This is a genomic window from Pikeienuella sp. (genome assembly GCF_046290545.1).
Taxonomy (GTDB): Bacteria; Pseudomonadota; Alphaproteobacteria; order Rhodobacterales; family Rhodobacteraceae; genus Pikeienuella.
Map to the genome: position 1 here is coordinate 215,781 of NZ_JBKAGV010000015.1, position 103,653 is coordinate 319,433.

Annotated in this window: 102 protein-coding genes, 1 tRNA gene and 2 pseudogenes (1 of these 105 cut by a window edge); 63 read left to right on the plus strand and 42 right to left on the minus strand. The window is 69.4% G+C overall.

The window, feature by feature from the left end:
- From ACE37J_RS14695 to ACE37J_RS14705, 3 genes are all read left to right on the plus strand, one after another.
- Positions 1 to 114, plus strand: the final stretch of a protein-coding gene (locus ACE37J_RS14695; protein WP_409712219.1) for a cob(I)yrinic acid a,c-diamide adenosyltransferase. The gene continues 459 nt to the left of window position 1, outside the view; the window shows 114 of its 573 coding nt (coding positions 460-573); its start codon lies beyond the left edge, outside the window; the stop codon is at positions 112 to 114.
- A gap of 89 nt (positions 115 to 203) precedes the next feature.
- Positions 204 to 1,013, plus strand: a complete 810-nt coding sequence (locus ACE37J_RS14700; RefSeq protein WP_409712221.1) for an alpha/beta fold hydrolase — start codon at positions 204 to 206, stop codon at positions 1,011 to 1,013.
- A gap of 65 nt (positions 1,014 to 1,078) precedes the next feature.
- A complete protein-coding gene (locus ACE37J_RS14705) occupies positions 1,079 to 3,295 on the plus strand; it encodes a mechanosensitive ion channel domain-containing protein (protein WP_409712223.1) in 2,217 nt (738 codons plus the stop codon).
- A 2-nt stretch (positions 3,296 to 3,297) separates the two neighbouring features.
- On the opposite strand, the gene ACE37J_RS14710 is transcribed toward ACE37J_RS14705, so the two are convergent.
- Positions 3,298 to 4,182, minus strand: a complete 885-nt coding sequence (locus ACE37J_RS14710; protein WP_409712225.1) for a dienelactone hydrolase family protein — start codon at positions 4,180 to 4,182, stop codon at positions 3,298 to 3,300.
- A gap of 223 nt (positions 4,183 to 4,405) precedes the next feature.
- On the opposite strand from ACE37J_RS14710, the gene ACE37J_RS14715 reads away from it, so the two are divergent.
- The 4 genes from ACE37J_RS14715 to ACE37J_RS14730 all read left to right on the plus strand — a co-directional run bounded on the left by ACE37J_RS14715 (position 4,406) and on the right by ACE37J_RS14730 (position 7,513).
- Positions 4,406 to 5,167 (plus strand): electron transfer flavoprotein subunit beta/FixA family protein, encoded by a 762-nt coding sequence (locus ACE37J_RS14715; protein ID WP_409712227.1) that lies wholly within the window; start codon positions 4,406 to 4,408, stop codon positions 5,165 to 5,167.
- Positions 5,167 to 6,090, plus strand: a complete 924-nt coding sequence (locus tag ACE37J_RS14720; RefSeq protein WP_409712229.1) for an electron transfer flavoprotein subunit alpha/FixB family protein — start codon at positions 5,167 to 5,169, stop codon at positions 6,088 to 6,090. Before ACE37J_RS14715 ends, ACE37J_RS14720 begins: the two co-directional genes overlap by 1 nt.
- 68 nt (positions 6,091 to 6,158) lie before the next feature.
- Positions 6,159 to 6,569 carry a DUF1330 domain-containing protein gene (locus ACE37J_RS14725; protein WP_409712231.1) on the plus strand — a complete coding sequence of 137 codons (411 nt, stop codon included), beginning with the start codon at positions 6,159 to 6,161 and terminating at the stop codon, positions 6,567 to 6,569.
- Positions 6,570 to 6,871: 302 nt separating this feature from the next.
- Entirely contained in the window at positions 6,872 to 7,513 is a 642-nt protein-coding gene (locus tag ACE37J_RS14730) for a DUF3047 domain-containing protein (protein WP_409712233.1), read from the plus strand.
- A 148-nt stretch (positions 7,514 to 7,661) separates the two neighbouring features.
- On the opposite strand, the gene ACE37J_RS14735 is transcribed toward ACE37J_RS14730, so the two are convergent.
- From ACE37J_RS14735 to ACE37J_RS14745, 3 genes are read right to left on the minus strand one after another with little or no spacing between them, the layout of a single operon-like run.
- Positions 7,662 to 8,318, minus strand: a complete 657-nt coding sequence (locus ACE37J_RS14735) for a glutathione S-transferase family protein (protein WP_409712235.1) — start codon at positions 8,316 to 8,318, stop codon at positions 7,662 to 7,664.
- A gap of 4 nt (positions 8,319 to 8,322) precedes the next feature.
- Complete coding sequence (locus tag ACE37J_RS14740) at positions 8,323 to 8,979, minus strand: DUF1326 domain-containing protein (protein WP_409712237.1); 657 nt, start codon at positions 8,977 to 8,979, stop codon at positions 8,323 to 8,325.
- A gap of 11 nt (positions 8,980 to 8,990) precedes the next feature.
- Positions 8,991 to 9,806 carry a DUF2182 domain-containing protein gene (locus tag ACE37J_RS14745; RefSeq protein WP_409712239.1) on the minus strand — a complete coding sequence of 272 codons (816 nt, stop codon included), beginning with the start codon at positions 9,804 to 9,806 and terminating at the stop codon, positions 8,991 to 8,993.
- Positions 9,807 to 9,907: 101 nt separating this feature from the next.
- Here ACE37J_RS14745 and ACE37J_RS14750 point away from each other — a divergent pair, with 101 nt between their 5' ends.
- From ACE37J_RS14750 to ACE37J_RS14760, 3 genes are read left to right on the plus strand one after another with little or no spacing between them, the layout of a single operon-like run.
- Positions 9,908 to 11,107, plus strand: a complete 1,200-nt coding sequence (locus tag ACE37J_RS14750) for a YbfB/YjiJ family MFS transporter (RefSeq protein ID WP_409712241.1) — start codon at positions 9,908 to 9,910, stop codon at positions 11,105 to 11,107.
- 33 nt (positions 11,108 to 11,140) lie between these two features.
- Positions 11,141 to 12,589, plus strand: a complete 1,449-nt coding sequence (locus ACE37J_RS14755) for a TrkH family potassium uptake protein (protein ID WP_409712243.1) — start codon at positions 11,141 to 11,143, stop codon at positions 12,587 to 12,589.
- A gap of 1 nt (position 12,590) precedes the next feature.
- Entirely contained in the window at positions 12,591 to 13,442 is an 852-nt protein-coding gene (locus ACE37J_RS14760; protein ID WP_409712244.1) for a DMT family transporter, read from the plus strand.
- On the opposite strand, the gene mtaB is transcribed toward ACE37J_RS14760, so the two are convergent.
- The gene (mtaB, locus tag ACE37J_RS14765; RefSeq protein ID WP_409712246.1) at positions 13,417 to 14,679 is read right to left on the minus strand and encodes a tRNA (N(6)-L-threonylcarbamoyladenosine(37)-C(2))-methylthiotransferase MtaB; all 1,263 of its coding nucleotides are present in this window, start codon (positions 14,677 to 14,679) and stop codon (positions 13,417 to 13,419) included. The two genes, ACE37J_RS14760 and mtaB, sit on opposite strands and share 26 nt — an antisense overlap.
- Positions 14,680 to 14,777: 98 nt before the next feature.
- Positions 14,778 to 15,617, minus strand: a complete 840-nt coding sequence (dapF, locus tag ACE37J_RS14770; RefSeq protein WP_409712249.1) for a diaminopimelate epimerase — start codon at positions 15,615 to 15,617, stop codon at positions 14,778 to 14,780.
- 91 nt (positions 15,618 to 15,708) lie between these two features.
- On the opposite strand from dapF, the gene ACE37J_RS14775 reads away from it, so the two are divergent.
- Positions 15,709 to 15,784: transfer RNA gene (locus ACE37J_RS14775), tRNA-Lys, on the plus strand.
- A 160-nt stretch (positions 15,785 to 15,944) separates the two neighbouring features.
- Positions 15,945 to 16,499 (plus strand): hypothetical protein, encoded by a 555-nt coding sequence (locus ACE37J_RS14780; protein WP_409712251.1) that lies wholly within the window; start codon positions 15,945 to 15,947, stop codon positions 16,497 to 16,499.
- Between the two features lie 298 nt (positions 16,500 to 16,797).
- Here ACE37J_RS14780 and ACE37J_RS14785 read toward each other — a convergent pair whose 3' ends face one another.
- Complete coding sequence (locus ACE37J_RS14785) at positions 16,798 to 17,142, minus strand: HNH endonuclease (RefSeq protein WP_409712253.1); 345 nt, start codon at positions 17,140 to 17,142, stop codon at positions 16,798 to 16,800.
- A gap of 574 nt (positions 17,143 to 17,716) precedes the next feature.
- Between ACE37J_RS14785 and ACE37J_RS14790 the strand changes: the two are divergent.
- The 3 genes and pseudogenes from ACE37J_RS14790 to ACE37J_RS14800 all read left to right on the plus strand — a co-directional run.
- A pseudogene (locus ACE37J_RS14790) lies at positions 17,717 to 18,112 on the plus strand (FecR domain-containing protein); the annotation flags it as partial.
- Positions 18,113 to 19,494: 1,382 nt separating this feature from the next.
- Positions 19,495 to 21,837: a CHASE2 domain-containing protein gene (locus ACE37J_RS14795; RefSeq protein WP_409712255.1), complete on the plus strand. Its 2,343-nt coding sequence runs from the start codon at positions 19,495 to 19,497 to the stop codon at positions 21,835 to 21,837.
- Positions 21,838 to 22,029: 192 nt separating this feature from the next.
- A pseudogene (locus ACE37J_RS14800) lies at positions 22,030 to 23,059 on the plus strand (IS3 family transposase).
- Between the two features lie 319 nt (positions 23,060 to 23,378).
- On the opposite strand, the gene ACE37J_RS14805 reads toward ACE37J_RS14800, so the two are convergent.
- The 7 genes from ACE37J_RS14805 to ACE37J_RS14835 form a co-directional block, all read right to left on the minus strand.
- The gene (locus ACE37J_RS14805; RefSeq protein WP_409712257.1) at positions 23,379 to 24,209 is read right to left on the minus strand and encodes a crotonase/enoyl-CoA hydratase family protein; all 831 of its coding nucleotides are present in this window, start codon (positions 24,207 to 24,209) and stop codon (positions 23,379 to 23,381) included.
- Positions 24,206 to 25,018 (minus strand): TIGR03084 family metal-binding protein, encoded by an 813-nt coding sequence (locus ACE37J_RS14810; protein ID WP_409712259.1) that lies wholly within the window; start codon positions 25,016 to 25,018, stop codon positions 24,206 to 24,208. The genes ACE37J_RS14805 and ACE37J_RS14810 overlap by 4 nt, the downstream gene beginning before the upstream one ends.
- A 1-nt stretch (position 25,019) precedes the next feature.
- Entirely contained in the window at positions 25,020 to 25,637 is a 618-nt protein-coding gene (locus ACE37J_RS14815) for a GcrA family cell cycle regulator (RefSeq protein WP_409712261.1), read from the minus strand.
- Between the two features lie 95 nt (positions 25,638 to 25,732).
- Positions 25,733 to 27,106, minus strand: coding sequence for a DUF2927 domain-containing protein (locus ACE37J_RS14820; RefSeq protein WP_409712263.1), 1,374 nt, complete (start codon positions 27,104 to 27,106; stop codon positions 25,733 to 25,735).
- On the minus strand, positions 27,103 to 27,540 hold the full coding sequence (locus tag ACE37J_RS14825; protein WP_409712265.1) for an N-acetyltransferase family protein: 438 nt from the start codon (positions 27,538 to 27,540) through the stop codon (positions 27,103 to 27,105). Before ACE37J_RS14825 ends, ACE37J_RS14820 begins: the two co-directional genes overlap by 4 nt.
- A gap of 6 nt (positions 27,541 to 27,546) precedes the next feature.
- The gene (locus ACE37J_RS14830) at positions 27,547 to 28,461 is read right to left on the minus strand and encodes an AEC family transporter (protein WP_409712267.1); all 915 of its coding nucleotides are present in this window, start codon (positions 28,459 to 28,461) and stop codon (positions 27,547 to 27,549) included.
- Entirely contained in the window at positions 28,462 to 29,307 is an 846-nt protein-coding gene (locus tag ACE37J_RS14835) for an AAA family ATPase (protein WP_409712269.1), read from the minus strand.
- A 165-nt stretch (positions 29,308 to 29,472) separates the two neighbouring features.
- Between ACE37J_RS14835 and dksA the strand changes: the two genes are divergently transcribed.
- Positions 29,473 to 29,895 (plus strand): RNA polymerase-binding protein DksA, encoded by a 423-nt coding sequence (gene dksA, locus ACE37J_RS14840; RefSeq protein ID WP_409712271.1) that lies wholly within the window; start codon positions 29,473 to 29,475, stop codon positions 29,893 to 29,895.
- A gap of 31 nt (positions 29,896 to 29,926) precedes the next feature.
- Here dksA and erpA read toward each other — a convergent pair whose 3' ends face one another.
- Positions 29,927 to 30,256, minus strand: a complete 330-nt coding sequence (erpA, locus tag ACE37J_RS14845; RefSeq protein WP_409712419.1) for an iron-sulfur cluster insertion protein ErpA — start codon at positions 30,254 to 30,256, stop codon at positions 29,927 to 29,929.
- Between the two features lie 93 nt (positions 30,257 to 30,349).
- Here erpA and ACE37J_RS14850 point away from each other — a divergent pair, with 93 nt between their 5' ends.
- The 9 genes from ACE37J_RS14850 to ACE37J_RS14890 all read left to right on the plus strand — a co-directional run bounded on the left by ACE37J_RS14850 (position 30,350) and on the right by ACE37J_RS14890 (position 38,194).
- The gene (locus ACE37J_RS14850) at positions 30,350 to 31,501 is read left to right on the plus strand and encodes a deoxyguanosinetriphosphate triphosphohydrolase (protein WP_409712273.1); all 1,152 of its coding nucleotides are present in this window, start codon (positions 30,350 to 30,352) and stop codon (positions 31,499 to 31,501) included.
- An 86-nt stretch (positions 31,502 to 31,587) separates the two neighbouring features.
- On the plus strand, positions 31,588 to 33,336 hold the full coding sequence (gene argS / locus ACE37J_RS14855; RefSeq protein ID WP_409712275.1) for an arginine--tRNA ligase: 1,749 nt from the start codon (positions 31,588 to 31,590) through the stop codon (positions 33,334 to 33,336).
- A gap of 148 nt (positions 33,337 to 33,484) precedes the next feature.
- Positions 33,485 to 34,351 (plus strand): SPOR domain-containing protein, encoded by an 867-nt coding sequence (locus ACE37J_RS14860; protein WP_409712277.1) that lies wholly within the window; start codon positions 33,485 to 33,487, stop codon positions 34,349 to 34,351.
- Positions 34,348 to 35,370, plus strand: a complete 1,023-nt coding sequence (locus tag ACE37J_RS14865; RefSeq protein ID WP_409712279.1) for a glycoside hydrolase family 3 N-terminal domain-containing protein — start codon at positions 34,348 to 34,350, stop codon at positions 35,368 to 35,370. Before ACE37J_RS14860 ends, ACE37J_RS14865 begins: the two co-directional genes overlap by 4 nt.
- Complete coding sequence (locus ACE37J_RS14870; protein WP_409712281.1) at positions 35,363 to 36,196, plus strand: segregation and condensation protein A; 834 nt, start codon at positions 35,363 to 35,365, stop codon at positions 36,194 to 36,196. Before ACE37J_RS14865 ends, ACE37J_RS14870 begins: the two co-directional genes overlap by 8 nt.
- Positions 36,180 to 36,848, plus strand: coding sequence for an SMC-Scp complex subunit ScpB (scpB, locus tag ACE37J_RS14875; protein WP_409712283.1), 669 nt, complete (start codon positions 36,180 to 36,182; stop codon positions 36,846 to 36,848). The genes ACE37J_RS14870 and scpB overlap by 17 nt, the downstream gene beginning before the upstream one ends.
- Positions 36,845 to 36,985 (plus strand): hypothetical protein, encoded by a 141-nt coding sequence (locus ACE37J_RS14880; protein WP_409712285.1) that lies wholly within the window; start codon positions 36,845 to 36,847, stop codon positions 36,983 to 36,985. Before scpB ends, ACE37J_RS14880 begins: the two co-directional genes overlap by 4 nt.
- Before the next feature lie 141 nt (positions 36,986 to 37,126).
- Positions 37,127 to 37,570, plus strand: coding sequence for an SET domain-containing protein-lysine N-methyltransferase (locus ACE37J_RS14885; RefSeq protein ID WP_409712287.1), 444 nt, complete (start codon positions 37,127 to 37,129; stop codon positions 37,568 to 37,570).
- A gap of 129 nt (positions 37,571 to 37,699) precedes the next feature.
- The gene (locus ACE37J_RS14890) at positions 37,700 to 38,194 is read left to right on the plus strand and encodes a response regulator (RefSeq protein ID WP_409712289.1); all 495 of its coding nucleotides are present in this window, start codon (positions 37,700 to 37,702) and stop codon (positions 38,192 to 38,194) included.
- Here the strand turns inward: ACE37J_RS14890 and ACE37J_RS14895 are convergent.
- Together ACE37J_RS14895 and ACE37J_RS14900 are read right to left on the minus strand one after the other, a co-directional pair.
- Positions 38,140 to 39,144, minus strand: coding sequence for a P1 family peptidase (locus tag ACE37J_RS14895; protein WP_409712291.1), 1,005 nt, complete (start codon positions 39,142 to 39,144; stop codon positions 38,140 to 38,142). The two genes, ACE37J_RS14890 and ACE37J_RS14895, sit on opposite strands and share 55 nt — an antisense overlap.
- 7 nt (positions 39,145 to 39,151) lie before the next feature.
- The gene (locus ACE37J_RS14900; protein ID WP_409712293.1) at positions 39,152 to 39,898 is read right to left on the minus strand and encodes a glucose 1-dehydrogenase; all 747 of its coding nucleotides are present in this window, start codon (positions 39,896 to 39,898) and stop codon (positions 39,152 to 39,154) included.
- Positions 39,899 to 40,045: 147 nt separating this feature from the next.
- On the opposite strand from ACE37J_RS14900, the gene ACE37J_RS14905 reads away from it, so the two are divergent.
- Entirely contained in the window at positions 40,046 to 40,804 is a 759-nt protein-coding gene (locus ACE37J_RS14905; RefSeq protein ID WP_409712295.1) for a TSUP family transporter, read from the plus strand.
- Between the two features lie 8 nt (positions 40,805 to 40,812).
- Complete coding sequence (locus ACE37J_RS14910) at positions 40,813 to 42,000, plus strand: Bcr/CflA family efflux MFS transporter (protein WP_409712297.1); 1,188 nt, start codon at positions 40,813 to 40,815, stop codon at positions 41,998 to 42,000.
- Here the strand turns inward: ACE37J_RS14910 and ACE37J_RS14915 are convergent.
- From ACE37J_RS14915 to ACE37J_RS14925, 3 genes are read right to left on the minus strand one after another with little or no spacing between them, the layout of a single operon-like run.
- Positions 41,963 to 42,904 (minus strand): nucleoside hydrolase, encoded by a 942-nt coding sequence (locus ACE37J_RS14915; RefSeq protein ID WP_409712299.1) that lies wholly within the window; start codon positions 42,902 to 42,904, stop codon positions 41,963 to 41,965. The genes ACE37J_RS14910 and ACE37J_RS14915 overlap by 38 nt on opposite strands.
- Positions 42,901 to 43,629, minus strand: a complete 729-nt coding sequence (locus tag ACE37J_RS14920; protein ID WP_409712301.1) for a CoA-transferase — start codon at positions 43,627 to 43,629, stop codon at positions 42,901 to 42,903. Before ACE37J_RS14920 ends, ACE37J_RS14915 begins: the two co-directional genes overlap by 4 nt.
- A complete protein-coding gene (locus tag ACE37J_RS14925; protein ID WP_409712303.1) occupies positions 43,626 to 44,444 on the minus strand; it encodes a CoA transferase subunit A in 819 nt (272 codons plus the stop codon). Before ACE37J_RS14925 ends, ACE37J_RS14920 begins: the two co-directional genes overlap by 4 nt.
- Before the next feature lie 94 nt (positions 44,445 to 44,538).
- Here ACE37J_RS14925 and ACE37J_RS14930 point away from each other — a divergent pair, with 94 nt between their 5' ends.
- Both ACE37J_RS14930 and ACE37J_RS14935 read left to right on the plus strand, forming a co-directional pair.
- A complete protein-coding gene (locus ACE37J_RS14930; RefSeq protein ID WP_409712305.1) occupies positions 44,539 to 46,197 on the plus strand; it encodes a WS/DGAT/MGAT family O-acyltransferase in 1,659 nt (552 codons plus the stop codon).
- Positions 46,198 to 46,297: 100 nt separating this feature from the next.
- Positions 46,298 to 47,065, plus strand: coding sequence for a hypothetical protein (locus ACE37J_RS14935; RefSeq protein WP_409712307.1), 768 nt, complete (start codon positions 46,298 to 46,300; stop codon positions 47,063 to 47,065).
- 4 nt (positions 47,066 to 47,069) lie between these two features.
- Here ACE37J_RS14935 and ACE37J_RS14940 read toward each other — a convergent pair whose 3' ends face one another.
- Together ACE37J_RS14940 and ACE37J_RS14945 are read right to left on the minus strand one after the other, a co-directional pair.
- Positions 47,070 to 47,492 carry a phasin family protein gene (locus tag ACE37J_RS14940; RefSeq protein WP_409712309.1) on the minus strand — a complete coding sequence of 141 codons (423 nt, stop codon included), beginning with the start codon at positions 47,490 to 47,492 and terminating at the stop codon, positions 47,070 to 47,072.
- Positions 47,493 to 47,555: 63 nt separating this feature from the next.
- Positions 47,556 to 48,818 carry a DUF445 domain-containing protein gene (locus ACE37J_RS14945; RefSeq protein WP_409712421.1) on the minus strand — a complete coding sequence of 421 codons (1,263 nt, stop codon included), beginning with the start codon at positions 48,816 to 48,818 and terminating at the stop codon, positions 47,556 to 47,558.
- Between the two features lie 288 nt (positions 48,819 to 49,106).
- Here ACE37J_RS14945 and ACE37J_RS14950 point away from each other — a divergent pair, with 288 nt between their 5' ends.
- Positions 49,107 to 49,559 (plus strand): phasin family protein, encoded by a 453-nt coding sequence (locus ACE37J_RS14950; protein ID WP_409712311.1) that lies wholly within the window; start codon positions 49,107 to 49,109, stop codon positions 49,557 to 49,559.
- A 63-nt stretch (positions 49,560 to 49,622) separates the two neighbouring features.
- On the opposite strand, the gene ACE37J_RS14955 is transcribed toward ACE37J_RS14950, so the two are convergent.
- Both ACE37J_RS14955 and ACE37J_RS14960 read right to left on the minus strand, forming a co-directional pair.
- The gene (locus ACE37J_RS14955; protein WP_409712313.1) at positions 49,623 to 50,864 is read right to left on the minus strand and encodes a serine hydrolase domain-containing protein; all 1,242 of its coding nucleotides are present in this window, start codon (positions 50,862 to 50,864) and stop codon (positions 49,623 to 49,625) included.
- A 225-nt stretch (positions 50,865 to 51,089) separates the two neighbouring features.
- Positions 51,090 to 54,287, minus strand: a complete 3,198-nt coding sequence (locus ACE37J_RS14960; RefSeq protein WP_409712315.1) for a bifunctional cytochrome P450/NADPH--P450 reductase — start codon at positions 54,285 to 54,287, stop codon at positions 51,090 to 51,092.
- Positions 54,288 to 54,388: 101 nt separating this feature from the next.
- Between ACE37J_RS14960 and ACE37J_RS14965 the strand changes: the two genes are divergently transcribed.
- On the plus strand, positions 54,389 to 54,637 hold the full coding sequence (locus ACE37J_RS14965; protein ID WP_409712317.1) for a ParB N-terminal domain-containing protein: 249 nt from the start codon (positions 54,389 to 54,391) through the stop codon (positions 54,635 to 54,637).
- 6 nt (positions 54,638 to 54,643) lie between these two features.
- Here the strand turns inward: ACE37J_RS14965 and ACE37J_RS14970 are convergent, their stop codons facing one another.
- Together ACE37J_RS14970 and ACE37J_RS14975 are read right to left on the minus strand one after the other, a co-directional pair.
- Positions 54,644 to 57,745 (minus strand): efflux RND transporter permease subunit, encoded by a 3,102-nt coding sequence (locus tag ACE37J_RS14970; RefSeq protein WP_409712319.1) that lies wholly within the window; start codon positions 57,743 to 57,745, stop codon positions 54,644 to 54,646.
- Complete coding sequence (locus tag ACE37J_RS14975) at positions 57,742 to 58,833, minus strand: efflux RND transporter periplasmic adaptor subunit (RefSeq protein ID WP_409712321.1); 1,092 nt, start codon at positions 58,831 to 58,833, stop codon at positions 57,742 to 57,744. The genes ACE37J_RS14970 and ACE37J_RS14975 overlap by 4 nt, the downstream gene beginning before the upstream one ends.
- Before the next feature lie 315 nt (positions 58,834 to 59,148).
- On the opposite strand from ACE37J_RS14975, the gene ACE37J_RS14980 reads away from it, so the two are divergent.
- A complete protein-coding gene (locus ACE37J_RS14980; RefSeq protein WP_409712323.1) occupies positions 59,149 to 61,116 on the plus strand; it encodes a calcium-binding protein in 1,968 nt (655 codons plus the stop codon).
- A gap of 108 nt (positions 61,117 to 61,224) precedes the next feature.
- Positions 61,225 to 63,192: a calcium-binding protein gene (locus ACE37J_RS14985; protein ID WP_409712325.1), complete on the plus strand. Its 1,968-nt coding sequence runs from the start codon at positions 61,225 to 61,227 to the stop codon at positions 63,190 to 63,192.
- A 13-nt stretch (positions 63,193 to 63,205) separates the two neighbouring features.
- Here ACE37J_RS14985 and ACE37J_RS14990 read toward each other — a convergent pair whose 3' ends face one another.
- Positions 63,206 to 63,946 (minus strand): IclR family transcriptional regulator, encoded by a 741-nt coding sequence (locus ACE37J_RS14990; RefSeq protein WP_409712327.1) that lies wholly within the window; start codon positions 63,944 to 63,946, stop codon positions 63,206 to 63,208.
- Between the two features lie 94 nt (positions 63,947 to 64,040).
- Between ACE37J_RS14990 and ACE37J_RS14995 the strand changes: the two genes are divergently transcribed.
- A complete protein-coding gene (locus tag ACE37J_RS14995) occupies positions 64,041 to 65,288 on the plus strand; it encodes a Tm-1-like ATP-binding domain-containing protein (protein WP_409712329.1) in 1,248 nt (415 codons plus the stop codon).
- Between the two features lies 1 nt (position 65,289).
- Here the strand turns inward: ACE37J_RS14995 and ACE37J_RS15000 are convergent, their stop codons facing one another.
- The 4 genes from ACE37J_RS15000 to ccmI form a co-directional block, all read right to left on the minus strand.
- Positions 65,290 to 65,976, minus strand: a complete 687-nt coding sequence (locus tag ACE37J_RS15000) for a TIGR02281 family clan AA aspartic protease (RefSeq protein ID WP_409712331.1) — start codon at positions 65,974 to 65,976, stop codon at positions 65,290 to 65,292.
- A gap of 323 nt (positions 65,977 to 66,299) precedes the next feature.
- A complete protein-coding gene (locus ACE37J_RS15005) occupies positions 66,300 to 66,545 on the minus strand; it encodes a DUF1289 domain-containing protein (protein WP_409712333.1) in 246 nt (81 codons plus the stop codon).
- Positions 66,542 to 67,018 (minus strand): Holliday junction resolvase RuvX, encoded by a 477-nt coding sequence (gene ruvX, locus ACE37J_RS15010; RefSeq protein WP_409712423.1) that lies wholly within the window; start codon positions 67,016 to 67,018, stop codon positions 66,542 to 66,544. The genes ACE37J_RS15005 and ruvX overlap by 4 nt, the downstream gene beginning before the upstream one ends.
- A gap of 14 nt (positions 67,019 to 67,032) precedes the next feature.
- Positions 67,033 to 68,865, minus strand: a complete 1,833-nt coding sequence (ccmI, locus tag ACE37J_RS15015) for a c-type cytochrome biogenesis protein CcmI (RefSeq protein ID WP_409712335.1) — start codon at positions 68,863 to 68,865, stop codon at positions 67,033 to 67,035.
- Positions 68,866 to 69,031: 166 nt separating this feature from the next.
- Here ccmI and ACE37J_RS15020 point away from each other — a divergent pair, with 166 nt between their 5' ends.
- Complete coding sequence (locus ACE37J_RS15020) at positions 69,032 to 70,276, plus strand: sarcosine oxidase subunit beta family protein (RefSeq protein ID WP_409712337.1); 1,245 nt, start codon at positions 69,032 to 69,034, stop codon at positions 70,274 to 70,276.
- 38 nt (positions 70,277 to 70,314) lie between these two features.
- On the opposite strand, the gene ACE37J_RS15025 is transcribed toward ACE37J_RS15020, so the two are convergent.
- The 7 genes from ACE37J_RS15025 to ACE37J_RS15055 form a co-directional block, all read right to left on the minus strand.
- Entirely contained in the window at positions 70,315 to 71,313 is a 999-nt protein-coding gene (locus tag ACE37J_RS15025; RefSeq protein ID WP_409712339.1) for a hypothetical protein, read from the minus strand.
- 124 nt (positions 71,314 to 71,437) lie between these two features.
- A complete protein-coding gene (locus ACE37J_RS15030) occupies positions 71,438 to 72,376 on the minus strand; it encodes an alpha/beta fold hydrolase (RefSeq protein WP_409712341.1) in 939 nt (312 codons plus the stop codon).
- A gap of 97 nt (positions 72,377 to 72,473) precedes the next feature.
- Positions 72,474 to 73,388: a homoserine O-succinyltransferase gene (gene metA / locus ACE37J_RS15035; protein WP_409712343.1), complete on the minus strand. Its 915-nt coding sequence runs from the start codon at positions 73,386 to 73,388 to the stop codon at positions 72,474 to 72,476.
- Between the two features lie 63 nt (positions 73,389 to 73,451).
- Entirely contained in the window at positions 73,452 to 74,321 is an 870-nt protein-coding gene (locus ACE37J_RS15040; protein WP_409712345.1) for an ATPase, read from the minus strand.
- A 44-nt stretch (positions 74,322 to 74,365) separates the two neighbouring features.
- The gene (locus tag ACE37J_RS15045; protein ID WP_409712347.1) at positions 74,366 to 75,556 is read right to left on the minus strand and encodes an MFS transporter; all 1,191 of its coding nucleotides are present in this window, start codon (positions 75,554 to 75,556) and stop codon (positions 74,366 to 74,368) included.
- Positions 75,557 to 75,632: 76 nt separating this feature from the next.
- Positions 75,633 to 76,169 (minus strand): inorganic diphosphatase, encoded by a 537-nt coding sequence (gene ppa, locus ACE37J_RS15050; protein ID WP_409712349.1) that lies wholly within the window; start codon positions 76,167 to 76,169, stop codon positions 75,633 to 75,635.
- 107 nt (positions 76,170 to 76,276) lie between these two features.
- Positions 76,277 to 77,101: a universal stress protein gene (locus ACE37J_RS15055; RefSeq protein WP_409712351.1), complete on the minus strand. Its 825-nt coding sequence runs from the start codon at positions 77,099 to 77,101 to the stop codon at positions 76,277 to 76,279.
- A 59-nt stretch (positions 77,102 to 77,160) separates the two neighbouring features.
- On the opposite strand from ACE37J_RS15055, the gene ACE37J_RS15060 reads away from it, so the two are divergent.
- From ACE37J_RS15060 to ACE37J_RS15085, 6 genes are all read left to right on the plus strand, one after another.
- Positions 77,161 to 78,555, plus strand: a complete 1,395-nt coding sequence (locus ACE37J_RS15060; protein ID WP_409712353.1) for an MFS transporter — start codon at positions 77,161 to 77,163, stop codon at positions 78,553 to 78,555.
- A 48-nt stretch (positions 78,556 to 78,603) separates the two neighbouring features.
- The gene (locus tag ACE37J_RS15065; RefSeq protein ID WP_409712355.1) at positions 78,604 to 79,749 is read left to right on the plus strand and encodes an ABC transporter ATP-binding protein; all 1,146 of its coding nucleotides are present in this window, start codon (positions 78,604 to 78,606) and stop codon (positions 79,747 to 79,749) included.
- Between the two features lie 63 nt (positions 79,750 to 79,812).
- Positions 79,813 to 80,067: a Sec-independent protein translocase TatA gene (locus ACE37J_RS15070; protein WP_409712357.1), complete on the plus strand. Its 255-nt coding sequence runs from the start codon at positions 79,813 to 79,815 to the stop codon at positions 80,065 to 80,067.
- A 29-nt stretch (positions 80,068 to 80,096) separates the two neighbouring features.
- On the plus strand, positions 80,097 to 80,597 hold the full coding sequence (tatB, locus tag ACE37J_RS15075; RefSeq protein WP_409712358.1) for a Sec-independent protein translocase protein TatB: 501 nt from the start codon (positions 80,097 to 80,099) through the stop codon (positions 80,595 to 80,597).
- Positions 80,598 to 80,600: 3 nt separating this feature from the next.
- The gene (tatC, locus tag ACE37J_RS15080) at positions 80,601 to 81,458 is read left to right on the plus strand and encodes a twin-arginine translocase subunit TatC (protein WP_409712359.1); all 858 of its coding nucleotides are present in this window, start codon (positions 80,601 to 80,603) and stop codon (positions 81,456 to 81,458) included.
- A complete protein-coding gene (locus tag ACE37J_RS15085) occupies positions 81,455 to 82,336 on the plus strand; it encodes an ATP-binding protein (RefSeq protein WP_409712361.1) in 882 nt (293 codons plus the stop codon). The genes tatC and ACE37J_RS15085 overlap by 4 nt, the downstream gene beginning before the upstream one ends.
- 14 nt (positions 82,337 to 82,350) lie before the next feature.
- Here the strand turns inward: ACE37J_RS15085 and ACE37J_RS15090 are convergent, their stop codons facing one another.
- The 4 genes from ACE37J_RS15090 to serS all read right to left on the minus strand — a co-directional run bounded on the left by ACE37J_RS15090 (position 82,351) and on the right by serS (position 86,246).
- A complete protein-coding gene (locus tag ACE37J_RS15090) occupies positions 82,351 to 83,433 on the minus strand; it encodes a peptidoglycan DD-metalloendopeptidase family protein (RefSeq protein ID WP_409712363.1) in 1,083 nt (360 codons plus the stop codon).
- A 3-nt stretch (positions 83,434 to 83,436) separates the two neighbouring features.
- Entirely contained in the window at positions 83,437 to 84,099 is a 663-nt protein-coding gene (locus ACE37J_RS15095) for a protein-L-isoaspartate(D-aspartate) O-methyltransferase (RefSeq protein ID WP_409712365.1), read from the minus strand.
- The gene (surE, locus tag ACE37J_RS15100; RefSeq protein WP_409712367.1) at positions 84,096 to 84,872 is read right to left on the minus strand and encodes a 5'/3'-nucleotidase SurE; all 777 of its coding nucleotides are present in this window, start codon (positions 84,870 to 84,872) and stop codon (positions 84,096 to 84,098) included. The genes ACE37J_RS15095 and surE overlap by 4 nt, the downstream gene beginning before the upstream one ends.
- A 78-nt stretch (positions 84,873 to 84,950) precedes the next feature.
- Complete coding sequence (gene serS, locus ACE37J_RS15105) at positions 84,951 to 86,246, minus strand: serine--tRNA ligase (protein ID WP_409712369.1); 1,296 nt, start codon at positions 86,244 to 86,246, stop codon at positions 84,951 to 84,953.
- 120 nt (positions 86,247 to 86,366) lie between these two features.
- Here serS and fabD point away from each other — a divergent pair, with 120 nt between their 5' ends.
- The 22 genes from fabD (at position 86,367) to ACE37J_RS15215 (ending at position 103,602) form a co-directional block, all read left to right on the plus strand.
- The gene (fabD, locus tag ACE37J_RS15110) at positions 86,367 to 87,314 is read left to right on the plus strand and encodes an ACP S-malonyltransferase (protein WP_409712371.1); all 948 of its coding nucleotides are present in this window, start codon (positions 86,367 to 86,369) and stop codon (positions 87,312 to 87,314) included.
- Positions 87,314 to 88,051: a 3-oxoacyl-[acyl-carrier-protein] reductase gene (fabG, locus tag ACE37J_RS15115; protein ID WP_409712373.1), complete on the plus strand. Its 738-nt coding sequence runs from the start codon at positions 87,314 to 87,316 to the stop codon at positions 88,049 to 88,051. The genes fabD and fabG overlap by 1 nt, the downstream gene beginning before the upstream one ends.
- Before the next feature lie 176 nt (positions 88,052 to 88,227).
- Complete coding sequence (locus ACE37J_RS15120) at positions 88,228 to 88,467, plus strand: acyl carrier protein (RefSeq protein ID WP_409712375.1); 240 nt, start codon at positions 88,228 to 88,230, stop codon at positions 88,465 to 88,467.
- Positions 88,468 to 88,578: 111 nt separating this feature from the next.
- Complete coding sequence (gene fabF, locus ACE37J_RS15125; RefSeq protein ID WP_409712377.1) at positions 88,579 to 89,835, plus strand: beta-ketoacyl-ACP synthase II; 1,257 nt, start codon at positions 88,579 to 88,581, stop codon at positions 89,833 to 89,835.
- A gap of 9 nt (positions 89,836 to 89,844) precedes the next feature.
- Positions 89,845 to 90,834: an endolytic transglycosylase MltG gene (mltG, locus tag ACE37J_RS15130; protein WP_409712379.1), complete on the plus strand. Its 990-nt coding sequence runs from the start codon at positions 89,845 to 89,847 to the stop codon at positions 90,832 to 90,834.
- A 132-nt stretch (positions 90,835 to 90,966) separates the two neighbouring features.
- Positions 90,967 to 91,293, plus strand: coding sequence for a hypothetical protein (locus ACE37J_RS15135; protein WP_409712381.1), 327 nt, complete (start codon positions 90,967 to 90,969; stop codon positions 91,291 to 91,293).
- Complete coding sequence (locus ACE37J_RS15140) at positions 91,232 to 92,545, plus strand: DNA-packaging protein (RefSeq protein ID WP_409712383.1); 1,314 nt, start codon at positions 91,232 to 91,234, stop codon at positions 92,543 to 92,545. The genes ACE37J_RS15135 and ACE37J_RS15140 overlap by 62 nt, the downstream gene beginning before the upstream one ends.
- A 22-nt stretch (positions 92,546 to 92,567) precedes the next feature.
- Positions 92,568 to 93,746, plus strand: coding sequence for a phage portal protein (locus ACE37J_RS15145; protein WP_409712385.1), 1,179 nt, complete (start codon positions 92,568 to 92,570; stop codon positions 93,744 to 93,746).
- Positions 93,743 to 93,997: a hypothetical protein gene (locus tag ACE37J_RS15150; protein ID WP_409712387.1), complete on the plus strand. Its 255-nt coding sequence runs from the start codon at positions 93,743 to 93,745 to the stop codon at positions 93,995 to 93,997. Before ACE37J_RS15145 ends, ACE37J_RS15150 begins: the two co-directional genes overlap by 4 nt.
- 12 nt (positions 93,998 to 94,009) lie before the next feature.
- Positions 94,010 to 94,555 (plus strand): HK97 family phage prohead protease, encoded by a 546-nt coding sequence (locus ACE37J_RS15155; protein ID WP_409712389.1) that lies wholly within the window; start codon positions 94,010 to 94,012, stop codon positions 94,553 to 94,555.
- Between the two features lie 40 nt (positions 94,556 to 94,595).
- Complete coding sequence (locus ACE37J_RS15160; protein ID WP_409712391.1) at positions 94,596 to 95,750, plus strand: phage major capsid protein; 1,155 nt, start codon at positions 94,596 to 94,598, stop codon at positions 95,748 to 95,750.
- A gap of 82 nt (positions 95,751 to 95,832) precedes the next feature.
- Entirely contained in the window at positions 95,833 to 96,399 is a 567-nt protein-coding gene (locus ACE37J_RS15165) for a hypothetical protein (RefSeq protein WP_409712393.1), read from the plus strand.
- Complete coding sequence (locus ACE37J_RS15170) at positions 96,399 to 96,734, plus strand: phage head closure protein (RefSeq protein ID WP_409712395.1); 336 nt, start codon at positions 96,399 to 96,401, stop codon at positions 96,732 to 96,734. The genes ACE37J_RS15165 and ACE37J_RS15170 overlap by 1 nt, the downstream gene beginning before the upstream one ends.
- Positions 96,731 to 97,150, plus strand: a complete 420-nt coding sequence (locus ACE37J_RS15175) for a DUF3168 domain-containing protein (RefSeq protein ID WP_409712397.1) — start codon at positions 96,731 to 96,733, stop codon at positions 97,148 to 97,150. Before ACE37J_RS15170 ends, ACE37J_RS15175 begins: the two co-directional genes overlap by 4 nt.
- Before the next feature lie 32 nt (positions 97,151 to 97,182).
- The gene (locus ACE37J_RS15180; RefSeq protein ID WP_409712399.1) at positions 97,183 to 97,596 is read left to right on the plus strand and encodes a phage major tail protein, TP901-1 family; all 414 of its coding nucleotides are present in this window, start codon (positions 97,183 to 97,185) and stop codon (positions 97,594 to 97,596) included.
- Entirely contained in the window at positions 97,596 to 97,910 is a 315-nt protein-coding gene (locus ACE37J_RS15185) for a gene transfer agent family protein (protein ID WP_409712401.1), read from the plus strand. The genes ACE37J_RS15180 and ACE37J_RS15185 overlap by 1 nt, the downstream gene beginning before the upstream one ends.
- Positions 97,907 to 98,122 carry a phage tail assembly chaperone gene (locus ACE37J_RS15190; RefSeq protein WP_409712403.1) on the plus strand — a complete coding sequence of 72 codons (216 nt, stop codon included), beginning with the start codon at positions 97,907 to 97,909 and terminating at the stop codon, positions 98,120 to 98,122. Before ACE37J_RS15185 ends, ACE37J_RS15190 begins: the two co-directional genes overlap by 4 nt.
- Positions 98,119 to 98,772 (plus strand): phage tail tape measure protein, encoded by a 654-nt coding sequence (locus ACE37J_RS15195; RefSeq protein ID WP_409712405.1) that lies wholly within the window; start codon positions 98,119 to 98,121, stop codon positions 98,770 to 98,772. Before ACE37J_RS15190 ends, ACE37J_RS15195 begins: the two co-directional genes overlap by 4 nt.
- 7 nt (positions 98,773 to 98,779) lie before the next feature.
- On the plus strand, positions 98,780 to 99,412 hold the full coding sequence (locus ACE37J_RS15200; protein ID WP_409712425.1) for a TIGR02217 family protein: 633 nt from the start codon (positions 98,780 to 98,782) through the stop codon (positions 99,410 to 99,412).
- Positions 99,412 to 100,302: a DUF2163 domain-containing protein gene (locus ACE37J_RS15205; RefSeq protein WP_409712407.1), complete on the plus strand. Its 891-nt coding sequence runs from the start codon at positions 99,412 to 99,414 to the stop codon at positions 100,300 to 100,302. The genes ACE37J_RS15200 and ACE37J_RS15205 overlap by 1 nt, the downstream gene beginning before the upstream one ends.
- Positions 100,280 to 100,744 carry a peptidase gene (locus ACE37J_RS15210; RefSeq protein WP_409712409.1) on the plus strand — a complete coding sequence of 155 codons (465 nt, stop codon included), beginning with the start codon at positions 100,280 to 100,282 and terminating at the stop codon, positions 100,742 to 100,744. The genes ACE37J_RS15205 and ACE37J_RS15210 overlap by 23 nt, the downstream gene beginning before the upstream one ends.
- A gap of 2 nt (positions 100,745 to 100,746) precedes the next feature.
- Positions 100,747 to 103,602, plus strand: a complete 2,856-nt coding sequence (locus ACE37J_RS15215) for a glycoside hydrolase TIM-barrel-like domain-containing protein (RefSeq protein ID WP_409712411.1) — start codon at positions 100,747 to 100,749, stop codon at positions 103,600 to 103,602.
- Positions 103,603 to 103,653 lie beyond the last annotated feature (51 nt).

Consider the following 103,653-nt stretch of genomic DNA (forward strand, 5'->3'; position numbering starts at 1 on the left):
CCTGCGGCGCTGAAATATCTGAACCGCCTGTCGGACTGGTTCTTCGTCGCCTCCCGCGCCGCCAATGACGACGGCGCGCGGGACGTGCTCTGGGTTCCCGGCGCCAACCGCTGAGCGCCCAACCGCCTAGTGCATCGTGGCGCCGAGGCGGAACGGGGTGTAGCCTTCGGCTGCGAAATCCGAAAAGCCGAGGGGAAACGCCAATGAAACTCGAGATCGGTCCTCAGGACAGTCTTTTCTATCTTCACGAGCCGCCGTCGCGCGAGGGCGCGCCGACCTTCTTCTTCGTCAATGCACTGACCGGTTCGACCGACCATTGGGAGGCGAAGATCGGCCCGGCCCTGCGCGCGGCCGGCTTCGGCACGCTCAGCTACAATTTCCGCGGACAGGCGGGGAGCGACTTCTCGCCCGGGCTCGAACTCACGAACGCCCTGATCGTGGGGGACATCCTGCGGCTGAACGAGGCGCTGCGGCCGCAGCGGCCGATCCTCGTCGGCCTTTCGATCGGCGGGCTCTTCGCGTCGCAGGCGCGGAGGGCGGGGCTGGACGCGGCCGGGCTCGTTCTTCTCAACACCTTGCGGAAGATCGGGCCGAGGATCGCCTGGATGAACGAGGCCCTGCCCATCGTCGTCGCCGAGGGCGGGGTGCGGATGTTCATGGACGCGACCTTCCCGCTGATCGTGAACCCCGAATATCTCGCGGCGGCGCGCCCCAACTTCCTGAAGGGCGGATACGAGCCGCTCGACCCGGCGCACGGCCACATGAACCTGATGCGCAATTCGCCGAACACGGACTGGAAGTTCGATTGGGCGAGCCTCGAACTGCCTGTTCTTTCAATCACCGGCTGGCATGACAGGGTCTTCCGCGACCCGGAGGTGATCGACGAGCTTTCCGCCCTCCTGCCCGACCTCCGGCGCGAGGAATGGGAGGATTGCGGCCATCTCGTGCCGCTGGAGCGGCCCGAACGCCTTGCGGAGCGGCTGATCGGTTTCGGGCGCGACATCGAGGACTGAGCGCGCGGCGCCGGCTCCCGTGACAATCGACGCGGCGGGCCGCCCGCCGCGGGAAAGGATAATGGATGTTCACCCTGCTTCGCGCGCTTGTGTTTCCCCTTCTGGTTCTCATCGCGGTCCCGGCCCTCTCGCAGACGAACGCGGACCCTTCCGCCGCCCTCGCCGAGATCCTGAAGGATGACGCCGCCCGCGCCGCGCTGATCGAGCGGCTGGAGCAGGCGGCGGCGGAAGCCGCGCCGGAGGCGGAGCCCGTTCCCATAGGGCGTCGCCTCGCGGAGCTGTCCAAGGGCGCGGTCGAGCAGGCCGCCGGTTCGGCGACCGGCCTCTGGGCCGAGATCGTCCGCATTCCCGAAGCCTTTCGCGCCCTCGGCCTCGATGAAATCGAGGAGTTGATCCAGGCGCTCACCGATCTCGCCCTCGTGATCGTCGTGACCGTGGCGATCTATTACGCGCTGCGGACGCTGGCGAAGCCGCGCTTCCGCCGGATCGGGGCGGAGGCGGCGTCAGGCGGCGTTCTGCGCCTCGTCGCGCTCGTTGTGGTCTCCGTCCTGATCGACGCGGCGATCGTCGGCATCGCCTGGGGCGCGGGCTACGCCGCGGCCTTCGGGCTGATCGGTTCGGCGGGTGAGGTCGGCGTGCGGCAGGCGCTCTATCTCAACGCCTTTCTTCTCATCGGGCTCGTCCGGGTCGGCCTCCGCGCCATTCTTTCGCCCTCCGCTCCGGAGCTGCGCCTGCTCCGCATTCCGGATTCCGGGGCCGAGATACTGGCGTGGCAACTCGGGCTCATCGCCTCGATCATCGGCTACGGCCAGCTCCTGATCGCGCCCGTCGCCGCGCGGCAGATCTCCGCCGCCGGGGGGGCGGCAGTCTCGACGCTTCTCGCGCTGGTGGCCATCCTTCTCGCTGTCCGGCTCGTGCTGAAGGGGCGGCGGCCCGTCGCCGCCTGGCTGCTGGAGCGCGAGCATGAGGGGGAGCGGGGCGGGCTCGCCCGCCTTGTCGCGGCGAACTGGCATCTTCCGGCGCTCGTTTGGCTCTTCGGGCTCTTCGTCGTGATCGCGGCGCGGCCGGACGGCGTGATCTGGCCGGTACTCGCGGCTTCCGCCGAGGTGCTGGCGGCCATCGTCGCCGGAGCTGTCGCGGCCGCGTTGCTCTCGCGCTCCATCGCTCGCGGCGTGCACCTGCCGGAGCGTATGCGCCATCGCCTGCCGCTCCTCGAGCAAAGGCTCAACCTTTTCGTCCCGAAGGCCCTGTCTCTCGCGCGGGCGTTGATCGTGATCGTCGTGGCAGGTTTTGCGCTCGATACGGCCGGGCTCTTCGATTTCGGCGGCTGGCTTTCGGGCGCGAGCGGCGCCCGGCTGACTTCGGCGCTGGTCTCGGTCGTCCTGATCCTGACCCTGACCTTCGCACTCTGGGTCGCGCTCGCCTCATGGATCGACTACCGGCTGAACCCGGAATACGGGGCCCGCCCGACCTCGCGGGAGGAGACGCTGCTCTCCCTCCTCAAGAACGCCGCGACCATCATCATCGTCGTCTTCGCGGCGATGTTCATCCTCTCCGAAATCGGGGTGAATATCGCGCCGCTGATCGCCTCCGCCGGCGTCTTCGGCCTCGCCATCGGCTTCGGCGCGCAAAAGATGGTGCAGGACATCATCACCGGCGTCTTCATCCAGTTCGAGAACGCGATGAACGTGGGCGACGTCGTCTCCCTCAACGGAACCACCGGCGTGGTGGAGAAGCTGACCATCCGCTCGGTGAGCCTGAGGGACGTGGAGGGCTGTTTCCACATCATCCCCTTCTCCTCGGTCGACATGGTCTCGAATTTCACGAAGGAGTTCGCCTTCTTCGTCGCAGACATGGGCATCGCCTATCGGGAGGACGTCTCTGAGGCGAAGCAGGCCATGCATGACGCCTTCGAAGCGCTGAAGCAGGACCCGGAGCACGCGCCGAACATCCTCGCGCCGCTCCAGTGGTTCGGCCTCCAGGCGCTGGCGGACAGCGCCGTGGTGCTCCGCGCGCGGATCAAGTGCGCGCCAGGGACGCAATGGGGGACGGGCCGCGCCTACAACGAGATCTGCAAGCGCATCTTCGACGAGCGGGGGATCGAGATCCCCTTCCCGCACCAGACGATCTATTTCGGCGTGGACAAGCGCGGGGAGGCGCCGCCGCTTCACATCGCGACCGAGCCGCCCGCGGCCGCTGCGCCGCCGGCTGCCGAACGCCCTTCGGCGCCCGTGCGCGAGCTTGACGTTCCCGACTCTCCCGAGGGCGGGGAGAGCCGATGATTTCAGGCCAGATGCGTCCGGAAGAAGGAGAGCGTCCGCTCCCATGAGAGCGCGGCGGCCTCCTCGTCATACCGGGGCGTCGTGTCGTTGTGGAAGCCGTGCTGCGTCCCCTGGTAGAGATGCGCCTCATAGGTCTTGCCGTGTTCGCGGAGCGCAAGCTCATAGGCGGGCCAACCGGCGTTGATGCGCGGGTCGTTCTCCGCATAGTGAAGGAGGAGAGGCGCGCGGATCGCCGGAACCTCCTTCGCCGCGACCTGCCGCCCGCAATAGGGAACGGAGGCGGCCATTTCGGGATAGTTCGCGGCGAGCGCGTTGCAGACCCCGCCGCCATAGCAGAAGCCGACCGCGCCGACCTTGCCCGTGCTTTCGGGATGCGTCAGCAGATGCTCGAAGCCTGCGAAGAAATCCTCCATCAGCTTCGCCGGGTCGAGGCTCGCCTGTATCGCGCGGCCCTCCTCGTCTGTTCCCGGATAGCCGCCCAACGCAGAGAGGCCGTCCGGCCCGAGGGCGAGGAAGCCGGCCTTCGCCGCGCGCCGCACCACGTCCTCGATATAGGGATTGAGGCCCCGGTTTTCGTGGACGACAAGGACGGCGGGGAGCGGGCCGGCGGCGCCCGCGGGCTTCGCCATCAGGCCGCTGATCGCGCCGTGGCCCTCGGGCGAGGGATACTCGACGCGGCTCCACTCGATTGTCGGATCGTCGGGCGGAACCTGATTCGCACGGGCGTAGTCGGGCGAGAGCGCCGCGAGCGCGGCGGCCGCCGCCGCGACGCCGACGACCGCGCCGGCACGGTCCAGAAACTCCCGGCGCGTGACGCGGCCGTGCACGTAGCCGTCGAAGAGTTCGAGAATGAATGGGTCGAAATCGGCGGCGGACTTGCGTTTCATGGCGTGGGCTCCCGTGTCTTCATCCGGAACGGTAGCCCGAAGCGGCGGAGCGGCGAAGGGTTGAATATTGACGCTTACGTTAACGTCAAGTAAGTCGGAACTCATCGAAGCGGCGATTCGGCTCCGGAAAGGCCGGATTCAGGCGATGACCCGCAGGCGGAAGCGGCGTAGAACCGCCGCAAAGTGAATCGCCCCGGGAGGGGCGCGACAAGGAGAGACGCGCATGAAGGTGCTGGTGCCGGTCAAGCGCGTGATCGACTACAACGTGAAGGTCCGCGTGAAGGCGGACGGATCGGGCGTCGATCTCGCGAATGTGAAGATGTCGATGAACCCGTTCGACGAGATCGCGGTCGAACAGGCCATCCGTCTGAAGGAGGCCGGCAAGGCGGAGGAGATCGTCGCCGTCTCCATCGGCGTCAAGCAGGCGCAGGAGACTCTGCGGACGGCGCTCGCCATGGGCGCGGACCGCGCGATCCTCATCGTCGCGGCCGATGACGTGAACACGGATATCGAGCCGCTCGCCGTCGCGAAACTGCTGAAGGCGGTGGCCGATGCGGAGCAGCCGGGGCTGATCCTCTGCGGCAAGCAGGCGATCGACAACGACATGAACGCGACGGGGCAGATGCTCGCCGCCCTTCTCGGCTGGGCGCAGGCGACCTTCACCTCCGAACTCGAGATCGAGAACGGACAGGCGAAGGCGACGCGGGAGGTCGATGGCGGGCTCCAGGTCATCTCGGTGAAGATGCCGGCCGTCGTCTCCGTCGACCTTCGGCTCAACGAGCCGCGCTACGCCTCGCTGCCGAACATCATGAAGGCGAAGAAGAAGCCGCTGGATGAGAAGACGCCGGCGGATTACGGCGTCGACGTCGCCCCGCGGCTCTCCGTCGTCTCGACCTCCGAGCCCGCCTCGCGCAAGGCGGGGGTGAAGGTGGCGGACGTCGCCGAACTCGTCTCCAAGCTCAAGAACGAAGCGGGGGTGCTCTGATGGCCGTTCTTCTTCTCGCCGACGTCGCCGGGGGCGCGCTCTCCGTCGACCAGACCGCCAAGGCGCTGACCGCGGTGAATGACCTCGGGCCGGTGACGATCCTTGTCTGCGGCCCGTCCGAAGCCGCGGCGGAGGCCGCAAAGATGGAAGGCGCCGCGAAGGTTCTCCATGCCGGCGACGCGCTATATGGCGCGATGCTGGCGGAGCCGACGGCGGCGCTCGTCGCCTCGCTCGCCGGGGATTACGAGCACATCGCCTCCCCCTCCACGGCCAACGGCAAGAACATCCTGCCGCGCGTGGCGGCGCTCCTCGACGTCATGGTGATCTCCGATGTCACCGTCGTGAAGGGCGCCGACACGTTCGAGCGGCCGATCTACGCCGGCAACGCGCTGCAGGTCGTCAAGACCGCGGATGCGAAGAAGGTCTTCACCATCCGCACCGCCGGCTTCGGCGCGGCGGGGATGGGCGGGTCGGCGCCGGTCGAGGCGATTTCCGCCGCGGCGGACCCGGCGCTTTCCGCCTTCGTGGAGGACAAGGTGCAGGCTTCCGACCGGCCGGATCTCACCTCGGCCAAGATCGTCATCTCCGGCGGGCGCGGCATCGGCTCGAAGGAGAACTTCACCATCGTCGAGAAGGTGGCGGACAAGCTCGGCGCCGCCGTCGGCGCCTCCCGCGCCGCGGTCGATTCGGGCTACGCCCCGAACGACTGGCAGGTGGGGCAGACGGGCAAGGTCGTCGCGCCGCAGCTCTATATCGCCGTCGGCATTTCCGGCGCGATCCAGCATCTGGCGGGGATGAAGGACTCGAAGGTCATCGTCGCCATCAACAAGGATGAGGAGGCGCCGATCTTCCAGGTGGCCGATTACGGCCTCGTTGGCGACCTCTTCAAGATCATGCCGGAGCTTGAGGCCGCGCTCGGCTGAGCCCTTCGGGTTGACAGGGCAGGGGGGCCGCGCCGGAATGGGCGGCCCTTTCCGTTCCGGAGCCAGCCATGCACATCGACCCGACCCGCCCGCAATTCGACGCCTTCAAGGCGCTCCCGCGGGACAAGCCGATCAACATGCTGAACCTCGTCCGCCTCCGCGAGCGGGCGGATTACCCGGACGGTCGCGAGGCGACGGGGGCGGAGGCCTACGCCGCCTACGGGCGGGAGAGCGGGCCGGTCTTCGCGAAGGTGGGCGGGTCGATCCTCTGGCGCGGCGACTTCGAGGCGGTGCTGATCGGGCCGGAGGACGAGGCCTGGGACCATGTCTTCATCGCCCGCTACCCCTCCGCCGCCGCCTTCCTCGCCATGGTCACGGACCCGATCTATCGCGAGGCGGTGAAGCACCGGCAGGCCGCCGTGGCGGACAGCCGGCTGATCCGCCTGGGCGACGCGGAGGCGGGCAAGGGGTTCGGGTGAAGATGTGTGCGCACAGTGCGCAGGGGGGTCATGTATCTGGCGTAAAAGACTATTCTGAAATATGACATTTTGGTGACAGTCGGCCGCAAGCGCACTGACGGAAGAGACCAGACCCATATCTGTCGCCCCTTTTGTCTATGCGGCGGCTCACGGAACTGGCCCCGACTCGTCACCGGGCGTCCGGATTTCGATGGCGAACCGGGCTCCCTCTCCGATCCGGCGGGCGCCCGTGCGCGAACCGCATGGTTGACGCGTCCACGGATCGGTCTTTCTTCTGGAAGGAACGCGTTCTGGAGATGGAGATGAAGACGTCCCTTCGAACTGCGATGATGCTCGCCGCCGTCGCCAGTCCGGCGACGGCGAACGAGATCAGCTTTGACGACTGGACGCACCAGCCTTTCTCGATCTTCTCCAACAACGACTATCATCGGGAAGGCCCGCGCCTCGACGTCGTGTCGGACGACTCGGTGTCGCTGATCTACACCATGCTGGAGCCGGATTCGTGGAACATGCGGACGGCGCGATGGTCCTGGCGGGTGGAGGAGAGCGCGCCGGCGACGGATCTTGCGCGCAAAGGTGCGGACGACCGGAACCTGTCGATCTACGCCGTGTTCCTGCCGCCGGGCGACGCGGAGCGACTGCGCGGTGAAAGCGTGGCCGCCATTCTGGACGAGCCGAGCGCGCTGACGCTGACCTATATCTGGGGCGGCGACTACGACCGTGACGCGCTCGTGGCGAGCCCCTATCTCGGGGAGCGCGGCATTGCGGTGATGCTGCGTCCGGCGGGCGTCGGCGAATACATGGAGCAGGTGGATCTTGCCGAAGACCTGAAACGCGCATTCGGGGCGGAGGGTCTGGCGCTGGTCGGTCTCGCCGTCTCGGCGGACAGCGACGACACGGACAGCCGTATCCGCGCCTCGGTCTCCGGTCTCGTTCTGGAGTAGCAAAGCTGCGCGCCCGGCGTGCTCGTCGAGCTATAGGCTCGCCGTTCCTGACCCTTGGCGGCCATCCAGCTCATCTGCGGCGAAGTGTTCCTGCCCGGGGCTGGCGGGCACCTTGAAGCCGGCTATCCCTGTGTTCGCGCCACCAGTCTCACCCTCGGCGGAAGCCGGCGAGCCATGTCTCCATCGCCGCGCCCGCAATGCCGAGAGAGCGCGCGACGGGGGGCAGGGCGGAGGCGGCCTTCCGCCATTCGTCCAGCGCGGGCGGGAGGGCGAGGGGGCGGGCCATTTCCGCCGCCATCATCTCCGCCATCTGGAGCGTGACGGGGAAGGCCATGTCCGCGATCGTCGGCTCCGCGCCGAGATGGAAAGGCGCGGGGGCGACGAGATCGGCGAGGCGGGCGAGCGCCGCCTCCACGGCGGCGACGCCCTCCTCCACCGAAGCGGGCTCCGCCCGCCAGTCCCGCTTCACCAGCGGGAACATGGCGCGGGCGGCGGCCTCGACCCGGTTGTCGTGAAAGTCCAGCAGGGCGCGGGCGCGGGCGCGGCCGAGAGGATCGGCGGGGAGGAGCGCCGGGGCGGGAGCCAGCTCCTCGATCAGCTCGACAAGGGCGTTGGAGCCGTGGAAGGCCTGGCCGTCGATCACCATACCCGGCACGGAGCCGGCGGGCACGAGGGCGCGGTATTCCGGCGAGCCGTAGCCGCCGGGCGGCGTCTCCTCCCGATAGGGCAGTCCCTTCCAGTCCAGCGCGATGCGGACCTTGGCGACGAAGGCGGAGACGGCGACGCCGTAGAGGACGATCTCCAAAGGCTTACGGGCCCCGCCAGTCTATGGAGCAGATCTCGGCCGACTTGCCGTCGAAATTCCAGACCCGGCCGAAATCCCTGAGCTTGGACTTGAGCCCGACGCCGACGGTGACGGTTGGCCCCATCCAGTAGCCCGTATTCTCGATGTTGACGGGCTTGCCCTTGTCCGCCCCGTCGACGGGCTTCACCTGCCCGAAGATCGCGCGCCCGGCGGTGATCGTGCGGACCCCGGCCTCGTCAGTCGAATAGGTCACCGCCTCGCGCCGGGAGCCGAGGAAATTGCCGACGAGCATGGTGAAGAGCCCGGTCGTGCCCCCGGCGCGGCCGGACATGATGCGCTCCAGCGCCTCGTATTGCTCGTCATCCGCCAGCTCGTCCACATAGAGCGCGGCGGTCCAGTTGCCTTCGGACATGCGGCCCGGAATGTCGAGCAGCATGGCGATGTGGAGGCCCGAAAGGTCCGCGTCGCCATAGCGGCCCTTGTCGATCCGGACGCCGAGCCACGCCTGGCAATAGCCCATCGAGGGCCGCGCCTGCCCGAGCGAGACGACGCAGGGGCAGAACACGTCGCAATTGCAGTTGAGCGCGAGTTCGCCCTTCACCCGCCATTCCGGACGCTCGGCCTTCGCCTCCGCCCGCTCTTTCGTCGCCGCCTTCGCCATTCCCTTCTCCTTCAGACCTGCATCCCGATCATCGCCGCGCCGGCGCCGAGCATCGCGGCCCCGGCCCAGCGGCCCCATCTTTCCGCGCCGGGCGCGATCTTCTCCGCGAGGCAGTAGAGCGAGATCGCCGCCATCCACCAGAGGTTCATCGCGCCGAAGACGAACATCAACCCCATCAGCGCCGCGCAGCAGCCGAGGCAGTGCATCCCGTGCCGGAGGCCGAGCCGGGCGGCGCCCGCGGCGCCGGGGCGCCATTCGGCCATGAGGAAGGCCATCGGCGCGCGGCATTTCACCATGCAGGCCTGCTTGACCGCGCTGAACTGCCAGGCCCCGGCGAGGAGGAGGAGCGCGCCGGCGGCGAAGGGCGCCGCCGCCCCGTCGAAGCCGATCAGCCGCGCTTCGCGCAGCGCGAGCTGCGCGGCCGCGAGAAGGCCGGAAAAGCCGCCCCAGACGAGAAGATAGCCGCCCGAGAAGGCGCTCACGAGGCCCCAGAAGCGCGCGCCCCGCGCGCCGATCCCCGCAATGTCCGCGAAGGGGGCGAGGACGGCGGCCATCGCCGGCAGCATCATCGCCGCCATCATCAGCGCCCACATCGCCCAGAGCTCGGCGAAAAGGAGCGGGGAGAGGGGCGGCGCGGGCGCGGCGCTCACCGCCTCCCCGGTGAAGGCGGCGCGGCAGAGCTCCACGAGCCAGGAATCGGCGCCGCCCATCGCGGAGACGGCGAGGAGCCACAAAGCGGCGGCGAGGGCGAGCGCCGCGCCCGCCGCCGCGACGCGCGCGTCATCGGGGCGGAAGGCGCCCCAGGCCGGTCTCGCCCGCTGGTTCATGGCCTCAGAAACGACAGGCGCGCTGCGATGTCCAGCCCCGCAAGGGCGGTGGACAGGCGGGCGCGGCGGCGCGACAAGGGGGCGGCTTCCCGATGGTTCCCATGACCGCTTCCGCCGCCCCCGTCGTCGCCCGCCCCTGGGCCGTGCTGCTCGGCCTCACGCTCGGCGTCGCCGTCACCAACGGTTTCGCGCGTTTCGCCTACGGCCTGATCCTGCCGGCCATGCGCGCCGATCTTGGCTGGACCTACGCGGAGGCGGGGTGGATCAACACGGCGAACGCGCTCGGCTATGTCATCGGCGCGGCGGGGACGCTGGCGCTCGTCCGCCGCGTCTCCGCCGCGCGGCTCTTCGCCTGGGGGGCGGGGGGGACGGCGCTGTTTCTGCTCGCGACCGGGTTCTCCTCCGATTTCGCGCTGCTGACGCTCTGGCGGGTGTTGACGGGGATCTGCGGCGCCGCGGCCTTCATCGCCGGGGGCGCGCTTTCGGCGCTGTTGTGGCGGGACGACCCGCGGCGGAACGCGCTTTCCATCGCGGTCTATTTCGGGGTCGGCGGCGGGCTCGGGATGCTGCCGCCGGCGGCGCTCCCGTGGCTCTTCGCGCTCGAAGGATCGGGGGCCTGGCCCCTCGCCTGGATCGGGCTCGGCGTGCTTTCGCTGGTTTTCCTCCCCGCCTGCCTCTGGTCCGCCGCCCGGCTCCGCCCGCCGCCCGGGCGGCCGGCGCGGGGGGCGCCGCCGCCGCTCCGGCGGATGGGATGGGAGATTGCGGGCTATGCCTGTTTCGGGCTCGGCTACATCGTCTACATCACCTTCCTCGTCGCCTCGATGCAGGAGCGGGGGGCGGGGCCGGGCCTCGTCTCGCTCCTCTGGGCGGTGATCGGGCTCGGCATCGCGGCCTCGCCCTGGCTCTGGCGGCCGGTCTTCGCCCGCTTCTCCTCGGGCGCGCCGCTCGCGCTCGTGATGGCGGTGCTGGCGGTTGGGGCGCTGATGCCGGCGCTCCTGCCGCTCGGCCCGGCGGGGGCGCTGCTCTCGGGCGCGCTCTTCGGGCTTACGGTCTTCATGGCGCCGGGGGCGGTGACGAGCTTTTCCCGCCGCAACCTGCCGGAGGCGGGATGGGGCGCGGCGGTGAGCCTCTTCACGCTCGTCTTCGCGCTCGGCCAGACGGCGGGGCCGGTCGTCGCCGGGCTGATCGGCGACATCACCGGCGATGTCGGCGACGGGCTGCTCGCTGGCGGGCTCGTTCTTGCGCTCGGCGCGCTTGCGGCGGCGATGCAGCGGCCGCTCGCGCCTGCCCGCGGCGCTTGACAGCCGCCGCGGCGCCGCCAAGGCTCCGGCCCGATGCTCGACCCGCGCCCCATCGCCTACGTGATCGGCCTTCTCATCCTGGGGCTCGGCCTCTCCATGATCGCCCCGGCGCTGGTCGATGCGGCGCATGGCTCGGCCAACTGGCGCGCCTTCGCGCTTTCCGGCGTCATCTCCGTCTTCTTCGGGGGCGCGGCGGTGCTCGCCTGCCGGGAAGGGAGGAGCGCGGGGCTCACGATCCAGCAGACCTTCCTCCTCACGACCCTCTCCTGGCTCGCGCTGCCGCTCTTCGGCGCGCTGCCCTTCGTCTTCGGCGCGCCCAACGCGCGCTTCGTCGACGCCTTCTTCGAGGCGATGAGCGGGATGACGACGACGGGCTCCACCGTGTTCACCGGGCTGGAGCGGATGCCGCCCGGCGTCCTCCTCTGGCGCGGGCTCCTGCAATGGTATGGCGGGCTCGGCATCATCATCTTCGCCGTCGCCTTCCTGCCGGCGCTGAAGGTCGGCGGCATGCAGCTCTTCAAGGCGGAGGCGTTCGACACGCTGGGGAAGATCCTGCCGCGGGCGGCTGAGATCGCGCAGTCGATCGGTTGGGTCTATCTCGCGCTCACGCTGATGTGCCTTCTGGCCTATGCCGCCGCGGGCATGTCCACGCTCGACGCGACGGTGCATGCGATGACGACGCTGGCGACGGGCGGCTTTTCCAATACGGATTCGTCCTTCGCCTCCTACGGCGCGGCCTCGGAGTACATCGCCTCGCTGTTCATGATCCTCGCCGCCTTGCCCTTCATCCGCTTCGTGCAGATCGCGGGCGGCGCGCCGCGCCCGCTTCTCGAGGATCCGCAGGTGCGGGCCTTCCTCGGCGTGGTCGCCGTCTCCGTCGCGGTGCTGACGCTCTATCTCTTCATCGACAACGACGGGGTGACGGAGGAGCCGTTCCGGAAGTCGCTCTTCAACGCCGTCTCGATCATCTCCGGCACCGGCTACGCCAGCGCGGACTACACGACCTGGGGGGCGTTCCCGGTGACGCTCATCTTCATCCTCGGTTTCGTGGGCGGCTGTTCCGGCTCGACGGTCTGTTCGGCGAAGATCTTCCGCTATCAGGTGCTCTTCGCCGCGGCATATGCGCAGGTGCGGCGGCTGCAATCGCCGCACGGCGTCTTCACGCCCCGTTTCGGCGGCCGGCCGATCGAGCCGGAGGTGATTTCTTCCGTCATGAGCTTCCTCTTCTTCTTCTTCCTGATCTTCGGCGTCTTCTCCGTCATTCTCTCGATGATCGGGCTCGCGCCGATCACCGCGATCTCCGGCGCGGCGACGGCGCTGGCCAATATCGGCCCGGGGCTCGGGCCGGAAATCGGGCCGGCGGGCAATTTCGCGGGGTTGCCGGATTCGGCGAAGTGGGTGCTTTCGGCCGCGATGCTGATCGGGCGGCTCGAGCTTCTCTCCGTCCTCGTCCTCTTCACCCGCGCTTTCTGGCGCGGTTGAGATGCGGCCGGGCGCGCTGGCGCTTCTCCTCATGTGCCTCAGCGCGCTGACCATTCCGGTCGGCGACGCCTTCGCCAAGGAGATCCAGCGGACGACGGAGATGGGGCCGGCGCCGGTGATCCTCGCGCGGTTCCTCCTCGGCGCCGCCGTCTTCCTCCCTCTCTCCATCGCCTTCGGCCAGGCGCCGCTTCTGACCCCGCGCTTCCTCGCGGCGCAGGCGCTCCGCGGGCTCTGCGTCGCGGGCGGGATCACGGGGATGGTAAACGCCGTCGGCCATGCGCCGCTGGCGGATGTGTTCGGCGCCTTCTTCATCGCGCCGGCGGCGGCGACGCTGCTCGCCTGGGCGCTGCTCGGGGAGCGGGTGACGCAGCGCGACCTCCTCTCGCTCGGGCTCGGGCTCCTCGGCGTCCTCCTCGTCACGCGGCCTTCGGCGGAGATGAATCCGGGCCTCCTCTGGGCGCTCTTCGGCGGGCTCAGCTACGGCGCCTTCAACGCGGCGACACGGTGGAGCGCGCCGCTCGGCCGCCCGCTCGGGCAGCTGGCGGGGCAGCTCGTCTTCGGCTGCCTGCTTGCGCTGCCGTTCGGCGCGGCGGAGATCGGGCGGGTCGGAGAGGCGCCCTGGCTCCTGATCGGTTCTGGGCTCTTTTCCGCCCTCGCCAATCTCTTCCTCGTGATGGCGTATGCGCGGGAGCGGGCGGCGGTTCTGGCGCCGCTCATCTATCTGCAATTGCCCTCGGCGGCCTTTCTCGGCTGGGCGGCGTTCGGCGACCTGCCGGACATTCTGGCGGCGGCGGGGCTGGCGCTGATCGTCTTCGCCGGGCTCGGGCTCAGGCTGCTCGCGCCGCGCCGGTGAGCCGGCCCTTCGGCCCGAGCCCCGCGATCCGCACGGGGACGAGCGCGCCGATCGGGCGATCCTCCGCCAGCTCCACCTCGGCGAAGCCTTCGGTCCGGCCCCGGCGGGGGCTCTCCATCAGGATCGTCCGCTCCGCGCCGATCTCGGAGGCAAGATAGGCCGCCTCCCGCGCCGCGCCCGCCGCGCGAAGGCGCGCCGCCCGCTCCTTGACGGCGCCGCCCTCGACCTGCGGCATCCGCGCCGCGGGCGTGCCCTTCCGCGGCGAATAGGGGAAGACATGGAGCCAGGTGAGGCCGCATTCCTCCACCAGCCGCAGCGAATTCTCGAACATCGCCTCCGTCTCCGTCGGGAAGCCGGCGATGATGTCCGCCCCGAACACCATGCCGGGCCGGCGCGCGCGGAGATCGGCGCAGAAGCGGATCGCGTCATCCCGGAGGTGCCGCCGCTTCATCCGCTTCAGGATCATGTCGTCCCCCGCCTGGAGCGAGAGATGGAGATGTGGCATGAGCCGGGGCTCGGATTGCATCGCCTCGATCAGAGCCTCGTCCGCCTCCACCGAGTCGATGGAGGAGATGCGGAGACGCGCGAGGCCGGGGACGAGCCGGAGGATGCGCTGCACGAGGTCGCCGAGGCGCGGCGCGCCGGGCAGGTCCGCGCCCCAGGAGGTCATGTCCACCCCGGTCAGCACCACTTCCGCATAGCCCTGATCGACGAGCCGCGCGATCTGCTCCACCGCGACCCCGGCGGGAACGGAGCGGGAGGCGCCGCGGCCATAGGGGATGATGCAGAAGGTGCAGCGATGGTCGCAGCCGTTCTGGACCTGCACATAGGCGCGGGCGCGCGTGCCGAACCCGTCTATGAGGTGCCCCGCCGTCTCCCGCGCGGACATGATGTCGTCCACCAGGATCTTCTCGGTCGGCGGCCGGAAATCCGGCGCGGCGAGGGCGCGCCAGCTCTCTCCCCTCATCTTTTCGAGATTGCCGAGGACGAGATCGACCTCCGGCATCGCGGCGAAGGTTCCGGGCTCCGTCTGCGCGGCGCAGCCCGTGACGACGATGCGCGCCTCCGGATTCTCCCGCCGGAGGCGGCGGATGCGCTGGCGCGCCTGCCGCACGGCCTCCGCCGTCACCGCGCAGGTGTTGACGACGACGGCGCCCTCCAGCCCCGCCTCGGCGGCGAGGGCCTTCATCGCCTCGGTCTCGTAGAGGTTCAGCCGGCAGCCGAAGGTTTCGAACACCGGAGTAGTCTTGTTAGCGCTATCGCGCTTCGCGCTGCTTGAGCGCGGATTCTTTACCGCGCTATCGCGCTTTGCGCTGCTTGAGCGTATTGGCGCGTTCATTCCGCGCCCTCCCAGATCGCAGGGCCGAGCACGCCCTCGAAAACCGTGGCGACAGGGCCCGTCATCAGCACGCCCGCATCGTCGGCGGGCCATTCGACCTCGATCTCCCCGCCGTCGAGGATCAGCGCCGCGCGGCGGCCCATGAGCCCGCGGCGGACCGCATTGACGAGTACGGCGCAGGAGGAGGAGCCGGAGGCGAGCGTCACGCCCACGCCCCGCTCCCAGACGCGCACGCGGGCGCGGTCTTCCGCCAGAACGGTCACGAACTGGACGTTGGTCCGCTCGGGGAAGAGCGGATTGCGCTCCGTCTCCGCCCCGCGCGCGGCGAGGTCCACGGCGTCGGCGTCCTCCACGAAGAAGGTGCAGTGCGGGTTGCCCATCGAGCAGGCGGCGGGCGCGCCGGGGAGGGACAGGCGGGCGGTGTCGCACGCCTCCGCCAGCGGCACGTCGCGCCAGCCGAGGAGGGGGGCGTCCATGTCGACGCGGATGCGGCCGTCCGCCAGCCCCGCGCAGGCGAGGAGGCCGCGCTCGGTGCGGAGCATGAGGCTCCGCTCGCCGCGCTCCGCCATCAGCCGGGAGGCGACGCAGCGCGTGGCGTTGCCGCAGGCGCCGGCTGTCGTGCCGTCCGCGTTCCAGAAGACGAGCCGGGCGTCCGCCTCCGCATCGTCGAGGATGACGGCGAGCTGGTCGAACCCGACGCCGCGATGCCGGTCCCCTATCGCGCGGGCGCGCGCGGGCGACATCGGATCGGCGCGCCCGCGCGCGTCGATCACGACGAAGTCGTTGCCGAGCCCGTGCATCTTCACGAAGCCGGGGGGAGGAAGGGAGGCGCTCATGCCGCGCATATACAGCCGCGGGGCGCGCGGCGCCAGAAGCCCGGATTCGGCCTTGACCTCAGTCGCCGCCGTTCCTATGGCTCCCCTCGGCGCGCCCTTAGCTCAGTTGGTAGAGCAACTGACTTTTAATCAGTGGGTCGTGGGTTCGAGTCCCGCAGGGCGTACCAAATCTTTCAAGGGGTTATGTGCTGCGCAGTCGGCGATGATCTGCAACCTAGCCTCTTTGAGGGACAACTGGGGGACAGTTCGCCCATGCTTTCCCCTCTCGGGGCGCTCCCGGATTCCTCGGCTTTGCACCATGAAACCCGATCCCGAGATGACGAACCGATGACGACGATGCTTGAGACGACCTCCGCCCCCATCTTGCTCCCCGGCGCAGAGACGGAGGCCGCGCGGCGCTTCCGGGCGTTGATGGATGCAGAGGCGCGGGTGGACGGGCCGCAGGGCTCCGACGACGAGGCCGACGCGGCGCTTGATACGGTGCTGGCCGCGCCGATCACGACACTGGCTGACCTCGCCGCGGTTGTTATCGCCGCGGCGACTGCCAACGCCCCGGAGCCTGACAGCGCGGTCGGCAAGGTGGAGCGGGCCGCGCGCTCGATCCTCGTCGCCGCAGCCTCGGCCTGTGCTGTGACAGGCACCCGGCCCGACACGGAGGCGCGGCGGCTCTATCTCGCATGGGTCGCCACGGAGGACCGGGCGAACGAGGAAGGCGACAGCGATGCGGTCAAGGAGGCGAGCGGGTTGGCGATGCAGTTGGTCTGCGCGCCGATCACCTGCACGGCTGACCTCGCCCTGATGGCGCACACGCTCCTGTTCCTTGGCGACGCCTACGTTGACCGGTGGGACGTGCTGCGCGAGCGCCTCGCCAAGTGCGTCTGACGTTACGTGACAGGGGGCGGGCCGCGGCTCGCTCTTCTCTCCGCCCTCTGCGCAGTGAGAAGATGCGCGGCAGGCTCGCCCGGCAGGGGAGACAGCCCCGCCGCAGCAACGCCGACCCTCTCGCCGAACTCGCGCCGGCAGGCGGGCCCGCCGCTCCAGCGTCGGGGGCTAGGTCGCAGCGCGGCCGGATCGGATCGACCGCCGGGCCGGAGGGGCCGCCACCCCCAGCCGGGCTCCCCACCGCGCCGCCTCAAGTCTCTGATCGCCCCCGAGAGAAATTTCGCCGGTTTTTTTCGGCCTAACCGTTGAACCGCTTATCGTTGTGCCAACGGAGCGCCTTTGGATCGGGACGCCACCTTGCGTCAGTGGGCTGATCGATCTCTCTGCCACGCAGAGCGAAATAGTGTGTCCCGTTGTCGAACTCCTCGCGGATGCGCGGGCTGACTTCGAGGCGCAGGCTGGGAGTGATCGTCACATACCCAGCGTCAAAGAGGCTATGCATTTCGCGCCGCTGCAGAACGCCGTTGCTCGGCCCGTGCGCCCCGCCTTCGGCGTCAGGCCGGATGTGCGCCGCTTCCAGAGCCGGAAGCGTCGGCTCCTGGGTTACCGCGCAGCTCCGGGCGTAAAGATCGGTGAAGACCACCTGGAAGTCGCCCTAGGCGAAGGACGAGGCTCACGTCACGTTCGAGATCGTCCATCATAGGCCCTGGATAACAGGTTTCGCAGTAATTCGTCGGCACCTATCGCGGTTTGCGAGCAAACCGCTCCCGGGCAGCGGCTGCGTGTTCGAGCGCAGCTTCGCCTAGTCAATGAAGCGCTGCCGCCTCGCCCAAGACTACGAGCAGCTAGCCCGCGTCGCCTAAACCCTCTTCCTAGTCTCCACAGTCGTGACCCTTGTCAAGCGGTGGGCGCAAACCGTCCAACACACGCTCTCAGGCACCTGATGAGCGACGATGACATGACCCTGCGCGCCCGGATGTTCTGGTCTGAGGGCGACTAGGTCAGAATGAAAAGGATTTGATCGGATTCCCCCGTGATCGATCGGCCAGACCGCACGAAAGGAGACCGGATCTTAATTCCTCAAGTGCACCAGAGGCCAAGTCTCTTGGGAAGCATCTGGTGGAGTAGGGTGCATGGTGTCGATGTTTGTTCTGGCGAAGGCGCGACGAGCGTCGTTCGCGGTATCGATCCCGCTCATCGGTCTGTTGGCCCTCTTCATGCTTCTGTCGCCTGTGCGCGCTGCAGAGGACGGTTGGGCGGTGCTCCGCGCCACCGGGCTCGTAGAATACCGCGCGCGGGAAGCGGCGCCATGGCGTCAAGCCTCGGAACTGAAGACCCTTCCTCTCGGATCGACCGTCAGGACGGGTCCCGACGGCTTAGCCGTTCTTGCGAGGGGATTCGATTCCATTGAAGTCGAAGCCTCCACGATCGTGGAGTTGACGGACGACGGGCGCGACGTCGTGGTCGACCAGCCGCAGGGACGCGCCATCTACGAAGTCGGAAAGCGATCCGCGAGCCGGTTCAAGGTCCGAGCGCCGACGATGACGGTCGTCGTGAAGGGAACAGGCTTCGCGGTCGACTCGACCGAGGGAGTCGAGTCGGTCAGCGTCTTCGACGGCGCGGTCTCCGTTGAGAGCGCAAGAGGAGACACGGCCGACGTTTCGGCGGGAATGTCAGCTTCGACCGCAGGCGCGAATGGCGGTATTTCCGTCGGTGCCGCCGCAGCTTCGCGCGGATCCTTTGCCGGGACGAGTTCGTCGATGGCCGGCAGACCGGCGAGTCAAGCGTCGAGCGCCGCGCCGGCGGCGGCGGCCCCTGCAGCAGCGACGGCGACAGATGCGGCAGCGCCGGCGGCGGCGGCGGCGACGGCCGGTCCTGCCGCAGCGTCGAATTCAGGAGTGACCGGTCCGGCAGCCACCTCGAATGACGCTGCGGTAGGCGCATCGTCGAGCGCTCGTGGAGGGTCTAGCGGGTCGACCGCGGGCGGAAGCCAAGGCGGCGGCTCCGGCGGCGGCCAGGGCGGAGGCGCGGGCGGCGGCCAGGGCGGCGGCGCGGGCGGCGGCCAGGGTGGAGGCGCGGGCGGCGGCCAGGGCGGGGCGCGGGCGGCGGCAGCGGCGGCGGCTCGGGCGCGGGGCAGGGCGGCGGCGCGCGCAGCGGCGGCGCGCGCGGGCGGCGGCAGGGCGGAGGCGCCGGCGGCGGCCAGGTGGAGGCGCGGGCGGCGGCCGGCGGGGCGCGGCGCGGCCGGCGGCGGCGGCGGCGGCGGGGGTGCCAGGCGGAGGCGCGAACGGCGCAGGCAGGCGGCTCCGGCGGGCGGCAGGGCGGCGGTCCGGGGCGGCGGCGGGCGGCGGCTCCGGCGGCGGCCAGGTGGAGGCTCCGGCGGCAGGCCAGGGCGGCGTCCGGCGGCGGTCAGGGCGGCGGTCCGGCGGCGGTCAGGCGGCGGCTCCGGCGGCGGCGGGGCGGAGTCCGGCGGCGTCAGCGGCGGCGGCGGCGGCGCGGCCGGGGCGGAGCTCGCGGCGGCGGTCAGGGCGGCGGGCCGGCGGCGGCCAGGGCGGCGGCGGCCGGCGGGCGGCAGGGCGGCGCTCCGGCGGCGCCGGCCGCGGCGCGGCGGCGGTAGGGCGGCGGCTCCGGCGGGGGCAGGGCGGCGGGTCGGCGGCGGTCACGGCCGGTTCCGGCGGCGGTCAGGCGGCGTTCGGCGGCGGTCGGTGTCGGCTCCGGCAGCGGCCGGGGTGGAGGCTCCGGCGGCGCCGGCGGCGGCTCCGGCGGCTCCGGCGGCGGTCAGGGCGGCGGTTCCGGCGGCGGCCAGGGTGGAGGCTCCGGCGGCGGCCAGGGCGGCGGTTCCGGCGGCGGCCAGGGCGGCGGTTCCGGCGGCGGCCAGGGTGGCGGTTCCGGCGGCGGCCAGGGCGGCGGTTCCGGCGGCGGCCAGGGTGGAGGCTCCGGCGGCGGCCAGGGCGGCGGTTCCGGCGGCGGTCAGGGTGGCGGCAAGGGCGGCTGAACCTTGTCGACGTCAAGCACAGGAAGCATCGAGGCCTTGTCTCCAAGTCCATCGCCATCTCCGGCCGGCGATCGTTCAACGGCGAAGGGAGCGCAGGCGACCGAAGCCGGAGCGGGTTCGCTCTTCTCAACTAGCCTGAGGGCGACGCGACGTGCGATCCTGACATCCGGCGTCGCGATCGCGCTCTACGCTTCCGGCTTTCTGGAATTCGCGGAACTGCGCCTGCTGGAGATCCGCTTCGCATTTGCGGAACGCGTCGTCTCCGAAGAGATTTTGCTCGTCGAGATCGATCGCCAAAGCCTCGACGAGATCGGGGTCTGGCCGTGGCCGCGGCGCATCCACGGCCTCGCCTTGGACCGACTCGATGCGGCCGGGGCGGCCTCCGTCTCTTTTGACGTCGATTTCAGCGCGCGCTCAATCCCGGAAGAGGATGCGGCGTTGGCGCGATCGCTGGCGCGGGCCGAGGCCCCGGTATTTCTGGCGGCTTTTTCAGACCCGGACGGTGGCGCCGAAGTCGCGCCGATGGACGACCTGCTGAACGAAGCGGAGCCGGCCTCGGTCCTCATGCCGCTGCAAGAGGACGGTCGAATCTGGCGCGCCATCCCGGAAAGAACGTTCCGCGGCGGCGCGATGGCCGCAATGTTCGTCGAACTCGCAGAGATGGACCCGGAGCCGGAGCCCTTCTGGATCGACTTCAGCTTCGATCCGGAAACAATCTCCGTCATCCCCTTCGTCGACATCGCCGCGGGCCGCTTCGATCCAGCGGAAATCAAGGGACGTCGAATTCTGATCGGCGCAACGGCCGTCGAGCTCGGAGACATCGCGCCGGCCCCGCGCTTCGGCTCGCTGCCGGGGCCGGTGATCCAGATTCTGGCGGCGCAAAGCATTGATGATGGAAGGCAGTTGCAGCGCGCCCCGGCGCTGCTTGTTGCCGCGTTCACCGCGCTGGTCGCGTTCCTCGCGGCGCTTACCCAGTTGCAAGCGAACCTGCGCTCCGTGATCGCCTCCCTGAGCGGAGGCGGCGGCCTCGCCTTCTCAGCATCGGTGCTGACGCAGGCGCAATGGCCGCTCATCCTCGATGTCGCGCCTGCGGTCGTCGCCCTCGCCCTGAGCGTGCCGGTCGCCTACGCGGGCCGAGTCGCCCAACTCGATATACGTCTTCTCGCCAAGTCGCTGGCCCTCAACCGGGCCAACCTTTTCATGAGCCGGGTCGCCGAAAACCTTGAAGACGGTCTCGTCACGCTCGACTCGTCGGGAGCGGTGAAGACGCTCAACCGCGCGGCTTCGGACCTATTCCTCGTGGATCGCGATGATGTTGCGAAGTCGCTTGCCATCGGCAGCTACTGCCTCTGGCCGCGACTTCGAGATCTGGAGGACATGCGCCAAGCCCTGACAAATGGATCCTGGAACGGCCATCGCCGCAGGGCCGTCTGCGCCAGAGAGAACGGGGAACGCTTCTACGCCGAGGTCGCGGTGACCTCTATCGACGAGGAGAGCGACCGGGTCTGGATCGTTCTCGTTCGCGATGTGACAGGGATCGTGCAGGCGGAGCGCGCGGCGAGGCGGCGCGAGGCGCTGCTTCGCGATCTGAAGGTCAGGGCGGAAGCGGCGACGCGAACGAAGACGGAGTTCGTGGCGACGATGAGCCATGAACTCCGGACCCCGCTGAACTCCATCATCGGGTTCTCAAGCATCATGAACGATGAGGCTTTCGGCCCGCTCGGGGCCGACGCCTACAAGCAGATGTCGGGCGAGATCAGGAACAGCGGCGCGCGCCTCCTCAGGCTGCTCACGCACATACTCGACTACGCCAACGCGGAGATAGACAGGTTGACCATCGACACGGCGCCGGTCGACATCGTCGAATTGACCCGGGAGGCCGTCAGGCTCCAGAGCGCTCGGGCGGAGCAGGCGGGGATCGACGTCGCCTTCTCGGCGGCCGGCCCGAAGTATCCGCTGGATGTGGACAGGCTCGCGATCCAGAAGGCTATCGGCAACATCCTGAGCAATGCGATCCGGTTTTCAGAAGCGGGAGGCGCCGTCCGGATCACTGTGGGGGAGGCCGCGAACGGCGGCGCGGACATCGTCATCTCTGACGATGGGCTCGGCATGCCGCCTTCGTTCCTTGCGCGCTGCTGCGAGCCCTTCGAGCAGGTCGACAAATCTGCGAGCCGGGGTTTCGAAGGCGCCGGCCTCGGCCTGACTGTGGCAAAGGCATTCATTGAACGTCACGGTGGAACCTTGTCGCTTCGATCCACGCTTCATGTGGGCACGACAGCCACGATTCACCTCCCGGGAGCCCCCGTCACGCCTCGATCGGCCTCGCCGGCCGACGGGCCCGCCTGACGTATCCCGCTAGTCTCGCTTCACGCGAAGGGCGGGCGATGATGCCATCGAGAAGAGAGTTGGCTCGGGAAATCTGAACGGGAGTTCTGAGTGGTGAAGCCGCTCGAGATCGGCAAGAAGATTGCCGAGAAGCGAGGAGCGACCATTACGTAACGACCATGCCGGAACCACAGCCGGGCCTTCAAGGCGAAGGTGGCGATTGCGGCCATCGAGGGGGAGAAGACGCTGGTGGAGCTGGCGCAGCAGTTCGATGTGCTTGCGAACCAGATCACACAATGGCGCGGGGAGCTTCTGGAGGGTGCGACGGCGGTCTTCGGTGATGGCGCCAAGGCCGACGCGGCTCCGGCGGTCGACGTGAAGGTCCTGCATGCGAAGCTCGGCGAGCTGACGCTGGCCGACGATTTTTTAGAGGGCGCGCTCGGCAAGGCCGGACTGCCGGCGAGCGCAAGACGATGATCGACAGGTCCCATGGACTGCCGCTGAGCGGGCAAGCGAAGGCGCTCGGAATCAGCCGGGGCAGCGTCTGCTATCTGGCCCGCCTAGCCTCGGAGGCCGACCTGGCGCTGATGCGGCGCATAGACGAATTGCACCTCGATCATCCGTTCGCCGGCAGCCGGATGCTGCGGGACATGCTGAAGGCGGAAGGCCGCGAGGTCGGCCGCAGGCACGTTGCGACGCTGATGAAAAAGATGGGCGTCGAGGCAGCCTGCCGGCGGCCGAACACGTCGAAGCCGGCGCCGGGGCACAAGATCTATCCATATCTGCTGCGCAACCTGGCGGTGACACGGCCCAACCAGGTCTGGGCGACCGACATCACCTACGTGCCCATGGCGCGGGGGTTCGCCCTGATCCGCGATCGGCAGAAGGAGATCCGTCAGGCCCGCATCGCCGCTTGACACACAGAAGGGCGTCCAGGGAAGCCAGTTCACCTCTACCGACTTCACCAAGGTTCTGAAGGCCGCCGAAATCGGGATCAGCATGGACGACAAGGGGGCGGCGCATACGCCGACGGCGCGACAATGTCTTCGTCGAACGGCTCTGGTGGACGATCAAATACGAGGAGGTCTATCTCAGTGCCTGCGCCGGCGTCTCCGAAGCCCGCGCTTCGATCAGCCGGCATCTCGGTTTCTACAACAGCAAGAGGCCGCATTCATCGCTTGGCGGGAAAACCCCCGACCAAGCATACATCAACTTGGCGACGCCGATCCCGGCGGCAGCCTGAAAGGGGCGGCCGACCCACTCACAAACACCCCGGACGGTGTTCAGACAAGCCGAGCCACCTCTGCCTATGACCTCGAAATGCGCTTTGTGAGGATGCACGCGCCCTCTCGGAGCGGATCACAAGCTTAATGTCATTTATCAAGTATTTTTTGCAAAATTCTATTTTCTTTGTATTTTATTGCTCGCGATCAGTAGCGAACCAAGGCGGGCCTTGCGCTTATCCGTGCGAAGCCGTGAGATTTCATCCGTCAGCACGCGGCGCACGCACGCGCATGGCGCGCTACGGGGCGACGCGCCATCTTTTTCCGGCGAGACGACTTTCAGGCTGCTGGGAGATCCGGGAAGAGCGCGCGCCGCTTCTGCGCCCGCGCCGTGATCGCCTCGGTGAGGTCGGCGGCGCGGAGCGCGCCGGCATTCCATGTCGCGATCTGGTCCAGCCCGTCCGCGACGGAATGCTCCGCGGCGTAGACGAGGGACCGCTTCACCCCTGCGGCGGCGAGCGGGGATTTCGCCGCGATCTCACCCGCCATGGCGAGCGCCGCGGCGACTGTCGCCTCCCGTCCGTCATGGAGCGCGTTCAGGAGGCCCCAGCCCCGCGCCTCCTCGGCGGTGAAGCGACGGCCGGTGAGGCAAAGCTCGCGCGCTATCCCTGGCGGAATGAGACGCGGCAGGCGCTGGAGCGTGCCCACATCGGCCGCCATGCCGATATTGATCTCCTCCACCGCGAAGACGGCTTCGACCGAGGCGATGCGGATGTCCGCCGCCGTCACGAGGTCGATTCCGCCGCCGATGCACGCGCCGTGGATGGCTGCGATGACGGGGAAGCGCGCGTCCTCCAGCGCGGTGATCGAGCGCTGGAGCCTGAGGATCAGCGCGCGGAGCGCATAGGCGCCGCGCCCGGGCTCCCCCTCGGCGAGCTTCGTTATCCCCTCGAAGGCGGAGAGATCCATACCGGCGGTGAAGTGCCGCCCTTCGCCCGATATCACCAGCGCGCGGCATGACGCGTCCGCCTCCAGCGCGGCGATATGGGCCGGCAGCTCCTCCCAGAACTCCGGGCTCATGGCGTTCGCCTTGTCGGGGCGGGCCATGACGAGATGCGCGACGGCGCCGCCGAATTCCGCGGGCCGCTCAAGCCGGAAGAAGCCGCTCACGAACCCGCCCTCCGGCGGAGCCCCGGCGGGGGCGGGTCGTTCGGCGCGCCGGCGAAGCACTGCGCGACCGCCATCCAGCGCGCCGCGTTCGGCCCGGTCGCGCGGAGGTCGACATCGGCGACGTTCCGTGTCTGCGCCACGACCTGCGCGAAGCCGACGGCGGAGCCCTCCACGCGCTCGTCCTCGCGCGGCTCGTTCCATTCCCAGATTGCGCCGGAGGGGCCGGTCAGCCGGACGAAGGGCGCGGGCTCCGGCGGCGTCTCGCCCCGGTTCACGAAGGTCCAGCCATAGGTCGCGACGCCGAGATGGCAGATATTGCGCACCCGGTCTGCCTCCTCCCGCTCCCGCCCGAGGATGTCGAACACTTCCTGCCCGTGCGCCCAGGTCTCCATCTGGCGGGCGGTGATCATGGAGCGGGCGGACATGTCCGGCCCGGCCCATTTCAGGCGCCGCTTCGGATCGACGTCGAGATAGGCGTCCGCCGTCCGCTCCGCCGTCTCGGCCCAGGCGTCGCGGAGCGCCGCGCCGCGGAGGCCGCCGAGCCCTTCGTCCAGCCATGCGTCCTGCGCCGCGATCATCGAGCGCCCCTCCGCGATGGCGGCGAAGACGGGGCTGAGGAAGGCGTCGAAGGCGCCGTCCTCCTGCAGGCTCAGCTGCGCCGCGATGTTGAACATGTGGAGATGGCCCAGCACCTCCTCGATCGTCCAGCCCTTGAAGAGCGTCTCCGCCTTCAGCGCGTGGTCGTCAAGCGGGGCGAGGATCGCGGCGAGGGCGCGGGATTCGGCGCGGAAATCATCCGCCTCCCGCATCTCAGCGGAATCCGCCGGAGCGGACGCGGTTCCTGTCCCTGTCGCGGCGGGAGGACATCGGCTGGAAGGCGACGGCGACATGCGCCTCGCAATAGGGCTTTCCGGGATGGCAGGGCAGGCCGCAGAAGAAGAAATCATCCGTCGCCGGGTCGCCGATCGGCCACTTGCAGGTCCGCTCCGTGAGTTCGAGCAGGGTGATGCGCTTCGCCTTCCGCTCCATCAGCGCCAGCGTCTCCGCCGTGCGCTGCGCGTCCTCGATCATCGCGGGGGTGGGGGGCGGCGGCTCGCGCCGGCCGGTCTGCGCGGCGGCGGCGGGCGCGGGCTGGGCGGCGGGCGCCCGGGAGGCGACGGGTTCCGGCTCCGGCTCCGGAGCCGGCGCGGCGGCCTCTTCCGGCTCCGGCGCCTCGACGACGACGGGCGTCTCCTCCGGTTCGGGAGCCGCCTTCGCCTCGGCTTCGGTCTTGCCGCCCGCCGTCCGGTTCGAAAGGCCAAGGCGGTGGACCTTGCCGATCACCGCATTGCGCGTCACGCCGCCGAGGGTCTTCGCGATCTGGCTCGCGCTCTGGCCCTCGTTCCACATGGATTTCAGCATCTCGACGCGCTCGTCGGTCCAGGACATGGCTCGCTCCGGTTGATCGTCTCGCCGGAGGCCCCGGCGGAAGGCGCGCATTCTAGCCGCGGGCGGCCGCGATGCAAGCGCGGGGCGCGCCGCCTTCAGGCGCCGGACAGCCCCGCGGCGGCGAAATCGAGCCGCCAGGCGGCGAGCGCGCGGCTGTCCCCGCCATAGACATAGGCGGCCCAGTCGAGCGCCCTTCGGGCTTCACGCGCCGCCTCCGAGCCGCGACCGAGTTCGGAGAGCGCCAGCGCGCGCCAGCGCAGCGCATGGGCGAGCCGCCAGTCGGCCCCGTGCCGGGCGAGGACGGTGACGGCGGGGTCGAGCGCGGCGAGCGCCTCGGCGGGCTCCCCCCGGCGCATCAGGACGGCGGCGAGATCGCCCCGAAGATCGGCGAGGCGCAGCGAATCCGGCCCGAGCCGGCGGAGCAGCAGCCGCTCCCCCTCCCGCAGCAGCGCCGCCGCCTCCGCCTCCCGCCCGGCGAAGAACGCGATGTGCCCCGCCTCCAGAATTGCGGCGGGCAGCCGGTGATCCTCGGGCCCGAAGGCCTCCGCCTCACGTATCGCCCGCCGGGCCCAGACGAAGCGTTCCGCCGACGCCTCCGCCGTGGCCGCGCGGGCGGCGAGGGCCGCGTAAGCCCCGTCCCGCGGGCCGGGCGGCCGCGTCGCCTCGCCTTGCGCGAGCGGGGCTAGCACGGCCCGGGCGGCGCGCCGCGCCTCCGCCTCGCCCATGCCGGCGCGCATCGACGGGTCGTAGAGGGCGCGCAGCATGAGGAGGTCGAAGGCCGTCGTCTTCACCTGGACGTTGTCGTCGTTGAAGATCGAATCCTCGAGCCTCAGGATGTCGTTCGCCGGGCCGAGCGCCTGGGTCACCTCCTCCTCGATGCAGGCGCGGATCTCGTGCGGCGCGGCATGGGCCGGCAGGAAGACGGTGATCGCCTCGAACCGCTCCAGCCCGCGCCAGAAGGGCCGGCCCTCCGCCGCCGCCTTTCGGAATTCCGGCCAGCCGCCCGAAAAGGGGAGGAAGAAGCAGAGGGCGTCCTCCGCCACGGCCGACATTTCATCGGCGGGGGCCGTCCTGAGCGTGATCTCCCCTTCGCCTCCCTCAGCCAGCGAGAGGTCGAGGCCCGGCGCGCCCGCGCTCAGCCGCGCGACGAGATCGGCCGCGTAGGGCCGGTAGGCCGCCAGTTCCGGCCCGGCGAGCGCGATGCGAACCGGGCCTTCGAAGCGGAGCAGGGCTTCGTTCCGGTCGCCCCATTCGGTGACGAAGACGAGTTCGAGGAAATCCTCCGTCAGGCTTTCGGCGGACCAGTCGCCGCCGTTCCGGCCGATCTTCTCTCCGTATCCGGGGTAATCCGGGCGCGGGGCGAGCTCGTGCGGGCGCGACCGGTCCGCCTCGCGATAGACTTCGTCCGGGCCGGGCCCCGCCGCGCAGCCCGCCAGCGCGAGAAGGAGGAGCGCGGCGCGCCCGTTCACCGCCGGTAGACGATGAACGGGGTCTTCTTCGCCACCCGGTCATAGAGCCGCCGCGCGGTGGCGTTGAAGTCCTGCGTCAGCCAGTAGACGGAGGGGCAGCCCGCCGCGTCCGCCGCGGCATAGACCGCCTCGATCAGCGCGCGGCCCGCGCCAGTTCCCCGCGCGGCCTCGTCCACATAGAGGTCCTGCAGGTAGCAGGTGTTCTCTATCTTCCAGCCGTGGCGGTGGAAAACGTAATGCGTGAGGCCCAGGGCCGCACCGTCCTTCTCCGCGATCAGGCCGTGGAAATCCTGCGGATCGTCGCCGAGGAGGCGGCGCCAGTGCGTCTCGTATATCTCCTCGGGCAGGACGGTCTCGTAGAAGGCGAGATAAAGAGTCCAGAGCCGGCGCCAATCGGCATGGTCGCGGGATTCGAGCGGGCGGATCGTCAGCATGGCGCCTCAGGCGAAAAGGGCGGTCACCGGAACGGAGAGCGCGGTCGAAAGGATAACCGCCTTCGCCGCGCTGTCCACCTTCACGCCGTAGCGGAGCCCGAGCACGAAGGCCATCGCCCCGCAGGGCGCGGCGAAGACGAGCGGCGACGGGCCCGCCCAGGCCGCGGTCGGCTCCACGACGGCCCCGAGCAGGACGACGCCGAGGAGCGGATGGACGACGCATTTCATCCCGGTCGCCGCGAGAGCCGGGCCGCCGAATCGCGAGAGATCGGCGCCGGAGAGGATGACGCCGAGCGCAAAGAGCGAGGCCGGCGCGGCCGAGCCGGCGGCGAGTTCGAGAAACCGGTCCACGCCCTCATGGAGGCCGAGCCCGGTGAGGTTGAAGACGAAGCCGGCGAGAATCGCGAGGATGAGCCGGTTGCCGACGATGGAGCGCAGCGTCGCCGCAGTCCCGGCCCTGCCTGTCATCGCCTCGAGAAGCAGGATCGTCGCGACGAGTATCCCGAGCGTGTCCACCGCGATCATCGTTGCGATCGGGGTCGCCGCGCCCGGCCCGTAGAGGCTCTCGGCGATGGGCAGGGCGAAGAACACATGGTTCGGGAAGGCCCCGGCCATGCCGACGATCAGCGCCTCCGGCGGCGCAAGGCCGAAGCCGAGGCGGCAGACGAGATAGCCGAAGCCGTAGAGCAGAACGAGGCTCGCCTCGTAGGCGAGGAGAACCGGCCAGTCGATCTCCCCGAGGTCGACCGTAGCCATAAGACGGAAGAGGAGGCAGGGGACGGCGAGGCCGACCACATAGGCGTTCACCCCCTCCGCCGCGCCCCGGCCGAACGCGCCCCTGAGGCCGAAGGCGAAGCCGATGGCGGGAAAGGCGAAGACCGGAAGGATGGCGAACTGGAGGGCGTCGAGAACGGCGCCCACCTACTGCCCCTGGCGCCTCCGGTTCATGAACATCAGCCGCTCGAGCAGATGCACGTCCTGCTCGTTCTTCAGGAGCGCGCCGTGGAGCTTCGGCAGCGCCTCCGCCGTGTCGCCCTTCAGGTCGGCGGCGGTCATGTCTTCCGCCATCAGGAGGCGCAGCCAGTCCAGCGCTTCCGAGGTCGAGGGCTTCTTCTTTAGGCCCGGCGTCTCCCGCAGTTCGTAGAACTGCGTCAGTGCGGCGTGGACAAGGCTCTTCTTCACGCCGGGGAAGTGGACGTCCACGATCTCCTGCATGGTCTCGATGTCGGGGAAGCGGATGTAGTGGAAGAAGCAGCGGCGCAGAAACGCGTCCGGCAACTCCTTCTCGTTGTTGGAAGTGATGATGACGATGGGCCGGCGCCGCGCGCGGATCGTCTCCCCCGTCTCGTAGACGTAGAATTCCATCCGGTCGAGCTCCTGCAGGAGGTCGTTCGGGAATTCGATATCCGCCTTGTCTATCTCGTCGATCAGGAGAACGACCTTCTCCTCCGCCTCGAACGCCTCCCACAGCTTGCCCTTGCGGATGTAGTTCGCGACATCGCCCACGCGGGCGTCGCCGAGCTGGCTGTCGCGGAGGCGGCTGACCGCGTCATATTCGTAGAGGCCCTGCTGCGCCCGCGTGGTCGATTTCACCGACCATTCGAGGAGCGGCAGGCCGAGCGCCTTCGCGATCTGGCGCGCGAGCTCCGTCTTGCCGGTTCCGGGCTCGCCCTTTACCAGAAGCGGTCGCTCGAGCGTGATGGCGGCGTTCACCGCGACCGTAAGGTCGCCCGTCGCCACATAATCCTTGGTTCCGTCGAATCGCACGTCTGTCCCTTTCACATCTCAAGGGCGAGTTCTAACGCCACGCTCCATCGGATGAAAATCGATTCCTTTCTTAAGGGTTTCCATCGACAGCTTCGTCGATCCGCGCTATAGCCCGCCCGCGAACAGGAGCGGCCCTGCGCCGCGCGTGTTGGGGACCGGAAATCGATGAACAAGCATGTCGAACTATCCGCCGACTATTTCCCGTCGGAGGATGAGCCCTTCATGTGCGAACGGCACCGGGAATACTTCCGCCGGAAGCTTCTTGACTGGAAGGAATCGATTCTCAACGAGAGTCGTGAGACTGTCCGGGAAATGCAGGAAGACGCACGCAACATTCCCGACCTCGCTGATCGCGCTTCCGAGGAGACCGACCGGGCGCTGGAGCTCAGGACGCGGGATCGCCAGCGCAAGCTGATTGGCAAGATCGACGCCGCGCTCCGCCGCATCGAGGACGGGTCCTATGGCTATTGCGAGGACACCGGCATGCCGATCTCCCTCCGCCGGCTCGACGCCCGCCCGATCGCCACGCTCTCCCTCGAGGCGCAGGAGCGGCACGAGCGGCGCGAGAAGGTCTATCGCGACGATTGACGGGGCAGGGGGCGCCGCGCGGCGCCCTCGCTCAGATCGAGAAGCTCGTCCCGCAGCCGCAGGAGCTCGTCGCATTCGGGTTGTCGATTGCGAAGCGCGCTCCGATCAGCTCGTTCCTGAAATCGATCTTCGATCCCGAGAGGAACGGCAGCGAGACCGGGTCGATCAGAACCGCCGCCTCGCCCGCGGGGAGCACCAGATCATCCTCCGCGGCGTCGTCCTCCAGCGTAAACTCGTAGGAAAAGCCCGAACAGCCGCCCCCGAGCACGGCGACGCGGAGATTCTTCCGCGCGCCCTCCGCCTTCGCGATGGCGGCGAGGCGCGCGGCGCAGCTTTCCGTCACGGTGATGGGAAGGGTCAGGCTCATGCGGCGCTCTCCCGGCGGGCTTTGCACGTCTCGGCTGAAGAGATATGGGTTCGTGCGATGAGCGGCAAGGGCGCGAGGCGCGAGGCCATGAACCGGATACCCCTTGCTCCCTACGCGACCGACTGGCGCGAAAGCCGCGGGCGGCTGCATGAAGAGCCCGGCAGCGCGCACCGCACCCCGTTCCAGCGCGACCGGGACAGGATCATCCATTCCTCCGCCTTCCGCCGCCTGAAGCACAAGACGCAGGTCTTCGTCGAACATGAGGGGGATCACTACCGGACGCGGCTCACGCACAGCCTCGAAGTGGCGCAGATCGCGCGGACCGTAGCGCGGACCCTTGGCGCGGACGAGGATCTGGCGGAGGCCGTGGCGCTCGCCCATGATCTCGGCCACACGCCCTTCGGGCATACCGGGGAGGATGCGCTGGCGGCGGCGATGGAGCCTTTTGGCGGGTTCGATCACAACGCGCAGGCGCTCCGCATCGTCACCGAACTCGAACATCGCTACGCAGGGTTCGACGGACTGAACCTCACCTGGGAGGCGCTGGAGGGCATCGCCAAGCATAACGGCCCCGCCCTGCCGCCGCACCCGGCAGCGCTCGCGGAGGCGGAGGCGGGATGGAGCCTCGAACTTTACACCCATTCGGGCGTCGAAGCGCAGATCGCCGCCCTTTCCGACGATGTGGCGTATAACGTCCACGATCTCGACGACGGGCTCCGCGCCCGGCTCTTCTCGCTGGACGATCTCGCGGGGCTCCCGCTCGTGGGGCCGGCGCTTGCGGAGGTGGACGCGCGCTGGCCCGGGCTCGACGAGCCTCGCCGTTCGGGCGAGGCGTTCCGCCGCGTCTTCGGCGCAATGGTGGAGGACATGCTGGGTGAGACCAGCGACCGCCTCGCCGCGGCCGCGCCGGAAAGCCCGGCGGCGCTCCGAGCTCTCGGCGCGCCGGTCGTCGCCTTTTCACCGGAAATGGAGGCGGGGGTGGGGGAGGTCCGCGCGTTCCTCTTCGCGCGGATGTATCGCCATCCGGCGGTGCTGGCGATGCGGGAGAAGGCGGCGAAGGTCGTCTCAGATCTCTTCGCCGGCTTCATGGCGGAGCCGGAGCGGCTGCCAGTCGAATGGGGCGGCGCGGCGCTCGGCGCTCGGGGCGAGGCGGCGCTGGCGCGCGTCGTCTCCGACTACATCGCCGGCATGACGGACCGGTTCGCGCTGCAGGAGCATCGCCGCATCGGGGGCGGCTAGCGCGGCCGGGAGCCGCCGCGGGACGGAGGAGTTGGAAGCCGCGGCGCGCCCGTGCTAGAGCGCGCGCGATCCTCGAGAGGCCGACCATGACAGAGACTGCAAACCCTTTCGCCGCCGTCGCCGCGCTGATCGACGGGGCGCTCGACGCGCTGGCGGCCGAGGGCGCGCTGCCGCCCGGGCTCGACCGGCGCGCCGTCACGGTGGAGCCGCCGCGCGACCCGGCCCATGGCGACATGGCGACCAACGCGGCGATGGCGCTGGCGAAGCCTGCGGGGACAAACCCGCGCGCGCTCGCCGGCCTTCTCGCGCCGAAGCTGGCGGAGGACGCGCGGATCACGGCGGCGGAGGTCGCGGGGCCGGGCTTCATCAACCTCCGGCTCTCTCCGTCCGTCTGGCTCGGCTCCATTTCCGCCGCCCTCGCCGCCGGCCCGGATTTCGGGCGCGGGGCGCCGAACGGACGGCGGGTGAATGTCGAATACGTCTCCGCCAATCCGACCGGGCCGCTCCATGTCGGCCATGCCCGCGGCGCGATCTTCGGGGATGCGCTCGCCGGTCTCCTCGAATTTGCAGGCTGGGAGGTCACGCGGGAATACTACATCAACGATGCAGGCGCGCAGGTGGACGTGCTCGCCCGCTCCGCCCATTTCCGCTATCAGGAAGCGCATGGCCGCGCGGTCGAGATCGCGCCCGGCCTCTATCCCGGCGACTATCTCGCGCCCGTAGGCGTCGCCATGAAGGCGGTGTTCGGCGACACGCTGCTGGATCGGCCGGAGGCCGAATGGCTGCCTGTCGTGCGCGAGTTCGCGATCACCGCGATGATGGGGATGATCCGGGAGGATCTGGCGGCGCTCGGCGTGACGATGGACCGCTTCCAGTCCGAGGCGGCGCTGGCCGCCGAGGGGAAGGTCGAGGCGGCGCTCGCGCGGCTCTCGGAACAGGGCCTCATCTATCAGGGCGTGCTCGAGCCGCCGAAAGGCAAGACCCCGGAAGACTGGGAGCCGCGGGAGCAGACGCTCTTCCGCTCCACTGCCTATGGCGACGACGTGGACAGGCCGGTGAAAAAGTCTGACGGCGGCTGGACTTACTTCGCCCCCGACATCGCCTATCACTTCGACAAGGTGAGCCGGGGCTATGACCTCCTGATCGACGTCTTCGGGGCCGACCATGGCGGCTATGTCAGCCGCATGAAGGCTGTCGTCGCCGCGCTGTCCGAGAGGAAGACGCCGCTGGATGTGAAGCTTGTTCAGCTCGTGAAGCTCTTCCGGAACGGGGAGCCCTTCAAGATGTCGAAGCGGGCGGGGGATTTCGTCACGCTCCGCGACCTCGTCGACCAGGTCGGGCCGGACGTCGCCCGTTTCACCATGCTGATGCGGAAGAACGACGCGCCGCTCGATTTCGACTTCGCGAAGGCGATGGAACAGTCCAAGGACAATCCGGTCTGGTATGTGCAATACGCGAACGCGCGGGCGCATTCGGTGCTCCGGAGCGGCGCCGAGGCCGGGATCGGCGATGCGGAGATCGGGGCGGCGGACCTTTCCGCATTGACCCATGAGGGCTGGATCGAGATCGCGAAGAAGGTGGCCGAATGGCCGCGGCTCATGGAGATGGCGGCGGAGAGCCATGAGCCCCATCGTGTCGCCTTCTACCTCTATGACCTCGCCGGCGCCTTCCATGCGCTCTGGAACCGGGCGCGCGAGGAGGACGCTTTGCGCTTCCTTCAGGCGGGGGATGAAGCCGGCGCGCCGGCGCGTCTGGCGATGGCGAAGGCCGTTTCCGTTGCGATCTCGGCCGGGCTTGGTATCCTCGGTGTGACCCCGGCGACCGAAATGCGGTGAACGCAGGCGCATTTAGGGGTTGGAGCAGCAGGCGACCACCATATAAGGTGGCGCAAAGGCACAGGCGAACAACCCCATGCGGGATGATTCTTATCTGGATTCCGCCTTAGAGGCGAAAACCGCGGCCCCCTCGTGGCGCGCAGGCGCGTTGACGGCGGTCGGCGCCGGCCTTTCGCTGGTGATTCTCGTTGGCGTCGTCACCTGGGCCTACCGGCTTGGCGTGCGCGATGCGACGGATATCCCGGTGATCCGGGCGGAGGCGGGATTGACCCGCGTTCGGCCGGAGGACCCGGGCGGGCAGGTCGCCCCGCATCAGGAGCGCGCCGTGTTCGAAGCGGTCACGGGCTCCGCGCCGGTCCAGCCTGTCGAGACGGCGCCGCTTGCGCCGCCGCCGGAGACGCTGGCGGAGGAGGATGTCGCGCCGGTGGCCCTCGCCCCCGAACCGGAGGCGCGGCCGGAGGCTCCCGCCGCGCCCGAGGCTGCGGCCCCGGGCGATGCGGCCGCCCTGACGGAGGATGCGGCGGGGCCGGCGGCGGACGCGGAGACTTCGGCCGATCCGCTGGCCGCGGCGGTCGAGGCGGCGGTGGCAGAGGCGCTCGCCGCCGCGCCATCCTCCGAAGAGGCCGTGGACAGCCCGTCGGAGGACGCCGGCGACGGCGCGCCCCGCTTCGCCCCTGTCGCCGCGCCGCGCCCGAGCGCCGCCGCGGCGGCGGCCTCCGCCCCTTCCGCCCGCCCGGCGCCGCCGGGCGCGGATGCGGTCGCCGCGAGCGCCGTGCAGATACAGCTCGGCGCCTTCGAGAGCGAGGCGGTGGCGGAAAGCCAATGGGCCGCGATCCGCGGCGGCAACGCCGATCTACTCGGCTCCCTCGGCCGGGCCATCACGCCCGTGCAATCCGGCGGCCGGACGCTCTGGCGGCTCAGGGCCGGCCCGTTCGAGAGCATCGGCGAGGCGGCCGCGCTCTGTCGCGCCCTCTCGCTTCGGCGGCAGGACTGCATCGTGGCGCGGGCGCGATGAGCGCGCCCTCGGCGCTGATCTTCGGCTGCGCCGGCCCGGCGCTCGACGCGCGGGAGCGGGACTTCTTTCGTGAGGCGAACCCCTGGGGTTTCATCGTCTTTGCACGGAATGTCGTGAACCCTGCGCAGCTCGCCGCGCTGACCGCCTCGCTCAGGGAGACGGTCGGGCGGGCGGCGCCAGTGCTCGTCGATCAGGAGGGCGGCCGCGTGGCCCGGCTCCGACCGCCGCACTGGCGCGCCTATCCGCCGGTGCGGGCCGAGGTTCAGGGGCGGCCGCTTGAGGACGCGGCGGAGAGTCTCGCCCTCCGCTACAGGTTGATCGCGCATGATCTTCATGCGGCGGGAATCGACGTGAACTGCGCCCCGCTGCTCGATGTCGCCGCCCCGGAGCTGACAGACGCGATCGGCGACCGCGCGCTCGGCGACGATCCGGCGCGGGTCGCCGCGCTCGGGCGGGCGGTGCGACAGGGGCTGGAGGCGGGCGGGGTTCTCCCGGTCGTCAAACATTTGCCGGGCTATGGCCGCGCGGCGGTGGACCCGCATCTCTCTCTTCCCGCGGTGAAGGCGCCGCTCTCCACCCTTACCGGCGATTTCGCCCCGTTCCACGCGCATCGGGACGCGCTGATGGGGATGACGGCGCATCTCCTGATCGAGGCGGTGGATCGCGAATATCCCGCCACCTTCTCCGGCCCCTGCATCGACCTCATCCGGGAGCGGATCGGCTTCGACGGACTGCTGATGACGGACGACATCTCGATGGGCGCGCTTTCGGGCTCCATCTCGGAGCGGACCGAGGCGGCGCTCGGCGCGGGCTGCGACGTGGTTCTCCACTGCAACGGCGACATGGCCGAAATGGAGGCGGCCGCCTCCGCGGCCCCGGCGCTGGAAGGCGCGGCGCTCCGGCGGGCGGAGGCGGTGGACGCCGCGCCGCGCAGGCCCGTTCCGATCGACATCGAGGCGGTGGAGCGGCGCTATCTCGCCCGCCGCCCGGCGCAGGACCGGGAGCCGCGTCATGCGTGACCAGAAGACCGGAACCGCCGCCGATTTCGAGACGCCCGCGCGCTCTCTCCTGACCGCCCCGCATGCAAGGGGCGAGGCGCCGGAGGCGCTGCTGGTCGATGTGGACGGGTTCGAGGGGCCGCTCGACCTCCTCCTCGCGCTCGCCCGGTCGCAGCGGGTGGACCTCCGGCGCGTCTCCATCCTCCAGCTCGCCGAGCAATATCTCGCCTTCGTCGCCGCGGCGCGGCGGCTCCGGATCGAGCTGGCGGCGGATTATCTCGTGATGGCCGCCTGGCTCGCCTGGCTGAAATCCCGACTCCTTCTGCCTCCGCCCGATCCGGAAGAGGGACAGAGCGCGGAGGACATGGCCGCAGAGCTCGCATGGCGGCTCGAACGGCTGGAAGCGATGCGCAATGTCGGCGCGCGCCTCATGGCGCGGGATCAGCTGGGGCGGGACCGGTTCGCCCGCGGCGAGATCGAGGCGGTGGAGACGCGGCGCGAAGTGGTCTGGACCGCGACGCTCGCCGATCTGCTGAAGGCCTATGCCCGCGTCAAGACGAAGGAGAGCTACGAGCCGCTCCACTTCAAGCGCCCTCCGGTCTATGCGCTGGACGAGGCGGTGAAGCGCCTGTCCGGCCTTGTCGGCTGCGCGATGGACTGGACCGAGCTTTCCGCGTGGCTGCCGGCCGAATGGCTCGGTGCGCCTGAGCGGCGGCGCAGCGCGGCGGCGAGTTGCTTCGCCGCGTCGCTGGAGCTGGTGAAGCGTGGCGAAGCGGAGCTTCGGCAGGACGAGGCGTTCGGGCCGCTGCGCCTCCGCGCGCGGAGGCGGGATGCCGCCCGCGCCTGAGGATCCGGAGGACGGCGCGCTCTTCGCCGCCCCTCCGCTTTCCGAGCAGGAGCGGATGGTCGAGGCGCTGCTCTTCGCCTCCGCCGCGCCGATGACGACGCGGGAGATGGCGGAACGGATGCCGCATGGCTCCGACCCGGCGGAGGCGCTCGCCCGGCTCCGAAAGCGCTATGAGGGCCGGGGGGTGGAGCTGCGCCGCGTCGGGCAGGGCTGGGCGATCCGCACGGCGGCGGACCTCGCCTTCCTCATGCGGCGGGAGCAATCCGAGACGCGCCGCCTCTCCCGCGCCGCGGTGGAGACGCTGGCGATCATCGCCTATCATCAGCCGGTGACGCGCGCGGAGATCGAGGAGATCCGCGGCGTCTCCGTCTCTCGCGGAACGGTGGATATGCTGATCGAGCTTGAATGGGTGCGCCTCGGACGCCGGCGGATGACGCCGGGGCGGCCCGTCACTTTCGTCACCACGGAGGGCTTTCTCGATCATTTCGGCCTTGAAAGCCCGCGCGACCTGCCGGGCGTGAAAGAGCTGCGCGACGCCGGCCTGCTGGACAACCGCGGCGCCGCGGCGGAGGCGGAAGACGAAGAAGAAGAAGATGAAGCGCCCCCCGAAGAGGGCCAGGAGGACATGTTCGGAGACGGGGGCGCGCGATGATTCTGCGCCTGCTCCGGCGCCTCCTCGGGCGGCCGAAGCCGACGCGCGCGCCGCGCCGAAAGCGGGGCGAGCGGAAGGGAGACGAGGTGCTCTATCCGACCGACCGCTACACCGAGGACATGCAGCCGAAGAAGTGAGCCCGGGCGGCCGCGGCTCGCCCGATGGTTATATTTTTCTCCCGCCGCCACATGACCTTGACCGTATGCCGGGTCGCGGCCAGATCATCGCGAGACGACGGGCCGATAAGCGGCCGTCAGCCAGCGGGAGCATGGCCTGAAGTGAGATCGACACATGTCGCCGTCCGTGTGACGGAGAGCCGGGGCCGCCACATCGTCTGCCGCGCGGCCATCGCGACAGGCAAGGTCATAGACCGGATTCCGGTGATCGTCGTTCCCGAGGAGGAGATTGCGCTGCTGCGGCGCACCACGCTCTTCAACTATGTCTTCGAATGGGACCCGCAGGAGCGCTACAAGCGCACGAAGGATCTCGTCCAGTGCGATCCTCGCTATGGCCAGGGCGTTGCGCTCGGGCTGATCTCCCTCTGCAACCACAGCGAGACGCCAAATTCCGACTACGAGTTCGATTATGCGAACAACATCATCGTCTGGCGCGCGCTGCGCGACATCGCGCCGTGCGAGGAGGTGACCCTGCACTACAGGGTGCCGATCTGGTTCGAGATGCTGGACGAACCGGCGGCTGCGCCGCAGGAGGCCTTGGCCTGATCTTTCCGATAGGAGCGGAAAGGCGTCGCTTCGCCTAAATTCTTAAGGATTTGGGGCGATGAATCGCCCTGTCTGCTTTCCCATGTCCCGATGACGGGACGCGGAGCGGAACGCGAGGGAGGCGGCGTCATGCGGGACGGCACGAAAATGGCGGAGGCGGCATGGGCCCCGCCGGTCGATCTGGCCGATGGAGCGCGCATTCTCTTGGTGGATGACGACGCGCCCTTCCGCCGCCTCGCCGCCCGCGCGCTTTCGGCCTGCGGCCATGTCGTGATGGAAGCCGAGAGCGCCGAGGCGGCGCTGGAGATCGTTCGGCGCAGCGTGGTGGACCTTGCCGTCACGGACGTCGCTCTGCCGGGCCTCGACGGGCCGGACTGGCTGCGCGAGGCGCGCCGCGACCGGCCCGATCTGCCGGCCGTTATCGTTTCCGGCTATCAGGAGAGCGTGGTGGCGGGGCGCTTCGCGCGCATTCCGGGCTCGGTTTTCCTTGAGAAGCCGGCGCCGCTGGAGCGGTTGACCCGCGCGGTGCGGACCGAACTCGCCCGCGCCGCGGCCGGCCGGCGCCTCGCTCACAGGCTTGCCCAGCAGGGGAACGGATCCCCCGGCAGCGGCGTCGCCTCGTAGACGGCGCGCGCCGCCGCGCGTGCGAGGCAGAAGGCGGCGGCGTGGCCGAGCGCCAGCGTCTCCGCCGGCCCCGCCGGCGCGGCGCCGAGGCCGGTCGACGCGGCGAAGACGAGATCGCCGTCAAAGGGCGTGTGGGCGGGGGAGAGGGCGCGGGCAAGCCCGTCATGCGCCGCCCATGCCATCCTTGTCGCTCCCGCCTTGTCCAGCGCGGCGTCGGTTGCGACGACGGCGATGGTCGTCGCCTCTCCCGCCCTCGGCATCTCGAACTTCACGCGGAAGGTCTCCGCCGGGCCCGGCGCCGCAGGCGCGGGGCCGAGACCGCCGAACTCGGCGTCCATCTCCCAGGGCGCGGCCCAGAAATGGCGCGTTCCGGGAACCACGGCCGAGCCGAGCGCATTGACCGCGACGAGCGCGCCAACCGTCGCGCCCGAGGGCAGGACGAGCGAGGCCGAGCCGAGACCGCCGCGGAGGCCCGCCGTCGTCGCTCCGGCGCCGGCCCCTGCGGTTCCGAGCGCGAAGGCTTCCGAAGCGGCTGCGAAAGCTCTGCGTCCAAGCGCGGGGTAGGGGTTCGCCGCCCAGTCCTTCGCCCCTCCGTTCGCGAGATCGAAGAGGATCGCGGCGGGCGCGATGGGCACCAGCGTTCCGCCCGCCGGATGCCCGCGCCCCGCCGCCCGCAGCGCCTCCATGGTTCCGTCCGCCGCCGCGAGGCCGAAGGCGGAGCCGCCCGCGAGGACGAGCGCGTCCACCGCCGGAACGAGCTTGTCCGGCGCGAGGAGGTCCGTCTCCCGCGTCCCCGGCGCGCCGCCCATCACCGCGACGCCGGCCACGAAGGGTTGCGCGGCGGTCACGACCGTGACGCCGGTCTTGACCGCAAGGTCCTCCGCATTGCCGACGAGCAGCCCCGGCACATCCGTGAGGAGATTGCGCGGGCCGGGGCGGAAGGCGGTCATCGCCCGATCAGATGCAGCGCCCGCCATCGACCTCCAAGGCCGCGCCCGTGATCATCGAGGCCTCCTCCGAGCAGAGGAAGGAGGCGGCGTTCCCGAGGTCTTCCGGCTGCGAAAAGCGGCCGAGCGGGATCGTGGCGATGAACTTCGCGCGCATTTCCGGCGTGTCCTCCCCGAGGAAGGACTTCAGGAGCGGCGTCTCGCCGGCCACGGGGCAGAGCGCGTTGACACGGACGCCAAAGGGCGCGAGTTCCACCGCCATCGCCTTCGTCGCCGTGATCATCCAGCCCTTCGAGGCGTTGTACCAGTTGAGCCGCGGGCGGGGGGAAAGGCCGGCGGTGGAGGCGATGTTGAGGATCGCGCCCGTCTTCCGCTCCTTCATGTGCGGAACGATGTAGCGCGCCGTGAGATAGACGGACTTCGCATTGACGGCGAGCACCCGGTCGAACTCCGCCTCGCTGACGTCCTCCATCGGCGTCGGCAGATGGGTGATGCCTGCGTTGTTGACGAGAATGTCGACATGGCCGAAGGCCTCCGCCGCAGCGATCATCATCGCCTCGACGCTGTCCGCCTTGGCGACGTCGACATGGCAGGCGGTGGCGGCGTTGCCGGCCTCGGCCGCCTTGGCGCGCGCGCCCTCCTCGTTGATGTCGGCGACCAGCACGCGCGCGCCTTCGGCGATGAACTTGTCCACGATGCCGCCGCCGAAGCCCTGCGCGCCCCCTGTCACGATGGCGGTCTTGCCTTCGAGTCTCATGCCGTCCGTCCCTCCATTTGTGGTTCGGCGGATGATGCGCCGGGCGCGCCGGGGCGCGCAAGCCCGGCCACGCGCGGGGCGGCTGTTCTTTCCCGGGCGACGGGGGTAAAGCCCGAGGATGTTCGCTCCGCAGACCTTCCCGTCCTGATGCCCCTTGTTCCCGAGCTTTCCGCCGCGGGAGCGCTTCTCGTCGCGCTGATCTTCGTTTTCGGCGGGACAGTGAAGGGGGCGACGGGGTTCGGCCTGCCGCTGACGACGATCTCGCTCCTGCCGCTGGTCGCGCCGCTCGATCTCGCGCTCGCGCTCAATACGCTTGTGGTGCCAATCACCAATGCCGCGCAGAGCGTGGCCTATGGCCCCGCCCTCTCGAATATCCGGATCTGCCTTCCCCTTGTCGCCGGCGTGGCGGCGACGGTGTTCCTCGCCGCCGCCGCGGTCGCCAGCGTGGGGGAGGAGGCGCTGCGGGTCGCGATGGGGTTCCTCCTGATCGGTTTCGCCGCCCTTTCCTTCGCCGCCCCCCGGCTCCGCGTCTCGGATCGGATGGCGAAGCCCGCGGGCTTCGCCGCCGGGATGGCGGGGGGGGTCGCCGGCGCCGCCTTCACCGCGCCGGGGCCGATCTACGCCATGTGGTTCGCCGGCCTTGGGCTGGAGCGGCGGCGCTTCATCGGGGCGATGGGGGTCGCCATGTTCGCCTCCGGCCTCCTCGTCTCGGGCGCCTTCTGGGCTTCGGGCATCCTCGACGGGCCGCGCGCGGCGATGAGCGCTGCCTGCGCGCTCCCCGCCTTCCTCGGCATGTGGATCGGGGAACGGCTGGCGCGGCGGCTGGATCAGGAGACGTTCCGGCGGATCATCCTCCTGATGCTCGCCGGGCTGGGGCTGCGGCATCTCTGGATCGTTCTCGCATGACCCGGGGCATGAAAGCCGGGGGGCTGGGCTTCATCGCGATTCTCGCGCTGCTCTCCTCGCTCGGGCCTTTCTCGATCGACATGTACCTGCCCGCCATGCCGCAGATGGCGGGGGCGCTCTCGGCTTCCCCCGCGGCGATGCAGATGACGATCACCGCCTATCTGATCGGCAACGCGGTCGGCCCTCTCTTCCTTTCGCCGCTGGCGGATTCCTGGGGGCGGAAACGGGCGCAGACTCTCTTTCTCCTCGGCTACGCCGGCGCTTCGCTCGCCTGCGCGCTCGCGCCGAGTGCGGAGGCGCTGATCGCCGCGCGGGTCGTGCAGGCGGTCGCCGCCGGGGCCTCGACCGCGGCGGCGCGGGCGATGCTCTCCGACCTCTTCAGCGGCGACGCGCTCTCCCGCGCCACTTCCGTCCTCATGACGATCTTCACCATCGGCCCGGTCGCGGCGCCGCTGATCGGCGCGGGGATGCTGGAGCTGACGGGCTGGCGCGGCATATTCGGCCTGCTGGTCGCCGTAGGGCTGCTTTCGCTCCTCCTCTTCCAGGTGCTCCCCGAAACGCTGCCGCCGGAGAAGCGGCGCCCCTACGCCCCCGGCGCCGTGCTGACGGGCTATGGCGCGATGATGCGGAACCCGCGCGCGATCCGCTATTTCGCCTCCACCTTCGCCTTCGCCTTCATGTTCTTCGGGATGCTCGCCTCCGCTCCCTTCATCTTCATCGAGCATTTCGGGATGAGCCCAATCAGCTTCGCCTGGCTCTTCGCGGCGATCTCCTGCGCGGCCTTCGCGGGCAACATCGTCAACGCCCGCTTCGTCTTCCGTTTCGGTTATGAGCGGATGCTGTCAGGCGCGACCCTTGCGCTCGCGCTCCTCGGCCTCGTGATGGGCGCCGTGGCCCTCACCGGGGCAGGGGGGCTCTGGGGCGTCTTCGCGGTGATGCTCTGGCTGATGGGCGTCTTCCATGTCAGCCTCGCGAACACGATGGCGGGGCTGATGAGCGTGGCGGGGGACCGCGCCGGGGCTGCCGGCGCCGCGCTGATCTTCTGGCGCTTCGTCGGCGGCGCGGCGGGCTCCCTCGCCGTCGGCGCCTTCGGGACGAGCGCGCCCTGGCCCTTCGCGCTCGTCATCATCCTCGGTGCGGCGGGCGCGCTCCTCGCCCTCAGGATCGGACGGGCAGGCGCGCCAGCCGCTCGGTGAGGAGGGCGAAGAACCCGTCAGCGTCTACGCTCCGGATGAAGGTGGCGTTCGGCGCACGCTTGGTCACGCGCCACCAATCCACGACCGTCGCGCCCAGGGTCAGTTCGCTTTCCGTCTCGATCTCGACATTCACGAAGCGCCCCGAGAAGAGTTCGGGCCTGAGCAGGTATGCGATCACGCAGGGGTCATGCAGCGGCGCGCCTTCGGAGCCATACTTTTCCTTGTCGAATCGCTCGAAGAAATGGGTGAGGCCGGCCACGGCGTCCCCCACCGCTGTTCCCATCCTTTCGAAGCCGGCGACATGGGCCGGCGTCGTCAGCGCCTGATGCGTGCAGTCGAGCGGGAGCATCGTGATCTTCGCGCCGGAATTCAGCACAATCTCCGCCGCCTCAGGATCGACGTAGATGTTGAACTCGGCCGAAGGGGTGACGTTCCCCTGCTCGAAATAGCCGCCGCCCATGAGGACGATTTCCTGAACCTTCCCGGCTATGTCCGGCGCCTTCTTCAGCGCCGTCGCGATGTTCGTGAGCGGGCCGAGCGGGCAGAGCGTCACGGCGCCGGGATGGGCGCGCACCGTATCAACGATGAAATCGACGGCCCCGGGCCAGAGCTTCATGGCCGGTTCCGGCAGGTCCGCCCCGTCAAGACCCGTCTTGCCGTGGACATTCTCCGCCGTCACGAGGGGACGGGAAAGCGGCGCGTCCGCCCCGGCGTAAACGGCGCAATCGGCGCGCCCCGCCAGCTCGCAGATCTTTCTGGCGTTCAGCGTGGTGAGCGGCAGCGGCACGTTCCCCGCGACGCAGGTGACGCCCATCACCTCCAGTTCCGCCGAGGCGAAGGCGAGCAGGAGGGCGACCGCGTCGTCCTGCCCCGGATCGGTGTCGATGATGATCTTCCGCGTCACGCGGCGACCCCGAAAACGTCCCGCGCGAAGCGGGGATAGGGGTTCGCGAGGTCCCGCGCGATCTCTCCCCGGATGAGGGCCAGGTCTTCGGCGCCGGGCGTCTCCGTCTCCGGCACGTGATCGGGCAGGTCGAAGGAGAAGCCCGTCTGATCCCGCACCTCCTCCACCGTCACGCCCGGATGGACGGAGGCGAGGCGGAAGCGGCCCTGCTTCCGGTCGAACATCATCACGCAAAGATTCGTGACGAGCGCGTGCGGCCCGCCGGGGCGGTGCACGCCCGGCTCCGAGACGCCGGGCGCGGAGATGAAGTCCACCCGCTGGGGGAAGACGCGGCGGGAATGTTCCAGCCGGAAGAGGATCACCTTCGGCACAAGGAAATAGAGATAGGCGGAGCCGAAGGCGCCGGACCAGCGGACGTCCATCTGCGGATAGGCGCCGATACCGTGCAGGTTGATGTTCGCCCGCCCGTCAATCTGCCCGCCGGAAAGGAAGAAGGCGTCGACCCGCCCCTGCGCCGCCTGGTCGAAGAGCTCCACCCCACCGTCGCAGCGATAGGCCGGAAGCTCCGAGCCGATGATGGAGACGCGCGCGCCCTCCCGCCGCGCGGTCAGCATCGCCGCCGCGCCCGGAATGGGGGAGAGGACGCCGCAGGCGATGTGGCCGGAGCCGGAGAGGAGCCCGGCGACGGCGTGGATCAGCTGTTCCTCCAGCTTCACATCGCTCATTCGGCCGCCCTCGGCGCAGCTTCGAGCCCGGAGAGATACGATGCGAAGCCCTCCGCCGTCTTCGCCGCGCGGGCATAGGACGCGATCTCCGCCTCATCCAGCGGATAGAGCCCCGGCGCTGCGGTCGGCCAGGCCCCGCGCGGCGCTTCCGTGAGCGCGGCGACATAGAGCGAGGAGACGAGATTGGGCGAGGCCGCATCGTCTTCCCGGAGGTCGTGCTCCACGATCTCCTCCACCGTCACGAGGCTCTGCTTCGCAGCGTGGGCGAGAGTTTTCAGCTCATGCCGCGGCCCGACCCAGACATTGCCGTACCGGTCGGCCTTCAGCGCGTGGATCAGCGCGAAATCGGGGCGGATCGGGGGCAGGATCACCACCGGGTCGCCGGGCGCGAAGGGGTTGTCGATCACCTTCCAGTCGGGCCGGTTGGCGAGCAGGTCCGAGCCGATGACTCCGCGGAGCGGAACGAAGGGCTGACCCTTCTCCCCGGCCTGAAGCGCCGCGTAGACGGCGGGGCAGGTCGCGTCCCGCACCTCGACAGCGCCCGATTTCACGGCCTCGACGAAGCGGGGCGCAAGGCCGAATTCGCCGAGCGTCACGCCCGAGGTCTCCACCACCTTCACGCAGCCGGCGCCGATCAGCATGTCGGCCACCATCGAGGCGGTGGGGATCGTGACGAGATGGAGATCGCGCGCGCCCCGCCGGATCAGCGCCCGGGCGAGCGCGATGGGCGAGAGCGGCTCCTTCGCAAGGCCGACGCTCGCGCCGTGGGGCACGAGTGCGGCCAGATCGTCGGGCGTGGAGAGAAATCGGGTCATGGCGGCCTCCTCGAGCTGATCCTGAACCCCCACGCGGCGTTTGCCAAGGCGGGGCGGATGGCCCATGCTCTTGAAAAACAGGGAGGGGCCGCAAATGGCCATGAAGCAGCTTTCGGGGATCGACGCTTCCTTTCTCTACATGGAGACGCCGGAGACGCCGATGCATGTCGCCGGGCTCACGCTCTACGATCTGCCGCCGGGCTTCACAGGCTCCTTCCACGAGCATTTCAAGCGGTTCTTCGCCGGTCGCGTGCACCTCATTCCGATCTTCGGGAAGAAACTGGCGAAGAGCGTCTTCGAAATCGACCATCCCGGATGGGTGGATGCGGAGCCGGATCTCGACTGGCATATCGAGGGACGCCGGCTGCCCGCACCCGGCACGCAGCGCCAACTGGAGGAGCTGGTGGGCGCTCTCCATGAGGAGCGACTGGACCGAACCCGCCCGCTCTGGCGCTTCACGGTGATAGAGGGGCTCGAATCAGGGCAGGTCGCCCTCTATTCGAAGGTCCACCATGCCGCCATCGACGGCGGGGCGGGCATGGTCATCACACAGGCGCTCTACGACCTTACGCCTGTTCCGCGCGAAGTGCCGCCGCCGGAGCCGAAGGCGCCGGAGCGCGTTCCAACCATTCCGGAACGCGCCGTTCTGGGCCTGCACGACATCGCCTCAAACCTCCTCCGCCAGCAATTGCGCCTCTTCGAGGCGGCTCCGAAGGCGGCGGGGCAAATCGCGGACCTGCTTGCCCCGGCGCTCAAGGGCGGCCTCTCGCTGCCGCAGCTCATCGCGCCGAAGACGCCCTTCAACGGGACGATCGGGGCGGCGCGGTCCTATGTCGCGCGATCTGTGCCTCTCTCTGAGGCGAAGGCCGTCGCGAAGGCGACGGGGACGACGATCAACGACGTGGTGATGGCGATCTCCTCCGGCGCGCTCCGCGCCTACCTCAACCGCCGCCGCGCGCTCCCGGACGCCGCGCTCGTCGCCTTCGTGCCGATCTCGCTGCGCGAGGCGGGGAACAAGGACCTCAACAATCAGGTCTTCGGCATGAACTGCCCGCTCGCCACGAATTACGGCGACCCGATGAAGCGGCTCAAGATCATCAACCGTGACTCGCGTTCATCGAAAACCGTGGCGGGCGGCCTGAAGGAGCTTTCGCCGCGGGACTACACGGTTCTCGGCGCGCCGATGCTGTTGCCCGGCCTCATGCAGCTTTACGGCGCGACGCGGCTTGCGGATGTGGCGCCGAATGCGGTCAATGTCGTGATCTCGAACAATGCCGGGCCGCCCGTGCCGCTCTACTGCGCCGGCGCGAAGGTGACGGCGCTCTATCCGGTGTCCATCCCGGTGCACGGCGTTGGCGTGAACATTACCGTGCAAAGCTATATGGATGCGCTCGATTTCGGCATCACGGCGGACGCCGCCTCCGTCCCGGACATCGAACGGATGGGAGACGATCTCGTCGCCGCCCATGCGGAACTGCGCGACGCCGCGCTCGGAAAGCCCGCGCCTTCGGCGCCGCCTGCCAAGCAACCGCCCGCGCTGCGCGTTTTCGCGCCGGCCGCTCCGGAGCCGAAGGCGGCCGGCGAGCGCCTCGCCAAGGCTGCAACGAGGAAACCGCGCGTGAAAGCCGCCAAACCCGCCGTCACGACCGCGAACCCGCCGTCGGCGAAGCCGGCGCGGAAGACACGGGTGAAGCCCTCCGAAGCGGCGACGAAGACACGTGCACGGAAGCCCAGGCCGCCCACCGTCGAATGACGTAGCGTCAGACGCGCGCGAAGCAATGGCGTTTTGTCACGCACGCGCCTACCTTTCTGTAAAGCCGGATTGACACCGGCGCGAAAGAAGGGGCCGCCGCATGTCTGAATCCGCCGCCGCGCCGAGCCGGGCGCTTCTCCTGATGGAGCTCCGGGCGATCCCGGAACTGTTCGGGTTCACCCTCTCCTGGCCGACGCTCGCGGCGATCTCGCCGCGCGGCGAGGGGCAGCCGGTGATGGTTCTGCCCGGCCTCGTGACGTCCGACAGGGCGACGGCGCCGCTCCGCTCACTCCTCTCGACGCTCGGCTATCCGACGAAGGGATGGGACCTCGGGCGCAATTACGGCCCGCTTCCCGGCATAGAGGATGGCATGAAGGCCCGTCTCGCCGCGCTCGCCGAGGCGCATGGCCGAAAGGTCAGCCTGATCGGCTGGAGCCTCGGGGGCATCTATGCGCGGCAGCTTGCGAAGATGATGCCGGAGCATGTCCGGCAGGTGATCACCCTCGGCTCCCCGTTCAATGGCGACCCGCGGGCCACCAACGCCTGGCGCGTCTACCAGTTCGCCTCCGGCCACAAGGTGGACGACCGGGACCGCCACATGGGCGGCGCGATTTCGGCCCCGCCGCCAGTTCCGACGACGGCGATCTACAGCCGGACGGACGGCGTCTGCAACTGGCGCACCTGCATCGAGGCGGCCTCCGACATCGCCGAGAACATCGAGGTCAAGTCGAGCCATTGCGGCCTCGGGCACGATCCCGCCGCGGCCTACGCCATCGCGGACCGGCTGGCGCAGAAGGAGGGCGAATGGTCGCCGTTCGACCGGGGCGGGCTCAGGACTTTCGTTTATCCCAAGCCCGAGAGCGCGTGAGGGTTTATCCCTTCTTGCCCTGAAGCTCGGAGAGAGCAGCCTCGACGCGCGTCTTCAGCACGTCGAGGCTGTCTGTCCCGCTTTCGCGCATGATCTCGCCCATCGCTGTCGCGTTCTTTACCGTGGTCTCGAAGCTCTTGCGTGCGAATTCCGCCTGCCGCGACATGAGGTTCGCCGGGTCGACCCCGCCCTTCGTCGCCTCCTGCACCATCTCGGATATCTCGGCCAGCGCCTCTTCCAGCGCAGCGCGCTGACGATCCATCATCGATTGCGCGCCGCGGGACTGGATCGCCGCCGCCTCCTGCAGGGCCTGCAGGTTCTTCCGGTGATGGTCGAGGATGTTCCCGATCTCGGGCTTTGGCAGGTTCATGTCCTGCCCGAACTTCGTGAACAGGTCGAGAAATGGGTTCTTCATCTGGTCGGCCATCGCAGGTCGCTCCTTCGCGCCGTCGGGTGCTTTGCGCCACCATGGCCGACCGGCCACGCGGAATCAAATACCGAAGACATGAACGAGGAGGATGTGGAGCGTAAGGCCGGCCAGCCCGCCGATCAGCATGCCGTTGAATCGGATGTATTGCAGGTCTCGGCCGATATTCGCCTCGATCAGCAGCGTGAGCTGGGCAAGGTCCCAGCCCTTCACCTGTTCGGCGATGAAGCGCCCGATCGCCGCCTTCTGGGCCGCGACGAAAGCGGAAAGGGCGGAGACCATGCCGGCGTTCACGTCCGCCCGCAGTTTCGGCTCGTCGCGGAGCGCGCGGGCCATGTCGGTCAGCAATGCGGCGAGGCGCTCTGCGATCTGTGAGGATTCGGAGGCTGCGTCCTTCTCCGCGAAGGCGCGGAGCGCGGCCCAGAGCTGGTCCGCGATCTGCGCGAGTTCGGGGCGGGCGAGGAATGTCTCCTTCGCCGCCTCGATCCGCGCGCGGAACGTCCTCGAGCGCTTCACGCGGCGGATATAGGCGCGAAAGAACACTTCGAATTCCTGCCGGAGCGCGTGTTCCGGGTCCGCCTTCACCTCCTCCATGAGCGCGCCGGCCGTCTTCAGGATGCGGCGAAGGATCAGCGCGTCGGCGCGGAAGATGTTGAGGACGGTCGGCAGTTCCTCCGCCACGCGGCGGCGGATCGCTTCCACCGCCGCTTCGTCTGCGAGGAAGCGCTGCAGCGCCTCGATCACGCCGTCTAGCAGCTTCTGATGGCGGCCGCCCTCCGCCAGCCCTTCCGCCAGTTCGAGAGCAAGCGGCGCAATCTCCGTCTTCCGGAGCTGGATGGCGACGCGCTCCGCCGCAAAATCCTTCAGCCCGCTCTCTTCCATCGCCGCCAGCATCTGCGGCGCGAGACGCGCGACGAAGCGCGCGAGGGCCTCCGTCTTGTCCCGGTCCGAGAGCCAGGCGATCATCTCCCCGGCGAAATCGAGCTCCCTCAGCTTGGCCTCTACCGGGGCGGGGGCGAGGAAGTTCTCTTCGATGAAGGCGCCGAGGTTCTCCGCGATCCGGTCCTGATTCCGGGGAATGATCGCCGTGTGGGGGATCGGGAGGCCGAGCGGCCGCCGGAAGAGCGCGACGACCGCATACCAGTCCGCCAGCCCGCCGATCGCCGCCGCCTCGGCGAAGGCCGCGACATAGGCGAGCCAGGGAAAGCGCGGCTCCAGAAGCTTCGCGACGATCAGCACGACGACGCAGAGCGCCAGTGCGAGGGTTGCGAGGAGCTTCACGCGCCGCAGCTCATAGAGCTTGCGCCGCTCCTCCGGGTTCAGCATGGCGATCAAGCGGGCTCCTCCTGCTCGGCGCTTCCTGGCCTATATGGGCGCAGCCGGACCGGAGGCTATGTTGCAGTGCGATAGAAAGGTCAACTCCGCATCGACGGGCCGTATCTCCTGACCTTGCCGTTCGCGAAATAATCACACTAGCGCAAGGCGTAAGCAGATTTGCGATTGCGCCGCGGAATTTTATGTTGCAAGTGCGAAGAGTGACTCCTATATCCACCGCATCCCGGGTCGATCATCGACCGGGCCCGACCCATAGCTTAGATCAAGGATGGACCTGAAATGACCACCGCCGCCAAGAAGACCGCCGCCAAGACCGAAGATTTCTCCGCCGCCAAGATCGCGGACGGCGCGCGCGAGTTCGTGACGCGCACCGCCGCCTCCGCCAAGGAGCGGACCGAGAGCGCCTATGAGGGCGCGCAGAAGTTCAATTCCGGCCTCGAGAAGACGATGAGCCGCCTCGTGACCGGCTATGTCGGCATCCTCTCCGAGATCGCCGACGCTTCCCGCGCCAACACGCTGCACACGCTCGCGATGGTCGAGAAGCTGGCGCAGGCGAAGTCGGTGACGGAAGCCGGCCAGATCCAGGTCGACTATGTTCGTGAGTACGCCACCGCGAACTATGACCGCGCCCGCAACGCCTTCGCGCAGACGCGCGATGTCGTGACGGAGGGCGCCGAGGCGATCCGCGAGGGCGTCGCCGAGGTTCTGCCGATGACCAAGAAGGCCGCGTAAGCGCCAACCCCCGAAAGGGGACAGTGAGAGCGGCCCGCGCCATCGGCGCGGGCCGTTTTCGTTTCAGTCGTCAGTTTCCACGAGCGCGCCGTAGACCATGTTCCGCAATTGCGCGCGAAGCGGGATGCGGTGCTTGGGGGACTGCATCATGTAGAGGACGAACATGTCGTTCTCCGGATCGGCCCAGTAATAGGTGCCGGCGGCGCCGCCCCAGTTGTACTCGCCCACGACGCCCATGGCCGGCGCGCCCGCCGCGGCTCGCACCGCGACGCCGAGGCCGAAGCCGTAGCCGCCGCCGGGGAGATAGTACTTGCCGGGCTTGATCCCGCGCGGGGCGAGGTGATCAGCCGTCATGTAGGCGACCGTCGCGGGGGCGAGGAGGCGGACGCCGTCGAGTTCGCCGCCGTTCATCAGCATCTGGGCGAAGCGGGCGTAGTCATGCGCGGTGGAGACGAGGCCGCCGCCGCCGGATTCGAAGACGCGGGGCTGCGCCGGGTCGAACATCGCCAGCGGGCCGACGCCCATGTCCTCGGCCAGGGCCTCGGCGAGGCGGGCGCGCTCATCCTCCCGGTCGGCCCAGAAGCCGGTGTCCTTCATGCCGAGCGGGCTGAATACGCGCTCCTCCATCACCTGGCCGAGCGGCTTGCCCTCCACTACCTTGATGAGGGCGCCGAGCACGTCCGTCGAGCGGCTGTATTCCCAGACTTCGCCGGGGTGATGTTCGAGCGGCAGGCCGGCGATGACGCGCGCCACCTCCCGGTTGTCGAAGCCGCCGTTCTCGACATTCGCGGCGTTCAGCGCGTCCCGCGCCGGGCCGGCGCCGAAGAAGCCGTAGGTCAGGCCGGCGGTGTGAAGGAGGAGGTCATGCACCGTCATCGCGCGGCGGGCGGGGGCCTCGCCCTCTTCCGTCAGAACCTTCATTTCCTTGTATTCGGGGAGGTAGGCGTGGACGGGATGGGAAAGGTCGAGCCTGCCTTCCTCCACCAGCATCATCGCGACGACGGAGGTGACGGGCTTCGTCATCGAATAGATGCGGAAGATCGAATCCTCCGTCATCGGGTCGCCGCCGGGGCGGCGGAGGCCCATCGTGGAGAGATGCGCGATCTGGCCGTCGCGGACGATCATCATGATCGCGCCGGGGAAATCCCCGCGCTCGATCCGGGCGGAGATCGCGGCGTCGAGCGCGGCGAGGCGCGCCTTGTCGAAGCCGAGCGCCCCAGCGTCGCCGCGGGGAAGCTCCGCCGCCGAGGCGGAGAAAAGGCCGAGGGCGAGCGCCCCGGCGAGAAGGCCGAACCCTTGTTTCATGCGTCGTCTCCCGTGTCTGGCCCCGTTCGGGGTCTCACGCGCCGTTGGCGCCTGCAGGCAGGGTAGGGGAGCCGGAACGGGCGCGCAACCGGGAGGAGATAAGGGGCCCAGGAGGCCATAACCATGGTTATCGGGTTCGGAGGCTTGATTTTGCAGGATTTTTTTCGTGATCGGCTTTGAAATATTCGTGGGAGAGCCCCGGACCGAGCCCGGGGCTCCCGCGCTTCAGGCGCCGACCCAGACGTCCAGATTGTAGCGCCCCGAGGCGATCAGTCCTTCGAGCCAGGCCTCCGAGGCTTCCGCCGGCCCCTCCGTCTCCTCATGGTGGATGCGGATGAGGGTGCGGCGCACGTCGGGCTCCATGCGGGCGCCGTCGCCGCAGACGAAGATGCGGGCGCCGCCCTCGATCAGGCGCCAGACGTTCGCCCGCTCCTCGCGCAAGAGATCCTGCACATAGGTCTTGCTCTCCCCGGCGCGGGAGAAGGCGGTGCGGAGCTCCATGATCCCTTCGGCCGCCCAGCCCTCAAGCTCCTCTCGGTAGAGGAAATCCTCCTCGGGCTTGCGGCAGCCGAAGAAGAGCATGGCGGGGCCGAGCGCGGCGCCCTGCGCCTTCAGCGCCGCCCGCTCCTGACAAAAGGCGCGGAACGGGGCGAGGCCGGTGCCGGGACCGATCATCAGGAGCGGCGTCGAGGGATCGTCGGGCAGGCGGAAATTCGCCTTCGTCTCCTTCAGCGCCGCATAGATCTTCCGCGAGGCGACGCGCCCGGCGAGGAAGGTGGAGCAGGCGCCGCGGAAGCGGCCCTCGCCCGAGAGATGCGGCCCGTCAACCACGCCGACGGTGATCGTGCAGGTCTCGGGCGAGGCCAGCGGCGAGGAGGAGATGGAATAGTAGCGCGGCGCCAGCATCGGCGTCATTTCGAGGAAGGCGGCGAAGGGCAGTTCGCAGGCCGGGAAGCGCTCCAGCAGGTCGAGGACGGAGACGCGCTTGAGGAAAACCTCGGCGCGGTACGACTCTCCCGCCAGCGCCTCGAGCGCCGGTTTCGAGCGCGGGCATTCGGTGGCGGCGGCGAGCGCGGCGACCTCCTTCCGGCTCGCCACGGCCTGAAGCTCCAGAAGCTCCGTCAGCAACTGACGCGTCGAGAGCGCGACGTCGAGCGGGAGCTGCGCATGGCCGCCGGCGGGGGCGGAAAGCTTGATCCGCGTCTCGGCATTGAGGCCGAACCGCGCCTCGACCCGCCCGACCAGCGCGGCGGCGTTCCGGGGCGCGACGGCGAGATGGTCCCCCGCCCGGTAGGTCATGCCGGGCTCCAGCTTCACCTCGACATGGCGGGTGGAGCGCGGCGAGCCGGCCGCCTGAAGCTCCCGGTTCTCCATGATCTTCAGGCGCTTGGCGCTCATCTGGCGGATCAGGGCGTTTTCCGGCGCCTCCGACAGGAACTCGACCTGGTAGCGCGGCCCGGCGGCGGGCGCGGCGGCGAAGTCGATCTTCAGGTCGAGCGCCCTGGCGATGGCGGGGAAGAGGCCACCGATCCAGCCCTGCACCGCCTCGTCGATATCCTCCTTGGCGTCCACTTCCGCGGTATCGGCGATGCGCGTCGCGCCGAGGCGCGTCAGCGCGGCGTCGATCCGGCGGGGGATCGCCTGGAAGGTCGCGGCCCAGTCCGAATGGCCGCAGCCGAGGAGGGCGTAGCGCACGCCCGCAGCGGCGCCGGCGGGCGCGCTTTCCGCCCATTCGAGGAACTTCCCCGCATTGTCCGTCGGCGCGCCGTTATAGGAGGCGGCGGCGATGACGACGGCGCCGCGCGTGGGCATTCTGCCCGCATACTCGTCGAGCGGGGCGAGCACGGTCTCGAACCCGTTCGCCTCGGCCCGGTTCGCCACCTCGCGCGCGAATTCCTCGGTGGAGCCGAGATTGGAGCCGTAGAGAACGAGCGCCGGCGCGCCGTGGGTGGGGCGCTCCGCCGCGCGGGCGAGCCCTTCCGCGCCCTCTTCCGCCGGGCCGACGCCGCCGGGGACGAGGCGGGAGCGGGTCACCTCCTCCCGCAGCTTTACGCGCATGGTGAAGCCCTCGGGCTTGATCGAGAGGCTTTCGCGGATTTTCAGCTTGTATGATTTGTGATCGATCAGGCGGAAGCGCTGGAGGATCATGCCGATCACCAGCGTCGCCTCCTGAATCGCGAATTGCCGGCCGATACAGGCGCGCTGCCCGTTGCCGAAGGGCTTGTAGGCGTTGACCGGGCGGGACGCGACCGCATCCCGGCTGAACTGCTCGGGGTCGAACGCCTCGGCGTTCTCGCCCCAGACCGCCTTGTCCCGGTGCAGCATGAGGGAGAGGACGGTGATGAAGGTGCCGGCCTTCAGCTTGTATTTCCCGGCCAGCATCTGATCCTCATAGGGATAGAGGCCGAAGGCCGGCGCGGTGGGCCAGAGGCGCAGCGCCTCGAACAGGATCTGCTGGATATAGGTGAGCCGGTTGACCTCGCGAATCGTCGGCTGCACCGCGATGTCCCGCCCCAGCACCTCGTCCACCTCCCGATACGCCTTTTCCAGCACGTCGGGATGGTTGAGGAGGTAGTAGAGGGTGAATGACATGAGGCCCGAGGTCGTCTCGTGCCCGGCGATCAGGAAGGTGTTGATCTGGTAGCGGATGTTCTCGTCCGACAGGCTCTCCCCCGTCACCTTGTCCACGCCCTGGAGCATGTAGTTGAGGAGGTCGTTCGTCGCCGCGCCGCCGCCCTTCCGCCGCTCGGCGATGATGTCGTCCACCAGCTTGTTCATGTAGGCCGTATCCTCCTCCAGCTGGCGGAGGCGGGCGCGGAGGATCGTCTGCTCGAAGGGGAGGCCGCGCTGGACCATGCAGGTTTCGAGTGACCGCGTCAGCGCGTCGATGAACGGGTGGTAATCCTGCCGGTAGAAGGAGTTGAAGCGATAGTCGAAGCCGCAGAGGCCGATCGTGTCCAGCGCCACGGCGGTCATGTCGTGGACGACGTCGATCTCGTCATCCGCGTTCAGCCGCTCCCATTTGGTGACGAGCTGGTTCGCCACGTCGAGCATCATCGGCATGTAGTTGTTCATCGCCTGCCGCCCGAAGGTCGGCAGCAGGATGTTGTGCGCCTTGCTCCAGTTCGGGGCGGACGTGTCTCCGGTGAAGAGCCCGTCCCCCGCGATGGAGCGGACGCGGCGGAGGGCGCCGCGCACCGCCTTGTCGTATCGGCTCTCGTCGCAGAGCTCGTCCATCAGATGCGCGCCGGAGGCGACGACGAGGGGCGTTCCCATCATGTCGAGCCGGAAGATCGGCCCCATCTCCCGCGTGATCTCCATGAGGTTCTGGAGCGGACGGTCCTTGTCCACCGTCAGCATGTTGCCGATGATGGGGGACTTCGGGGGCTCGGGGATCCGGCCTTCGATAACCTTGGTCGCCATGCGTTCGCTCCCTTTGGGCCGCTCTTCGTGCTTTCTTGCGAAGATAGGGCCGAAAGAGTCAAAGGGCGCCGTGGCGGCGCCGTCAACGCCGGAGGGTGAAAATGCAGGTCGCGCAGTCGTTCAGCATCGAGGCGATCCGCGTTCCCGTGAAGCGGGCGAAGACGCTGGAGCCCGAAAAGGTCGCCGCGCTGGCGGAGGACATGCTGGAGAACGGGCAGAAGACGCCGATCATGGTGCGGGCGGACGGGGACAGGTTCGTGCTCGTCGAGGGGCTGCACCGGCTGGAGGCGGCGAAGGCGCTCGGCGAGACGAAGATCGAGGGGTATCTCGTGCAGCCGCGGCGGTTCTGAAGCCCCTCACTCCGCCGGAGCGCCCCCCAGCTCCCGGGCCAGCATCTTCTCCACATGGCCGCGCGGCTTCGTCAGCCGGGCGAGGCGGTCGTAGAGGACGGGGGTGACGAAGAGCATCAGCACGGTCGCGAGGGAGAGGCCGGCGATGATGACGGTTCCGATCGCCACCCGGCTCTCCGCCCCCGCGCCGCTCGCGAAGACGAGGGGAGTGGCGCCGAGGACGGTGGAGACGGCTGTCATCATGATCGGGCGGAGGCGGAGCACGGCGGCGTTGACCACAGCGTCCCGCACCTCCAGCCCTTCGTCGCGAAGCTGGTTGGCGAATTCGACGATGAGGATGCCGTTCTTGGCGATGAGGCCTATCAGCAATATCACGCCGATCTGCGAATAGATGTTCAGCGTCAGCCCCCCGAGCGTGAGCGCATAGACGGCGCCCGCGACGCCGAGCGGCACGGTGAGCATGATCGAGATCGGGTGCACGAAGCTCTCGAACTGCGCGGCCAGGACGAGGAAGACGATGAGGAGCGCGAGGGCGAAGACGAAGCCCGCCCCCGCCTCCTGATCCTTGAAGGCGCGGGACTGGCCCTCATAGCCGATCGCCGCCTCCGCGGGCAGGAGTGCGCGCGCCTCCGCCTCCAGCGCGGCGAGGGCGTCGCCGAGGCTGTAGCCCTCGGTGAGGGCGGCGGAAAGCTCGATCGAGGGCAGGCGGTCATAGCGCCGAAGCTCCGGCGCGGCGGCGTTCTCCGTCATCGTCACGAGGGCGCCGAGCGGGACGAGGCTCGCGCCGTCGCCGGAGCGGACGAAGATGTTGGAGATGTCCGAGGGCGTGCGCCGGTCATCCCGCTCCGCCTGGAGGAGCACGGGATATTCCCGCCCGCGGCTCACGAAGGTCGTGACCTCGCGGGAGGCGAACATGGTCTGGAGGGTCGAGGCGATGATCTCGGCTGAGACGCCGAGATCGTCCGCCCGTTCGCGGTCGATCTCGATGTCGAGCTGGGGCAGGTTCTCCTCGTAGTCGAGCTCGGGATTGACGAGGCCGGGATTGACGCGGGCGGCGGCGAGCAGCGCCTCGGCCCATTCCTTCACCAGCTCGAAATCCGGGCCGCCGATGATGATGCGCACCGGGGTCGAGGAGCCGCGGAGGCCGAGGCCCGCGGGGGTGACGGGGAAGCCGCGGGCGACGGTCACCTGGCCCATCTTCGGCGCGATCTCCCGCACGATCTCCGCCACGTTCCGCTCCCGCTCCTCCCACGGGGCGAGGCGGAAGACGACAAAGGAGCGGAAGGGGCGGCCGAAGGAGCCGGAGAAGGTGAAGATCGCGGCGATTTCCCCTGTATCGCGCAGGGGGATCAGGATCTCCTCCACCTGCCGCGCCGCGATGTCCGTATGTTCGAGCGTGGAGCCCTGCGGTGCGGTGAGCGGCACGAAGCCGACGCCCCGGTCTTCCCGCGGGGTCAGCTCGCGCGGGAGGGATTCATAGAGCGGCCAGGCGCCTGCGGCCGCGACGACGGCGAGGGAGAGGACGACGAGCGGCGCGCGGACTGCGGCGCCGAGCGCACGGCGATAGGCGCGGGCGATCAATCCTTCCCGCCGCTTGCCGACCTCGCCCCTCTCCTGCGCCTGTTTCGCCTGCCGGCCGGAGAGGAGCCGCGAGGCGAGGGCGGGGCAGGCGGTGAGGGCGACGAAGGTGGAGATCGCGACGGCGCTGGCCATGACCCAGCCGAACTCGATGAAGAGCCGCCCGACCTGGCCGGGGAGGAAGGAGAGCGGCACGAAGACGGCGATGAGCGTCACGGATGTGGCGAGGACCGCGAAGGTCACCTGCCGCGCGCCGTTGAAGCTCGCCGCCAGCGGCGATTCCCCCTCCTCGATCCGGCGCTGGATGTTCTCCAGCACCACGATGGCGTCATCGACGACGAGGCCGATGGCGAGGAGGAGCGCGAGGAGCGTGAGCGTGTTGATCGAGAAGCCGAAGCCGCCGATCAGGATGAAGCAGCCGACCAGGGCGACGGGAATGGTGATCGCCGGCACCATCGTCGCGCTGAAGGAGCGGAGGAAGACGAGGATCACGAGCACGACGAGGCCGAGCGAGATCATCAGCGCCGTCGTCACCTCCCGGATCGAGGCGCCGACGAAGATCGCGTCGTCCGAGCCGACGGTGATCTTCATACCCTCCGGCAGCGACTCGGAGAGCGCGGCGATTTCCGCCCGCACCGCCTCCGAGATCGCCAGCGTGTTGGACTGGGATTGCCGAAGGATGGCGACGCCGATCGCGTCCACGCCGTCAGAACGGACGATGGTGCTGTCGTCCTCGACGCCCGCCTCCACCCGCGCCACGTCGCCGAGCCGCACCGGATAGCCCGCGACGCGGTCGATCACCACGTCGCGGAAATCGTCGAGGCTGCGGAGGCGGCTGTTGAGGCGGACGGAAAGCTGCCGCTCCACCGACTTCACGTCGCCGGCCGGCAGCTCGACATTGTTGCGCCGGAGCGCGGCCTCCACATCCGCCACGGTGAGGTTGCGCGCGGCGAGCGCCCGCCGGTCGAGCCAGATGCGGACGGCGAAGGGCCGCTCGCCATAGATCTGGATGTTCGCGACGCCGTCGATCGTCGCCAGCCTGTCCCGCACGAAGCGGTCCACGTAGTCGGTGATTTCCGCGGTCGTCATCCGGGTCGAGGTGATGGCGAGGCGCATCACCGGGTCCGCGTCCGCGTCCGACTTGACGACCTGCGGCTGGTCCGCCTCCTCCGGCAACTGGGCGGTGACGCGGCCCACCGCGTCCCTCACGTCGTTGGCGGCGATGTCGACGTCCCGCCCCGTCTCGAATTCGATGGTGGTCTGGCTCCGGCCCTGCCGGCTGGTGGAGGAGATCGAGCGGATGCCGGCGATGGAGGCCGCCGCGCCCTCGATCACCTCGGTGATGTCGGTGTCCACCACTTCCGGCGCGGCGCCGCGATAGGTCGTCGTCACGGTGACGACGGCGGAGTCCACGTCCGGCAATTCGCGGATCGGGAGTTCGCGAAGCGCCGCGACTCCGAAGACGATGATGAGGAGGCTGGCGACGGCCGCGAGGACGGGGCGGCGGACGGAAATGTCCGAGAGCGTCATGACTTGGGAGCCTCCTCGACCGCGGCCCCGCCGATCACGTTGACCTCGGCCCCGTCCCGCACCGATTGCAGGCCGCGGGTGACGACAAGGTCGCCCGCCGCCACGCCGGATTCGATGGCGACGACGCCCGATTTCCGGAGCCCGGTGACGACGGCGCTGCGCCGCGCCTTTCCCTCTTCCACGACGAAGACGTAGGTGTCCGCCGCCTGGGCCACGATCGCCTCTTCCGGCGCGACGAGCTTCTCCGACGAGGAGAGCGTGATGGAGAGGGACATGAACATGCCCGCCGGCAGTTCGCCCTCCGGGTTGGGAATGGTCGCGCGCGTGCGGAATGAGCGGCCCACCGGATCAACCCGGCTGTCCACCGCGGCGATTTCCCCGATGAAGGTCCGCTCCGGGAAGGCGGCGGTGATCGCCTCGATCTGCATGCCGATGGCGATCTCGGCGTAGAGAACCTCGGGCAGGGCGAACTCGACCTCGATCTCGCTCAGATCGTCGATCCGCGTCAGCACGTCGCCCTCGTCCACCCGCGCGCCGAGATCGGCGTCCGTGAGGCCGACATGCCCGTCGAAGGGCGCGCGGATCGTCCGGTCCGCCAGGCGGCGGCGGGCGCGCTCCAGCGTCGCCTCGGCCACGGCGAGGCGGGAGATCGCCTGTTCGACCGCGCTTTCTGGGATCGCGGCGGAGCGGCGGAGGGTCTCCGCCCGCTCGGCGGCCTGCCGCTGCTCCATGACCAGCGCCTCCGCCTCCGCAAGGTCCGCGCGCTCGATCTCGTCGTCGAGCCGGGCGAGGATGGAGCCTGACTCCACCTGCTCCCCGGTATTGATGGCCAGCTCCACGATCCGGCCCGAGGCGAGGGGCCGCACCTCCACCGATTGCCGGGCGCGGGTGGTGCCGACGGCCTCCACCGTCCGCTCCATGACCGCGAGCCGCACCGCCTCGACCTCAACCGAGGCGGCCCGCGCGCCGCGGCGCGGAGAGTCCGCCGCGCCCTCGCCGGCGCCGAATTCGCTGCGCCAGATCTCGTAGCCGCCGAAGCCCACGCCCGCGAGCACAAGCAGTATCAGGATTTGTCGCCAGATCGCCATGTGTCGCCCCGCTCCGCGCCATCCGGTCAACGCGCCGCCGCCGCACTTCCGTCGATACCTAGCGCGGCCGGAGACGCCCGTCGACGCCGCCTTCGACTTTTCCGACTTCGAGAGAAAGACTCATAAAACTATAGATTAAACGAAATACAAAAATGAGCAGATGACTTTCATCGTGACTAACGCTGTTAACCACAGCTTATTCCGCCAATCGCAATTTCACCGCGTTGTGTCGGGCGACCTGAGCGGAGTTCGCCGGCCTCGCGTGTGAGAGGCCGCCGCCGTGAAGCCGCCCCGGTGTGTGGGGAGTTGCGGGTGATGGCCGGCATTCATTCGGCGGACGTGCGTGCGGAACATCTTGGCGGCGGCGCGCCCGCGGTGAGCGAGGACCTCTTCGGGGGCAACTTCCTCTTCGACCGGGATCGGGCCGTCTCCGGCGGCAGCTTCGACGCCAAGGCGGAAGCGCTCGGCGCGAGCTTCCTGCGCTATCCGGGCGGCACCATCGCGGAGCGGCATTTCGACATCACGGATCCGGACCGGACGGCCGATGCGGGCGCGCATGGCCCGCTCGAACCCCTCTCCGACTTCATCGCCTACGCCGCAGGGCGGGAAGCCGGGTGGGCCCTGGTTCTGCCGATGAACGACTATTCGCACGCCGTCGCCTCCGGCGCGATGACGATGGCGGCCGCGCGCGCGGAGCTTCGCGGATTTCTGGAGGCGCTGAAGGCCGGCGCCTATGGCGCACACATGCCTGAGGTGATCGAGCTCGGCAACGAGTTCTATGACTACGCAGGGATGGGCGAGGAGGCGCTCGCCGCGGTCTACGCCCCTGCCGCCCGCGCCTTCGCGGAGGAGATCCGCGCCGTGATGGGCGGGGCGGTGGAGATCGCCGTCCAGGCGGGGCGGACGGAGGCTGCGAACGGGACGGTGCTGGAGGCCTTCGCCGGCGCGGGCGGCCTCGTGGACAGCGTGATCGTCCATTCCTATCCGTGGACGGTCGATCAGGTCGTCTGGCACCATCAGCAGCGGCTCGCCGTCGCCGACGCCTGGCGCGCGGCGGGGCTGGCCGAGGGCGTTTTCCTTTCCGAATGGAACATGGCGAACGATTTCGCCGTCGGCGGCGTTCCCGTCTCCACGGCGGAGATCGAGCGCGGGATGGCGCAGGCGGCGGCGATGATCGAGCTTCTTTCCGGCTTCGCGAAGGCCGGCGTCACCCGCGCGGCGGTCTGGCCGATCCAGCAGAACACGCCAGGCGACCTTGGCGGCGACGAGGGCGAATGGGCCTCCGGTGAGGCGAAGCTGAGCCCGCGCAACCTCACGCTGGCGGGCGAGAGCTTTCGCCTGATGTCCGAGGTCCTGCCCGGGTTGAAGCCGCTGGAGACGGCGAATCTGGACATAGACGGCGCGGCGGAGGCGGCGCGCTTTCGCGATGAATTCCTGATCGAGGCCTTTCAGGGGGAGGGGAAGCTCGTCGTCTTCGTCTCCGCCTTCGCGCTGACGGCGGGGCAGCTTGGTTCGACCGTTCGCCTTGATATCGACGGCGCCTTCGCCGGCGCGACGGTGACGACGCTGCGCGCGGGCGGGCCCGACCCGCTCGACCCCAATGCGCCCGCGCTGGTGGCCGAGGCGCGGCTTGACGGGGTGCGGAGCGCGGGCGACCTCGCGCTCGTCTTCTCGGATTCCTACGAGATCAAGCGGGTCGTCTTCGACCTCGCGCCGGAGCCCGAGCCAAGGGCTGACGCCTCGTCCGGCCGCATCGTCGGCGGCTCGGGGGATGACCGGCTCCGCGGCGGCGAGAGCGAGGAGATCATCGTCGGCCGGCGCGGCGCGGACACGCTGCGCGCCGGGGACGGCGACGACCTCGCGCGCGGCGGCGGCGGCGCGGACCGGCTGGTCGGCCAGCGGGGCGACGATCTCCTGATCGGCGGGCCGGGCGCGGACCTTCTGCGCGGCGGGGGCGGGGCGGATGCGCTGCGCGGCGGCGGCGGCGCCGACAAGCTGATCGGCAACGGCGGCGGAGACACCCTCGCCGGCGGAAAGGGCGACGATGTTCTGAAGGGCGGCGGCGGCGCCGACCTCTTCGTCTTCCGCCCCGGAGACGGAGCCGACATCGTGAAGGATTTCGCGCCGGGGCTCGACCGGCTCGCCTTCGAGGGCGGCCTCGCGCCGGGCGACCTCTCGACGGAGGACGGGCCGGGCGGCGCGCTCGTCTCGTGGCGCGGCGGCTCCGCGCTGCTGCAGGGCGTATCGGTCGACGCGCTCGGCGACGGGGACTTCCTGTTCTGAGGCGGGGCGAAGAAAGATTCGCGCAATGCGGGAAATCTGGATAGCCATTCCGGCTGGCGGAAACAGCGCGCCGCTATCCCGCGACGCCGATTCGCCCGGACGGAGGCCATGGCCGCTATCCGAATTTCATCGGGCGTATACGCGGCCAATGGCAGACCGGTCGCGGCGGAGTTCTTTGGCGGCAATTTCCTCTTCGACCGGGACCGGGCCGAGATCGGCGGGACCTTCGACCTGAAGGCCGACGCGCTCGGCCTCACCTTCCTTCGCTATCCGGGCGGCGGCGTGGCGGAGCGGTTCTTCGACCTCTCGGACCCGGATAGGACCTCCGCGCCGGGCGCGCGCGGGCCGCTCGAGCCGCTGTCCGGCTTTGTCGGCTATGCGGCCGCGAAGGCGCTTCCCTGGTCGCTGGTGATCCCGGTGAATGACGCTGCGCATGACGTGGCCGCAGGACGGATCGGGATCGACGACGCGCTCGCGGAGCTTCGCGGCTTCCTCTTGCGCCTGAAGGCCGGCGAGTTCGGCCCGGCCATGCCTGCGGTGATCGAGATCGGGAACGAGTATTTCTCCTTCCCCGGCTTCACCGGCAAGGAGAACGCGACGATCCATGCGCCCGTCGCGGCGGCTTTCGCGGAGGAAATCCGCGCCGTTTTCGGCGATACGGTCCAGATCGCGGCGCAGGCCTGTCACACGCGCGGCGGCAACGACATCGTCACCGCCGCCTTCTCGCCCGGGCTCGTCGACGCGGTGATCGTGCACGCCTATCCGCCGACCCTGGCCGAGATCGAGCCGCAGGCCGGGCTTTACGCCGACCTCGCGGCGGCGTGGATCGAGAAGGGCCTCGCCCGCACGATCTTCCTTTCGGAATGGAATCTCGCCTCGAACTTCCGGAACGATTCGGGGCGCATCCTCACGGAAGCCGATCAGGAGCTGGGCATGGCGCGGTCGGCGGCGCTGATCGAGATGGCGGGCTTTTTCCTCCGGGCCGGCGTCAGCAGGGCGAGCGTCTGGCCGGTTCAGGAGAACACGCCCGGCGACCTGGCGGGGGACGAAGGCGAGACGGCGGCCAACGCGCCGCGGCTGAGTGAGCGGAGCCTGACGCTGGCAGGCGAGGCGTTCAGGCTGATGTCGGAAAGCCTTGTCGGCCTCCGGCCGCTCGGGGAGCTCGATGTCGACATCGACGGGGCGGACGAGCCGGGCCGCTTCGCCTCCGAACTGCTCGTCGAAGGCTTCGGCGACCGTGAGCGCCTCGTCGTCTTCATCTCCGCCTACGACTTCCCGCAGGAGAGGCTTGGGGAGCCGGTCACGCTTTCCATCGACGCGCCGTTCCGCGGCGCGACGCTCACCCGGCTCCTCGCCGAAGGGACGGACCCGCTTGACCCGAACGCGCTCCCGTTCGTCGAGACGCTGGACTTCGCCGGGCTGCGCGACGCGGCGGAGCTGCCGCTGATCTTCTCCTCCCCCTACGAGACGGCGCGGATCGAATTCACGAAGCCGCCGCCGGCCAGTCTCAGGGGCGCGGCGGAGGCGGAGCGGCTCGCGGCCGGAGCGGGGGACGACGTCATTCGCGGCCTCGGCGGGGATGACCGGCTCATCGGACGGCAGGGGGCCGACACGCTGCGCGGCGGCGCCGGCGAGGACACGCTGCGCGGCGGCGCCGGGGCGGACCGGCTTTTCAGCAACCGGGGTGAGGACAGGCTTGTCGGCGGAGCCGGGGATGACACGCTGACCGGCGGGCGGGGCGACGACGTTCTGGTCGGAAACAGGGGCGCGGACCTGCTGGAAGGCCGGGCCGGGGCGGACCGGCTCATCGGCGGCGAGGGAGCGGACACGCTCATCGGGGGCGCCGGGGCGGATCTCTTCGTCTTCAGGCTGAACGACGGGGCGGACGAGATCCGGGATTTCGAGCCGGGCCTCGACAGCCTGATCCTTCCCGGCGGCGCCCTTCTCGGCGTCGCCGCCCGAGGCGAGGATGTTCTCCTTCGCCATGCGGGCGGGGAGGTTCTCGTCCGCAACCTCGATCCGGCGGACTTCGCCCGGTTCCAGCCGGACGGTTCGGATCACGACGACCTGTTCTAGCCGCCCCGACCGCTCACGCGCCGAGGGCGCGGGCGAGACCGTCCCGCGCGGCGAGGAGGGCGGGGAGGAGCGCCTCGGCGCCCTGCGCCTCGATGCGATCAGACGGCGCGGCGACGGCTATGGCGGCGAGGAAGGCCCCGTCGGGCGTGAGAAGCGGCGCCGCGATTCCGGTGACGCCGATCTCGTAGCCGTCCCGGCAGAGCGACCAGCCGCGCGCGGCGGCGAGCTCCGCCGCGGCGGCGACCGCTTCGGGATTCGTCATCGTCGCGGCGGTGACCGCGGCCAACGGCGGGCGGAGGCGCGCCGCCCGCTCGGCCGGCTTGAGGCTTGACAGCCAGGCGAGGCCGGAGGCGGTGGCGTGGAAGGGCAGGGTCTCCGCCGGGTCGAGATTGATGACATTGGCGCGGTGCGGTAGCCGGATCGCGACCGAGATCATGCCGGAGGGGCCGGGGACGGAGACATGCGCCGTCTCCCCCGTCGTCTCGGTCAGCGCCTCCGCCGCCGCGGCGGCGAGCCGGCCGAGCGGGGCCGTCGCCTCCCGCACCCGCGCGAGGGTGAGAAAGCCGGGCCCGAGCCGGTATTTCCGGCTCTCCCCGGCCTGCTCCACGAAGCCGTGGCGGGCGAGCGCGGCGAGGAGCCGGTGCGCCGCCGCCTTGTCGAGCCCGGCGAGGCGGGCGAGCTCGCTGAGGCCGAGCGCGCCCCGTTCCGCCGTGAACTGGGAGAGGAGCGTCATCGCCTTGTCGACCGTCTTCACCCGCGCCCCCGGCTTGACAGCGGCGCCGCCGCTTCGAAAACTCGCAACTGCGGTGAAAATAGTGAACCGCCTGCGCGCCATGCAAGGGGAAACGATGCCGAACGAAGCCGGGGCCCAGCCGACCATCCTCATCATCGGCACCTATGACACGAAGGCGGAGGAGCTGGCCTATCTCGCGGAGCGGATCGGCGCGGCAGGGGGCGCGGCGCTGACGATGGATGTCTCCGTCCTCGGCGACCCGCCGGGGCCGGTGACGGTGACGAAGCACGAGGTCGCCGCCGCAGGCGGCGGCTCGATCGAGGAGGCGGCGGGGTTCGGGGACGAGAACCTCGCCATGCAGCTGATGGCGCGGGGCGCGGCTTTGCTGACGCGTCGGCTTTTCGACGAGGGGCGGATCGGCGGCATGATCGCGCTCGGCGGCACGATGGGGACGGACCTCGCGCTCGACTGCGCGCGGGCGCTGCCGCTCGGCGCGCCGAAATACATCGTCTCGACCGTCTCCTTCTCCCCGCTCATCCCGGCCGAAAGGCTGGCGCCGGATGTGCAGATGATCCTCTGGGCGGGCGGGCTCTACGGCCTCAACCCGGTCTGCCGGGCCTCACTCTCCCAGGCGGCGGGGGCGGTGGTGGGAGCGGCGCGGGCGGCGGAGCGGCCCGAAAGCGCGCGGCCGCTGGTGGGGATGACCTCGCTCGGCTCTTCGTGCCTCAAGTACATGAAGGCGCTGAAGCCTGCGCTTGAGGCGCGGGGCTATGACCTCGCCGTGTTCCACGCCACGGGCATGGGCGGCATGGCGTTCGAAAGCCTCGCGGCGGAGGGGGCTTTCGTCTGCGTCATGGATTTCGCGCTGCCGGAACTGGGCAACCTCCTCGCCGGCTCCGCGGTCAATTCCGGGGAGGGGCGGCTGACGGCGGCGGGATTGGCGGGCGTGCCGCAGATCGTGGCGCCGGGCTGCCTCGACCTCATCGACTTCGCGGGGTGGCAGGAGATCCCGGCGCGCTACGCGGACCGACCCTTCCACGCGCATAACCGGCTCATCAAGTCCGCCGCGCTCAACGCGGAGGAGCGGCGGGAGAGTGCGGCGGCGATGGGGGAGCGGCTGGCGAAGGCGAAGGGGCCGGTCGCCGTGATCCTGCCGGCGGGCGGCGTCGAGGAATGGGACCGGCCCGGCGGGGCGACGCATGACGGGCCGGCGCACGAAGCCTTCTGCGCGGCGCTGCGCGGCGCGATCCGCCCGCCGGCGACGCTGACGGAGATCGCCGGGCACATCAACGATGCGGAGTTCGTGGAGGCGGCGCTGGCGATCTTCGACCGGTGGCGGGCGGAGGGCGTCGTGCCGGGCTGAGCTATTCCCGGAGAATCAGACGGTCGCCCCGGAAGCTCGTCTCCGAGAGGCGGCCGAGGAAGCTCATGCCGAGGAGGGAGGTGGAGAGCCGCCCCTCCTCCGCCACCGCGGCGCGCACGCCGGTGAGGCCGACGGCGCCGATGGCGACTTCGTCCAGCGTCACCGTCGCGACGAAGGCCTGGCCGTTCGCGGTGCTGACGGGCTGGGTGAAGGCGAGCGTCTCGGGCTGAAGCCCGACAGCCGCCGCGTCCTCATAGCTCAGGAGGACGAGGGAGGCGCCGGTGTCCACCATCATGCCGACATTGGCGCCGTTGACGCTGGCGACGGCGCGGAAATGCCCGTCCCACGCCTTGCGCAGCTCCGCCTCCCCTTGCGTGCGGGAGAGGGCGAGGGTCGGCGTCACCTCGCCGCGCACCCGGTCGAAGATCATCACCGCCTCCTCCCGAAACGTCCAGGCGACGATGAGGGCGGAGAAGGCGGCGAGCCAGCCGGCGGCCATCATCGCGACGGGGCGGAGCCGGACGCGGCGATAGCGGAAGCCCCAGATCAGGACGAGGGTGAGGAGGAGCCCGAGATAGAGCAGCCGCTCCGCCGCCCCCTCTTGCCGCAGCGCGTCCGGAAAGGCGCCGGCGAGCTGCGCGACGGCGAGCGCTACGAGGGCGATGACGGCGAGGGGCCAGAACAGCATGTGGACGATTCCCGAGCGACGCCCGAGCCTATCATGCGGATGGATCGCCATGAACCCTGACCCCGAACACATGCGCACAGTGCGCAGGGGTATCATGTGGTTGATATGGTTAATAAATCGGAAATAGCGCTCCTTCGCGGCCGGCCCTGTTTCCGGCCCCGGCCTTGAGCCGGGGCCTCGCAGGCCTGGGCGCTTCATCCTGCGGGGCCCCGGATCGGGTCCGGTGCCGGGCGAGGGGGAGCCGGTTCGCTTTCTTGGCGACCCTGTCCGCCGGGCTGACGGGGCGCGTTTCGATCCGTGCGGCGCGCTTGCCGTAGTCCGGCTCAGGCCCCCCGGCGCGCGGACCTGCCGCCGCGGCGGCCGCGCTTGCCGGCCTCCGCCTCCCGCGCGGGGAGTTCCGCCATCACGGCGCGCCGCGCCTCGGGCGTGAGGCGGGACCATGTGGCGATTTCCGGCCGGGTGCGAAAGCAGCCGAGGCAGAGGCCGGAGCCGCCCGGGCCGTCATCCATCACGCAGATGCGCTTGCAGGGGCTTTCGATCTCCGCCCGGCTCCAGATCTCCTCGCTCATCGCCCCGCCCCGATATTGGCGAGCCGGTCCAGCGCGCCCTGCAGGATGTAGGCCGCGGCGAGCTTGTCCACCAGTTCCGCGCGGCGGCGGCGGGAGGCGTCCGCCGCGATCAGCGTCCGCTCCACGGCGACGGTGGAGAGGCGTTCATCCCAGAAGGCGATCGGCAGGTCGGTGAGGCGGGAGAGGTTGCGGGCGAAGCTGCGGGTGGACTGGCAGCGCGGGCCCTCCGAGCCGTCCATGTTCCGCGGCAGGCCGAGGATGAAGCCCGCCGCCTCCCGCCCCGCGGCGAGGGCGAGGAGCGCGGCGGCGTCCACGCCGAATTTCGTGCGCCGGATCGTCTCCGCCGGGGATGCGACGCTGCGGCGCGTATCCGAGATCGCGACGCCGATGGTCTTTTCCCCGAGGTCGAGTCCGAAGAGCGGGCGGCCCGGCGGCAGCGCCACGGCGAAGGCGGCGAGGTCGTCCGTCACCAGCGCCGCGGAGACGGTCACTCGAACTCGACGCCGTTCAGGAGCGCCGCCTCCTTCAGATAGGCCTGCGCGATGGAATCGTCGGCGTAGAGCGCCGCCGCCTCGACATAGACGCCGCGCACCGCCTCGCGATCCTCCAGCACCCGGTAGGAGCGCATGAGGCGGCCCCATTCGTTCACGTCGCCTGCGCGGCCCTCGGCCCTGAGCCGCTCGTGAAGCTGGGCGACCATGCCGCTGATCATTTCCCGCCGATCCTCCGGCGCCATGTCCGCCGCCGCGGCCATATCCTCCGCGCTCGGGCCGCGCGCGGGCGCGGCGGGGGCGGGCGCGGCGCGGGGGCGGCCCTCGACAGCGGCTTCGAGGACGGCGAGGGCGGACGGATCCTCCGCATGGTCGGCGCGGGCGGCCTCGTAGACGGCGCGCGCCTCGTCAGGGCGGTTGAGGACGGCGAGCGAGGTGATGAGGCGGAGCCATTCCTCGGGCGAGCCGCCCTCGCTCTCCAGCCGCTCGCGCAGCCTTGCGACCATGCCCTCGATCATCGCGGAACGGTCTTCCGCCGGCATCTCCTCCGCCGCGGCGACGTCGCCCGCATCCGGGCCGGGCAGGGCGGAGCGGGGGAGGGCGAGCCGGGGGCGGGCCGGGGCGGGCGGATCGCTCTCCAGCGCGGCGAGGGCCGCAGGGTCCCCGGCGAAGGCTTCGCGGGCGCGCTCCATCGCCGCCCGGGCCTCGCGCGGGCGGCCGAGGACGGAGTAGGAGCGGATCAGGCGCTGCCATTCGGCGACCGTGCCGCCCTGCGCATCGAGGCGCTCGGCGAGGCGGGTCACCATGTCCGCCACCATCGCCTGACGGTCCTCTTCGGGCAGGGCGCCGGCGGCCTCCATGTCCTCCCGCGTCGGGCCGGGCAGGCCGTCCGGCCCCACGGCCACGTCCGACCCGTCGCGCCCGACGCCGAGCCGCGCCATCTCCGCCCGGATCGGGGCGACCCACGGCGCGTCCGGCGGGCTCTCGGCCAGCAGGGCGGCCCAGACCTCTGCGGCGAGGGCCGTGTTCCCGTCCTGCGCGTGGAGGCGGCCGAGGTAATAGCGGGCGGAGGGGTTGGTCGGCGCCCGCTTCAGCACTTCCAGCAGCGCGGCCTCCGCCTCCGGCGAGATGTAGCCGCCGGCGGCGAGGATCATGCCTTCGGCGTAGCCGGCGTAGAGGTCCGCATCCGCCTCTCGCGCGCGGAGGGCGATCAGGCGGCCGAAGACCGGCCATGCCTCCGCGAAGCGGCCGAGATTCATCAGCGAGCGGGCGTAGAGGAAGAGGCCCTGCGGATCATCCGGCGCCTCGGCGAGGCGGGCTTCGAGCTGTTCCACCAGACGCTCGAACTCCGCCACGTCCTCCGAGGGGGGCGGGCCGGGCAGGCGGCCGGCCATCATCTGCTCCGCCTCCTCCTGGCTCGGGCGCGCGGCCTCCCCCCGGCTGGCGAAGGGCTGGTCCTCCGCCCCCGGCATGCCGAGATCGGAATAGAGCCAGAGCGCGCCGGCGGGCGCGGCGAGGACGAGGAGCGCGGCGAGGCCGCGGGAGGCGATGGCGGGCGCGGCGCCGGCGCCGGCCTCGCGCCGCGCCTCGTCGTCCGCCGCGAGGAGGCGGCGGGACAGCTCCAGCCGCGTTCCCGCCGCCTCCTCCGGCGCGACGACGCCGCGCGCGACTTCCGCATCGAGCTGCCTCAGCTGGTCCCTGAACACCTGAGCGTCATGCGCGGCGCGGGGGGCCGCGACTTCGCCGCGCCTGAGGAGCGGCCGCGCGATGACGAGCGCTGCGGCGAGAGACGCGGCGACCGCGACGACCCAGAAACCCCAATCGGCCACGGCAAGCTCCCCTTTACTTTTTGGCATAGGTAGCCGCTGCGCCCGGCCTCGGCAACGCGACGCATCCGCCGCGCCCCTCATGTCGCGATCCGGCGCCGCGGCGCCGCGACTGTTGGCCAAGGCCGGGCCGGGCGCGCTATAGAGGCGCGAGGACAAGAGGCGCGCCATGCAGAGATATTCCGCCTTCGCCGTCGCCCGCGAGGCGCTCGGCTATCATCAGGGATGGGAGCGCGCCTGGGGCGCGCCGGAGCCCCGCGCCGAGTATGACGTGATCGTGATCGGCGCGGGCGGGCACGGGCTCGCCACCGCCTATTACCTCGCGAAGAATCACGGGATCACCAATGTCGCCGTGCTGGAGAAGGGCTGGCTCGGCGGGGGCAATACGGGCCGGAACACGACGATCATCCGCTCGAACTATCTTCAGGAGCCTTCCGCCGCGATCTACGAGCTTTCGCGCGGTCTCTACGAGGACCTGAGCCAGAAGCTGAACTTCAACGTCATGTTCTCCCCCCGCGGGGTGCTGATGCTCTGCCAGACGGAGCATGAGCTTCGCGCGCTCCGCCGCACCGCGCACGCCAACCGGCTCGCCGGGATCGAGACGGAGATGGTGGACACGGGCCGGGTGAAGAAGCTCTGCCCGATCATCGAGACGGCGGGGCCGCGCTTCCCCGTTCTCGGCGGGCTCTGGCAGCCGCGGGGCGGCACGGCGCGGCACGATGCGGTCGCGTGGGGCTACGCCCGCGCGGCCTCCGACCTCGGCGTGCATGTGATCCAGCGCTGCGAGGTGACGGGGATCGACGTCGCCGGGGGGCGGGTGACGGGGGTGCGGACCTCGAAAGGGCCCATCCGCGCGAGGAAGGTCGCCATGGTCGTCGCCGGCCATTCCGGCGTGCTGGCGGAGATGGCGGGGTTCCGGCTGCCGGTGGAGTCGGTAGCGCTTCAGGCGCTGGTGAGCGAGCCGATCAAGCCCTGCATGGACATCGTGGTGATGGCCAACACCGTCCACGGCTACATGAGCCAGTCCGACAAGGGCGAGATGGTGATCGGCGGCGGGGCGGACGGGTTCAACAACTACACCCAGCGCGGCTCCTTCCAGCATATCGAGGAGACGGTGCGGGCCCTGAAGGAGACGTTCCCGATGATCTCCCGCCTCAAGATGCTCAGGCAATGGGGCGGGATCGTTGACATGACGGGGGACCGCTCGCCCATAATCTCGAAGACGCCGGTGGAGGGGATCTTCATCAATTGCGGCTGGGGGACGGGGGGCTTCAAGGCGATTCCGGGCTCGGGCTGGGCGACGGCGGCGATGATCGCCAACGGGGGGGACCGCGTGGCCGACCCGTTCAGCCTCGACCGCTTCCGCGAGGGGCGGATGATCGACGAGAGCGTGGCTGCGGCGGTGGCGCACTGAGGGGCGCCGGCGCAAGATGGCCCGGGGTGGCGGCCCGTTCAGGCCATGCGTCGCCGTCGCCGACCCGTGGCCACGAGAAGCGCGAGGCCCGTGGGGAGGAGCAAGAGCGGCGCGGGGAGGGGGACGGCTGCGGTTGCGCCGAGATTGGCGCTGCCGGGGAGGAGGGCCGAGGCGGAGATGAAGAGGCCGGGCGCGCCGGTCGGTCCCGTGACGCCGGTGATCTCGATGCCGGCGGAATTGAAGAAGTCGAGCTCCGTTCCGGCAAGGGTCAGGATGAGCAAGGATACGAGGCTCACGCTGACGGCATAGGACTTGTCTTCTCTGGCCGTGAAGGACAGCGGCCTGGAGAGATCGACCGGGATGACAGACCCAGAAGGAAGATCGCTTATGTCCGCGTATGTCAGATATACATAGTGATCCGGGTCGGCTCCGGCATTCGCCGGACCGTCAAAATCCTCACTCAGAACAAGTTCGAGTCGCTCCAGCATCAGTTGGTTGGACGCAGGGGCCGCGCTTATCAGTCCAAATTCATTCACGACAAACGGAGTGGCCCCTTTCTCATATTCCCATACTTCGACTTGAGTGTACACGTTCCCTATCAAGTCCAGATTCTTTGTCAGGCTCCCGTCAAGTCTCAGATCGAACTCGATAAGCCCGTCGGCGCCGTCGGCGAAAGAGAAGTCGAGCGTGTCAAAGATACTTGCATAAATAGTGTAGTCGTAAGTCGTTTCTGGAACATCGCCGCCGCTGAAGGCGAGCCCGGCGTCGCCAGACGCAAGATTCGCGCGAGCCTTGAAGCTGCTGTTTTCGAATGTGTCGCCTTCCAGGTTCAGCTCAGACTCGGACGTTTCGAATATCTGAATGGGCGTGCCCGGGATCAGGGTGGAAAAGCTGAAATCGGTGTGCCCGAAGGCGAACACACCCGCGTTGACGCCGCTCTTCAAAGCGGTTCCCACAGGAATGCTTGCCGAGTTGGCGACGAACGGGGAGAGGAGAAGCGCCGCTGCTACGGCAGACGGAAAAAGCTTGGTGTTCATAACTTTGCCCCCTGAAATGAAAATCGAGTTCAACACCTACACCCCGCGAACGCTGCAGGTGCGTTCATCGATTGTCAATGCGAAAGAACGGCTCCGGCCGACAGCGTTCTGGGCGGCGCCGGGTTCACCCCAGCGAAGCGATCGCCTCCGCGAGGCGGTCCGTCGCCGCGTGGTGCGCCATGTGGCCAACGCCGGGGAGCGGGACGAGGCGGGCGCCGGAGGCTTCCGCGAAGGCGCGGCCGTGCTGGTCTATGTCGAGCAGCCAGTCCGCCTCGCCGTGCAGCGCCACGACGGGAACGGATAGGCTGTGGTAGCCTTCGGCGACCTCCGCGACGCCGCGATTGGTGTTCGCGAGATCCTCCCCGTTCGCCTTCAGCGTTTTCTCACGCACGGCGAGGGGCGCGCCCACATAGTCGAGATAGCCGCGCGGCGGCTCCTGCGGGCGGAAGGCGCGCTGGATGAAGCGCTCCGCGCCGCCCTCTTCCGCGGTGTTCACGATGCGGCGGTTGTAGGCGGCGGCGATGAGGGGGCCGAAGCCGAGCGCGTCGAAGAACGGGGCGACGCCGCCCCAGGGCATGGTCACGCCGGAGACGGCGACGACGCCCGCCACGTTCTCCGGCTCGTCCTCCGCCCAGGCGAGCGCGACCGAGGCGCCCCAGGAATGGCCGACGAGGATCGGTCGCTCCACCCCCATCTCCCGCGCCGCGGCGCGAAGCTGCGCGGCCTGGTAGAACGGGCGCCAGGCGCCCTCTTCCTCCGGCCGTTCGGAATAGCCGAAGCCGGGCCGGTCCATCGCGATCACGCGCCGGTCGGCGGCGAGGCGGGGGGCGATGGAATATGTCCAGTCCCGCACATTGCCGCTGGCGCCGTGGATGAGGACCACCGGCGCGCCGGGGCCCGAGCCCTGATCGGTGGCGTGGATCCGGCGGCCGGGCGCGCCGTAGAGCCGGCCGAGGGGCGGATAGGCGGCCTCCGCCGCCGCCGCGGTGACCGGCGCGCGGGGTGCGGCGCAGGCGGCGAGGGCCGTGACGGCGCCGCCGATCAGGAAGCTGCGTCTCCGCATCGGGCGCTCCTTTTCTCCGGGTCGCGCCAGGCGCGGTGCGCGCCGCCGCTTGCGAGACAATATAGAGGCGGCCCCTAGCTTCGCAAAGCGCAGGCTCTCAGCGCCCGATCCGCTCGATGTCGTAGGGCGTGGTCTGGTAGATGCGGTTGATCCAGTTGCCGTAGAGGAGATGCCCGTGGCTCCGCCAGGAATTGCGGGGCGGGCGGGCCGGGTCGTTCTCCGGAAAGTAGGCGGCGGGAACCTCGATGGGGGCGCCGGCGGCGATGTCCCGGTCGTATTCCTGCTTCAGCGTGTCAGCGTCGTATTCCAGGTGGTTGAACATGAACAGGGAATTCAGAGACGGGTCGTGCAGTAGGCAGAGTCCGGATTCGGGCGAGGAGGCAAGGACCTCGACGCCGGCCTTCAGCACGTCCTCCTCCCGCACCTCCGTCCAGCGGCTGACCGGGGCGAGGAACCGGTCCGCCATCCCGGTCACGAACGGGGAGGCGGGGGCGCGGACCTCCTGCTCGAAACAGCCGAAGAGCTTCGCGCCGAGGTCGTATTTCGGGACGCCGTGGAAATGCCGGAGCATGGCCTGCCCGCCCCAGCAGACGGCGAAGGTGGAATGGACATGCGTGCGCGTCCATTCGAAGACCTGCTGAAGCTCGGGCCAGTAGGTCACCTCCTCGAAGGGCAGGTGCTCGATCGGGGCGCCGGTGATGATGAGGCCGTCGAACTTCCGCTCCCGCGCCGCGGCGAAGGGCTGGTAGAAGGCGCGCATGTGCTCGGCCGGCGTATGCCGGCTCTCATGCTCGGTCATCCGCACCAGCGTCAGCTCGATCTGGAGCGGGCCGGCGCCGATGAGGCGGGCGAACTGCGTCTCCGTCTGCACCTTCTTCGGCATGAGGTTGAGGAGCGCGATCTGCAGCGGGCGGACATCCTGCCTCAGCGCGTCATCCTCGTTCATCACCATCACGCCCTCGCGCACGAGAACGTCGCTGGCGGGGAGGTTGGCGGGGATCTTGATGGGCATGGCTCTCTCGCTCCGGAGGCCGGATTTACGGGCGCCGACGCGCGCAGGCAAGCATGGCGCCGATCACCGTTCCGCGCGCCGCCGCAACGCTGCCGAGACGAGGCGGGAGAAGTCCGCCCCCGTCTCGACCGCGGCGATGTCGTCGGCCTCCACCGTCACGCCCCAGTTGTCCGCTATGGCCTGGTAGCGGGGGCGGCGGTGGGCGAGGAGGCGGGCGAAGCCGTAGCGGATGAACGCGTCGGGATCGACGCGCGCCTCCGCCTCCCCGCTTTCGGCCAGATAGTCGGCCCAGACGGCGCGGAGGAACGCCTCCTGATAGTACATCGGCTTCGGCGCCCGGTCGAACCGCGCCTTCAGCGCGTCCTCATGCGCTTCGGTTCCGCGGATGTAGACGGGGAGCATGGACTGGCCGAGGCCGTTCAGCACGGGATCGCCCGGGTTCTCCGGCTCCACCACCTCGCAGAGGGAGCCCGACGTGTCGCAGACGAAATGGTCGTAGCGGTATAGCGCGCGCGCCCGTTCGATGAAGGCCGGCGCGTCCAGCATCGCGCGGATCTCCGCGGCGCGGTGGAGGCGCTGGCGCTCCATGTAGTCGTCGAATTGGATGCCGCCCTTTTCCGGGTCTCCGGGCTTGCCGAGCCAGGTGGAGAGCGGCGTGAGGTTGTGGAAGGAGAGGTTGGAGGCGATGTAGATGGAATCGGAGCGCAGAAGGTCCCGCAGGTAGGGGTTCTTCATCGCCTCGCGCTTGAAATCGTCCGTGATCTCCTCGTTCACGTAGCGCGTGCCGATCCGGTAGTCGACGGAGTAGTGGAACCAGCCGCCTTCCTCGCGCAGGAGCGCGCTGATCCGCGTCTTGCCGACGCCGGACATGCCGATGAGCGCGACCGCCTTGCGCGGCGCGCGTTCCCAGTCTTCCGCCGTCTCGTAGATCATGGGCCGCTCCTTCCGCGCCCGCGTAGCGCGAAGCGCGGCCGCCTTCAATCCGCCGCCGGCTCGCGGCTCGCGAGAAGAAACAGGACGACGCCGAGCGCGACGAGCGCCGCGGAGAGGCCGAGGACGAGATCGTAGCCGCCGACGCGCCAGATCAGCACTGCGGCGAAGGGCGCCGCGGCGAAGCCGGCGATGAAGGGCAGGGCGAGGGCGCCCGCGACCTCGCCATAGCCGCGGCGGCCGAGGCGCTCCACGATGGCGAGGGGCTTGGCGATGGAGTTCACGCCGTTGGCCGCGCCGATCATCAGGATCGCGGCGACGATGCGCCAGTCTCCGCCCGAGGCGGTGAGGAGAAGGAGATAGGCGAGGCCGGCGACGACATAGGCCCCGGTCATCAGGAGCAGCGCCGGCGCGCGCCGCGCGAAGACGGTGATCGCGATGCGGCCGGCGACCTGCGCCGGGCCGATCAGCGAGGCGGCGAAGACGGCCGCCGCGCCCTCCGCCCCGCGGCTGCCGAGGAGGGGGATGAGGTGGCTGAGGATCATCCCGTGGGTCAGCGCGATGCAGGGCAAGGCGAGGAACAGGAGGCGGAAGGCCGGGCGGGCGCGTGCGGCGCGCGCCGCCGCGCGCTCCTCCGCCCCGGCCTCCCGCGTGAGCCGCGCCGGCTCCCCGACCGCCAGCCGCCGGGCGGACCAGAGGAAGAGCGGCGCGGCGAGGACGATCGAGGCCGCCGCGAAGACGCGGAGCGCGACGCGCCACCCGGCCGCCTCCGCCGCCCAGTCGGCCACCGGGAACGCGATGGTGGAGGCGAAGCCGGCGACGAGGGTGACGAGGGTGATGGCGGGCCGGGCCTCCGCCCCCTTCATCCGCGTGAGCCATGCGAAGCACGCCTCGTAGAGGCAGAAGGAGGAGGCGATTCCGATCAGGCCCCAGAGGAGGAAGAATTCCGTTCGCGTCGTCGCGAAGGAAAGGAGGAGGAGGAGCGCCCCGCCCGCGAGCGCCGCGGCGGGCAGCATGACGGGACCGAATCCCCGGTCCACCACCCGGCCTGCGAGCGGCGCGCTGACGGCGGAGAGAACGAGGGAGAGCGTGAAGGCGAGCGCCACCTCGTCCCGCCCCCAGCCGAGATCCGCCTCCCATCTGAGGAGAAGGATCGGGAAAGTGTAGAAGAAGCCGGCCCAGACGATCGTTTCCGCCGCCGCGAGCGCAAGGACGGGGCCGCGCTCCGCGCGGGTCATGCGGCGCGGCCCCCGGAAACGAATCGCGCCCTGCAGCGCGGGGCCGCAGGGCGCGAGAGACTGGCTTCCGGAAGCGTCACTTCGAGACGGCGTCCACCGACTTCTGCAGGATCGCCTCGGCCTCGGCCTTGTCGCCCCAGCCGATCACCTTCACCCATTTGCCGGCCTCGAGATCCTTGTAGTGCTCGAAGAAGTGCTTGATGCGCTCCAGCGTCTTCGGCGCGATGTCCGACAACTCGTTGATATGGGCCTGGAACGGGTCGGTCTTGGCGTGGGGGACGGCGATCAGCTTGTCGTCCATCCCGCCGTCATCCTCCATCTTCAGGACGCCGACCGGGCGGCAGCGGATCACGACGCCGGGCTGAAGCGTGAAGTCGCAGAGCACGAGCACGTCCGTCGGGTCGCCATCGTCATGCAGCGTGTTCGGCACGAAGCCGTAATTGCAGGGATAGAACATCGGCGTGTTGACGATCCGGTCGACGAAGACGGCGCCCGAGTCCTTGTCGATCTCGTACTTCACGGGCTGGCCGCCATTCGCGCCGCCGGTGATCTCGATCACCACGTTGATGTCGGAGGGCGGGTTCTTGCCGGCGGGGATGGCGTCAAGATTCATCGGGAGGCTCCTTGCTCTTTCGCGCGGCGCTTTAGCACCGGCGCGGGCGGCGGGGAAGCCTCCCGGGCGCGGCCTTTCGGCGCCGTCGCAACGGCGCCGGCAGAGGTTCAGCGGCGGGCGATCAGGAGGTCGGCCGGCGGGTCCCGCAAAAGGTCGGTCACGAAGGAGCCGAGGATCGTCGGCGAAAGCGTCGAGCGCGAATGTGCGCCCATCGCGATCAGGTCCGGCTTCAGGCGGGCGAGCGCGGCGGAGAGCGCGCTGGCGACGGAGCCTTCCACGAGGTCGATCTCCCCGAAGTCTTCGGGCAGGCGGGCCGCCGCGCGCCATTCGGCGAGGGCCGATGCGGCCTCGTCCCTGAACGGATGGGAGGCGGCCCCTTCCTCGCCCAGGAAGCCCTTGAAGGGGACGGAATAGGCATGGAAGGCGTGGAGAGCCGCGCCGGGCGCGATGCGGCGCGCGGCGCGGAGGGCGACGGCGGCGGAGGGCGAGAGATCGACGCCGGCGAGGGCCGTGGCGTAGGGCGCGGCTGCGGGCTCGCGCACCACGAGAACCGGCGCCGCGCTCATCCGCACGATCTTCTCCATCGTCGTGGCGCGGAACATGTCCATCAGCGGACGGGGGCGGTGGACGCCGAGCACGAGGAGGTCCGCGCCCGCCTCGTCCGCCATCCGCGGCAGGTCGCGGAGCGGATCGCCGGTCACCACGCGCGTCTCGTGCGCCGCCTTGCCCGCATCGGGAATGGAGGCGGAGAGCGATGCAAGCCGCGCGCCCGCCTCCTCGGCCATCTTCGCGCACATCGTCCCGGGCAGGTCCTCATCCACCACGCAGACGACCGATACGCGTGCGCCGATCTCCGCCGCGATGCGGAAGGCCCGGGCCACCGCGCGGTCGGACCTGGGCGAGAGATCGGTGGCGGCGAGGATGACGTTCATCAGAGGACTCCGTTCTTTTTTTTCGCACGAAGCATAGGCGCCTGCAGCCGCATCTGCAAATGATGTGGATCAAAGGATTTTCCCGAACGCGAAGCGACCGCGGCGTGCTAGCTTCGACCGGCTGGAGGCGCAGGATGAATCGTCGGGCCGTCTGGGGATGGATGTTCTTCGACTGGGCCTCCCAGCCGTTCCACACGCTCATCATCACCTTCATTTTCGCCCCCTATTTCGTGGCTTCGGCGGCGGAGACGCCGGCGCGCGGGCAGGAGCTCTGGGGCTATGCGGTCGCGGCCGGGGCGGCGATCGTCGCCGTGATGGCGCCGATCCTCGGCGCGGCGGCGGATGCGGCCGGGCCCCGGCGGCCCTGGCTGCTCTTCTTTTCTCTCGCCTATATCGTCGGCTCGGCGGGGCTCTGGCTCGCTGCGCCGGGCGCGGACCCGCTTCCGGTGCTGGTCTTCTTCGTCATCGGGCTCGTCGGCGTCGAGCTGGCGACGGTGCTGACGAATTCGCTGCTTCCGCTGCTCGGGCCGCGCGAGGAGGTCGGCCGGGTTTCGGGCTCGGGCTGGGCGATGGGGTATTGGGGCGGGCTCGTCAGCCTTGTCCTCGTACTCGGCTTCATGGTTCCGGCGCCGGGCGGCGAGGCGACGCTGCTCGGCCTCGCGCCCGTCTTCGGCCTCGACCCGGCGGAGGGCGAGGGGGCGCGGGCGACGGGGCCGCTCACGGCGCTCTGGTATGTCGTCTTCATGGTCCCCTTCTTCCTCTGGACGCCGGACGCGCCCCGGGCGGCCGCGGCGCGGGGCGCGACTTCGGCGGCGCTGGGCGGGCTCGGGCGCACGATCCGCGCCTTGCCGAAGAAGCGGAGCCTCTTCGCCTTTCTTCTCTCCTCGATGCTCTATCGCGACGCGCTTGCGGGGCTCTACGCCTTCGGCGGGATCTACGCCGCGGGCGTGCTCGGCTGGGGGGCGTTCCAGCTCGGCGTGTTCGGGATCGTCGCGGCCTTCACCGGCGCGGTCGGGGCCTGGATCGGCGGGCGGTGGGACAGGCGGGACGGGCCGAAGCCGGTGATTCTCGCCTCCATCGTCGCGCTTGCGCTCGTCTCCTGCGCCACGGTGGCGACGGGGCGGGACGAGGTCTTCTTCATCGCGCTGGAGGAAGGCTCCTCCTTGCCCAGTATCGTCTTCTATGTCTGCGGCGCGGTGATCGGGGCCGCGGGCGGGATGCTGCAGGCCTCGTCGCGCACGATGCTGACGCTGCAGGCCGATGCGGAGCGGATGGGCGAGGCGTTCGGCCTCTATGCGCTCGCCGGCAAGGCGACGAGCTTTCTCGCGCCGTTCCTCATCGCGGTTGCGACCGGGCTCTCGGACAGCCAGCGCGTCGGCGTCACGCCCGTGATCCTGCTCTTCCTCGGCGGCCTCCTGCTGATGCGTCGGGTGAGCGCGGACGGCCGTACATGATTGCGGGGGCGGCGGGGGCTTGCTAGATATCCGATAGAAACGGTCGGATTGGAGGCGGATTTGGCGGCGCCGGCGCGGCTTGCCCTCGAGAACATCGCGCGCGTCTTCGACGGGCGGCGCGTGATCGACGATCTCAGCCTCGAGATCGTCGAAGGGGAGGTGCTTTGCCTCCTCGGCCCCTCCGGTTGCGGCAAGACGACGACGCTGCGGATCGCCGCGGGGGTGGAGCGGCAGAGCGCGGGGCGCGTGCTGCTCGACGGGACGGTCGTCTCCGACGGCGCGGTCCACGAACCGCCGGAGCGGCGCTCCGTCGGCCTCATGTTCCAGGATTTCGCGCTCTTCCCCCATCTCGACATCGCGGCGAACGTCGCCTTCGGCCTGAAGGCCCCGAAGGCGGAGCGGCTTCGGGTGGCGGAGGAGTTTCTTGAACGGGTCGGGCTCTCCGGCTTCGGCGCGAAGTTCCCGCACATGCTCTCGGGCGGGGAGCAGCAGCGGGTCGCGCTTGCCCGGGCGCTCGCGCCGAAGCCGCGCGTGATGCTGATGGACGAGCCCTTCTCCGGCCTCGACAACCGGCTCAGGGACGCGGTGCGGGACCAGGCGCTCGGGCTGCTGAAGGCGGAGGGCGCGGCCGTCCTCCTCGTCACCCACGATCCCGAGGAGGCGATGCGGATGGCCGACCGGATCGCGCTGATGCGCCACGGGCGGATCGTGCAGGCGGGCGCGCCCTACAACGTCTACAACCGACCGGTGGACCGGGAGGCGGCGATGTTCCTTTCCGATGTCAACGTGATCCATGGCGTCGTCGCCAACCGGCAGACGGACACGCCCTTCGGCCTCTTCCTCGCGCCGAAGCTGGTGGACGGGGCGGATGTCGAGATCATCGTCCGGCCCGAGCATCTGAAGGTCGATCTCGCGGCGGACGGCCAGCCCGCCGCCAATGCGCGCACCGGCGTTCCGGCGGCGGGCGTGGTGGAGCGGGTGCGCTTCGTGGGCTCGGAGAGCCTCATCGAGGTCCGCATGGACCATGACGGCGCGCGGCTTGTCGCCACGGTTCCGGGGGCGTTCCTGCCGCCCGCCGGCGCGCGCGTATGGCTCTCTCTCCGGCGCGATCATTGCCACCTTTTCCCCTGCCTGACGCAGACCCGGGTTGCGGACCCCTACGTATCCGAAGCGGCGCGAACCGCCGCGGAGTGACGGGTCGCGAAAAAACCGCTTGCGCCGGGCTTTCCGACGGGCCGACGATCCCATATTAAGGGGGTGAAGCGCGCGGCTCGTCCGCGCGCCAGCGATAGGGAGAACGTCATGGTTCCCGGTTGGGTACAAATCGCGGTCGTCGTGCTTCTGGCCGTCCTGCTCTTCGGCGGGCGCGGCAAGATCTCTTCGATCATGGGCGATTTTGCGAAGGGCATCAAATCCTTCAAGCGCGGCATGAAGGACGAGGACGAAGCCAAGGCGGTGGAGCGCTCGGCGGAGGATCCGATCGACGTGACGCCGAAGAAAGAGAACGTCTGAGCGCGGCCCGTTCCGGCTGAGGCCCGGCTATGTTCGACATCGGCTTCATGGAGCTTCTCGTGATCGGCGCGCTCGCGCTGATCGTCGTGGGCCCCAAGGAGCTGCCCGGCCTGCTTCGCACGGTGGGGCAGTTCGCAGGAAAGGCGCGCTCCATGGCGCGCGATTTCCAGCGGACGATGGAGGACGCGGCGCGCGAGGCCGATCTCGGGGACGTCGCCGACGCCGTGAAGAAAGGCGGCAAGCTCAACAAGCTGCCCTTCGACAACCAGGTGGTGAACAGCATCAAGGATTTCGAGCGGACGGTCCGGACCGAGGTGAACGAAGCCGCCCGCGCCGGGCAGGCGGCGACAGCCCCGGCAGCGCCCAATCCTTCAACGCCGACAGTCGCCACAGCGGCCCAGGCGGCGACCGCCGCGCCGACGGCGCCTGCGCCCGCTCCGGCGCCGCAGGCGGCGGCGGCTCCTGCCGAAACGCCGGCCCCTGCTCCCGCGGCGACGCCGGTGACGGCCGACACGACAAAATCCGGCTGATCCATGAAGGACGCCAACCCCGACGACGAAGTCGAGGCGAGCCGGGCGCCGCTGATCGAGCATCTGACGGAGCTGAGGGACCGGCTCATCAAGGCGCTGATTGCGCTCGCGCTTTGCGTGATCGTGTGTTTCTTCTTCGCGACCGAGCTCTTCGACATCCTCGCCCATCCGCTTCGCGTTGCGCTGGCGGATCGCGGGCTCGAATCCAAGCTGATCTACACGGCGCTGCAGGAGAAGTTCTTCACCGACATGCGGCTTTCGCTGTTCGGCGGGTTCTTCATCGCGTTCCCCTTCGTCTCCATGCAGCTCTGGCGCTTTGTCGCGCCGGGTCTCTATCAGAACGAGAAACAGGCGTTCTGGCCGTTCCTTGTCGCGACGCCGGTGCTGTTCTTCATGGGGGCGAGCCTCGTCTATTTCGGCGTGGCGCCGCTCGCCTTCGGGTTCTTCCTCGACTACGGCAACAACGCCGCCGGAGAAGTTGCGACGTCCACGGAGTTTCTGGGCCGGGTGCGCGAGTATCTCGGCATCATGATGACGTTCATCCTCGCCTTCGGCATCTGTTTCCAGCTTCCGGTTCTGCTGACCCTTCTCGGGCGGGCGGGGATCGTGACGGCGGACGGCCTGGCGAACAAGCGGCGCTACGCCATCGTCGGCATCGCAGCGGCGGCGGCGATCCTCACGCCGCCGGATCCGATCAGCCAGATCGGGCTCGGCGTGCCGATCTATCTCCTCTACGAGATCTCCATCCATCTCGTCCGCATGTTCGAGCGGAAGCGGGAGAAGGAGCTGCGCGAAGCGGGGCTCTGGGAGGAGGATGAAGAGGACGAGGACGACATCGAGACGGGCAAGAAGGCGACGTGAAGGACGGAGGCGAGACCGAGGGCGCGCGCAGGGTCGCGGCGCTGGAGCGTATCGCCGCGGCGCTGGAACGGCTCGCGCCGCCGCCCGCGCCCCCGCCGGCCTTCGACGAGGCGGACGCCTATCTCTGGCGCACGTCGCCGGACCGGCTTCAGCCCGTTCCCCGCGTCTCCCGCGTGCCGATCGGGTTGCTGGTCGGCGTCGACCGGGCGCGCGACACGCTGCTGGACAATACGCGCCGCTTCGCCGCCGGGGCGCCGGCGAACAACGCGTTGCTCTGGGGCGCGCGGGGCATGGGCAAGTCCTCCCTCGTGAAGGCGGCGCATGCCGCGGTGGCGGCGGAGGCGGGCGGCGGGCTCGCTCTGGTGGAGATCCACCGGGAGGACATTCCCTCGCTCGACCGGCTGATGGCGCTCCTGCGGGGGGCCGACCACCGGTTCATCATCTTCTGCGACGATCTTTCCTTCGACAAGGATGACAGCCATTACAAATCGTTGAAGGCGGTTCTTGACGGCGGGATCGAGGGGCGGCCGGAGAATGCGATCTTCTACGCCACCTCCAACCGGCGGCACCTTATGCCGCGCGACATGATCGAGAACGAGCGCTCCTCCGCGATCAATCCTTCGGAGGCAACGGAGGAGAAGGTCTCGCTTTCGGACCGGTTCGGGCTCTGGCTCGGCTTTCATCCCTGCGGGCAGGACGAGTTCCTCGCGATCATCCGCGGCTATTGCGACGCGCTGGGGCTTGAGATCGGGGATGAGCGGCTGCGGGCCGAGGCGATCGAGTGGCGGCAGACGCGGGGCGCGATCTCGGGCCGCGTCGCGTGGCAGTTCGTCACCGATCTCGCGGGGCGGCTGGGGCGGGCGACGGCCTTCGAGTAAGGCCCCCCGGCGCTTCAGAGATAGGGCGCCGGGTCCACGCTCTCGGCGCCGCGGCGCACCTCGAAATGCAGCGACGGGCCCTGCGGCGGCGGCAGGTCCGCGACGCGGGCTATGACCTGGCCGCGGGTCACGCGGTCCCCCCTCTGCACGGTCACGCCGTCCACCCGGCCATAGACCGTGAGAAACTCGTTGTCATGCCGCAGGAGCACGATGGTGCCGAGGCCGCCGAGGGAGCGCGAGATGAGCGCCACCTCCCCATCCGCTGCGGCGCGCACTTCGTCTCCGGCGGCGGTGGCGAAATCCACGCCGTCGTTCCGGTCAGGCCCCGGCGCGCGGGAAAAGGAGCGGGAGACGGGCGCGTCAACCGGGCGGCTGAAAGCGGCGGCGGAAGCGGCGGGCGCGGGGGCGGCCGCTGGCGCGGGTTGCGGCGCGGCGGCGATTACGGGCGCCTCCGGAGCGGGGGCGGCCGGCTGCGCATCGACGGGCGACTCGCCCGGCGCGGCGAGCGGCGCGGAGGCGACGGCGCCGGGTTCCGGCGCGTTCCTCACCGCCTCCCGCGCGAGCTCGGCGGACCAGCCGCCGGGAGCCGGAGCGGGCGTCGGCGCGGCGGGTTGGGGCGTTGCCCCGGCCGCGAGCGGGGCGGAGGGAGCGTATTCCGGCCAGGCGGCCCCAGTCTGCGCTTGCGGCGCGGCTGCCACGACGGTCGAGCCCTGGTAGCGGTCGGCGCGGGCGGGGAGGACAAGCTCGTCCCCTTCGCGCGGCTGATATTGTGTGGAGAGGCCGTTATAGGCGGCGAGTTCCGCCGCGGAGAGCCCGACGCGGGCCGCCATCGAGTCCACGCTGTCGCCGCTCCGCGCCCGGATCGTCTCATAGCCGCTGTAAGAGACCACGCCGCGCGCATCGGCCTGGCCGGAGGGCGCGGGCGCCGGAGCGGCCGCCGGCGCGACGTTCGACGGCGGCGCCGGCCGGGCCGTGGGCGCCGGCGCGACGGGCGTGCGGTAGACGACGGGCGCAGGCTCCCGCCGTTCCTCCACGCAGGCGGCGAGGAAGAGCGCGAGGGCGGGCGCAAGCAGGGGGGCGAGGCGAAGCCGCGTCATCTCTCAGTCTCCTTCGTCCTTGGCCACGTCCGGCAGGAGGGGCACGAAGCGCACCGGCCCAAGCTCCTGATAGTCGAGGCCTTGCTCCGTCTTGACGATACGGAGCAATTGCTGGATTTCGTCGGACTGGCCGACAGGCAAGACCATGATTCCGCCGACCCTCAGCTGATCCAGCAGAAGCGATGGCGGATCCTCCGCCGCAGCTGTGACCAGAATGCGGTCGAACGGCGCCTGATCCGGCCAGCCGCGCGCGCCGTCCCCCGAGACGACCGAGACGGTTGAAAGCGCCAGCGCCTCCATCCGCGCGCGGGCCTGCCGGGCGAGCGGGCGGTGGCGTTCGATGGCGTAGACGCGCCGCGCGAGGCGGGCCAGGATGGCGGACTGGTAGCCGGAGCCGGCGCCGACCTCGAGCACCTTGCAGCGCGGGGTGACTGAGAGCGCATGCGTCATCAGCCCGACGACGGAGGGCTGGGAAATCGTCTGGCCGCAGGCGATGGGGAGCGGAATGTCCTCGAAGGCGCGATCCTGAAAGGCGCGGTCGAGGAAGAATTCGCGCGGGGTCTTCTCGAAGGCGTCCAGCAGGCGCTGGTCGGTGATCCCCTTCGAGCGGAGCGCGAAGACGAGCCGCATCATGCCTTCGGCCCTCGCCTCCGCGCTGAGCGTCATTCAGCGGCCTCGATCGCCGCCTGCGCCTCCGCGAGAAGGGCATGGTCGGTCAGGTCCGGGCGCATCGGCGTCGCGGTGATCCACCCTTCGGCGCAAAGCGTGCTGTCCGCCTCCGGCGCGGCGGCGGCGTTGCGGGCGTTGTGGGCGAGCCAGAAATAGCGGCGCTGGTTCGGCGCGAGCGCCTCCTGCACCTGAAAGGCCCCGCCGCGGCGGCCCTGCGGGGCGAGCGTGAAGCCGCGGACGGCGGCGGGCGAGAGGGGCGGGAAGTTCACGTTGTAGAAGACGTCCTGCCCGAAGGGCAGGGCGAGGACGCGGCGCACCGCGCTCGCCCCGTGGGCGCGGGCGGCGGCGAACGCGTCCGCCGGCGCGCCGGGGCCGGAGGCGAAATACTGGCTGAGCGCGATGGCGCGGACGCCCTGGATCGCGGCCTCCTTGGCGCCGGCGACGGTGCCGGAATAGACGGCGTCCTCCGCCACGTTGTGCCCGCGATTGACGCCTGAGAGGACGAGATCGGGCCGTTCCGGCAGGAGCTTCGTGACGCCGGCGATGGCGCAGTCGGCCGGGTGCCCCTCGATGCAATAGCGCCGCTCCCCGAGTTGCGTGACGCGCATCGGCGAGGTGTAGGAGACGCAATGCGAGGCGCCGGAGCGCTCGGTTTCCGGGGCCACGACCCAGATTTCGCCGGAAGGCCCGGCAAGCTCCGCCGCGATCTCCTCCGCCACGGCGAGGCCGGGCGCATTGATGCCGTCGTCGTTCACGATGAGAATGCGCATGCGTGCCCCGTTTTTCCGGATCGCTTTCATGTAAAGCCCGCGGCGGGGCGCGTCCACCGCCTTCGGTCGGGCTCCTCCTCAAGCTTCCAGCGCGCCGCCTGGCCCGATCCGCCGCGCGCCGCCCATGCGAGGGCGGAGCGGGGCGGGGATGGAGACGCCGCCATCCGCCTCCTGGTACGTCTCCATCACGGCGATGAGCGCGCGGCCCACGGCGAGGCCGGAGCCGTTCAGCGTGTGCAGGAATTCCGGCTTCGCCTCCGGTTCGGGGCGGAAGCGGGCGTTCATACGGCGGGCCTGGAAGTCGCCGCAGAGGGAGCAGGAGGAAATCTCGCGATAGGCGTTCTGGCCCGGGAGCCAGACTTCGAGATCGTAGGTCTTGCGGGCGCCGAAGCCCATGTCTCCGGTGCAGAGGACGACGGTGCGGTAGGGAATCTCCAGCGCCTCCAGCACGCCTTCGGCGCAGCGGCGCATCCGCTCCAGCTCCGCCTCGCCCGCCTCCGGGCGGGTGAGGGAGACCATCTCCACCTTCTCGAACTGATGCTGGCGGAGCATGCCGCGCGTGTCCTTCCCCGCGCTGCCGGCCTCGGAGCGGAAGCACTGGGTATGGGCGACGTAGCGGCGGGGGAGGTTGGCGCCGTCCAGAATCTCGCCGGCGGCGAGGTTGGTGAGCGTCACCTCGGCGGTGGGGATGAGCCACCAGCCGTTCTCCGTCCTGTAGCTGTCCTCCGCGAATTTCGGGAGCTGGCCGGTGCCGTAGAAGGCTTCGCCCTTCACGAGGACGGGCGTCCATGTCTCGGTCAGGCCGTTCGTCTCGACGTGATGGTCGATCATGAACTGGGCGAGGGCGCGGTGGAGCCGCGCGAGCGCGCCCGAGAGGACGACGAAGCGGGCGCCGGAGAGCTTCGCCGCGGCGGCGAAGTCCATGCAGCCCATCGCCTCCCCGATCTCGTAATGCTCCTTCGGCGCGAAGGGGTAGTCGCGGGGTGCGCCCCAGCGATGGACCTCGACATTGTCGTTTTCGTCCGCGCCGTCCGGCGCGTCGGCGAGGGGGAGATTGGGGAGGCGGGCGAGCGCGTCCGCGAGGCGGGAATCCTCGGCCTTCGCCTCTTCCTCCAGCCGGGCGATCTCCTCCTTCTTCGCGGAGACGAGATCCCTGAGGCGGGCGAATTCGGCCTCGTCGCCCTTCGCCTTCGCGGCGCCTACGGCCTTCGAGGCGGCGTTCCGCTCCGCCAGCGCGGCCTCGGCGGCGGCGATCTTCGCGCGGCGCGCGGCGTCCAGGGCGAGGAGATCGGCGGAAACAGGGGCGAGCCCGCGCCGGGCGAGCGCGGCGTCGAAGGCTTCGGGGTTCTCACGGATGTAGCGGATGTCATGCATGGCTAGGCCCTCGGCTGGAACGGCGCTTCTATGCCCGAGCGGCGCGGCGGAGGCCAGAGCCGGCGGCTTGACTTCGCGGGGCGCGGCGCGGAAGGAGGCCGAAAGGCAAGGGAGGCGCGGATGAGTTGGGCGTTCATCTTTCCGGGGCAGGGGGCTCAGGCGGTCGGCATGGGGCTCGACCTCGCGGCGCGGTATCCGGCGGCGAAGGCGGTGTTCGAGGAAGTGGACGACGCGCTCGGCGAGACGCTCTCCGCGCTGATCGCGGAAGGGCCGATCGAGACGCTGACGCTGACGGCGAATGCGCAGCCGGCGCTGATGGCGACCTCGCTCGCCGCGATGCGGGCGCTTGAGGCGGAGGGCGTTTCGGTGACGGACGCCGCCTTCGTCGCCGGCCATTCGCTCGGCGAGTATTCCGCATTGACGGCGGCGGGGGCGTTCACCGTGGGCGAGGCGGCGAAGCTGCTGCGCATCCGAGGCGAGGCGATGCAGGCGGCGACGCCGGAAGGGGTCGGCGCGATGGCGGCGATCCTCGGCCTCGACTTCGCGGCGGTGGCGGAGGTCGCGGCCGAGGCGGCGCAGGGCGAGATCTGCCAGGCGGCGAACGACAACGATCCGGCGCAGGTCGTCATCTCCGGACATCGGGCCGCGGTTGAACGCGCGGCGGAGATCGCGAAGGCGCGGGGCGCGAAGCGGGCGCTGATGCTGCCGGTCAGCGCGCCGTTCCATTGCGCGCTGATGGCGCCCGCGGCGGAGCGGATGCGCGAGGCGCTGGCGGGCGCGACGCTCCGCGCGCCGGCCGTTCCGCTTGTCGCGAATGTGCGGGCGGAGGCGGTTTCCGACCCGGAGACGATCCGCGCGCTCCTCATCGAGCAGGTGACGGGCGCGGTGCGCTGGCGCGAAAGCGTGATGTGGATGGCCGGCGCGGGCGTGACCGGCACCGTCGAGATCGGGGCCGGCAAGGCGCTTTCCGGGATGGTCAGGCGGATCGAGAAGTCCATGGGCGCCTTCGCGGCGGGAACGGCGGACGAAGCGAGCGCCGCGGCGGCGGCGGTGAAGGGAGAGGCGTGATGTTCGATCTGACGGGAAAATCCGCGCTTGTAACCGGCGCCTCGGGCGGCATCGGGGCGGCGATCGCGCGCGCCCTGCATGGCGCGGGCGCCGCGGTCGGCCTCTCGGGTACGCGGACGGAGCCGCTGGAGGCGCTCGCGGCGGAACTCGGGGCGAGGGCGCATGTGCTCCCTTGCGATCTCTCCGACGTCGCGGCGGTGGATGCGCTCGTGGGGCGCGCATCCGAGGCGATGGGCGGCGTCGCGATCCTCGTGAACAACGCCGGACTGACGCGGGACAATCTCTTCATGCGGATGAGCCAGGACGAATGGGACCAGGTCATCGCCGTGAATCTCACGGCGACGTTCCGCCTTTCCCGCGCCGCGCTCCGGGGCATGATGAAGGCGCGCTGGGGGCGGATCGTCAGCATCAGCTCGGTGGTCGGCGTGACGGGCAACCCCGGGCAGGGCAACTACGCCGCCTCCAAGGCCGGGATGATCGGGATGACGAAGTCCCTCGCGGCCGAGGTGGCCAGCCGGAACGTGACGGCGAACTGCATCGCGCCCGGCTTCATCCGCACCGCGATGACCGACGCGCTGAAGGACGAACAGAAGGCGAAGATCAACGCCGTGATTCCGGCCGGACGCATGGGCGAGGCGGAGGAGATCGCAGCCGCCGCGCTCTATCTGGCCAGCGAGGAGGCGGCCTATGTGACTGGCCAGACCCTTCATGTGAACGGCGGAATGGCTATGATCTGACCCTCGCCACGGGCGAGCCGAGGGGCGGGCATTCCCCCGTTTGCACTCCCCGGCGCTTATGGTAAGAGCCCACCAAGCGACGCGGGCGCGCCCCGAAGCGTGAAGAACAACAAGCCGGCCGTTGCGCCGACCGCCGAACCGCAGCGAGGCGCCTGCCTCCAGAAGAGGGAACGAGTATGAGCGATATCGCAGATCGCGTTAAGAAGATCGTCGTGGACCATCTCGGCGTCGAAGAGGACAAGGTGACCGAGAAGGCCAGCTTCATCGACGATCTCGGCGCGGACAGCCTCGACACCGTCGAGCTCGTGATGGCCTTCGAGGAGGAGTTCGGCATCGAGATTCCGGACGACGCGGCCGAGACGATCCAGACGTTCGGCGACGCGGTGAAGTTCATCTCCGATCACGCCGAAGCCTGAACCCCGGCGAAGACGGACGGAAACGGCGCCCGGGCATCTCGGGCGCTGTTTTTTTATCCGGCCCGCCGCTAGTGTTCCGCGCGTGAAGGCGAGGAAAGAAAAGAGAAGCGCATGAGACGTGTTGTCGTGACCGGTCTGGGCATGGTGACGCCGCTGGGCTGCGGCGTCGAGGAGACCTGGGCCCGGCTGATCGCCGGCGAATCCGGCGCCGGCGCGATCAAGGCTTTCGCCGCCGATCATCTTCCCTGCCGGATCGCCTGCGAGATTCCGCTCGGCGACGGGCCGGGCCTCTACAACCCCGACGACTGGGTGGAGAAGAAGGAACAGCGGAAGATCGACCGCTTCATCACCTATTCTCTGACCGCCGCGGAACAGGCGATCCGCGATGCGGGCTGGGCGGATGTCGACGAGGCGGAGAAGCTGCGCACCGGCGTCATGATCGGCTCCGGCATCGGCGGGATCGAGACGATCGCGGAGACGGCGGTGACGCTGAAGGAGAAGGGTGCGCGGCGCGTCTCTCCGTTCTTCATCCCTTCAGCGCTCATCAATCTCTGCTCGGGCCAGGTTTCGATCCGGCACGGGTTCAAGGGGCCGAACCATTCGGTTGTGACGGCCTGCTCCACCGGCGCGCACGCCATCGGGGACGCGGCGCGGCTCATCATGCTGGGCGACGCCGACGTGATGGTCGCGGGCGGCGCAGAAAGCCCGGTCTGCGAGATTTCGGTCGCCGGGTTCTCCGCCTGCCGCGCGCTCTCCACCAACTGGAACGACGAGCCGCACCGGGCCTCCCGCCCCTATGACAAGGGGCGCGACGGGTTCGTGATGGGGGAGGGCGCCGGCGTCGTCGTGCTCGAGGAACTCGATCATGCGGTGAAGCGCGGGGCGAAGATCTACGGCGAGGTCGCCGGATACGGGCTCTCGGGCGACGCCTATCACATCACGTCGCCGGCGCCGGACGGCGACGGCGGATTCCGCTCCATGTCCGCCGCCCTGGCGCGGGCCGGGGTGATGCCCGGCGATATCGACTATGTGAACGCCCACGGGACCTCCACGCCGCTCGGCGACGAGATCGAATTGCGGGCGGTGACGCGGCTGCTCGGCAATGCGGCCGGGGGCGTCACCATGTCCTCCACCAAGAGCGCGATCGGGCATCTTCTCGGCGCCGCAGGGGCGGTGGAGGCGATCTTCTGCGTCCTCGCGATGCGTGACGGCGTTGCGCCGCCGACGCTGAACCTCGAGGACCCTTCGGTCGAGACCGAGATCGACCTCGCCCCGCTGAAAGCGGTGAAGCGCGATATCAATGTCGCGCTCTCCAATTCCTTCGGCTTCGGGGGGACCAACGCCTCGCTCATCTTCCGCAAGGTCTGAGCGGCGGCGATGGCCAGGCACCTCGCCGCAAATGCGCTGACGGTTCTGTTCGTCCTGTGCCTCGTGCTGGCGGGGCTGGCGATATGGTCCTTCCGCTCCTTCACGGCGCCCGGGCCGCTGACCGAGCCCCGCGAAGTCGCGCTGCCCCGCGGCGCTTCGCTGACCGCCGTTTCGGAGCGGCTGGAGGAGCAGGGCGTCATTGCGAGCGCGACGATCTTCCGCCTTGGCGCGCGCTATCGCGGAGAGGACCAGGCGCTGAAGTTCGGGGAATACGAGATCCCGGCTGCGGCCTCGATGGAGCAGGTTCTGGAGATCATCGTTTCGGGCCGCTCGATACAGCATCGGGTCACCGTTGCGGAGGGTCTGACCAGCTGGGAAGTCGTCGAGCTGTTGCGCGCGAACGATCTGCTGACCGGGGAGATCGAGGATACGCCGCCCGAAGGCAGCCTCGCGCCCGATACGTATTTCGTCTCCCGCGGGATGAGCCGGGCCGAGCTGATCGGGCGGATGCAGGCGGCGCAGGCCCGGATTCTCGAGGCGGCGTGGGAGATGCGCCAGCCGGACACGCCGCTCCGCACGCCTGAGGAGGCGCTGACCCTCGCCTCGATCATCGAGAAGGAGACCGGGGTCGCCGAAGAGCGGCCGCTTGTCGGCGGCGTCTTCGTGAACAGGCTCCGGCGCGGCATGCGGATTCAGTCCGACCCGACGATCATATACGGCCTCACGGAAGGGCAGGGCCCGCTCGACCGCTCGCTCACCCGCGCGGATATCGAGCGGCCGACTGCCTACAACACCTATGTGATCGACCGTCTTCCGCCCGGGCCGATCGCGAATCCCGGCCGCGACGCGATCCTCGCCGCGGTGCGGCCGGAAGAGACGGACGCGCTGTATTTCGTCGCCGACGGCACTGGCGGCCACGCTTTCGCGACGACGCTGCAGGAGCACAATCGCAATGTGGCGGCGTGGCGGCGCATCGAGCGCGAGAGACAAGGAAACTGAGCGCGCTCTGCAACCCTGAATTTAGCGCTTGACATTCCGCTCGCTCTGATTTAGTAATCAGGTACACTACGAAGAATCCGAAAAGCCGGCGGCACCCTGTGCGCCGGTTTTTCCTTTTCCGGAAAGATCGCCATGACAGGACCGTCCAGCGACGCCGAAGCGGCGGAGCGGCTGCTGGCGCATGCGCGTCAACTCTATCAGAATCTTGCAGGGGAGCTTTCCAAGGCGCTGCGAACCATTTCCTCGGATGAGGAAACCGAACGGACGAAGGGGCGGGCGGAGACGATCCGGTCGCACCGCAAGGCGCTCCAGACAGTCCTCGAGATCGAGCTTCAGTTTCTCAAGGACTCGCAGAAGGCGGAGACGAGCCATGTCATCGACCTCGAATCCGCCCGCGTTGAAGTCTATCGGCGCCTCGATCGCCTGGCGGCCTCGGGAGGAGATCGAGGCGCTGCTTGAGGGGCTTTCGGAGAACGCGCAGGCGGCGCTGCCTTATCTCTTCGATCTCTGGGGCATGCCGCGACACCAGTTGCCTCCCGAGGGGGCCTGGCACACCTGGCTCATCCTCGGCGGACGCGGCGCAGGGAAGACGCGCGCGGGTGCGGAGTGGATCCGCTCCCGCGTCGAGGGCGCGACGCCGGATGCGCCGGGGCTATGTTCCCGGATAGCGCTTGTCGGCGCGACGCTGGACGAGGCGCGGGACGTGATGGTTCACGGGGAGAGCGGGATCGTCGCCTGCTCCCCGCCCGACCGGCGCCCCGTCTGGCACGAGGGCAAGCGCACGCTGACATGGCGGAACGGCGCTCAGGCGACATGCTTTTCCGCGGCAAGCCCGGAGAAGCTGCGCGGCCCGCAATTCGACTGCGCCTGGGTCGACGAACTCGGGAAGTGGACGAACCCGGAGCGGGCCTGGGACATGCTCCAGTTCGCACTCCGGCTCGGCCAGAACCCGCAGCAGGTGGTGACGACGACGCCGCGCGCGAACCCGGTGCTCGAGCGGTTGCTGGAGGACGAGGGGACCGTCACCGTCTCGGCGCCGACCTGGGAGAACCGGGCCAACCTCGCGGAAGGGTTCATCGACAAGGTGGTGAAGCGCTACGGCGGCACCTCGCAGGGGCGGGAGGAACTGGACGGCGAGATGGTTCTCGACCGCCCAGGCGCGCTCTGGTCGAGGGGTTTGATCGAGGCCAATCGGGTGCATGCCGCGCCGGAGCTCGAACGAATCGTCGTCGCCGTCGACCCGCCCGTGAGCGTGGGAGAGAACGCGGACGAATGCGGAATCATCGTCGCCGGCAAGGCGCGCGGCGAGGACGTCGCCTACATCCTCACCGACCGGTCGAGCCAAGGCGAGACGCCGCAGCAATGGGCGGCACGGGCGATCGCGGCCTTCGAGGAGTTCTCGGCCGACCGCATGGTCTTCGAGATCAATCAGGGCGGAGCCATGGTCGAGGGCATCGTCCGCACCCAGTCGCCTCATGTTTCGTTCCAGGCGGTTCATGCGCGACGCGGCAAGGCGCTGCGGGCCGAGCCCGTCTCCGCGCTTTATGAGCAGGGGCGCGTCCGCCATGTCGGCCTCATGCGCGCCCTCGAGGATCAGATGCGGGCCTTCGGCGCGACGCCAAAGAGCCCCGACCGGGTGGATGCGCTCGTCTGGGCGGTCTGGAGCCTGCTGATCGAGGAGCGCGGCGAGCCGCGCGCCCGACGACTCTGAACGACGCTGACCGGAGAGAGCCATGATTTTCAGACGTTTGCGATCCGGCGCGGCTGCGCCGGACGAGAAAAAGGCGTCGGCCGTCGGCGGCATGATCGCCCTTCATGGCGGCGCCCGCGCGGCATGGGGCCCACGCGACGCCGTTTCGCTCACCAAGGCGGGATACCAGCAGAACGCGGTCGCGTTTCGCGCCGTCCGGATGGTCGCGGAAGCGGCTGCGGCTGTTCCGCTGCGGCTCACCGCCTTCGGTTCGGCGATGAGCGACCACCCGCTGATCGCGCTCCTGCGCTCCCCCAATGCGGGGCAGGACGGGGCCGGCCTGCTGGAGGCGCTCTATGGCCATCTGATGCTGAACGGGGACGCCTATCTCGAAGCCTCCGCGCTCGACGACCGCAACGCGCCGGGAGAACTCCACTCGCTTCGGCCGGACCGGATGCGGATCGTGCCGGGCCCGGACGGCTGGCCGGAGGCCTACGAGTATCGGGTCGGCGGGCGGGCGCACCGGTTCGACATGACGACGGAAGCGCAACCCATCCTTCACCTCCGCGGCTTTCATCCCCTCGACGATCACCACGGGATGGCTCCGCTCGAAGCGGCGGCCGCGGCGATCGACATCCACAACTCGGCCGGCAAATGGTCCAAGGGCCTGCTCGACAACGCCGCGCGGCCCTCCGGGGCTCTCGTCTACAAGGGCGCGGACGGCTCCACGCTCTCGGACGATCAGTTCCGCCGGATCACGGAGGAGCTCGAAAGCGGGCACCAGGGGGCCGGAAATGCTGGGCGGCCCATGTTGCTCGAAGGCGGGCTCGACTGGAAGCCGATGGGTTTCTCGCCGTCCGATATGGAGTTCCTCAAGACGAAGGAGGCCGCGGCGCGGGAGATCGCGCTCGCATTCGGCGTTCCGCCGCAACTGGTCGGCCTGCCCGGCGACAACGCCTATTCGAACTTCCAGGAGGCGAACCGGGCCTTCTATCGCCAGACGATCCTGCCGCTCGTCAGGCGCGTTTCCGCGGCTCTCTCCGGCTGGCTTGGCTGGCGGTGGGGCGCGGGGCTCCTGCTTGCCCCCGATCTGGAGGCGATCCCGGCGCTTCAGGCGGAGCGCGAGGCGCTCTGGCGGCGTGTTTCTGCGGCGGACTTTCTCGACGATGACGAGAAGCGGGAGATGCTGGGACTGCCCCGGCGCGAAACGGGCCGGACATGAGCGCGCCGCCGCGCCGGCGCACGCTCGGATCGCGCTATCTCTACGAGCCCTTCGACAGCGCCCATGCGAGAATCGAGACGCATGAGCGCGTGTTCGAGGAGCGATGGCTCGCCCTCAACCGGATCCTCGAGCAGATCGAGAGCGGGCTGGATCGCCTGGAGCGGCGGCTCTGGCTCGCGGTCTACGGCGTCGCGATCGCGCTCGCCGGGCAGATCCTCGCCTTCCTGCTCAACGCGCAGATGGCGCACTAGGAGACCGACCCGATGACGATACAGACCGCGCTTGGTCTCGAGACCAAGTTCATCGCGCTTGACCGGAAGACGGCAACCGGCGCGCAGATCGCCGGCTACGCCTCGCTATTCGGCGTCGCGGACCAGAACGGCGACGTGGTGGCGCCGGGAGCCTTCGCCACTTCGTTGCAGCGGCTCGCGGCCGAGGGGCGTAGCGTCAAGCTGCTCTGGCAGCACGACCCGGCGCAGCCGATCGGCGTGTGGGACCGCGTGGTGGAGGACAGGCTCGGCCTCGCCGTCGAGGGGCGGCTGCTGACAGAGACGACGCGCGGCGGCGACGCGGCGGTGCTTCTGGCCGCCGGCGCGGTGGACGGCCTCTCCATCGGATACCGGACGATCCGGGCCGAGAAGGCCGGCTCCGGACGCCGGCTCATCGAAATCGACCTTTGGGAAGTCTCTCTCGTCACGTTTCCGATGCTTCCCTCAGCGCGCGCCTCGGCGAAGGCGCCTGATCCGGAGACGGAACTGGCCCGCGTACTCTCCGACGCCCTCAGGGGCGCCCGTGAGGCGCTGGCCTGAACCGCCGCCACTTTCGACGTCAACCTCAAAGGACCATCCCATGACGCACGAAGCGCATGCCGGGCCGGACGCCAACGCGCTGACCGGTTTCCTGAACGAGTTCAAATCTTTCCAGATGGAGCTTAAGGCCCGCATGACCGAACAGGAAGAACGGGTGGCGGCGCTCGGCCGCAAGTCCGCCCATCGCCCGGCGCTGAGCGGCGCGGCGGAGGCGGTGGCCCCGCATCGCAAGGCGCTCGACGCCTATCTTCGCGCCGGGGATGACGGGGCGCTCCGCGCGTTGCCGCTGGAAGGCAAGGCGCTTTCCACGGGCATTCTCGCCGATGGCGGCTATCTGGTCGACCCGCAGACCTCCGACCGGATCCAGGGCGTGCTGCGCGCCGCCTCCTCGATCCGCTCGGTCGCGACGGTCGCCGAGGTCGACGCCGGCGTCTATGACGTGCTGGTCGATCACACCGACATCGGCGCGGGCTGGACCTCCGAGACCGGCTCCCTCGCCGAAACGGGCACGCCGCAGATCGACCGCATCTCGATCACGCTCCATGAACTTTCCGCCTCGCCGAAGGCGTCGCAGCGCCTGCTCGACGATTCCGCCTTCGACATCGAGAGCTGGCTGGCGGCGCGGATCGCCGACCGGTTCACCCGCGCGGAGAACGCCGCCTTCGTTTCCGGCAACGGCGTCGACAAGCCCACGGGCTTCCTCACCTACACCGCCGTTCCGAACGACGGCTGGGCCTGGGGCTCGCTCGGTTATGTGGCGACCGGGACGGCGGGAGATTTCTCGGCCTCCGATCCCTCCGACGCCATCGTCGACCTGATCTATGCGCTCGGCGCGGAATACCGCGTGAACGCGGTCTTCGTCATGAACTCCAAGACCGCGGGCGCCGTGCGCAAGATGAAGGACGCGGACGGTCGCTTCCTCTGGGCCGAGGGGCTCTCCTCAGCTCAACCGGCGCGGCTGATGGGCTATCCGGTCGTCATCTCCGAGGACATGCCGGACATCGCGCTCAACGCCATGGCGATCGCTTTCGGCGATTTCGGGGCCGGCTACACGATCGCGGAGCGGCCCGATCTCCGGATCATGCGCGACCCGTTCTCCGCCAAGCCGCACGTGCTCTTCTACGCCTCCAAGCGCGTCGGCGGGGACGTGACCGACTTCTCGGCGATCAAGCTGCTGAAGTTCGGAACGTCCTGATCTCCGACGCCTTGAAGCGGCGTCGCCGGGGCGGGCCCGGCGACGCCTTCCAGATTCGCGACCGCCTTCGGGAGTGACATCCATGCTCATCGAGACTTCGCCGCCAGCCGTCACTCCGGAAATGGACGCCGAAATCGCGGCCCATCTCCGGCTCTCGAGCGGTTTCGGGCTCGACCGGACGACGGAAGCGCGGGCCGCTTTCCGCGCCGCCATCGCCAATATCGAGGCGAGCATAGGCCTCTGCCTCGCGCCTCGCGGCTTCGTCTTTCGGCGCCGGCTTTCGGCTTCGACTGCATCCGTCGAGGCGCCGATATCGCCAGTCCGCTCACTGACCTCGGTCATGCGGATCCCGTCCGACGGCGGACCGGCCGCCGCGCTCGACCTGTCGCTCTTCACCCTCGAAGCGGGAGCGGGGCGGACGCGGATCCGTTCACGCATTCAATTCTTCGACATTCTCGAATTCACATTCGACGCCGGGTTCGGCCCCGAATGGGCCGACACGCCCGCCGATCTCCGCCGGGCCGCCCTGATGCTGACAGGGGACATGTTCGACGGCCGCCCCGACGATGAACCTGCGCGCGCACCCGCATCGATCGGCGCGCTCATCGCGCCGTGGCGGCCGCTTCGGCTTTCCGCCGGAGCCCGGTGATGGCCGCCCGTTTCTCCTCCCGCCTTGTGCTGGAGGAGCGGAGCCGGGAGCCCGACGGGGCTGGTGGAGCCCTTGAGACCTGGGTCGAGAAGGGCGCGCTCTGGGCCGAGCTGAAAGCCGGGTCGGGGCGTGAACGCGTTATCGGGATGAAGCCGACGTCGACCGTGACGCATCGCGCCCGCATCCGCTACGCCGCTCCGGGCGCGGCGGACCGCCCCCGCGCCGATCAGAGGCTGACGGACGGGGCCCGCGTTTTCGCAATCCTTGCGGTTGCGGAGGCTGACGATCGCCGTCGTGAACTTGCGCTCTGGCTCGAAGAGAGGGCGCTCTCATGACCATGGCTCTCTCCGCGCCGCTTCAGCGCGGGCTGTACGAACAGATCGCCGCTGCGCCGGAGCTGGCGCAGCTGGCCGGGCGTGTCTTCGACGATGCGCCGCATGCGGCTCAGGACGCGGGCGAGGGCGCCTATGTCACGCTCGGCGACGAGACGGTGACGCCATGGAACACCGCGACGGAGCGGGGCGCGGCGCATGTCGTGACGATCCGTGTCTATGCGCCTGTGCGCGGCTTTCTGACCGTCAAGGAGATCGCCGCCTCGCTCGTTGGCATCCTCGCCGATGCGCCGCCCGTTCTGAGCCGCGGCGCGGTCATCACCCATCAGTTCGTTCGCGCCGAGACAAGGCGGGAAGAGGGCGGCGCGCTCCGGCGGATCGACCTCGTCTTCCGCTTCGTCATCGAGGACGAGGCCTGACAACCGACTTCTTCAACCCGAGAGGACATGACATGGCCGCCCAGAAGGGAAAAGACCTTCTCATCAAGATCGACCCGTCAGGAAGCGGCGCCTATGAGACGGTGGCGGGGCTTCGTGCGACGCGGATTTCTTTCAATGCCGGAACGGTCGACTCCACGGCCGCTGACAGCCCGGGAGGCTGGAGAGAGCTGCTTTCCGGAGCCGGCGCCCGCTCGGCTTCGATCTCCGGCTCCGGCGTCTTCAAGGACGCCGTGTCTGACGCCGTCCTTCGCCAGGCCTTCTTCGACGCCTCAACGCTTCCGACCCAGTTCGTCGTGCCGGGCTTCGGGGTGATTGAAGGCGCGTTCCAGCTGACCGCGCTCGAATACTCGGGTGACCATGACGGCGAGGCGACATTCGAAGCGACGTTCGCCTCCGCCGGCGCGCTCAGCTTTACGGCGCTGTGATGCTGAACCCTCAACGCGGCGAGACGGGCGTGCTGATCGGCGGCGAGATGCGGCGCATGCGGCTTACGCTTGGCGCGCTGGCCGCGCTCGAGGCGCGGCTGGACGCGCAAGGGCTTGTGGCGCTGGCGGAGCGGTTCGAGACAGGCGGGTTCGGCGCCGCGGACCTCGTCGCCGTCATCACGGCCGGTCTCAACGGAGGCGGCTGGGCGGTAAGCGAAGCCGAAGTTGCGGAGATGGAGTTCGACGGCGGCGCGATAGAGGCCGCCGCCGCGGTGACGCGGCTTCTCGCGGCCAGCTTCAGGGGGATTGGATGACGAAAGACAGGCCGAAGATCGACTGGGACATGCTGATGCGCTTCGGGCTCGGCGCGCTCGGCCTCGCCCCGTCGGAATTCTGGAAGATGACCCCGCGCGAGTTCGACGCCGCGGTGAAGGGTAAGATGGGGGTGTTTGAAGATCGTGCGCCGTTGAGCCGCGACGCCTTCGCGGCGCTGAGCCGCGACTATCCTGACGGAGAGAAATCATGAGCAGCGATGCGGGCGCGCGCGGACAGATTTCGGAGCTCGGCGATCTGGAGCGCGCCTATCAGCGTTTGCGTGTCGCCGCCGACGGCGCGACCTCCGGTCTCGCCTTCGACCTTCGCGCTTCGACTGCGGAGATCCGCGCGATGGAGCGCGAGACGAACGGGCTGTCGCGTTCGTTCGGAACCGGTCTCCGCCGCGCATTCGACAGCGCGATTTTCAGCGGCGCGAAGCTGAGCGACGTCATGCGGGACCTCGCCCTGTCCTTTTCCAGGTCGGTGCTGAATTCCGCGCTGTCGCCGGTGCAGAATTCGATCGGTGGCGCGATCTCGGGCCTTTTCGCCGGCTTTGCGGACGGCGGGGCCTTCGCGAGCGGGCGCGTGCGCGCCTTCGCAAAGGGCGGGGTGGTGAGCGGGCCGACAACCTTTCCGATGCGTGGCGGCGTCGGCCTGATGGGCGAGGCCGGAGCCGAGGCGATCATGCCGCTCGGCCGCGGCGCCGACGGCAAGCTCGGGGTTCGGGCCGAAGGCGCCGGCGGCGCGCGGAGCGTCACGATCAACATCACGACGCAGGATGCAGAGAGCTTCCGACGCAGCCAGTCACAGATTTCCGCCAGCATCACGCGCGCGGTTCGCCGCGGCGAGAGAAACCTCTGAGGCCACGATGAGCTTTCATGACGTCGTATTCCCGGCCTCGATATCCCTTGGATCGAGCGGCGGACCCGAGCGCCGGACGGAGATCGTCACCCTGGCGAGCGGGTTTGAAGAGCGCAATTCGACCTGGGCTCACTCCCGGAGACGCTACGAGGCGGGGCTAGGAATGCGGCGCCTCGACGACGTTCATGAGGTCATCGCCTTCTTCGAAGCGAGGCGGGGAATGCTGCACGCCTTTCGCTGGAAGGATTGGTCGGACTACAAATCCTGTGCGCCCTCGCAGTCGCCTACGGCGTTCGACCAGCCGCTCGGTCTCGGCGACGGAGCGACGACCGTGTTTCAGCTTTCGCGGCGCTATGCGTCGGGGGACGACGAATATGTCCGGCCGATCTCGAAGCCCATGGCGGGAACAGTGCTGGTCGCGCTCGACGGCACGCCGTTGGCAGACGGAAGCGACTTCACCGTCGATGGGTCCACCGGGCAGATCACGCTTGCGGCCGCTCCGGCGGACGGCGCCGCGCTGACGGCGGGCTTTCTTTTCCATGTGCCCGCGCGCTTCGACACGGACAGGATCGAGGTGAACCTTTCCGCCTTCGAAGCGGGAGAGATTCCGTCCGTTCCCATCATCGAGGTGAGGGTCTGATGCGCTCCATCCCCCCATCAATGCAGGCTCAACTCGACGCCGGAGTCACGACATTCTGTCATTGCTGGCGGATCGATCCCCTTTTCGCCGCGTCGATCGGCTTCACCGATCACGACGAGGATATCGCTTTCGACGATGTGGTCTTCGAGGCTGCCTCGGCGTTTCAGGGCACGTCAATCGAGAGGTCGCTCGGCCTCGCCATCGACAACCTGACGGCCACGGGCGCCCTCCAGTCGGAGCGAATTCGCGAGGAGGACATAGACGGCGGCGTCTATGACGGCGCGGCGATCCGGCTCTGGCTTGTCGATTGGCGTGCGCCGGCTTCGCGTCTCCTGCTCTTCAAGGGCGAGATCGGAGAAATCACGCACGGATCGGCAGGTTTCGAGGTTGAGCTCAGGGGGCTCTCGGAGCCCTTGAACCGGCCGATCGGGCGACGGTTTCTGAAAGTCTGCGATGCAGAGGTCGGAGACGGCAGATGCGGCTTCGATACCCAGCTCCCGGGATTTCGCGGCGAAGGGACAATCGAGTCGATTTCGGACTCTCGAAACATCCGGGCGGCCGGCCTTTCCGAGTTTGAAGATCGTTGGTTCGATGATGGCGTCCTGACCTGGACGTCAGGCCGGAACGCGGGCCGGCGATCGCGCATTCGCTCGCATCTCGGAGGCGGCGACACGACCTGGCTCGAGTTTCTGGAGCCTCCGGTGCTTCAGCCCGAACAAGGCGACGCTTTCAGCATCGTCGCAGGTTGTGACAAACGCGCCGGGACATGTAGGTCAAAATTCATGAATTTCAGGAATTTCCGAGGTTTTCCCTATATTCCTGGGGATAGCTGGATCGCCGCTCACCCGGCGGAGGGCATGATTCACGATGGCGGTCGTCGTGGTTCCTGATCCTTGCGAGCGGCGGGCGCGCATTGTCGCGTCCGCCCGCGGATGGATCGGTACGCCGTATCGGCACCAGGCCAGCCTCCGGAGCGCCGGAGCCGACTGTCTTGGTCTCGTTCGCGGCGTGTGGCGCGAGATCGTCGGCCCAGAGCCGGTCACGCCGCCTCCATACACGCGCGCCTGGGACGAATGCGCTCGTGAGGAGACCCTTTGGAGAGCGCTGGACGAGCTGCTCGACCCGACGCCGGAGGCGCTGGAGGGAGATATCCTTCTCTTTCGAATGATGGATGGCGCACCCGCCAAGCACCTCGCAATCCGGGCCAGCGACCCGGGCGGAAGGCCAACAATCATTCACGCCTATTCGGGCCGTTCGGTGGTCGAGACTGCCCTCACCTTCGGGTGGCGCTCGCGAACCGTCGCGACGTTCGGATTTCCGGTGGAGAACTGACCATGGCGACCATGCTACTCTCGGCGGCCGGCTCCTCGATCGGTAGCGCGGCCGGAGGCTCCCTCCTTGGCCTCGGCGCAGCATCGCTAGGGCGCGCTGCGGGCGGGATCGCCGGATCGATCATTGATCAGCAGATCCTCGGCCGCGGTTCTGCGCCGGTGCCAACCGGACGGGTGGACCGCATTCGCGTACAGCGGGCGGGCGAGGGCGATCCGGTTCCGCGGGTGTTCGGACGCATTCGGGTGGCCGGGCAGATCATCTGGGCGAGCCGGTTCCGCGAGCGAATGACCGAGAGCGATGGGGGCGGCAAAGGCGGCGGCGCTCAGAGTGCGAGCTACAGCTACACCATTTCATTCGCGGTCGCCCTTTGCGAAGGACGCGTGAGCGGGATCGGGCGCCTCTGGGCGGACGCAAACGAGGTCTCGCCCAGCGACTTCGTTCACAGGCTGCATGACGGTTCCGAGATTCAGGATCCGGACCCGCTTATCGAGGCGATCGAAGGCGATGCGCCGGCGTTTCGCGGTCTTGCCTACATTGTCTTCGAGGATGTCGACCTCAAACCCTTTGGAAATCGGATTCCGCAGTTCAATGTCGAGGTCTGGCGCGAAGCCGAGGCTGCGGAAGGAGCCGCCGCGCCTCGTCTGTCCGAACTTATTCGAGCGGTTGCGCTTTCGCCCGGATCGGGCGAGTTCTCTCTTGATACGGACAAGGTGCGCCGGATCGTAGGCCCAGGTCGCACCGAGTTCGAAAACGTCAACACGCCTTCGGAGAGGCCAGATCTGCTCGTGTCCCTCGGCCAACTGGCCGCGGAGGCGCCGAAAGCCAAGGCCATATCATTGATCGTCTCGTGGTTCGGTGACGACCTGAGGTGCGGTCGTTGTGAAGTAAAGCCTTGCGTCGAGAGCCGAGACAAGCAGACCAGCCCGACAGAATGGCGCGCCGGCGGAGTCGGGCGTCAGGAGGCCGGGCTCGTTTCGAGCGACGCTGCCGGCCGGCCCGTCTTCGGCGGCACGCCTTCTGACGGCTCGGTGATCCGCGCAATCCGGGAGATCGCCCGCCGAGATGGGAGGGTGATGTTCTATCCCTTCGTCCTCATGGATGTGCCCGAGCAAAATGCGAAGACGAATCCGTGGACCGGGGTGGCGCCCCAGCCGGCGTTCCCATGGAGGGGCCGGATCACGCTCGACCGTGCGCCGGAAGTCGCCAACTCAACCGACAAGACAGCCGCCGCCGCGCAGGAAGTGAGAGCGTTCTTCGGCAACGCAATGCCGGCCGATTTCAACGTCGGCTCAGACCGTGTGGACTATGTCGGCCCGGCGGAGTGGGGCTTCCGACGGTTTATTCTTCATTACGCGCATCTTTGCGCGCTCGCCGGTGGCGTCGACAGCTTCTGCATCGGATCGGAGATGCGTGGACTGACGCATATCCGGAGCGGTCCGTCAGCATACCCCGCGGTGGCTGAGTTAAGGTCGCTGGCCGCCGACGTGCGCGAGATTCTCGGCCCAGATGTCAAGATTGGTTATGCCGCCGATTGGTCGGAATACTTCGGACATCAACCGAACGACGGTAGCGGAGATGTTCATTTTCATCTCGATCCGCTCTGGTCCGACGACTCCATCGATTTCGTTGGCATAGACAACTACATGCCCATTGCAGACTGGCGATACACTCGGGACCATCTCGACGAGGGGTTCGGTTCGCCATATTCGCTGCAGTATCTCAAGAACAACATCGAAGGCGGTGAAGGCTTCGACTGGTACTATGCGAGCGCCGCAGCGCGAGAAGCGCAGGATCGCTCGGACATCGTTGATGGCGCGCATGGCGAGGACTGGCTGTTTCGCCCGAAGGATATCCGCCAATGGTGGAGCAATGCGCATCACGACCGCCCCGGCGGCGTTCGCGCGCCACAGCCGACCGCCTGGACGCCAGGATCGAAGCCGATCTGGTTCACCGAACTGGGTTGCCCAGCCGTAGATCTGGGCGCGAACCAGCCAAATGTCTTCTTCGACCCCAAGTCATCCGAGTCCTTTCTGCCGTACTTTTCGAGGGGAGTTCGGGATGATTTCATGCAGAGGCGGTACCTACAGGCGACGCTCTCATACTGGGAGAATGACGCCAACAATCCTGTGGCCTCGCTTTACGCCGGACGGATGGTCGAAACCTCGCGCAGTTTTGTATGGACCTGGGATGCCCGTCCGTGGCCGGAGTTCCCGTCGCGGCTAGACGTCTGGTCGGATGGGCCAAATCATCGATCCGGCCACTGGATCACGGGCCGTCTCGGGGCGGCTCCGCTTGCCGACGTCGTGGCGGAAATCTGCCGCAGGGCCGGTGTGTCGAATGTCGATGTTTCCTCCCTCTACGGCGTCGTTCATGGATACATGCTCGAACAAGCCGGAAGCGCCCGTGCGGCGCTTCAGGACCTGATGTCCGCCTACAGCTTCGATGCGATCGAGAGCGGAGAGACCCTGCGCTTCAGGCATCGCGACAGACGAGCCGATATCGGAATAGAGGCGGGTGAAATCCACTTGTCCAGCCGCGGCCAGCGAGAGCGGCGCTTCGCTCGGACACCGGACGGGGAGCTCGCCTCGGCAATCACGCTCACTTACATCGACGATGAAAGCGGATATGAGAGCGGCTCAACCGAGGCGCGTCACGTCGGCTCGACCTCGACAAGAGTCGAGGCGCTCAACGCCCCCCTGGTTCTTGACGCCGCGGCAGCTCAAGAAACCGCCGAGCGGCATCTTGCCGAAAGCCGGGCCTCGCGTGAAGGGGTTCTAGTCCGGCTTGGCCGGAGGCATCTCGCTATCGGGGACCTGACCCTGTATCTGGTCCAGTCCTCATGCGACCTTCCGGGCTAGTTTCAGTTGGTCGGCGAACTCGGTCGGCGTCAAGCCGCCGAGCGCTGAGTG

Coding starts and splice junctions, on each gene's coding strand:
- ACE37J_RS14700 (WP_409712221.1), top strand. CDS start 204: ATGAAACTCGAGATCGGTCCTCAGGACAGTCTTTTCTATCTTCACGAG.
- ACE37J_RS14705 (WP_409712223.1), top strand. CDS start 1,079: ATGTTCACCCTGCTTCGCGCGCTTGTGTTTCCCCTTCTGGTTCTCATC.
- ACE37J_RS14710 (WP_409712225.1), bottom strand. CDS start 4,182: ATGAAACGCAAGTCCGCCGCCGATTTCGACCCATTCATTCTCGAACTC.
- ACE37J_RS14715 (WP_409712227.1), top strand. CDS start 4,406: ATGAAGGTGCTGGTGCCGGTCAAGCGCGTGATCGACTACAACGTGAAG.
- ACE37J_RS14720 (WP_409712229.1), top strand. CDS start 5,167: ATGGCCGTTCTTCTTCTCGCCGACGTCGCCGGGGGCGCGCTCTCCGTC.
- ACE37J_RS14725 (WP_409712231.1), top strand. CDS start 6,159: ATGCACATCGACCCGACCCGCCCGCAATTCGACGCCTTCAAGGCGCTC.
- ACE37J_RS14730 (WP_409712233.1), top strand. CDS start 6,872: ATGAAGACGTCCCTTCGAACTGCGATGATGCTCGCCGCCGTCGCCAGT.
- ACE37J_RS14740 (WP_409712237.1), bottom strand. CDS start 8,979: ATGGCGAAGGCGGCGACGAAAGAGCGGGCGGAGGCGAAGGCCGAGCGT.
- ACE37J_RS14745 (WP_409712239.1), bottom strand. CDS start 9,806: ATGAACCAGCGGGCGAGACCGGCCTGGGGCGCCTTCCGCCCCGATGAC.
- ACE37J_RS14750 (WP_409712241.1), top strand. CDS start 9,908: ATGACCGCTTCCGCCGCCCCCGTCGTCGCCCGCCCCTGGGCCGTGCTG.
- ACE37J_RS14755 (WP_409712243.1), top strand. CDS start 11,141: ATGCTCGACCCGCGCCCCATCGCCTACGTGATCGGCCTTCTCATCCTG.
- ACE37J_RS14760 (WP_409712244.1), top strand. CDS start 12,591: ATGCGGCCGGGCGCGCTGGCGCTTCTCCTCATGTGCCTCAGCGCGCTG.
- dapF (WP_409712249.1), bottom strand. CDS start 15,617: ATGAGCGCCTCCCTTCCTCCCCCCGGCTTCGTGAAGATGCACGGGCTC.
- ACE37J_RS14780 (WP_409712251.1), top strand. CDS start 15,945: ATGACGACGATGCTTGAGACGACCTCCGCCCCCATCTTGCTCCCCGGC.
- ACE37J_RS14810 (WP_409712259.1), bottom strand. CDS start 25,018: ATGCGGGAGGCGGATGATTTCCGCGCCGAATCCCGCGCCCTCGCCGCG.
- ACE37J_RS14815 (WP_409712261.1), bottom strand. CDS start 25,637: ATGTCCTGGACCGACGAGCGCGTCGAGATGCTGAAATCCATGTGGAAC.
- ACE37J_RS14825 (WP_409712265.1), bottom strand. CDS start 27,540: ATGCTGACGATCCGCCCGCTCGAATCCCGCGACCATGCCGATTGGCGC.
- dksA (WP_409712271.1), top strand. CDS start 29,473: ATGAACAAGCATGTCGAACTATCCGCCGACTATTTCCCGTCGGAGGAT.
- ACE37J_RS14850 (WP_409712273.1), top strand. CDS start 30,350: ATGAACCGGATACCCCTTGCTCCCTACGCGACCGACTGGCGCGAAAGC.
- argS (WP_409712275.1), top strand. CDS start 31,588: ATGACAGAGACTGCAAACCCTTTCGCCGCCGTCGCCGCGCTGATCGAC.
- ACE37J_RS14865 (WP_409712279.1), top strand. CDS start 34,348: ATGAGCGCGCCCTCGGCGCTGATCTTCGGCTGCGCCGGCCCGGCGCTC.
- ACE37J_RS14870 (WP_409712281.1), top strand. CDS start 35,363: ATGCGTGACCAGAAGACCGGAACCGCCGCCGATTTCGAGACGCCCGCG.
- scpB (WP_409712283.1), top strand. CDS start 36,180: ATGCCGCCCGCGCCTGAGGATCCGGAGGACGGCGCGCTCTTCGCCGCC.
- ACE37J_RS14880 (WP_409712285.1), top strand. CDS start 36,845: ATGATTCTGCGCCTGCTCCGGCGCCTCCTCGGGCGGCCGAAGCCGACG.
- ACE37J_RS14890 (WP_409712289.1), top strand. CDS start 37,700: ATGCGGGACGGCACGAAAATGGCGGAGGCGGCATGGGCCCCGCCGGTC.
- ACE37J_RS14895 (WP_409712291.1), bottom strand. CDS start 39,144: ATGACCGCCTTCCGCCCCGGCCCGCGCAATCTCCTCACGGATGTGCCG.
- ACE37J_RS14900 (WP_409712293.1), bottom strand. CDS start 39,898: ATGAGACTCGAAGGCAAGACCGCCATCGTGACAGGGGGCGCGCAGGGC.
- ACE37J_RS14905 (WP_409712295.1), top strand. CDS start 40,046: ATGCCCCTTGTTCCCGAGCTTTCCGCCGCGGGAGCGCTTCTCGTCGCG.
- ACE37J_RS14910 (WP_409712297.1), top strand. CDS start 40,813: ATGAAAGCCGGGGGGCTGGGCTTCATCGCGATTCTCGCGCTGCTCTCC.
- ACE37J_RS14920 (WP_409712301.1), bottom strand. CDS start 43,629: ATGAGCGATGTGAAGCTGGAGGAACAGCTGATCCACGCCGTCGCCGGG.
- ACE37J_RS14925 (WP_409712303.1), bottom strand. CDS start 44,444: ATGACCCGATTTCTCTCCACGCCCGACGATCTGGCCGCACTCGTGCCC.
- ACE37J_RS14930 (WP_409712305.1), top strand. CDS start 44,539: ATGGCCATGAAGCAGCTTTCGGGGATCGACGCTTCCTTTCTCTACATG.
- ACE37J_RS14935 (WP_409712307.1), top strand. CDS start 46,298: ATGTCTGAATCCGCCGCCGCGCCGAGCCGGGCGCTTCTCCTGATGGAG.
- ACE37J_RS14940 (WP_409712309.1), bottom strand. CDS start 47,492: ATGGCCGACCAGATGAAGAACCCATTTCTCGACCTGTTCACGAAGTTC.
- ACE37J_RS14945 (WP_409712421.1), bottom strand. CDS start 48,818: ATGCTGAACCCGGAGGAGCGGCGCAAGCTCTATGAGCTGCGGCGCGTG.
- ACE37J_RS14950 (WP_409712311.1), top strand. CDS start 49,107: ATGACCACCGCCGCCAAGAAGACCGCCGCCAAGACCGAAGATTTCTCC.
- ACE37J_RS14955 (WP_409712313.1), bottom strand. CDS start 50,864: ATGAAACAAGGGTTCGGCCTTCTCGCCGGGGCGCTCGCCCTCGGCCTT.
- ACE37J_RS14960 (WP_409712315.1), bottom strand. CDS start 54,287: ATGGCGACCAAGGTTATCGAAGGCCGGATCCCCGAGCCCCCGAAGTCC.
- ACE37J_RS14965 (WP_409712317.1), top strand. CDS start 54,389: ATGCAGGTCGCGCAGTCGTTCAGCATCGAGGCGATCCGCGTTCCCGTG.
- ACE37J_RS14970 (WP_409712319.1), bottom strand. CDS start 57,745: ATGACGCTCTCGGACATTTCCGTCCGCCGCCCCGTCCTCGCGGCCGTC.
- ACE37J_RS14975 (WP_409712321.1), bottom strand. CDS start 58,833: ATGGCGATCTGGCGACAAATCCTGATACTGCTTGTGCTCGCGGGCGTG.
- ACE37J_RS14980 (WP_409712323.1), top strand. CDS start 59,149: ATGGCCGGCATTCATTCGGCGGACGTGCGTGCGGAACATCTTGGCGGC.
- ACE37J_RS14985 (WP_409712325.1), top strand. CDS start 61,225: ATGGCCGCTATCCGAATTTCATCGGGCGTATACGCGGCCAATGGCAGA.
- ACE37J_RS14995 (WP_409712329.1), top strand. CDS start 64,041: ATGCCGAACGAAGCCGGGGCCCAGCCGACCATCCTCATCATCGGCACC.
- ACE37J_RS15000 (WP_409712331.1), bottom strand. CDS start 65,976: ATGCTGTTCTGGCCCCTCGCCGTCATCGCCCTCGTAGCGCTCGCCGTC.
- ACE37J_RS15005 (WP_409712333.1), bottom strand. CDS start 66,545: ATGAGCGAGGAGATCTGGAGCCGGGCGGAGATCGAAAGCCCCTGCAAG.
- ACE37J_RS15020 (WP_409712337.1), top strand. CDS start 69,032: ATGCAGAGATATTCCGCCTTCGCCGTCGCCCGCGAGGCGCTCGGCTAT.
- ACE37J_RS15025 (WP_409712339.1), bottom strand. CDS start 71,313: ATGAACACCAAGCTTTTTCCGTCTGCCGTAGCAGCGGCGCTTCTCCTC.
- ACE37J_RS15030 (WP_409712341.1), bottom strand. CDS start 72,376: ATGCGGAGACGCAGCTTCCTGATCGGCGGCGCCGTCACGGCCCTCGCC.
- metA (WP_409712343.1), bottom strand. CDS start 73,388: ATGCCCATCAAGATCCCCGCCAACCTCCCCGCCAGCGACGTTCTCGTG.
- ACE37J_RS15040 (WP_409712345.1), bottom strand. CDS start 74,321: ATGATCTACGAGACGGCGGAAGACTGGGAACGCGCGCCGCGCAAGGCG.
- ACE37J_RS15045 (WP_409712347.1), bottom strand. CDS start 75,556: ATGACCCGCGCGGAGCGCGGCCCCGTCCTTGCGCTCGCGGCGGCGGAA.
- ppa (WP_409712349.1), bottom strand. CDS start 76,169: ATGAATCTTGACGCCATCCCCGCCGGCAAGAACCCGCCCTCCGACATC.
- ACE37J_RS15055 (WP_409712351.1), bottom strand. CDS start 77,101: ATGAACGTCATCCTCGCCGCCACCGATCTCTCGCCCAGGTCCGACCGC.
- ACE37J_RS15060 (WP_409712353.1), top strand. CDS start 77,161: ATGATGTGGATCAAAGGATTTTCCCGAACGCGAAGCGACCGCGGCGTG.
- tatB (WP_409712358.1), top strand. CDS start 80,097: ATGTTCGACATCGGCTTCATGGAGCTTCTCGTGATCGGCGCGCTCGCG.
- tatC (WP_409712359.1), top strand. CDS start 80,601: ATGAAGGACGCCAACCCCGACGACGAAGTCGAGGCGAGCCGGGCGCCG.
- ACE37J_RS15090 (WP_409712363.1), bottom strand. CDS start 83,433: ATGACGCGGCTTCGCCTCGCCCCCCTGCTTGCGCCCGCCCTCGCGCTC.
- ACE37J_RS15095 (WP_409712365.1), bottom strand. CDS start 84,099: ATGACGCTCAGCGCGGAGGCGAGGGCCGAAGGCATGATGCGGCTCGTC.
- surE (WP_409712367.1), bottom strand. CDS start 84,872: ATGCGCATTCTCATCGTGAACGACGACGGCATCAATGCGCCCGGCCTC.
- serS (WP_409712369.1), bottom strand. CDS start 86,246: ATGCATGACATCCGCTACATCCGTGAGAACCCCGAAGCCTTCGACGCC.
- fabD (WP_409712371.1), top strand. CDS start 86,367: ATGAGTTGGGCGTTCATCTTTCCGGGGCAGGGGGCTCAGGCGGTCGGC.
- fabG (WP_409712373.1), top strand. CDS start 87,314: ATGTTCGATCTGACGGGAAAATCCGCGCTTGTAACCGGCGCCTCGGGC.
- ACE37J_RS15120 (WP_409712375.1), top strand. CDS start 88,228: ATGAGCGATATCGCAGATCGCGTTAAGAAGATCGTCGTGGACCATCTC.
- fabF (WP_409712377.1), top strand. CDS start 88,579: ATGAGACGTGTTGTCGTGACCGGTCTGGGCATGGTGACGCCGCTGGGC.
- mltG (WP_409712379.1), top strand. CDS start 89,845: ATGGCCAGGCACCTCGCCGCAAATGCGCTGACGGTTCTGTTCGTCCTG.
- ACE37J_RS15135 (WP_409712381.1), top strand. CDS start 90,967: ATGACAGGACCGTCCAGCGACGCCGAAGCGGCGGAGCGGCTGCTGGCG.
- ACE37J_RS15145 (WP_409712385.1), top strand. CDS start 92,568: ATGATTTTCAGACGTTTGCGATCCGGCGCGGCTGCGCCGGACGAGAAA.
- ACE37J_RS15150 (WP_409712387.1), top strand. CDS start 93,743: ATGAGCGCGCCGCCGCGCCGGCGCACGCTCGGATCGCGCTATCTCTAC.
- ACE37J_RS15155 (WP_409712389.1), top strand. CDS start 94,010: ATGACGATACAGACCGCGCTTGGTCTCGAGACCAAGTTCATCGCGCTT.
- ACE37J_RS15160 (WP_409712391.1), top strand. CDS start 94,596: ATGACGCACGAAGCGCATGCCGGGCCGGACGCCAACGCGCTGACCGGT.
- ACE37J_RS15165 (WP_409712393.1), top strand. CDS start 95,833: ATGCTCATCGAGACTTCGCCGCCAGCCGTCACTCCGGAAATGGACGCC.
- ACE37J_RS15170 (WP_409712395.1), top strand. CDS start 96,399: ATGGCCGCCCGTTTCTCCTCCCGCCTTGTGCTGGAGGAGCGGAGCCGG.
- ACE37J_RS15175 (WP_409712397.1), top strand. CDS start 96,731: ATGACCATGGCTCTCTCCGCGCCGCTTCAGCGCGGGCTGTACGAACAG.
- ACE37J_RS15180 (WP_409712399.1), top strand. CDS start 97,183: ATGGCCGCCCAGAAGGGAAAAGACCTTCTCATCAAGATCGACCCGTCA.
- ACE37J_RS15185 (WP_409712401.1), top strand. CDS start 97,596: ATGCTGAACCCTCAACGCGGCGAGACGGGCGTGCTGATCGGCGGCGAG.
- ACE37J_RS15190 (WP_409712403.1), top strand. CDS start 97,907: ATGACGAAAGACAGGCCGAAGATCGACTGGGACATGCTGATGCGCTTC.
- ACE37J_RS15195 (WP_409712405.1), top strand. CDS start 98,119: ATGAGCAGCGATGCGGGCGCGCGCGGACAGATTTCGGAGCTCGGCGAT.
- ACE37J_RS15200 (WP_409712425.1), top strand. CDS start 98,780: ATGAGCTTTCATGACGTCGTATTCCCGGCCTCGATATCCCTTGGATCG.
- ACE37J_RS15205 (WP_409712407.1), top strand. CDS start 99,412: ATGCGCTCCATCCCCCCATCAATGCAGGCTCAACTCGACGCCGGAGTC.
- ACE37J_RS15210 (WP_409712409.1), top strand. CDS start 100,280: ATGGCGGTCGTCGTGGTTCCTGATCCTTGCGAGCGGCGGGCGCGCATT.
- ACE37J_RS15215 (WP_409712411.1), top strand. CDS start 100,747: ATGGCGACCATGCTACTCTCGGCGGCCGGCTCCTCGATCGGTAGCGCG.